113 protein-coding genes and 1 pseudogene (2 of these 114 running past the window's edge) are annotated in these 115,343 nt (G+C 57.0%); 106 read left to right on the forward strand and 8 right to left on the reverse strand.

Annotated features, from left to right (window positions below; all coding sequences use genetic code 11):
• The 30 genes from nrdR to aspS all read left to right on the forward strand — a co-directional run.
• On the forward strand, positions 1-22 hold the final stretch of the coding sequence (gene nrdR, locus HPY71_03055) for a transcriptional repressor NrdR (protein ID NPV52483.1). It extends 434 nt beyond the left edge of the window; 22 of the gene's 456 nt are visible here — the last part of the coding sequence; its start codon lies off the left edge, out of view; its stop codon occupies positions 20-22.
• A gap of 89 nt (positions 23-111) precedes the next feature.
• Entirely contained in the window at positions 112-1,260 is a 1,149-nt protein-coding gene (locus HPY71_03060) for an HlyD family efflux transporter periplasmic adaptor subunit (GenBank protein ID NPV52484.1), read from the forward strand.
• An 11-nt stretch (positions 1,261-1,271) separates the two neighbouring features.
• Positions 1,272-1,988: a YggS family pyridoxal phosphate-dependent enzyme gene (locus tag HPY71_03065; GenBank protein NPV52485.1), complete on the forward strand. Its 717-nt coding sequence runs from the start codon at positions 1,272-1,274 to the stop codon at positions 1,986-1,988.
• Positions 1,989-1,998: 10 nt separating this feature from the next.
• Complete coding sequence (gene sepF / locus HPY71_03070; GenBank protein ID NPV52486.1) at positions 1,999-2,487, forward strand: cell division protein SepF; 489 nt, start codon at positions 1,999-2,001, stop codon at positions 2,485-2,487.
• Between the two features lie 62 nt (positions 2,488-2,549).
• Positions 2,550-3,317: a photosystem II S4 domain protein gene (locus HPY71_03075; protein ID NPV52487.1), complete on the forward strand. Its 768-nt coding sequence runs from the start codon at positions 2,550-2,552 to the stop codon at positions 3,315-3,317.
• A 15-nt stretch (positions 3,318-3,332) separates the two neighbouring features.
• Positions 3,333-3,590 (forward strand): CopG family transcriptional regulator, encoded by a 258-nt coding sequence (locus tag HPY71_03080; GenBank protein ID NPV52488.1) that lies wholly within the window; start codon positions 3,333-3,335, stop codon positions 3,588-3,590.
• Positions 3,591-3,633: 43 nt separating this feature from the next.
• Positions 3,634-3,942 carry a hypothetical protein gene (locus tag HPY71_03085; GenBank protein NPV52489.1) on the forward strand — a complete coding sequence of 103 codons (309 nt, stop codon included), beginning with the start codon at positions 3,634-3,636 and terminating at the stop codon, positions 3,940-3,942.
• A 143-nt stretch (positions 3,943-4,085) separates the two neighbouring features.
• Positions 4,086-4,742, forward strand: a complete 657-nt coding sequence (locus HPY71_03090) for a conjugal transfer protein TraR (GenBank protein ID NPV52490.1) — start codon at positions 4,086-4,088, stop codon at positions 4,740-4,742.
• A gap of 64 nt (positions 4,743-4,806) precedes the next feature.
• The gene (lspA, locus tag HPY71_03095; protein ID NPV52491.1) at positions 4,807-5,304 is read left to right on the forward strand and encodes a signal peptidase II; all 498 of its coding nucleotides are present in this window, start codon (positions 4,807-4,809) and stop codon (positions 5,302-5,304) included.
• Between the two features lie 102 nt (positions 5,305-5,406).
• Positions 5,407-6,189 (forward strand): prolipoprotein diacylglyceryl transferase, encoded by a 783-nt coding sequence (lgt, locus tag HPY71_03100; GenBank protein NPV52492.1) that lies wholly within the window; start codon positions 5,407-5,409, stop codon positions 6,187-6,189.
• The gene (locus HPY71_03105; GenBank protein ID NPV52493.1) at positions 6,167-7,135 is read left to right on the forward strand and encodes an RluA family pseudouridine synthase; all 969 of its coding nucleotides are present in this window, start codon (positions 6,167-6,169) and stop codon (positions 7,133-7,135) included. Before lgt ends, HPY71_03105 begins: the two co-directional genes overlap by 23 nt.
• Positions 7,136-7,373: 238 nt before the next feature.
• Complete coding sequence (gene pyrR, locus HPY71_03110) at positions 7,374-7,946, forward strand: bifunctional pyr operon transcriptional regulator/uracil phosphoribosyltransferase PyrR (GenBank protein NPV52494.1); 573 nt, start codon at positions 7,374-7,376, stop codon at positions 7,944-7,946.
• A 122-nt stretch (positions 7,947-8,068) separates the two neighbouring features.
• The gene (locus HPY71_03115) at positions 8,069-9,010 is read left to right on the forward strand and encodes an aspartate carbamoyltransferase catalytic subunit (GenBank protein NPV52495.1); all 942 of its coding nucleotides are present in this window, start codon (positions 8,069-8,071) and stop codon (positions 9,008-9,010) included.
• The gene (locus HPY71_03120) at positions 8,994-10,364 is read left to right on the forward strand and encodes a dihydroorotase (GenBank protein ID NPV52496.1); all 1,371 of its coding nucleotides are present in this window, start codon (positions 8,994-8,996) and stop codon (positions 10,362-10,364) included. The genes HPY71_03115 and HPY71_03120 overlap by 17 nt, the downstream gene beginning before the upstream one ends.
• Before the next feature lie 23 nt (positions 10,365-10,387).
• The gene (locus HPY71_03125) at positions 10,388-11,374 is read left to right on the forward strand and encodes a dihydroorotate dehydrogenase electron transfer subunit (GenBank protein ID NPV52497.1); all 987 of its coding nucleotides are present in this window, start codon (positions 10,388-10,390) and stop codon (positions 11,372-11,374) included.
• Between the two features lie 160 nt (positions 11,375-11,534).
• Complete coding sequence (locus HPY71_03130) at positions 11,535-12,569, forward strand: dihydroorotate dehydrogenase (protein NPV52498.1); 1,035 nt, start codon at positions 11,535-11,537, stop codon at positions 12,567-12,569.
• Between the two features lie 104 nt (positions 12,570-12,673).
• Positions 12,674-13,477 (forward strand): orotidine-5'-phosphate decarboxylase, encoded by an 804-nt coding sequence (gene pyrF, locus HPY71_03135; GenBank protein NPV52499.1) that lies wholly within the window; start codon positions 12,674-12,676, stop codon positions 13,475-13,477.
• 139 nt (positions 13,478-13,616) lie between these two features.
• Entirely contained in the window at positions 13,617-14,204 is a 588-nt protein-coding gene (locus HPY71_03140) for an orotate phosphoribosyltransferase (GenBank protein ID NPV52500.1), read from the forward strand.
• On the forward strand, positions 14,194-14,712 hold the full coding sequence (gene purE / locus HPY71_03145; GenBank protein NPV52501.1) for a 5-(carboxyamino)imidazole ribonucleotide mutase: 519 nt from the start codon (positions 14,194-14,196) through the stop codon (positions 14,710-14,712). The genes HPY71_03140 and purE overlap by 11 nt, the downstream gene beginning before the upstream one ends.
• Positions 14,713-15,074: 362 nt before the next feature.
• Complete coding sequence (locus HPY71_03150; protein NPV52502.1) at positions 15,075-16,367, forward strand: adenylosuccinate lyase; 1,293 nt, start codon at positions 15,075-15,077, stop codon at positions 16,365-16,367.
• Between the two features lie 119 nt (positions 16,368-16,486).
• The gene (locus tag HPY71_03155) at positions 16,487-17,206 is read left to right on the forward strand and encodes a phosphoribosylaminoimidazolesuccinocarboxamide synthase (protein NPV52503.1); all 720 of its coding nucleotides are present in this window, start codon (positions 16,487-16,489) and stop codon (positions 17,204-17,206) included.
• A gap of 250 nt (positions 17,207-17,456) precedes the next feature.
• Complete coding sequence (gene purS / locus HPY71_03160; GenBank protein ID NPV52504.1) at positions 17,457-17,816, forward strand: phosphoribosylformylglycinamidine synthase subunit PurS; 360 nt, start codon at positions 17,457-17,459, stop codon at positions 17,814-17,816.
• A 29-nt stretch (positions 17,817-17,845) separates the two neighbouring features.
• The gene (gene purQ / locus HPY71_03165) at positions 17,846-18,568 is read left to right on the forward strand and encodes a phosphoribosylformylglycinamidine synthase subunit PurQ (GenBank protein NPV52505.1); all 723 of its coding nucleotides are present in this window, start codon (positions 17,846-17,848) and stop codon (positions 18,566-18,568) included.
• Positions 18,546-20,963, forward strand: a complete 2,418-nt coding sequence (gene purL, locus HPY71_03170; protein NPV52506.1) for a phosphoribosylformylglycinamidine synthase subunit PurL — start codon at positions 18,546-18,548, stop codon at positions 20,961-20,963. The genes purQ and purL overlap by 23 nt, the downstream gene beginning before the upstream one ends.
• Before the next feature lie 105 nt (positions 20,964-21,068).
• Positions 21,069-22,577, forward strand: a complete 1,509-nt coding sequence (locus tag HPY71_03175; protein ID NPV52507.1) for an amidophosphoribosyltransferase — start codon at positions 21,069-21,071, stop codon at positions 22,575-22,577.
• Positions 22,578-22,617: 40 nt separating this feature from the next.
• Positions 22,618-23,718 carry a phosphoribosylformylglycinamidine cyclo-ligase gene (locus HPY71_03180; GenBank protein ID NPV52508.1) on the forward strand — a complete coding sequence of 367 codons (1,101 nt, stop codon included), beginning with the start codon at positions 22,618-22,620 and terminating at the stop codon, positions 23,716-23,718.
• Positions 23,719-23,824: 106 nt separating this feature from the next.
• A complete protein-coding gene (locus HPY71_03185) occupies positions 23,825-24,481 on the forward strand; it encodes a phosphoribosylglycinamide formyltransferase (GenBank protein NPV52509.1) in 657 nt (218 codons plus the stop codon).
• Between the two features lie 78 nt (positions 24,482-24,559).
• Positions 24,560-26,122, forward strand: coding sequence for a bifunctional phosphoribosylaminoimidazolecarboxamide formyltransferase/IMP cyclohydrolase (purH, locus tag HPY71_03190; GenBank protein ID NPV52510.1), 1,563 nt, complete (start codon positions 24,560-24,562; stop codon positions 26,120-26,122).
• 102 nt (positions 26,123-26,224) lie between these two features.
• Positions 26,225-27,538, forward strand: a complete 1,314-nt coding sequence (gene purD, locus HPY71_03195) for a phosphoribosylamine--glycine ligase (GenBank protein NPV52511.1) — start codon at positions 26,225-26,227, stop codon at positions 27,536-27,538.
• 143 nt (positions 27,539-27,681) lie between these two features.
• Positions 27,682-28,992 (forward strand): aspartate--tRNA(Asn) ligase, encoded by a 1,311-nt coding sequence (gene aspS, locus HPY71_03200; protein NPV52512.1) that lies wholly within the window; start codon positions 27,682-27,684, stop codon positions 28,990-28,992.
• 25 nt (positions 28,993-29,017) lie between these two features.
• Here aspS and HPY71_03205 read toward each other — a convergent pair whose 3' ends face one another.
• Positions 29,018-31,069 carry a fibronectin/fibrinogen-binding protein gene (locus HPY71_03205; protein NPV52513.1) on the reverse strand — a complete coding sequence of 684 codons (2,052 nt, stop codon included), beginning with the start codon at positions 31,067-31,069 and terminating at the stop codon, positions 29,018-29,020.
• A 322-nt stretch (positions 31,070-31,391) separates the two neighbouring features.
• On the opposite strand from HPY71_03205, the gene HPY71_03210 reads away from it, so the two are divergent.
• The 51 genes and pseudogenes from HPY71_03210 (at position 31,392) to HPY71_03460 (ending at position 86,335) form a co-directional block, all read left to right on the forward strand.
• Positions 31,392-34,283, forward strand: coding sequence for a cation-translocating P-type ATPase (locus tag HPY71_03210; GenBank protein NPV52514.1), 2,892 nt, complete (start codon positions 31,392-31,394; stop codon positions 34,281-34,283).
• A 74-nt stretch (positions 34,284-34,357) separates the two neighbouring features.
• The gene (locus HPY71_03215) at positions 34,358-35,302 is read left to right on the forward strand and encodes a YicC family protein (protein NPV52515.1); all 945 of its coding nucleotides are present in this window, start codon (positions 34,358-34,360) and stop codon (positions 35,300-35,302) included.
• Positions 35,303-35,443: 141 nt separating this feature from the next.
• Positions 35,444-35,755, forward strand: coding sequence for an integration host factor (locus HPY71_03220; GenBank protein NPV52516.1), 312 nt, complete (start codon positions 35,444-35,446; stop codon positions 35,753-35,755).
• 56 nt (positions 35,756-35,811) lie between these two features.
• Positions 35,812-36,075: a DUF370 domain-containing protein gene (locus tag HPY71_03225; GenBank protein ID NPV52517.1), complete on the forward strand. Its 264-nt coding sequence runs from the start codon at positions 35,812-35,814 to the stop codon at positions 36,073-36,075.
• Positions 36,076-36,093: 18 nt separating this feature from the next.
• Positions 36,094-36,774 (forward strand): guanylate kinase, encoded by a 681-nt coding sequence (gene gmk / locus HPY71_03230; GenBank protein NPV52518.1) that lies wholly within the window; start codon positions 36,094-36,096, stop codon positions 36,772-36,774.
• Positions 36,755-36,961 carry a DNA-directed RNA polymerase subunit omega gene (locus HPY71_03235; protein NPV52519.1) on the forward strand — a complete coding sequence of 69 codons (207 nt, stop codon included), beginning with the start codon at positions 36,755-36,757 and terminating at the stop codon, positions 36,959-36,961. The genes gmk and HPY71_03235 overlap by 20 nt, the downstream gene beginning before the upstream one ends.
• An 89-nt stretch (positions 36,962-37,050) precedes the next feature.
• Complete coding sequence (gene coaBC, locus HPY71_03240) at positions 37,051-38,367, forward strand: bifunctional phosphopantothenoylcysteine decarboxylase/phosphopantothenate--cysteine ligase CoaBC (GenBank protein NPV52520.1); 1,317 nt, start codon at positions 37,051-37,053, stop codon at positions 38,365-38,367.
• 348 nt (positions 38,368-38,715) lie between these two features.
• Complete coding sequence (locus tag HPY71_03245; GenBank protein NPV52521.1) at positions 38,716-39,774, forward strand: type IV pilus twitching motility protein PilT; 1,059 nt, start codon at positions 38,716-38,718, stop codon at positions 39,772-39,774.
• A gap of 203 nt (positions 39,775-39,977) precedes the next feature.
• Positions 39,978-41,723: a GT4 family glycosyltransferase PelF gene (gene pelF, locus HPY71_03250; protein ID NPV52522.1), complete on the forward strand. Its 1,746-nt coding sequence runs from the start codon at positions 39,978-39,980 to the stop codon at positions 41,721-41,723.
• A 22-nt stretch (positions 41,724-41,745) separates the two neighbouring features.
• Positions 41,746-42,231: a hypothetical protein gene (locus tag HPY71_03255; GenBank protein NPV52523.1), complete on the forward strand. Its 486-nt coding sequence runs from the start codon at positions 41,746-41,748 to the stop codon at positions 42,229-42,231.
• 22 nt (positions 42,232-42,253) lie between these two features.
• A complete protein-coding gene (locus HPY71_03260) occupies positions 42,254-43,351 on the forward strand; it encodes a hypothetical protein (protein NPV52524.1) in 1,098 nt (365 codons plus the stop codon).
• A 36-nt stretch (positions 43,352-43,387) separates the two neighbouring features.
• Positions 43,388-44,965 (forward strand): hypothetical protein, encoded by a 1,578-nt coding sequence (locus HPY71_03265; GenBank protein NPV52525.1) that lies wholly within the window; start codon positions 43,388-43,390, stop codon positions 44,963-44,965.
• A 66-nt stretch (positions 44,966-45,031) separates the two neighbouring features.
• A complete protein-coding gene (locus HPY71_03270) occupies positions 45,032-47,005 on the forward strand; it encodes a hypothetical protein (GenBank protein ID NPV52526.1) in 1,974 nt (657 codons plus the stop codon).
• Positions 46,987-47,712: a hypothetical protein gene (locus HPY71_03275; GenBank protein NPV52527.1), complete on the forward strand. Its 726-nt coding sequence runs from the start codon at positions 46,987-46,989 to the stop codon at positions 47,710-47,712. Before HPY71_03270 ends, HPY71_03275 begins: the two co-directional genes overlap by 19 nt.
• Before the next feature lie 87 nt (positions 47,713-47,799).
• Positions 47,800-48,648 carry a glycosyltransferase family 2 protein gene (locus HPY71_03280; protein ID NPV52528.1) on the forward strand — a complete coding sequence of 283 codons (849 nt, stop codon included), beginning with the start codon at positions 47,800-47,802 and terminating at the stop codon, positions 48,646-48,648.
• Positions 48,649-48,692: 44 nt separating this feature from the next.
• Positions 48,693-49,877, forward strand: a complete 1,185-nt coding sequence (locus tag HPY71_03285) for an ATP-grasp domain-containing protein (GenBank protein ID NPV52529.1) — start codon at positions 48,693-48,695, stop codon at positions 49,875-49,877.
• A 16-nt stretch (positions 49,878-49,893) separates the two neighbouring features.
• Entirely contained in the window at positions 49,894-50,766 is an 873-nt protein-coding gene (locus tag HPY71_03290) for a DUF3473 domain-containing protein (protein ID NPV52530.1), read from the forward strand.
• A 40-nt stretch (positions 50,767-50,806) separates the two neighbouring features.
• Positions 50,807-52,006 (forward strand): glycosyltransferase family 4 protein, encoded by a 1,200-nt coding sequence (locus HPY71_03295; protein NPV52531.1) that lies wholly within the window; start codon positions 50,807-50,809, stop codon positions 52,004-52,006.
• On the forward strand, positions 51,997-53,124 hold the full coding sequence (locus tag HPY71_03300; GenBank protein NPV52532.1) for a glycosyltransferase: 1,128 nt from the start codon (positions 51,997-51,999) through the stop codon (positions 53,122-53,124). The genes HPY71_03295 and HPY71_03300 overlap by 10 nt, the downstream gene beginning before the upstream one ends.
• Before the next feature lie 49 nt (positions 53,125-53,173).
• On the forward strand, positions 53,174-54,697 hold the full coding sequence (gene murJ, locus HPY71_03305; GenBank protein NPV52533.1) for a murein biosynthesis integral membrane protein MurJ: 1,524 nt from the start codon (positions 53,174-53,176) through the stop codon (positions 54,695-54,697).
• 134 nt (positions 54,698-54,831) lie between these two features.
• The gene (locus tag HPY71_03310) at positions 54,832-56,769 is read left to right on the forward strand and encodes a hypothetical protein (GenBank protein ID NPV52534.1); all 1,938 of its coding nucleotides are present in this window, start codon (positions 54,832-54,834) and stop codon (positions 56,767-56,769) included.
• Between the two features lie 157 nt (positions 56,770-56,926).
• A complete protein-coding gene (locus tag HPY71_03315) occupies positions 56,927-58,786 on the forward strand; it encodes an HD domain-containing protein (GenBank protein NPV52535.1) in 1,860 nt (619 codons plus the stop codon).
• Between the two features lie 65 nt (positions 58,787-58,851).
• Positions 58,852-59,658 carry a hypothetical protein gene (locus HPY71_03320; protein NPV52536.1) on the forward strand — a complete coding sequence of 269 codons (807 nt, stop codon included), beginning with the start codon at positions 58,852-58,854 and terminating at the stop codon, positions 59,656-59,658.
• Between the two features lie 81 nt (positions 59,659-59,739).
• Entirely contained in the window at positions 59,740-60,792 is a 1,053-nt protein-coding gene (locus tag HPY71_03325; GenBank protein ID NPV52537.1) for a hypothetical protein, read from the forward strand.
• Positions 60,793-60,921: 129 nt separating this feature from the next.
• Positions 60,922-61,989 carry an aminopeptidase P family protein gene (locus HPY71_03330; protein NPV52538.1) on the forward strand — a complete coding sequence of 356 codons (1,068 nt, stop codon included), beginning with the start codon at positions 60,922-60,924 and terminating at the stop codon, positions 61,987-61,989.
• A gap of 112 nt (positions 61,990-62,101) precedes the next feature.
• Complete coding sequence (gene efp / locus HPY71_03335) at positions 62,102-62,659, forward strand: elongation factor P (GenBank protein ID NPV52539.1); 558 nt, start codon at positions 62,102-62,104, stop codon at positions 62,657-62,659.
• Positions 62,660-62,855: 196 nt separating this feature from the next.
• Positions 62,856-63,914 (forward strand): stage III sporulation protein AA, encoded by a 1,059-nt coding sequence (locus HPY71_03340; GenBank protein ID NPV52540.1) that lies wholly within the window; start codon positions 62,856-62,858, stop codon positions 63,912-63,914.
• Between the two features lie 22 nt (positions 63,915-63,936).
• A complete protein-coding gene (locus tag HPY71_03345; GenBank protein NPV52541.1) occupies positions 63,937-64,458 on the forward strand; it encodes a stage III sporulation protein AB in 522 nt (173 codons plus the stop codon).
• Positions 64,459-64,584: 126 nt separating this feature from the next.
• Positions 64,585-64,785, forward strand: coding sequence for a stage III sporulation protein AC (spoIIIAC, locus tag HPY71_03350; GenBank protein NPV52542.1), 201 nt, complete (start codon positions 64,585-64,587; stop codon positions 64,783-64,785).
• Positions 64,786-64,914: 129 nt separating this feature from the next.
• The gene (gene spoIIIAD / locus HPY71_03355; protein ID NPV52543.1) at positions 64,915-65,301 is read left to right on the forward strand and encodes a stage III sporulation protein AD; all 387 of its coding nucleotides are present in this window, start codon (positions 64,915-64,917) and stop codon (positions 65,299-65,301) included.
• A 209-nt stretch (positions 65,302-65,510) separates the two neighbouring features.
• Positions 65,511-66,647, forward strand: a complete 1,137-nt coding sequence (spoIIIAE, locus tag HPY71_03360) for a stage III sporulation protein AE (GenBank protein NPV52544.1) — start codon at positions 65,511-65,513, stop codon at positions 66,645-66,647.
• A 16-nt stretch (positions 66,648-66,663) separates the two neighbouring features.
• A complete protein-coding gene (locus HPY71_03365) occupies positions 66,664-67,362 on the forward strand; it encodes a stage III sporulation protein AF (protein NPV52545.1) in 699 nt (232 codons plus the stop codon).
• Between the two features lie 127 nt (positions 67,363-67,489).
• Positions 67,490-68,155 carry a hypothetical protein gene (locus tag HPY71_03370; protein ID NPV52546.1) on the forward strand — a complete coding sequence of 222 codons (666 nt, stop codon included), beginning with the start codon at positions 67,490-67,492 and terminating at the stop codon, positions 68,153-68,155.
• Between the two features lie 38 nt (positions 68,156-68,193).
• Positions 68,194-68,784, forward strand: a complete 591-nt coding sequence (locus tag HPY71_03375) for a SpoIIIAH-like family protein (GenBank protein ID NPV52547.1) — start codon at positions 68,194-68,196, stop codon at positions 68,782-68,784.
• Between the two features lie 120 nt (positions 68,785-68,904).
• Positions 68,905-69,429 (forward strand): acetyl-CoA carboxylase biotin carboxyl carrier protein, encoded by a 525-nt coding sequence (accB, locus tag HPY71_03380; protein NPV52548.1) that lies wholly within the window; start codon positions 68,905-68,907, stop codon positions 69,427-69,429.
• 85 nt (positions 69,430-69,514) lie between these two features.
• The gene (accC, locus tag HPY71_03385) at positions 69,515-70,879 is read left to right on the forward strand and encodes an acetyl-CoA carboxylase biotin carboxylase subunit (protein ID NPV52549.1); all 1,365 of its coding nucleotides are present in this window, start codon (positions 69,515-69,517) and stop codon (positions 70,877-70,879) included.
• A gap of 37 nt (positions 70,880-70,916) precedes the next feature.
• Positions 70,917-71,360: an Asp23/Gls24 family envelope stress response protein gene (locus HPY71_03390; protein NPV52550.1), complete on the forward strand. Its 444-nt coding sequence runs from the start codon at positions 70,917-70,919 to the stop codon at positions 71,358-71,360.
• Positions 71,361-71,512: 152 nt separating this feature from the next.
• Entirely contained in the window at positions 71,513-72,052 is a 540-nt protein-coding gene (gene amaP, locus HPY71_03395; GenBank protein ID NPV52551.1) for an alkaline shock response membrane anchor protein AmaP, read from the forward strand.
• A gap of 5 nt (positions 72,053-72,057) precedes the next feature.
• Positions 72,058-72,348 carry a DUF2273 domain-containing protein gene (locus HPY71_03400; protein NPV52552.1) on the forward strand — a complete coding sequence of 97 codons (291 nt, stop codon included), beginning with the start codon at positions 72,058-72,060 and terminating at the stop codon, positions 72,346-72,348.
• A 12-nt stretch (positions 72,349-72,360) separates the two neighbouring features.
• Entirely contained in the window at positions 72,361-72,798 is a 438-nt protein-coding gene (gene nusB, locus HPY71_03405; protein ID NPV52553.1) for a transcription antitermination factor NusB, read from the forward strand.
• Positions 72,785-74,014 carry an exodeoxyribonuclease VII large subunit gene (gene xseA / locus HPY71_03410; GenBank protein ID NPV52554.1) on the forward strand — a complete coding sequence of 410 codons (1,230 nt, stop codon included), beginning with the start codon at positions 72,785-72,787 and terminating at the stop codon, positions 74,012-74,014. Before nusB ends, xseA begins: the two co-directional genes overlap by 14 nt.
• Positions 73,944-74,240, forward strand: a complete 297-nt coding sequence (gene xseB, locus HPY71_03415) for an exodeoxyribonuclease VII small subunit (protein ID NPV52555.1) — start codon at positions 73,944-73,946, stop codon at positions 74,238-74,240. The genes xseA and xseB overlap by 71 nt, the downstream gene beginning before the upstream one ends.
• Before the next feature lie 32 nt (positions 74,241-74,272).
• Positions 74,273-75,217, forward strand: coding sequence for a polyprenyl synthetase family protein (locus tag HPY71_03420; GenBank protein ID NPV52556.1), 945 nt, complete (start codon positions 74,273-74,275; stop codon positions 75,215-75,217).
• A 906-nt stretch (positions 75,218-76,123) separates the two neighbouring features.
• Positions 76,124-76,672, forward strand: a pseudogene (locus HPY71_03425) (hypothetical protein).
• Positions 76,673-76,753: 81 nt separating this feature from the next.
• Entirely contained in the window at positions 76,754-78,715 is a 1,962-nt protein-coding gene (locus HPY71_03430) for a 1-deoxy-D-xylulose-5-phosphate synthase (GenBank protein ID NPV52557.1), read from the forward strand.
• A complete protein-coding gene (locus HPY71_03435; GenBank protein NPV52558.1) occupies positions 78,712-79,557 on the forward strand; it encodes a TlyA family RNA methyltransferase in 846 nt (281 codons plus the stop codon). The genes HPY71_03430 and HPY71_03435 overlap by 4 nt, the downstream gene beginning before the upstream one ends.
• 53 nt (positions 79,558-79,610) lie before the next feature.
• Positions 79,611-80,480 (forward strand): NAD(+)/NADH kinase, encoded by an 870-nt coding sequence (locus tag HPY71_03440; GenBank protein ID NPV52559.1) that lies wholly within the window; start codon positions 79,611-79,613, stop codon positions 80,478-80,480.
• A complete protein-coding gene (locus tag HPY71_03445) occupies positions 80,477-80,950 on the forward strand; it encodes an arginine repressor (GenBank protein ID NPV52560.1) in 474 nt (157 codons plus the stop codon). Before HPY71_03440 ends, HPY71_03445 begins: the two co-directional genes overlap by 4 nt.
• A 7-nt stretch (positions 80,951-80,957) precedes the next feature.
• Complete coding sequence (gene recN, locus HPY71_03450) at positions 80,958-82,820, forward strand: DNA repair protein RecN (protein ID NPV52561.1); 1,863 nt, start codon at positions 80,958-80,960, stop codon at positions 82,818-82,820.
• 964 nt (positions 82,821-83,784) lie between these two features.
• Complete coding sequence (locus tag HPY71_03455) at positions 83,785-84,609, forward strand: F420-0:Gamma-glutamyl ligase (GenBank protein NPV52562.1); 825 nt, start codon at positions 83,785-83,787, stop codon at positions 84,607-84,609.
• Between the two features lie 100 nt (positions 84,610-84,709).
• A complete protein-coding gene (locus HPY71_03460) occupies positions 84,710-86,335 on the forward strand; it encodes a polysaccharide biosynthesis protein (protein ID NPV52563.1) in 1,626 nt (541 codons plus the stop codon).
• 8 nt (positions 86,336-86,343) lie between these two features.
• Here HPY71_03460 and HPY71_03465 read toward each other — a convergent pair whose 3' ends face one another.
• Positions 86,344-87,321, reverse strand: coding sequence for a ribose-phosphate pyrophosphokinase (locus HPY71_03465; protein ID NPV52564.1), 978 nt, complete (start codon positions 87,319-87,321; stop codon positions 86,344-86,346).
• A 297-nt stretch (positions 87,322-87,618) separates the two neighbouring features.
• Between HPY71_03465 and HPY71_03470 the strand changes: the two genes are divergently transcribed.
• The 3 genes from HPY71_03470 (at position 87,619) to HPY71_03480 (ending at position 89,613) form a co-directional block, all read left to right on the forward strand.
• Positions 87,619-88,923 carry a pyrimidine-nucleoside phosphorylase gene (locus HPY71_03470; protein NPV52565.1) on the forward strand — a complete coding sequence of 435 codons (1,305 nt, stop codon included), beginning with the start codon at positions 87,619-87,621 and terminating at the stop codon, positions 88,921-88,923.
• 175 nt (positions 88,924-89,098) lie between these two features.
• Positions 89,099-89,326: a hypothetical protein gene (locus tag HPY71_03475; GenBank protein NPV52566.1), complete on the forward strand. Its 228-nt coding sequence runs from the start codon at positions 89,099-89,101 to the stop codon at positions 89,324-89,326.
• Positions 89,327-89,391: 65 nt separating this feature from the next.
• On the forward strand, positions 89,392-89,613 hold the full coding sequence (locus tag HPY71_03480) for a spore coat protein (protein NPV52567.1): 222 nt from the start codon (positions 89,392-89,394) through the stop codon (positions 89,611-89,613).
• Positions 89,614-89,862: 249 nt separating this feature from the next.
• Here the strand turns inward: HPY71_03480 and HPY71_03485 are convergent, their stop codons facing one another.
• Together HPY71_03485 and HPY71_03490 are read right to left on the reverse strand one after the other, a co-directional pair.
• Positions 89,863-90,597 carry an ABC transporter permease gene (locus HPY71_03485; protein ID NPV52568.1) on the reverse strand — a complete coding sequence of 245 codons (735 nt, stop codon included), beginning with the start codon at positions 90,595-90,597 and terminating at the stop codon, positions 89,863-89,865.
• A 156-nt stretch (positions 90,598-90,753) separates the two neighbouring features.
• Entirely contained in the window at positions 90,754-91,779 is a 1,026-nt protein-coding gene (locus tag HPY71_03490; GenBank protein NPV52569.1) for an ABC transporter ATP-binding protein, read from the reverse strand.
• Between the two features lie 660 nt (positions 91,780-92,439).
• On the opposite strand from HPY71_03490, the gene HPY71_03495 reads away from it, so the two are divergent.
• The 16 genes from HPY71_03495 to HPY71_03570 all read left to right on the forward strand — a co-directional run bounded on the left by HPY71_03495 (position 92,440) and on the right by HPY71_03570 (position 106,832).
• Complete coding sequence (locus HPY71_03495) at positions 92,440-92,757, forward strand: hypothetical protein (GenBank protein NPV52570.1); 318 nt, start codon at positions 92,440-92,442, stop codon at positions 92,755-92,757.
• 206 nt (positions 92,758-92,963) lie between these two features.
• Complete coding sequence (locus tag HPY71_03500) at positions 92,964-93,377, forward strand: hypothetical protein (GenBank protein NPV52571.1); 414 nt, start codon at positions 92,964-92,966, stop codon at positions 93,375-93,377.
• Positions 93,378-93,427: 50 nt separating this feature from the next.
• On the forward strand, positions 93,428-94,120 hold the full coding sequence (locus tag HPY71_03505) for a substrate-binding domain-containing protein (protein ID NPV52572.1): 693 nt from the start codon (positions 93,428-93,430) through the stop codon (positions 94,118-94,120).
• A gap of 202 nt (positions 94,121-94,322) precedes the next feature.
• Positions 94,323-95,603: an extracellular solute-binding protein gene (locus tag HPY71_03510; protein NPV52573.1), complete on the forward strand. Its 1,281-nt coding sequence runs from the start codon at positions 94,323-94,325 to the stop codon at positions 95,601-95,603.
• Between the two features lie 206 nt (positions 95,604-95,809).
• On the forward strand, positions 95,810-96,748 hold the full coding sequence (locus tag HPY71_03515) for a sugar ABC transporter permease (protein ID NPV52574.1): 939 nt from the start codon (positions 95,810-95,812) through the stop codon (positions 96,746-96,748).
• Between the two features lie 75 nt (positions 96,749-96,823).
• Positions 96,824-97,699, forward strand: coding sequence for a carbohydrate ABC transporter permease (locus HPY71_03520; GenBank protein NPV52575.1), 876 nt, complete (start codon positions 96,824-96,826; stop codon positions 97,697-97,699).
• Positions 97,696-98,787, forward strand: coding sequence for a uroporphyrinogen-III decarboxylase-like protein (locus HPY71_03525; GenBank protein NPV52576.1), 1,092 nt, complete (start codon positions 97,696-97,698; stop codon positions 98,785-98,787). The genes HPY71_03520 and HPY71_03525 overlap by 4 nt, the downstream gene beginning before the upstream one ends.
• Before the next feature lie 79 nt (positions 98,788-98,866).
• Entirely contained in the window at positions 98,867-99,979 is a 1,113-nt protein-coding gene (locus HPY71_03530; protein ID NPV52577.1) for a hypothetical protein, read from the forward strand.
• 43 nt (positions 99,980-100,022) lie between these two features.
• Positions 100,023-101,324, forward strand: a complete 1,302-nt coding sequence (locus tag HPY71_03535) for an alpha-glucosidase/alpha-galactosidase (GenBank protein ID NPV52578.1) — start codon at positions 100,023-100,025, stop codon at positions 101,322-101,324.
• A 207-nt stretch (positions 101,325-101,531) separates the two neighbouring features.
• Positions 101,532-103,820: an alpha-galactosidase gene (locus tag HPY71_03540; GenBank protein ID NPV52579.1), complete on the forward strand. Its 2,289-nt coding sequence runs from the start codon at positions 101,532-101,534 to the stop codon at positions 103,818-103,820.
• Positions 103,821-104,086: 266 nt separating this feature from the next.
• Complete coding sequence (locus HPY71_03545) at positions 104,087-104,470, forward strand: winged helix-turn-helix transcriptional regulator (protein ID NPV52580.1); 384 nt, start codon at positions 104,087-104,089, stop codon at positions 104,468-104,470.
• An 84-nt stretch (positions 104,471-104,554) separates the two neighbouring features.
• Entirely contained in the window at positions 104,555-104,917 is a 363-nt protein-coding gene (locus tag HPY71_03550; protein ID NPV52581.1) for a hypothetical protein, read from the forward strand.
• Between the two features lie 23 nt (positions 104,918-104,940).
• On the forward strand, positions 104,941-105,300 hold the full coding sequence (locus HPY71_03555) for a DsrE family protein (GenBank protein ID NPV52582.1): 360 nt from the start codon (positions 104,941-104,943) through the stop codon (positions 105,298-105,300).
• A gap of 71 nt (positions 105,301-105,371) precedes the next feature.
• A complete protein-coding gene (dsrH, locus tag HPY71_03560; GenBank protein NPV52583.1) occupies positions 105,372-105,686 on the forward strand; it encodes a sulfurtransferase complex subunit TusB in 315 nt (104 codons plus the stop codon).
• Between the two features lie 164 nt (positions 105,687-105,850).
• Positions 105,851-106,081 (forward strand): sulfurtransferase TusA family protein, encoded by a 231-nt coding sequence (locus tag HPY71_03565; GenBank protein ID NPV52584.1) that lies wholly within the window; start codon positions 105,851-105,853, stop codon positions 106,079-106,081.
• Between the two features lie 241 nt (positions 106,082-106,322).
• Positions 106,323-106,832, forward strand: a complete 510-nt coding sequence (locus tag HPY71_03570) for a hypothetical protein (protein NPV52585.1) — start codon at positions 106,323-106,325, stop codon at positions 106,830-106,832.
• A 242-nt stretch (positions 106,833-107,074) separates the two neighbouring features.
• Here HPY71_03570 and HPY71_03575 read toward each other — a convergent pair whose 3' ends face one another.
• Positions 107,075-107,494 carry a type II toxin-antitoxin system VapC family toxin gene (locus HPY71_03575; GenBank protein ID NPV52586.1) on the reverse strand — a complete coding sequence of 140 codons (420 nt, stop codon included), beginning with the start codon at positions 107,492-107,494 and terminating at the stop codon, positions 107,075-107,077.
• Entirely contained in the window at positions 107,487-107,735 is a 249-nt protein-coding gene (locus HPY71_03580; GenBank protein ID NPV52587.1) for an AbrB/MazE/SpoVT family DNA-binding domain-containing protein, read from the reverse strand. The genes HPY71_03575 and HPY71_03580 overlap by 8 nt, the downstream gene beginning before the upstream one ends.
• A gap of 258 nt (positions 107,736-107,993) precedes the next feature.
• Between HPY71_03580 and HPY71_03585 the strand changes: the two genes are divergently transcribed.
• Complete coding sequence (locus tag HPY71_03585) at positions 107,994-108,410, forward strand: hypothetical protein (protein NPV52588.1); 417 nt, start codon at positions 107,994-107,996, stop codon at positions 108,408-108,410.
• Positions 108,411-108,445: 35 nt separating this feature from the next.
• Here the strand turns inward: HPY71_03585 and HPY71_03590 are convergent, their stop codons facing one another.
• The gene (locus HPY71_03590; protein NPV52589.1) at positions 108,446-109,117 is read right to left on the reverse strand and encodes a hypothetical protein; all 672 of its coding nucleotides are present in this window, start codon (positions 109,115-109,117) and stop codon (positions 108,446-108,448) included.
• 496 nt (positions 109,118-109,613) lie between these two features.
• Here HPY71_03590 and HPY71_03595 point away from each other — a divergent pair, with 496 nt between their 5' ends.
• The 4 genes from HPY71_03595 to mntR all read left to right on the forward strand — a co-directional run bounded on the left by HPY71_03595 (position 109,614) and on the right by mntR (position 113,072).
• Positions 109,614-109,982 carry a ferrous iron transport protein A gene (locus HPY71_03595; protein ID NPV52590.1) on the forward strand — a complete coding sequence of 123 codons (369 nt, stop codon included), beginning with the start codon at positions 109,614-109,616 and terminating at the stop codon, positions 109,980-109,982.
• Positions 109,983-110,078: 96 nt separating this feature from the next.
• Positions 110,079-111,020: an iron transporter FeoB gene (locus tag HPY71_03600; GenBank protein NPV52591.1), complete on the forward strand. Its 942-nt coding sequence runs from the start codon at positions 110,079-110,081 to the stop codon at positions 111,018-111,020.
• Entirely contained in the window at positions 110,965-112,461 is a 1,497-nt protein-coding gene (locus HPY71_03605) for a ferrous iron transporter B (protein NPV52592.1), read from the forward strand. Before HPY71_03600 ends, HPY71_03605 begins: the two co-directional genes overlap by 56 nt.
• A 113-nt stretch (positions 112,462-112,574) precedes the next feature.
• On the forward strand, positions 112,575-113,072 hold the full coding sequence (gene mntR, locus HPY71_03610) for a transcriptional regulator MntR (protein ID NPV52593.1): 498 nt from the start codon (positions 112,575-112,577) through the stop codon (positions 113,070-113,072).
• Between the two features lie 30 nt (positions 113,073-113,102).
• On the opposite strand, the gene HPY71_03615 is transcribed toward mntR, so the two are convergent.
• Complete coding sequence (locus HPY71_03615; GenBank protein NPV52594.1) at positions 113,103-113,243, reverse strand: hypothetical protein; 141 nt, start codon at positions 113,241-113,243, stop codon at positions 113,103-113,105.
• Between the two features lie 94 nt (positions 113,244-113,337).
• Here HPY71_03615 and mutS point away from each other — a divergent pair, with 94 nt between their 5' ends.
• Positions 113,338-115,343, forward strand: partial view of a DNA mismatch repair protein MutS gene (gene mutS / locus HPY71_03620; protein NPV52595.1) — the 5' portion only. The gene runs 781 nt beyond the window's last position; the window shows 2,006 of its 2,787 coding nt (coding positions 1-2,006); its start codon is at positions 113,338-113,340; its stop codon lies off the right edge, out of view.

A 115,343-nucleotide genomic window follows, 5' to 3' on the forward strand; every position in this document is an offset into this window, starting at 1 on the left:
GAAGCTCTTGAATGATAGATGATGGGTGGTTATGAAGGATTTGCCTCCCTGGTGTAGAAACAGTAAGGGAGACAAGTCTGCTCTGGGAATGCGGTTGCTGGAGGTGGGAGCATGCCATCCGGGAGAAGGCGCAGTGCAAGCAGGTTTATCCCGGTGGTCCTTCTGACAGTCGCCGGAGCCATGCTCTGGTCGATCTATTCCGGTTTTCATATCCCATCAACCATATCTGATGTACAACTGGCAACCGCGGAGCGAAGGGTTATTGAGGATACATTCCCGGCAAAGGGCGTTTTCATAAGGGATGAAGAGGTGTATATCTCCCCGGTTGCAGGGGTCGCGGAGCTTCTCGCCGGCAACGGGGCCATGGTGAGGGCCAGGACGCCGGTCGCCAGGGTCGCGGGTCCCTATTCCCGGTATTGGCAGGAGGATGAACCAGGGCTCAGACCAGGGGGCGTCAGAGCAGAGGGCGGTGGCACGGGATCTGCCGGAGATGCCGGGGAGCCCTCGCAGGGCGCTGGCGCTTCGCGGGACGCCTCGCAGGACGTTGTCGTGCTCGGCGCGCGCTCGCCCGGCATTGTGCGCTACAGTATCGATGGCCTGGAATCCATCTTATGTCGCGAGTCACCGCCTAACCTGACGCTCGAGGAGCTGACCTCCTTGAAGAAGCCCCCTGAGCGTGTGAAGAATGGCGATAGGGTTGCCGCCGGAGCGGCGGTCTTCAAGATTGTTGACCCTGCGCACCTCGATGTTCTTGTATATGGTCCGGCAGGGGATATTGGGCGGCTGTCCGTGGGGAAAAGGGTGTGGGTGAGGTTCCCGGGCGACCCGGGCGAAGGGCTTGACCCGGTGCCAGGCCGCATCGTGAGGGTATCTGTTCCTCCCAGGAGGCCCGGGAAGTCCAGGGATGCCGGTGGCATGGGCCCTGGTGACGCGCAAGGGGGCAAAGCGCCAGGGGGCGGGGGCCGGGACCTGACCGGCTCGGCCGTTATCGAGCTTGACGAGTGGATTCATGGGGCGGATGGGCAGAGGTTTGTTGACGTCTGCATCATTTCCGACATCGTGGAGGGTGTTTCGGTCCCGGTCGAGGCGATCGTCAAAAGGGGAGGTAAGGCCCTCGTATACGTTTCCAGGAGGTCCGGCATTTCAATGCGTGAGGTCTCAGTAAGGGCGCGGAATCCGAGATACGCTATAGTGAAGGGTGTGGAGGATGGCCAGGCCGTGATCATAAATCCCCTGGTGTTGGAAAGGCAGGGGATGTAGACGTGGATGACATGGATGCCGCGGGCGGGGAGCTTGCGGGGCGTCTCTCGGCCATTAGGGAGAGGATATCTGCAGCGGCGATCAGGTCGGGCCGGAGGCCTGAGGATATCAGGTTGATTGCCGTAACTAAGGGCGTAGACAGCGCGAGGGTCCGGCAGGCCATCGATCTCGGGGTTGACGCAATAGGGGAAAATAGGGTCCAGGAGGCCAGGGCAAAGCTCCTCGATATCGGACGGGGTCCGGGCTCGGGCGTGGAGTGGCACATGGTAGGACACCTCCAGACGAATAAGGTAAGGGCCGCGCTCGAGATCTTCGATGTCATCCAGTCGCTTGACAGGTGGAAGCTGGCCTCCGAGCTCGATGCTCATGCCCGAAAACGAGGGATGCCCGTCGACGCGCTGGTTCAAGTCAAGGTATCAGACGAGGAGACGAAGTCGGGCCTCGATCCTTCCGAGGTCCTGGACTTCGTCAGCCGGGTTGCGGCCGAACTGCCGGGCCTGAGGATTGTTGGGTTGATGGGGATCGCGCCGTATTTCGACGATCCGGAGAAAACCCGGCCCTATTTCAGACGGGTGCGGGTGCTGGGGTTGATGATCGAGGAGGCCAGGATCCCGGGCGTGGCCATGCAGTATCTCTCCATGGGCATGACGAACGATTTCGAGGTGGCTATAGAGGAAGGTTCAAATATGGTCCGGATAGGAACAGGAATATTTGGTCCGCGGCGGTGAACCAGGCGAAATGGGCAAAATAGGCGAGGATGCCGGGAGGGAAATTGCGGTGGGCAAGGGTATTCTGGATAGGGTGCTTGACTTCATGGGCTTCGGCGGGGAACCCGACGAGGCCGAAGGGGAATACGATGTGTATGATTCGAGGGGTGCGAGGAGCGACCCGCGCGCCGATAGCAGGGCAACCAGGAAGCTCGTCCCGCTGAAGACTGCGAAGCAGGCGCGTCTTGTGATCACGGAGCCTGCACGATTTGAAGATGTCCAGGAGGTGGCTGACAACCTGAAGGGCAGGAGGCCGGTCATCGTAAACGTAGACGCGCTCGAGAAGGATGTCGCCAGGAGGGTGTTGGATTTCGCGGCCGGCGTAACTTACGCACTTGACGGGGGCATGCAGAAGGTGGGCGAGGGGATATTCCTCTTCACGCCGAGCAACTTTGATGTAGCCGGAGAGATCCAATCGGGCGACGGGGATGAGGACTCCACCTTTTTTGCAAAGCGTTGATGCCGGTCAGGTCAAGCGCCATCGTATGGGTGCTGTGAGCGGCAGGTAACGGAGGTGCGGGTGTGCAGGGCGAGGCGGATAGCGTGTTTTTGAATATCGTCTCGGACAGGGCTGAAGCCGCAAGGCGGGATGCAGGCATCAAACTTATGGATTTCCTGGATCCTCACCAGCAGGCCCTGGCCCAGGCGGTTATAGAGCGAACCCCCGGCGTTAAAATTCGCTTTGATGGCGGGTATGCAAGGGCCGAACGCAAACGGGCTGCGATTATGCCTGATTTTTATCTGACCGAAACTGCAGATTTCTCCCTGACGGCCCTGGAGGTAAGACCTCTTTACCAGGACCAGGGGGCCGGGGCTTTAAGTCACAGGGATTCCCTAGGGGCCATTCTGGGGCTTGGGCTCAAGCGGGAGAAAGTCGGTGATCTCATAGTCTTGCGCGACAGGTGCCAGGTTGTCCTCGCAGCGGAGATACAGGAATATGTGCTTCTCAACCTCCGGAGGGTCGGTGATGTTGAGGTGGGGGTCAGGCCCATAGACCTTGACCAGCTGGAGATTCCCGCTGAAGTTGTCAGGGAGGTTCGCGGCACGGTCGCATCTATGAGGCTGGATGCCATAGCTAGCCTGGGCTTTGGCGTGTCCCGGACGAAGATGGCCGAGGATATCAAGGCCGAAAGGGTCAGGGTCAATTGGACTACCTCAACCAGCCCTGGCCGGCAGATCAAGCAGGGCGATGTGATCTCCATCAGGGGCAGGGGAAGGCTTGAAATAAAGGAGGTGCTCGGCCAGACAAAGCGCGGCCGGATCAGCCTGGTCCTGAATCGTTACGTCTAAGGGTGTGTAGGCAGCATGGGAGATAATGTCGATAGGCGCATTGCTGTTGTCGGGATAGCAGTTGAAGACAGGAAGCTCGCAGCCGCGAAGGTAAATGAGATATTGAGCCTTCATGGGGATATAATTGTCGGGCGCATGGGAATACCCTATAAGGAAAAGAATATTTCAGTGATGGCGCTCATAATTGACGGCACAACCGACGATATAGGGAGCCTCACGGGCAAGCTGGGGAATATTCCGGGCGTCAGGGTGCGCTCTGCGGTAACCGTGTGATTTTCGATCTTTGAGTAAGAGTATATGAGTATGAGCAGGGGCCATGAGCAAGGGGAAAGATGCGCTAGACGAGGGCACGGTTGAGACGCTTATAAAGAAGATAAGCGAGCTCTCCTCGCGGCTCGAGAAGGCCGAGATAGCGGAGTACATAGAATTCCTGAGGAACCCGAGGAGGATCATATACGTCAATTTTATCTCTGGGCTGGCGAGGGGGTTTGGTATAGGCCTGGGGACAACGGTGCTGCTGGCGATATTCCTCTACCTGATGTCGCATCTTGTGACCTTGAACCTGCCTGTGATCGGGAAGTTCATTGCAGACATCGTGAGGATTGTCCGCGATCACCTGCGCTGAGCTGGCCTATCCGTGAGCTGGTGTATCCGGGCTGGCACATGCTTAATCGATATATATCGATATGTCTGGTATATTCTGGCGTATCTAGAGTTCTCGCCACTCCTGGGGTCTATCCCGGGTGGAGACTGGGGGTATAGAAATCCGTGGATAGGAGGAAATTAGAGCACTTCAAGGCCATCATAGAAGAACAGAGGTCGCGTCTCCTCGACCGGGTCGAGCAGTTGGATAAAGGCCTCCAGACTTCCATGAAGGACTCTACCGGGGAATTATCAAGCTATGACAATCACCCTGCTGATGAGGATACCACTATGTATGATAGGGAAAGGGACGTGGGAATCAGGGGTAATACCATAGGGATCCTCCAGAGGATGGATGACGCGCTGGAGCGGATCGAGTCGGGCGAATACGGCACCTGCGAAAACTGCGGCAGGCAGATAGAGGAGGAGAGGCTTCTCTCCATCCCCTACACTACGCTTTGCGTTGAATGCCAGAACGAGCTCGAGATCAGCATGCCCGATCGCTTCCGGAGGCCGGTGGAGGAGAAGGCCCTGGGCGCGCCGTTTGGGGCGCACTTCCTCCGCCCGGACACGCCAGGGATAGATGGAGAGGATGTGTGGCAGGATGTGGCGAAGTACGGTACGTCCAACAGCCCACAGGATATACCGGGATCAACCGAGTTCGGAGAGGTCTACTGGAACGCCGGGGAGGATGTCGGGGCGGTGGAGGACCTGGATTATATCATCGACGAAGGGGATCCTGATGACATCCCGCCTGATCCCGATATCTATAAAAGGGAATGAAAGGATATCTAGTTTTGAGGCTGTCTCTTCAAGAATCACCTGAGCAGGATAGGGGTCGAGCGAATTGAGAGTGAGAGGTCGGGGGCGAATCTACAGGGGAAGGGCGGGCCGGGGAAGCGCTACCCTGGTGATGGTGCTGGTGATTATCATATTGACCGTGATTTGCGACCAGCTGAGCAAGATGTGGGTTATGAAGACCTTCCCGGCAGGGGTTAGGGTTCCGGTATGGGATGGGAAAGTTTACATAACGCGGACGGCGAACCCGGGGGCGGCATTTGGCATACTTCCTAACCAGACTGCCTTCCTTATAGTGGTCGCCGCGGTGGTCCTCCTGCTTGTTATTATATATGGACGTCACCTTATTGCCAGGAGCCCGGTGCTTCGCTTGGGTTTTGGGCTCGCTGTTGGCGGCGCTCTCGGGAACATGATCGACCGTCTGAGGTTCGGGCGGGTCACGGATTTCATCGACCTGAAGTTCTGGCCGGTGTTCAACATCGCCGATATTGCCATCGTCTGCGGCGTGGTATTGCTTTTCTGGGGGCTTCTCAGGCTGACACAGTGACCTGACATAATGGCCTATGCAGTGGCCTGATAGGTGGTCTGATACGGGACGATCCAGTGGCCCGATTGAGCGGCGCAGGATCCAGGTCAGGGGAGGGCTAATGTGAGACCAATTCTATTTTATGTACATAAGGTGCCAGTCTTCTCCTACGGCTTCATGATCGCCATTGCGTTCATCGCCGGGACGATCCTCGGCGTGCGCGAGGCCAGGAGGAGGGGGATCGAACCTGAGAAGGTCATTGACCTGGCCCTTTGCCTCTGCATTTCGGGCATTATAGGGGCAAGGCTGCTTTACATCCTGCTGGACCTGCCTGCATACTGGGGAGAGCCGCTCGAGGTTCTAAGGTTCAAAGATGGTGGGCTCTCGTTTCACGGCGGGTTGTTTGCAGCGATCCTCGCGGGGATCTGGTTTTGCAAGAGGTCTGGCGTGAACCCGTGGGTCATGGCAGATGTGGCAGCTGCACCGGTCGCGCTGGGTTACAGCATAGCACGGATTGGTTGTTTCCTGAATGGGTGCTGTTACGGCGTTGCGAGCAACATCCCGTGGGCCATAGCCTGCGCTGCAGGGGACGCTACGAGGAGGCACCCGACGCAGCTCTACGCCGCCCTTGGGAGCCTGGTGATCTTCGCGATCCTCATGAGCCTGCGTGGCCACAGAAGGTTTCCAGGTTTCCTCATGTTCCTCTATGTCGGACTTTATTCCATCCTGAGGTTCGTCGTCGAGGTATTCCGGGATGTTCCGAGGTTCGCGGGGCCTCTCTCCATAGCCCAGGTTGCGAGCGTAATTGTGGGTTTTGCGGCGTTTGCCTGTATCCACCTTCTCTCGGAGGAGCCGGGTAGAAAGGCAGGTCGGACGCTCGGTGATCCGCACAGTCACGGCAGGTGAAGGGGATGAGGGGGCAAGGCTCGATGTCTTCCTGGCCAGGACCCTGGCCGGAGACATACCATCCCGGGCATTTGCGCGCAAGCTGATAGACCTGCGCAGGATATCGGTGAACGGGAATGCCGCCAGACCAAGCTACAGGATGCGTGCAGGCGACCAGGTCGAGGCGGCTATACCGGAGCCGGAGCCGCCGCGATGCGAGCCTGAGGATATACCCCTCCACGTCCTGTATGAGGATTCGGACATAATCGTGGTAAATAAGCCGAGGGGCATGGTGGTGCATCCTGCCGCCGGGAACCCCGCCCACACGCTGGTGAATGCCCTGCTGGCGCACTGTAGCGACCTTTCGGGCATAGGCGGGGAGATGCGGCCGGGGATCGTGCACCGGCTTGATAAGGGTACGTCTGGGGTCATGGTGGCAGCGAAAAATGATTTTGCCCACGCGGGCCTGGCCGTCCAGCTGAAGGCGCATGAAATGGAGAAGACCTATCTCGCCCTCGTGCACGGTGAGGTCAGGGAGGGGAAGGGGACCATCAGGACCTACATAGGGAGGCACCCGGTGCACCGCAAGAAGATGGCCGTGGTCGATGAGGGCCGGGGTAAGATCGCCATAACTCATTTCGAGGTCCTTGAGCGCTTTGAGACCCTTGAACGTCTCGGTCTCGGTGTGTCTGAGCGTTTCACCCTTCTCAAGATCATCCTGGAGACGGGTAGGACCCACCAGATCCGAGTCCACATGGCGAACATCGGTCACCCTATCGTGTGCGACAATGTCTATGGCCGCCGCAGGTGCGAGTTTGATATAACCGGGCAGGCTCTCCATGCGTGGAAGCTCAAGCTCCGCCACCCCAGGACGCTGGAGGAGATGAGGTTTTGTGCACCTGTGCCTGCGGATATGCAGGGGATAATAGACTCGCTTCGAACGTTCCCGCTTCGAACCGGTGATTGACAATGGACTGGCCTTCTGATATATTAGCGTGGAAAGGATCGCTGTGGAAAGGATTAGTAATGCAACGATTCCCTTTAAGCTGGTCCGGCGAGGCTGGCAAGGGGTTGAATGTAATGTGTTGAGGCCTTCTCGCCGGAGCGGGAAGGCCTTTGTTGATAAGGGCTCAGTGTGATAGGGGCCCGATAGGTGCCCGCAAGGGCTCAGGCGGGCTCTGGCTCTGGAAGGGGGGCAGATAGGCATGGCCCTCGTTGAAAAGGCCCGGATCATGGATTCGGACGGCATCCGGCGGGCAACGATGCGCATAGCCCACGAAATCATCGAGAAGAATAAGGGCGCTGACGATCTCTCATTCGTCGGCATCCGGACGCGCGGTTTCCCCCTCGCAAAGCGGCTTGCAGAGGCGATCCAGCAAATCGAGGGGACGAAGCTTCCGGTTGGCATTCTGGATATAACGCTCTACCGGGACGACCTTACGACCATCGCCGTCCAACCCGTCGTTCATAAAACCGAGATACCCTTCGATGTATCGGAGAAAAAGATAATCCTCGTCGACGATGTCCTCTACACGGGGCGGACCATCCGGGCCGCGATGGATGCGTTGATGGACCTGGGGCGGCCGCGGTCCATCCAGCTCGCCGTCCTGATAGACAGGGGGCACAGGGAGCTCCCGATCAGGGCGGACTATATAGGGAAAAACGTCCCAACCTCGCGGCGTGAGGTGATAAGCGTGAGGCTTGCGGAGATCGACGGGAGCGACGAGGTGATTATACAGGAGTTTTCAGAGAATTCAAGTCATCCTTGCCAGTCATGAAGCTGGCAAGGTTTTTTTATGCAGACCTTGCGCAGGCCCGCCCCGACCCGGGGATGGGCTCAGGTTTGGGCTGTAACATAGAGATAATGTAACGAAAACGAGGTGGAGGGTGAGGCGGATATATGCCACTCAAGAGCAAGGATGTGCTTGGCCTGGAGGATCTCTCGGTCGAGGAGATCGAGCTTATCCTGCAGACAGCGGAGCCGTGCAAGCAGATATTCACGCGCGATATCAAGAAGCTGCCGACGCTCAGGGGCAAGACCATGGTCAACCTGTTTTACGAACCCAGCACGCGGACGCGGACGTCTTTTGAGCTTGCGGGGAAGTGGATGAGCGCGGATGTGACGAATATCGCAACGGCGTCAAGCAGCGTGGTCAAAGGGGAGAGCTTGAAGGATACGGCCAGGACCCTTGAGGCGCTCGGCGCCAATATAATAGTGATCCGCCACCAGATGGCCGGTGCTCCTCACGTGATAGCCAGGTGCGTCAAGGCATCCGTGATCAATGCCGGGGATGGAATGCACGAGCATCCGACCCAGGGGCTCCTGGACCTTTACACGATTCGGGAGCACAAGGGGCGCATCGCGGGGCTCAAGGTTGTCATAATCGGTGATATCTTGCACAGCCGCGTCGCCAAGTCCAACATCTGGGGGCTCACGAAACTCGGCGCCGAGGTTACGGTGTGCGGGCCGCCCACGCTCATCCCGCAGGGTATAGAGAGGATGGGCGTCAATGTGGAATACGACCTCGATGTGGCGCTCCGCGGTGCCGATGTCGTGAACATTCTCAGGATTCAGCTCGAACGCCAGAAGAAAGGCTTGTTCCCGACCATCCGCGAGTATTCCAGGCTTTACGGGGTAAATGCGAAGCGGCTCAGGGCCGCCAGGCCCGATATTCTCGTAATGCACCCCGGCCCCGCAAACCTCGGCGTGGAGATAACCGGGGATGTCGCGGAAGGTGTCCGTTCCGTTATTCATGAGCAGGTGACCAACGGGGTGGCCGTAAGGATGGCGCTCTTGTATCTTTTGTCAGGTGGAGGTGCCTCGGGTGAGATTGCTGGTTAAGGGTGGGAGGGTCATCGACCCGGAGGCCGGGCTCGATGAGGTCCTGGATATTCTGATTGAGAATGGAAAGATAGTATCAGTGGCCAGCGGCATCCCGGCCAAGGGTATCCCGGCCAGGGTCGGGGCCGGAGCAGGAGCTGGGACTGGGACTGGGGCTGGGGGAGGGGCAGGGATCGAGACGGTCGATGAGGTCGTTGATGCCTCGGGAATGATTGTGACGCCGGGCCTTGTGGACATGCATGTGCACCTGCGCGAGCCGGGCAGGGAGGACGAGGAGACCATCGAGACGGGGACTGCTGCAGCGGCTGCAGGTGGGTTCACGTCGATCGCCTGCATGCCAAACACAACCCCTCCGCTGGATACAGGCGCCTTCGTGGAGGCGGTCCGGATGCGGGCAGCGCGTGCCGGCCTGGTGAACGTCTTCCCTGTTGGAGCCATAACCAAGGGGCTGGCCGGGGAGGAGCTAGCTGAGATCGGGGAGCTTCGCGATGCGGGCGTCGTCGGACTCTCTGATGATGGCAGGAGCGTGATGAATGCCGAGGTCATGCGCCGGGCGATGGAATACGCGCAGATGTTCGACCTTCCCGTCATCCCGCATTGCGAGGACACCAACCTCACCGCGGGCGGCGTGATGAACGAGGGTTACATGTCGACGGTGCTCGGCCTCAAGGGGATGAGCCCCGCAGCTGAGGAGGCGATGGTTGCCCGGGATATCATCCTGGCGGAGCTCACCGGCGCTCGCCTGCACATCACCCATGTGAGCACGGCCGGCTCCGTGCGGCTTATAAGGGATGCCAAGCGGCGCGGCGTGCGGGTGACGGCCGATGCGACTCCTCACCACTTCACGCTGACGGATGAGGCGGTGCGGACCTATGACACCAATACCAAGATGAACCCACCGCTGAGGACCCGGGAGGATGTGGAAGCCATCAGGATGGGCCTCGCCGACGGCACGATCGATGCCATCGCAAGCGACCACGCGCCGCATACTTTTGAGGAGAAGGATGTAGAGTATGATAATGCGCCTTTCGGCATAATCGGCCTCGAGACCTCGCTCCCATTGGCCCTGACGGAGCTTGTCGGAGGGGGCTACCTTCCCCTCGGGGAACTCATAAGGAGGATGTCGTCCAACCCGGCGCGAATCCTCGGCCTGGGAGACAAGAAGGCGGGGATCGTTGCCGGCGCCGACGCTGACCTGACGGTAATAGATGTGAAGAGGGAATTCACAGTCGATATCAACGAATTCCGGTCGCTCTCGCGGAATTCGCCCTTCGGCGGGCGGAGGCTGAAGGGACAAGCCTTCGCCACGATCGTGGGAGGCCGGGTGGTGTTCAAACGATGGGTAGCGGTATAGGGGAAGGCATTGAAAGCAAGCCGGTGCAGGTTACGGCGCGGGTCATCTCGAACGTGGAGATTGCACCGTCTGTCTTCCGGATGTCCCTTGATGCGGCCGGGATTGCCCGGTCCGCCCTGCCTGGGCAGTTCGTGCATGTGGCATGCCATGGCCCATTGAGCCTGGACCCGCTTTTAAGAAGGCCGTTCAGCATCTGCGGGGTTGACAGGCAGGGTGGGGCCATCGACATCATCTACCAGGTGGTTGGCCGCGGCACGGAGCTGCTCTCGCGAATCGCCGTGGGGGTGGGGGGCTCGGGCCGGCAGGCAGCCGTCGACATCCTCGGGCCGCTCGGCCGCGGGTTCGGCATCCCCAGGGACGCGCTGCCCGCCAATCTGCCGGGCCGGCCAGACACATCGGAGGCACGATACGGGCCAGGTGCGCCAGGCGCGCCGTGTGCGTGTGCTGTTAGTCCTGTGCTTCTCGTGGGCGGAGGGCTCGGCGTTGCGCCCCTCATCTTCCTTGCGCAGGCCCTCGCCGGGCAGGGGATACAAGCAGATGTTATAGTGGGAGCCAGGTCGCGCGACCTGATTCTGGGCGTTGAGGAATTCGCGCAGCTTGGATGCGATGTGGAGCTCGCCACCGAGGACGGGTCGGCGGGGGCCCGGGGTCTCGTTACGGAGCTGGTCGAGCGGCGGCTTGGTCTTGGTGCGCTGGCTGATGGGCGCGCTGGTGCGCACACTGATGGGCGCGTCGATGGAGGGCATGTTGATGGGCGTGGGGCTCCGGCCGTGCGCTACGCTGCCGTCTTTGCGTGCGGGCCGGCGGCCATGCTCGAGGCGGTAGCCCGCCTGGCGATGGAGCGGGGCGTCCCGTGCCAGGTGTCCCTGGAGGAGCGAATGGCCTGCGGGGTGGGCGCGTGTCTCGGCTGCGTTGTGAAGACCAGGGCAGGGTACAGGCGCGTATGCGCCGACGGGCCCGTGTTTGATGCTGTGGATGTCTTCTTTTTATCTGCCTCCCCCGCGGGGTGATCTGTTAAGTAACAGCCTGATGCCCATGCCATATACAGGTGGCGCGATACCTGAAACGCGCCCCATCCCATAATGCGGTAAAGATTTATGGGGGGTGTTTGAGCTGGCGGAGCCGGATCCGGATGTACGTAGAGATGTAGATGTGTGCAGGGGTATATACATGGATGAGGATGAAGGTAATGGTGGGGATGCGGATGTCAGGGTGAAAGAAGGGTTGCAAAAACAGGATCCAGAGCCTGACTTGCGTGTCGCAATTGGGTCGATTCAGCTCAAGAATCCCGTGATGGTTGCATCCGGGACCTTCGGCTTCGGTGAGGAATACAGCAGGTTTTACAACCTTGAAGAGCTCGGGGCCATAGTTGTCAAGGGCCTCACCCTCAGGCCGCGCGAGGGCAACCCTTCGCCTCGAATAGTGGAAACCCCCGCCGGGATGCTGAACTCCATCGGGCTCCAGAACCCGGGCGTGGACGCGTTTATTGAGCGGGAACTCCCCCGGCTCAGGGGGTACAGGGTCCCGGTGATTGCCAATATATCAGGAGATGCCTTCGAGGATTATTTCGAGATCGCGGAGCGCCTCGATGGCGTCCCGGGCGTGGCGGGCCTGGAGGTGAATGTATCCTGCCCCAATGTGGCGAAAGGCGGCCTCGCCTTCGGCCTGGATCCCGACTCGGTCTACAAGGTCACGCGGGGTATCCGCAAGAGGGTTAAGACAACGGTCATCGTGAAACTCTCACCTAATGTTCAGGATATCGTCGCGATCGCCAGGGCGGCGGAGCAGGGCGGCGCGGATGCCGTTTCGCTCATCAATACCCTGACGGGCATGGTCATCGACGTGCAGCGTGCGCGGCCGGCCCTTGCGAATATCTTCGGCGGCCTGTCGGGGCCATGTGTGAGGCCGGTGGCCGTGCGGATGACATGGCAGGTGGCGCGGGAGGTCGGGGTTCCCGTGATAGGCATGGGCGGCATCATCACAGGCCGCGACGCCCTGGAATTCATCATGGCCGGCGCGTCGGCCGTGGCGGTGGGCACGGGCAGCTTCGTGCAGCCGCGGGCGGCGCTCGAGGTCGTGGAGGGCATCCGTTCATACATGGTGGAGAGGGGCTACGCTTCGGTTGAGGCCCTGCGCGGCCTTGCCTGGAATGTTCATGGCGTGGCGCCGGCGAGCCCGAACGATAAGGGCGAGCCCGCACGATAGCCTGGAGGTTTGGAGTAGTTTTGGGGGGGTAGGTTTTACGGGGGTACCTATCATCAGCAGTGAAAGCGGGTGCATTTATGGGTGCATCTATGAAAACATCTAATATGCTCAATATTAAAGGGAACAATAAGGGGAAACCCGCGCCCCCGGGCGAGGCTGGCCGCAGGGTGATCGTTGCGCTTGATGTCTCCTCTGTGAACGAGGCCATCGCCCTGGTGGACAGGCTCTTGGAATTCACAGATTCATTCAAGGTCGGGATGGAGCTTTTCTATGCAGCAGGCCCCGCAGTGATAGATAAGATCAGGCAGAGGGGAGGGAGGGTTTTCCTGGATCTGAAGCTCCACGACATCCCGAACACGGTCGGCGCAGCTGCCGCAAGTCTCTCGAGGCTCGGGGTATGGATGTTCAATGTCCATGCATCGGGGGGGCTCGATATGATGAAACGAGCGGCCCAGTCAGTATCGGGGGCGGTGTCGGAGGCGGCCCTCGGGCCTGTTGTGGGCCTCGGCATGGAGAGGCCGAGGGTGCTCGCGGTCACGGTGCTCACGAGCATCGACGATAGGAGCCTCAGGGGCGAGCTCGGGGTCGCGCGCTCGGCCGCCGAGCAGGTGGTGGTGCTCGCCGGGCTCGCGAAGGAGGCCGGGCTTGATGGGGTTGTCGCCTCCCCGAGGGAGGCGCAGGCGATACGTGAGGCCTGCGGGCCTGAATTCATCATAGTCACCCCGGGTGTAAGGCCGGCCTGGGCCGAGGCGGGCGATCAGAGGCGCGTCGCTTCGCCGGCCGAGGCGTTCAGGGCGGGGGCCGATTACATCGTGGTCGGACGGCCGGTAACGCAGGCACCAGACCCGGCGGGTGCCATGAAGCGCATCATAGAGGAGGTTTCCGGCATCATAGACGCCGGGGAATAGGTGCAGGCTTATCGGGGGGGAGTAGGCACATCAAGCCGGGGAACCAGTCCGTGAGGTAGAGACAGACTTAGGATAATGTAGATGGTTTAGGCAGATAACCAGAACAGGCCTATGGGAAGGAACAGGAGGCTGTTTTGCGATAATGGATGGAAGCGAGCTTCTAAGGATATTGAAGGAGACCGGAGCCTATTTGAATGGTCATTTCCTGCTTACGTCAGGGCTGCACAGCGACGCATATGTGGAGAAGTTCAGGGTCCTGGAGAGGCCGGAGTACACGGAGGCGGCCTGCCGGGAGCTGGCGGGGCGGTTTGGCGACCAGGGCGTCGCGGTTGTCGTCGGGCCCACCATGGGCGGCGTAATCCTCGCCTACGAGGTGGCGCGGGCCCTCGGGGCGAGGGCCATCTTCGTGGAGCGCGAGGGCTCAGGACGGACCCTCAGGCGCGGCTTCTCGATCGCGAAAGGGGAACGGACCCTTGTGGTGGAGGATGTTGTGACCACCGGTGGCTCTGTTCGCGAGGTTATCCAGGTCGTGCAGGATGCCGGCGGCGATCTGGTCGGCGTGGGCCTGCTTATTGATAGGAGCGCTGGGGGGGCCGATTTCGGCGTGCGGACCGAGAGCCTGTTGAGGTTGCCGCTGGTGACCTACCGGCCGGAGGAGTGCCCGCTGTGCCGCGATGGCATCCCGCTGGTGCGTCCGGGGAGCGTGGTGAGGCAACATGAGAGCTAATTCATCGAATCCTCTGGTGGGAATAATAGCCGGCAGCGAGAGCGACGCCCCGGTCATGAAGGCCGCAATGGATGTGCTTGAGCAATTCGGCATCCCCTATGAGTTTACCATAGCATCGGCGCACCGGGCGCCGGCGCGCGTCCAGGAATACGCAAGCAGCGCGGCGGGCAGGGGCCTCGAGGTCATCATTGCAGGCGCAGGCATGGCGGCTCACCTTCCCGGCGTTATCGCCTCCTGGACCGTGCTCCCCGTCATCGGCGTCCCGGTCAAGGGCGGCGCCCTCGGTGGCGTGGACGCCCTCTACTCCATGGTTCAGATGCCGGGCGGGGTCCCGGTCGCAACCGTGGCAATCGACGGGGCCAAGAACGCCGCCCTGCTCGCGTGCGAGATCCTGGGGGTCAAGTTCCCCGAAATCCGGGACCGGCTCATAAAATACCGGCAGGACCTCGAGAGACAGGTGGCGAGCGCCGCCGCCAGGGTCGCGCAGGGCGAACTATCTACGGAATAGGCAGCGGGGCCAGGGAAGGGTCGGGCATGCCGAATATTTATGAGGTTTTGATGAGAAACGTTCGGAAATAGCTTGACAAGATGTCAATCTAGCGTTAGAATTTGGATGGAATACGGTGAAAACCGAATATTCCAGGCCGGGAGATTTCAAACCTTCGGTGGCGCCTCGTAGCCTTCCCTGCCTCCCCCACATTCAGCGGAGCCTCCGGGCGCCACCTCTTATAATGCTTCCCCCACATGCTTTGTTCGTAATGGAGGTAAGTAAGTCTGCGAGCGAATTGACCCCTGAGCTCGCAGACTACCTGCTCACCTCCACCAGTGCGGCGCCAGTCGGTGATAAGCTATTCAGAGGAGGGACGCCAGGTGATTCCGCGATACACCTACCCTGAGATGGCAAGGATCTGGAGCGACGAAAACCGCTTTTCCAAATGGCTCGAGATAGAGCTTGCCGCATGCGAGGCCTGGGCCAACCTCGGCCGGATACCTCCGGACGCGCTTGAGAAAATCAAGAAAAACGCGCGCTTTGACGTCAAAAGGATCGAAGAAATCGAGGAGGTCACGAACCACGACGTCATAGCCTTCTTGACCTGCGTCGCGGAGAATGTCGGGGAGGAGTCCAGGTTTATTCATATGGGCATGACATCGTCGGACGTTGTAGATACGGCGATGTCTCTGCTTATGCTGGATGCGCTGGATATCATCATCGGTGATGTCAAGGTCCTCATAGACGTGATGGTCGAGCGCGCCAGGGAACACAGGCACACGGTCATGATCGGGAGGACCCACGGCGTCCATGCAGAGCCGGTGACCCTCGGCCTCAAGTTCGCCTTGTGGGTTTCGGAGATGCGACGCAATCTCGCGCGCATAGAGCAGGCGAGGAAGACGATAGCGTTCGGCAAGATCTCGGGAGCTGTCGGGACCTATGCCAACGTCGACCCCTATGTCGAGGAATATGTCTGTAAGAAGCTCGGGCTCGCGCGCGCTGACATCTCGACCCAGATACTGCAGCGAGACCGGCACGCCGAGCTCCTCACCACCCTGGCCATCACGGCGGGCTCCATTGAAAAATTCGCAACCGAGATCAGGAGCCTCCAGCGGACAGAGATATTCGAGCTCCAGGAGCCATTCAAGAAGGGGCAAAAGGGCTCCTCTGCGATGCCCCACAAGCGCAACCCCATAATGTGCGAGCGGATGGTCGGGCTCGCCCGCGTGATCCGCGGGAATGCCATGGTTGCCCTGGAGGATATAGCGCTCTGGCACGAGCGGGACATCACACATTCATCCGCCGAGAGGATCATCATCCCTGACAGCACCATTCTCATGGACTATATGCTCAGGAAGTTCACAGGCATCGTAAAGGGCCTCGTCGTCCGGCCCGAGCGGATGAGGGAAAACCTGGAGCGCACGGGAGGCCTCATCTTTTCAGAGCTTGTGCTGCTTGCCCTGGTCGACAAGGGCCTGACGCGGGAGGACGCCTACGCTATAGTGCAGTCGAACGCGGCGAAGGCCTGGGACGAGGGGCTCAACTTCAAGGAGCTCGTCGCGGGCGACCCCAGGGTGCGCGAACGGCTCACGGCGCAGGAGATCGAGGCATGTTTCGACCCGTCGCACCATCTCAAGCATGTGGATGAAATATTGGATCGACTGAGCATCTAAGACCCACCCCACCCCGTGGTGATGCAGACCCCGCGGGCCCCTGCAAATGCCCATTCCAGGGGCATTCGCGATGTGATGGTGTAATGATGTAATAAGGTGAATCAGAAGGAGAGGGTATCATGGAGAAGAGGGAGCGGCTTTACGAGGGTAAGGCGAAGATAGCGTTTGCAACGGACGACCCGGGGCTGGTGATATTCGAATTCAAGGATGCCGCAACGGCCTTCGATGGTAAGAAGAAGGGCACGATACTGGGCAAGGGCGCGGTGAACGCCAGGATATCGGCCGTGCTCTTCAAATATTTGGAGGAAAGGGGCATACCCACCCACTTCAAGGAGCTCTTGAGCCCCGTGGATATGCTCGCCCTGAAGGTGGAGATCATCCCGGTCGAGGTCGTGATGCGCAATATCGTGGCGGGCAGCCTCTCCAAGCGGCTGGGCATAGAGGAGGGGCGGTCGCTGGATGAGCCTGTGCTCGAGTTCTATTACAAGTCCGATGAGCTCGGGGACCCCATGATCAACCAGTATCATGTGAGGGCCATGAAGCTGGCGAGCGACGATGAACTCCTGCGCATCGTCGAGCTCTCGTTTGCCATAGACCGTCATCTCAAGGGCTTTTTTGCGGCGAGGAAGCTTGAGCTGGTTGATTTCAAGCTCGAATTCGGGCGGCGCGGGGGCGATGTATACCTTGCCGACGAGATATCGCCGGACACATGCAGGCTCTGGGACATGTCAACCCGTGAGAAGCTGGATAAGGACAGGTTCCGCAGGGACCTCGGAGGGGTAGAGGATGCCTACCAGGAGGTTCTAAGGCGGGTGGAAGGGCCGGGAGAGCAAAGCTAAGTGTGAGTTCGAAGATTATCGCCACTTTTCCAGGGGTTGCCGGTGTTGCGCTCCGGGGACGGCGCGCTTGCGGCGCGCCTCCGTTGAAATTTGGCGCGAGGGCCTTGCCAAATTTCAAAGGCACCGTCGCGCAAACACCGGCAACCCCTAAGACATCCTGGTAAACTAGCACAAATTAAAGAACCTGCGCTTAGACATATTGTAGGTGTAGGTATATTGCAAGTGCTATATCGGGGGGTATAGGGATATGTTGTGGAAAGCCAGGGTCCGCGTGACTTTGAAAAAGGGGATTCTCGACCCGCAGGGCAAGGTGCTGGAAGGCTCCCTGGACAGGCTCGGCTACAAGGAAGTCAGGGAGGTCCGCGTTGGGAAGTATATGGAGATCGCGCTCGAGGCGGAGGACGCCCCCGGGGCGCGCGTCAGGGTCGAGGAGATGTGCCGGCGGCTTCTTGCAAACCCGGTTATCGAGAATTTCGCCGTTGATGTTGATGCGGAGCCGGGCGGTGCGGCGACGACGGCCCAGGCGAAATCTCAGGCGGCGCAGGACGGCGGGGCAGGGGCCGGTGCTGCAGGTACAGGTACTGGTACGGGTGCGGGGGTGGGGCGATGAGGACTATGAGCGGGGTGAACGCCGTGAAAATGAGGGTAGGGGTTGTGATATTCCCCGGCTCGAACTGCGACCACGACTGCCACCATGCGGCGCAGGTCATGGGCATGGATGCCGAATATATCTGGCATGCAACCCGCGATATCTCGGGCTTCGACTGCATAATTCTGCCGGGCGGTTTCTCCTACGGGGATTACCTCCGCGCGGGCGCGGTTGCCCGCTTTTCGCCTATCATGGAGGCCGTGACGAGGTTTGCCGAGCGGGGAGGGCTCGTGCTCGGGATATGCAATGGCTTTCAGATCCTCCTGGAGGCGGGGCTCCTGCCCGGCGCCATGATGCGAAACCGCAACCTCAAGTTCATATGCAAGACCATCCACCTTCGCGTTGAAAACGCCGGGACCCCGTTCACGGGGGCGTGCGCGCCCGGACAGGTGCTGGCCGTGCCCATAGCCCACGGCGAGGGGAATTACTATATCGACCCCGAGGGGCTCCGCGAGCTCAACGCCAACAAGCAGGTGGTCTTCAGATACTGCGATCCCCATGGCGCGGTCACGGACGAGGCCAACCCCAACGGGTCGTGCGATAATATAGCTGGGATCATAAACCGCGAGGGAAATGTCCTGGGCATGATGCCCCACCCCGAGCGGTGCGTCGAGCGGGTTTTGGGCGGGGAGGATGGTCGCTTTGTCTTCGCATCGCTTCTCAGACGCTGGTCGAGAGGGGGCGGCTACGATGCAGGATGCGCCCTGGCGTGAAATGGGCTTGAAAGATTATGAGTACGAGAGAATTGTAGAGATCATGGGCAGGGAGCCAACCTACACCGAGCTCGGGATGTTCAGCGCGATGTGGTCGGAGCACTGCGGTTACAAGCATTCGAAATCCACGCTGAAGCTGTTTCCGACGAAGGGGGAGAGGGTCCTTCAGGGGCCCGGGGAAAACGCCGGCATCGTGGATATAGGGGGCGGCATGGCCCTAGTGATGAAGATGGAGAGCCATAACCACCCGTCGGCCATTGAACCCTACCAGGGGGCTGCGACGGGGATCGGCGGGATACTGCGCGATATATTCACCATGGGGGCGCGGCCGGTGGCCCTCCTGGATTCCTTGAGGTTTGGGGATTTGAGCAATGACAAGGTGAAGTATCTTTTCGACGGCGTTGTGGCGGGCATAGCGGGCTACGGCAATTGTATCGGCGTCCCGACCGTGGCGGGGGAGGTATACTTCGAGGAGCCTTACACGCGAAACCCGCTCGTCAACGTCATGTGCGTGGGGATCATGAAGACGAGCGAGATCGCCAGGGGCGTCGCCGCGGGCGTCGGGAATGCCGTTATGGTTATAGGCTCGAAGACGGGGCGCGATGGCATTCACGGTGCTACCTTCGCCTCGGTCGAGCTGGACGAGAGATCGGAGGAGCGCCGGCCGGCGGTCCAGGTGGGGGATCCATTTACGGAGAAGCTCCTGGTCGAGGCGTGCCTCGAGATCATCAGGGGCGGCTACGTTGTCGGCATCCAGGATATGGGCGCAGCCGGGCTCACGAGCTCCACGGTGGAGATGGCGGCCCGGGCGGGCACGGGGATGGAGATAGAGCTCTCCCTGGTCCCCAGGCGTGAGGAGGGGATGACCCCTTACGAGATAATGCTCTCGGAATCCCAGGAGCGCATGGTTGCGGTCGTGGAGCCGGATAAGGTCGATAAGGTGCGCGAGATATTCGCCAAGTGGGGCCTGGATGCTGTGGTCGTCGGCCATGTGACCGGCGACGGGCTCATGCGGGTCAAGGAGAACGGCAAGGTGGTCGCGGAGATCCCGGCAAAGGTCCTGGCCGAGGCGCCCGTCTACAACCCCGAGGCGAGAAGGCCGGCCCGGATCGACGAGATGCATGCCTTCGACCCGGCCACGCTCCCCGAGCCGCAAGATTACAACGAGGTCTTGATGAGGCTCATGTCATCCCCGAGCATCGCCAGTAAGGAATGGGTCTACGAGCAGTACGATCACATGGTGAGGACGAATACGGCGATCGTGCCGGGCGCGGCTGATGCGGCCGTGTTGCGCGTGAAGGAGCTGGGGACGCCGGGCCACGAGGTCGGGATCGCCCTGACCGTTGACTGCCAGGGTCGATACTGCTACCTCGATCCCTACCAAGGGGCTGCAATCGCCGTAGCGGAGGCTGGCCGCAACCTGGCCTGCGTTGGCGCGGAGCCACTCGCCATCACCGATTGCCTTAATTTTGGGAACCCCGAGAAGCCCGAGATGTTCTGGGAGTTCCAGGAAAGCGTGAAGGGCATGGCCGATGCCTGCCGCAAGCTGGGCATCCCAGTTATTAGCGGGAATGTAAGTTTCTATAATGAGGCGGAGGGCGTGGCGATCTACCCAACGCCGGTGGTGGGCATGGCCGGCCTCCTACCGGATGTTGCTCTGAGGATCACACAGGGTTTTAAGAGGGAGGGCGACCTCATCGTGCTGCTGGGCGCGACCGGCGCGGACATGGGCGGGAGCGATTATCTCGAGGTGATTCACGGGGTCGTTGCAGGCAGCCCACCCAGGCTCGACCTGGAGGCCGAGAGGCGCGTCCAGGCCTGCTGCCGCGATGCGGTGCGGCGCGGCCTGTTGAGCTCGGCGCACGACTGCGCTGAGGGAGGGCTCGCGGTGGCTCTGGCCGAGAGCTGTATCTCCGGCAATGTTGGGGCGCACATTGCCATTGTCCATGGCGGCTCCAGCACCAGTGATCATGGTGCTGACGGCCGCGATGCTGGTCACTGCGACGCTGGCGGCTGCGACGTTGCTACTGGTGCCCGCGATATTGAATGCTGCGGCAGCTGGAGCTCCGGTATGAGACCTGATTTCTTGCTCTTCAGCGAGAGCCAGGGCAGGATAGTCGTGTCCCTGCCCGAGGAGAATCGTAAGGAGCTGGAGGAACTGGCCAGCCGCCATGGGATCCCGTTTGAGGTTATCGGCAGGGTCGGCGGGGCCAGGCTGGTGATGCGGGTAGTCGAGGATGCCGATTCGGGTCCGGTTGGACCCGGCCAGCGCCGGTGGAGGCGCCTCGTAGATCTTGATCTGCATGATCTGGATCGCGCGTGGAGGACCAGTATAGCAAGGCATATGAGTGATGGCGAATCTGCTGAAGCAGCAGCTGAAATAGCGGCAAGGTAAGCGGCAAGAAGGCAAGGTAAGACGGTGCAGAGCAGTTATGAGGCACTGTAACTAGACATCGTGATGAGGTAGTACGATGAGGCGTTGCGAGGAGACGTTGATGATATGGCTGCGTATGTGAGTTGCGAGGGGCCAGGCTGCGGGGGTGCAAGTTGCAAGGGAGCGGGAGCGGTGGGTTGCGCAGCGAGGTGCGCAGGAGGCCGCCCGGATAAGCCCAGGGAGGAGTGCGGCGTCTTCGGGGTATATGGGAAGAGCCCCGGCATCGATGCCGCGGGCCTCACTTACCTGGGATTATATGCATTGCAGCACAGGGGGCAGGAGAGCGCGGGGATGGCGACATCCGATGGAGAGGCGCTCATTCTCCACAAGGAGATGGGGCTTGTAGCGAAGGTCTTCCCCGATGAGGTACTGGATGGCCTCAAGGGCCATATCTCCGTTGGGCACGTCCGGTATTCAACGACAGGCTCGAGCCGCGTGGAAAACGCCCAGCCGCTTCTCGGACGGTGCAAGTACGGCGCGGTCGCCATCGCCCACAACGGGAATCTCGTGAACACGCTGGAGCTTTTCAAGGAGCTCGAGGCGCAGGGGAGCGTCTTCCAGTCCACCCTTGACACGGAGGTCGTCCTGCACCTCGTGGCGCGGTCAGAGGCTCAGGATGTCGAGGATGCCGTCAGGATAGCCGCAGGCCGGCTCCAGGGCGCCTATTCCATAGTTGTGCTGGCGGGCGACAAGCTCATGGCCCTGCGGGACCCCCATGCCATTCGCCCGCTTTGTCTCGGAGAGTCGCGGGATGCCTACTTTATTTCCTCCGAGACGTGCGGCCTCGATACCGTCGGGGCTCGTCTCATACGCCACGTCGGGCCTGGGGAGATGGTGACGATCGACCGGGGCGGGGTCCGGTTTTCCCAGGCCGTGCCCGCCCGGAGGCGGGCGGCGTGCGTCTTTGAGTTTATTTATTTCGCCCGGCCGGATAGCGAGATAGATGGGGTGGGTGTGCATACCGCCCGCAAGCGCATGGGGCAGGCCCTTGCCCGCGAGTTCCCTGTGGATGCGGATATGGTTATAGCGGCGCCGGATTCGGGCATCTCGGCGGCGATCGGGTTTGCCGAGGCATCGGGCATCCCCTATGATACGGGGCTGACGAAAAACCGGTATGTTGGCAGGACGTTCATCCAGCCAAGCCAGACCATGCGGGAGCTCGGGGTCAGGATAAAGCTGAACCCCATCGCGGACCTGGTGGCAGGCAAGCGCGTGGTCATGATAGACGATTCCATAGTCCGCGGCACCACCAGCGTCAAGACTATTGAGATGTTGAGGTCCGCCGGGGCTAAGAAGGTTCACATGTATGTCGCTTCGCCGCCGGTCCGCTACCCCTGCTACTACGGGATAGATACGTCGGCCCGCGGCGAGCTGATAGCCTCCAATCACACAATTGACGAGATCAGGGAGCACCTGCGGGCTGACAGCCTCTGTTACCTGAGCCTCGAGGGGCTTATCGGGGCGATGGGGCCGCTCGAGGGCTCATTGTGCCTTGCATGCCTCGATGGCGAGTACCCGGTTGAATTGCCGGGTGGTGGGGCCGCGCAAAAGCATGTGCTGGAGTTGAGGGCATGAGGATAAAGGGCAGGGATAGAGGGGTGATCAGAATTTGGAATTGAGGCGTAAAGGGCAAGGGCAGGAAGGGAAAGGGGAGTCTTTGAGCTACAAGGCGGCGGGGGTGGACATCGAGGCGGGCTATGAGGTGGTGCGCCGCATCAAGGGACTGGCGCGATCCACATTCAGGCCCGAGGTCGTCGGAGATATAGGTGGGTTCGGCGGTGGATTCGCGCTCAAGGTATCGGGCTCGGGCGCCATGCGAAATCCCGTGCTTGTCTCGGGGACCGACGGCGTCGGGACGAAGCTCAAGATCGCCTTTATGATGAATAAGCATGATACCGTCGGCGTGGATGTTGTGGCCTACTGCGTGAACGATATAATCTGCCATGGGGCGGAGCCGCTGTTTTTCCTGGATTATTTCGCCTGCGGGAAGTTGGATCCTGCGCAGGCCGAGGATGTGGTGAAAGGGGTTGCGGATGGCTGCCGCCAGGCGGGGTGTGCGCTCATCGGCGGGGAGACTGCCGAGATGCCCGGGTTTTACCCTGAGGGCGAGTACGACCTGGCGGGCTTTGCTGTAGGCGTGGTCGAACGTAATGAGCTGATAGACGGGTCGAAGGTCGCGCCCGGCGATGCGATTATAGGCATAGCATCGAGCGGCCTGCAGAGCAGCGGGTTTTCCCTCACGCGGAAGGTCCTCTTTGACGTGGCGGGCTACAGCGTCTTCGACGAGGTGCCCGAGCTGGGAACGATCGACGGGCGCGCCAAAACCCTGGGCGAGGAGCTCCTCACGCCGACCCTGGTATATGCCAGGCCGGTCCTGCAGCTCAGGCGGGACTTCGAGCTCCGCGGGATCGCTAACATAAGCGGCGGCGGGCTTCCCGAAAACCTGCCGAGGGCGATGGCCGAGGGGACCCGCGCCAGGATAGAGTGGGGCACCTGGCCCGTCCATCCCATATTCGACCTGATCCAGAGGACGGGCAACATCTCGGGCGACGAGATGATCAGGACCTACAACCTCGGGATTGGCATAGCAGTGATAGTGGACTCTGAATCCGCGGACGGGGTCGTGGAGGCCCTCGCTCGCATGGGGCACGCGGCGTACATCATAGGCAGGGTCGAGGAGGGGCCCAAGGGCGTGGAGATAGTGAATTTGGATTAGCCCTCTGATGGTGTTTTGATGATAGAGCTCTAATTAATGAAGCTTTGATCAATGAAGCTTAGATGATAACGCTCTGATGAAGCTTTGGGACATAGAGGTGGGGAACGTGCGACGCTTGAGGCTCGGGGTGCTGGTTTCGGGCCGGGGGACCAATCTGCAGTCGATTATTGACGCCATTGAGAGGGGCGATCTCGCGGCCGATATCGCCATCGTGATCAGCAACAGGAAGGACGCGCTCGCCCTAAGGCGGGCCAGGGATCATGGCATCGAGGCCATCTACATGAGCCCGCGGCATTACCCGTCGCGCGAGGCGTATGACGACGCGCTAAAGGCCGAGCTCGAGGGGAGAAATGTCGGCCTGGTCGTGCTTGCCGGCTATATGCTCGTGTTGTCGCCCGGGTTCGTCAGGCATTTCTACGGGAGGCTGGTGAATATCCACCCGGCCCTCCTGCCGTCCTTCCCGGGCACGCACGCGCAGGCCCAGGCCCTCGCGCGCGGGGTCAAGATATCAGGCTGCACCGTTCATTTTGTAGATGAGGGCGTGGATACGGGGCCGATCATCCTCCAGGCTGCGGTGCCGGTCCTCGAGGACGACACCGAGGAGATACTTTCCGCCAGGATTCTCGAACAGGAGCATATACTATACCCGCGCGCGATCCAGCTTTTTGCGGAGGGGCGGCTCGTGATCGAGGGCGGGCGGGTCAGGATTCTGCCGGGACCGGTGTCGGGGAATGGCTCCGGCATTGCTGAGTTTGGGTTATAAGCTAGATAATAAGGGACGGGGAGTGAAGTGCAAATGGGAGATTCAAAGGCCATCGCGGGTAATTTTATTGATGATGTCATCAAGGTCAGGAGGGCCCTTGTAAGCGTATCGGACAAGACGGGCATTATTGATTTCGCCAAGGGGCTCGCAGGGCTCGGGTGCGAGATCATCTCGACGGGCGGGACATTTAAAGCCCTGCGGGACGCCGGCGTGCCCGCCATTCGTGTGGATGAGGTGACGGGGTTCCCCGAGGTGCTGGACGGCCGGGTGAAGACCTTGCATCCTGCGATTCACGCCGGCATACTGGCCATCAGGGGCAAGGCCGAGCATGAGGAGCAACTCGCAAAGCTCGATATCAAGCCGATAGACCTGGTTGTCGTAAACCTTTATCCCTTTGAGGCGACGGTCGCGAAGCCCGGGGTCTCCCTGGAGGACGCGATCGAGAACATCGATATCGGCGGGCCGACCATGATCAGGTCCGCGGCAAAGAATTCGGATGGTGTGGCGGTCATCACAAGCCCGGCGCGCTACGGCCAGGTCCTCGATGAGCTGCGGGCGACCGGCGGGATCTCCAGGAAGACTCGGATGCAGCTCGCCCTCGAGGCGTTCCTCCACACGGCGAAATACGATAGCGCCATATACGACTTCCTGAGAAAGCGCCCAGAAATCGCGGGCGCCGCCGCGGCGGGGTTCCCGGAGGTCATGACCCTGACATACCGCAAAGCGCAGGACCTCCGCTACGGCGAGAACCCCCACCAGGGGGCCGCGTTTTACGTAGAGCCCAAAATCGCCGTCCCCTGCATATCCAATGCCAGGCAGCTCTGGGGCAAGGAGCTTTCCTTCAATAACATCAACGACGCAAACGCCTGCCTGGAGATCCTCGCGGAGTTTGATGAGCCGGCCGCTGTCGCCGTAAAACATGCGAACCCATGCGGTGTGGGCTGTGGCTCCAGCATCCTGGAGGCCTACCGCAAGGCCTATGAGAGCGATCCAGTATCCATATTCGGAGGCATCGTCGCGGTGAACCGGCCGATGGATGAGGCGACGGCCAGGGAGTTGAGCTCGATCTTCCTTGAGATTGTGATGGCGCCGTCATTTGACCAGGCTAGCCTCTCCATCCTGACTCAAAAGAAGAACCTCAGGGTGCTCGAGATAGGGGATATCAGCGCGAGCAGGTCGTATAAGGGCTACGATCTGAAGAAGGTGGTGGGCGGCCTGCTGGTGCAGGACCGGGACGTTGAGGACTTCAAGCTCGAGGACGCTAAGGTCGTTACGCGCCGCCAGCCCACCGAGGCCGAGTGGAAGGACATGCTCTTTGGCTGGAAGGTCGTGAAACACGTGAAGTCCAACGCCATAGTGCTGGCCAGGGACGGGGCTACGATAGGCGTCGGGGCCGGCCAGATGAACAGGGTCGGTGCCGCGAGGATAGCCATTGAGCAGGCGGGCGAGAAGGCATATGGCTCGGTCCTTGCATCGGATGCCTTCTTCCCCATGCGGGATACCGTGGACGCAGCGGGCAAGGCGGGCGTAACCGCCATAATCCAGCCCGGTGGGTCAATCAAGGATGAGGATTCTATCGAGGCTGCAAATGAATATGGCATCGCGATGGTATTTACGGGCGTGCGGCATTTTCGCCACTAATATCTACTGGCCGGACCCTGTTATCCTGTTATGATAGGTTTGGCGTTGGGCCCGGCTCAATTCTGGCCGGATAGCGGGATATTTGGTTTGGAGGGACAGGCAATGAAGGTCCTTGTTGTCGGCGGGGGCGGGCGCGAGCACGCCCTCGTCTGGAAGATAGCTCAAAGCCCAACGGTGGATAAGGTATACTGCGCGCCGGGAAACCCCGGCATAGCTGAGCTTGCAGAGTGCGTAACGCCGGGTGACTCGGTGGGCGCGCTCGCCGACTTCGCCTGCGAACACGATATTGATCTCACCGTCGTAGGCCCCGAGGCCCCGCTCGTGGCCGGAATTGTGGACGAGTTCAAACATAGGGGCCTTGCAGTCTTCGGTCCCACCAGAGCGGCCGCGATGCTGGAGTCGAGCAAGGCGTTTGCAAAGGATTTTATGGCTCGCCACGACATACCTACCGCTGAGCACAGGACGTTTAACAGGCTCGATGACGCCCTTCGCTTCATAGACGCCTTTGCCGGGTTTGAGGCCGGGCGCCCCCTGGTTGTGAAGGCCGATGGACTCGCGGCCGGCAAGGGCGTGATTATCGCTGAGAATAGGAAGGATGCTGAGGCCGCGGCGCGGTCCATCATGGCTGAGCGGGCCTTCGGCGCGGCGGGTGACAGGGTTGTGATCGAGGAATTCCTAGAGGGCGAGGAGGTTACGGTTCTGGCCTTTAGTGACGGCGCGACGGTGGTTCCTATGGTCTCGTCCCAGGACCACAAACGCCTCATGGATGGGGATGCCGGACCCAATACAGGTGGGATGGGCGCATACGCGCCAGTCCCTGCAGTTAGCGAACCGCTCCGGGAGAGGGTGCTCCGCGAGATCCTGGCGCCGGCCGTCCGGGGCATGGCGGAGGAAGGGACTCCATATGCAGGGGTGCTCTACGCCGGCCTGATCCTGACGGTGGACGGCCCAAAGGTTCTCGAATTCAACGCCAGGTTCGGCGACCCCGAGGCCCAGGTGGTTCTCCCGCTCCTCGAGACCGATCTCATATCGATAATCGAGGCCGTGCTCGCAGGGCGACTCGCATCCTCCGATATCAGGTGGCGCAAGGGGGCGGCAGCTTGCGTGGTCCTCGTTTCGGGCGGTTATCCAGGGCGCTACGAAACGGGCAAGGAGATTAGGGGCCTTGAACAGCTCGAGGGCCTTGAGGGCGTCGTGGCATTTCACGCCAGCACGAAGCTCGCAGGGGGCAGGCTCGTCACGGCAGGCGGCAGGGTCCTCGACATCACTGCACTGGGCGACTGCGTGGGTGACGCAGTGGCGCGCGCCTATGAGGCATGCGAGAGGGTTGGGTTTGAGGGCGCCTATTACCGCAGGGATATCGGCTGGCGCGCAGGCGCGCACCGGGACCGGATAGCAGGCCGGAAAAAGTTTTAAAAAACCCCCTACGATTGTATACCTACACTTGTAGGGTTGTCTCGCCTTGTGGTAAAATGGTTCACAAGGCGAAAGAGGTGGCAGCGGTGGAAACATCAGAGACTCTGGAAACGATAAAAGCAGCAAGGACAGCGACGGGAACGATGGAGAGGATTCTGGCAGGGGATACTGCAAATTACATAGGCAGGGATGTGGTGCTCGAGGGCTGGGTTCATAATGTCAGGTCGCTGGGCGGCCTTTCATTTTTGATCCTGCGGGATAGGACCGGGATTGTACAGTGTGTTGGCGATGCCTGCGGGTGCGCGGATGAGATAGACGGGCTCCCGACTGAGTCGGTTGTGAGGGTTCGCGGCAAGGTCCGCGCCGATGGCCGGGCCCCGGGCGGGGTCGAGGTCGAAGTAGCCGGGGTTGAGGTTATAAACCCCGCCATCGAGAATATACCTTTCGAGATAAACAAGAACGGGATCAATGCCGGCCTCGACGTCCAGCTCGATAACAGGGTGATCAGCCTGCGCCACGCGACCTCCCAGGCGATATTCCGCGTGGCGGCCGAGATCGTGCGCATCTTCAGGGAATACCTCGGGAGCCAGGGATTCATCGAGGTTTTCACCCCCAAGATCGTGGCGTCCGGCACCGAGGGAGGGTCGGCCCTCTTCCCCGTCGATTATTTCGGCAGGAGGGCATTTCTGGCCCAGAGCCCCCAATTTTACAAGCAGATGGCTGTGGGGGCCGGTTTCGAGCGTGTATTCGAGGTGGGGCACGCCTACCGGGCCGAGGAGCACAACACCTCGCGCCATCTCAACGAGTACGTCAGCCTCGACCTGGAGATGGGCTTCATCAAAGACGAGGGCGATGTGATGGATGTGGAGGAGGGGTTCATAAGGTCCCTCCTATCCGAGTTGGAGCGGACGCGCAAGGCCGATTTCGATGCCTGCGGGGCGAAGATCCCCGTGCTTCCGCCGGGGGCGTGCATACCGCGCCTGCGCTTCAGCGAGGTCGTGGCGATACTCAGGGATGAACACGGCCTTGATCTCTCGCGCCGGAGCGACCTCGACCCGGAGAGCGAGCGCCTCATATGCGACTATTGCGCTGAGAGACTGGGATCGGAGTTTGTTTTCGTTACGCATTTCCCGCGGAGCGCACGGCCCATGTACGCCATGCCGGATAGGGATGACCCGAAGCTGAGCCGGAGCTTTGACCTCCTTTTCAGGGGGCTCGAGGTGACCACCGGCGGGCAGCGGATACACAAGCATGACATGCTGGTGGAGAGCATCAAGGCCCGGGGCCTCGATCCCGCGACGTTTGAGCACTATCTCAAGGCATTCACCCACGGCATGCCGCCCCACGGAGGGCTTGCGATCGGGCTCGAACGCATTACAGCGAGGCTCATGGGCCTCGGCAATGTGAGGGAGGCATCCCTCTTCCCGCGCGACAGGGACCGGCTCACCCCGTAGCATAGTCCTCTAAGTGCTAGCCGTCCTAGCCGTTATCATGATCGGGCGCGGAGGGCATGAGGCGCGGTGGGACCGCGAGCGTCTGCTGCCTTTCGTATATCACCATGCCCGGTTTCGCGCCCCTGGGCTTCCGGACGTAGCGGCGCCGTGTGTAGTCGATATCCACGTTTGTGCTCTGCCTCCCCTTGCTAAAATACGCCGCGAGCCCGGCCGCGTCGAGGAGCGCTCTCTCTGATACATTCCCCTTATCATCGGCGCGGATTATGACGTGCGCGCCCGGTATGCCCTTTGCATGGAGCCAGATATCATCCGGGGCTGCCTGCCTCATCGTCAGGAAGTCGTTTTCGCGATTATTGCGCCCCACGAGTATCTCGTAGCCGTCCTCGGACTTGAACCGCATGGGGCGGGGCCTGTTTGCGGCCGCCACGGGGCCCGCCCGGCGGCTCCGGTTGCGGGCCCGCACGTCCCGGGCATGCCCGTCCTGCCGGGCGCGCCGTCCGTCCTGAACCCCATCCGGCAGGCCTTCCGCATAGCCTGAGGCAATGAGCTCTTCCCTGATTTCATCGACCGCATCCAGCGATTGCGCCTGCTCAAGGGTCAGCGCCACCTGTTCCAGGTATTCGATGTCGCTCTTAGTCCTGTCCCTTTGCTCCCTTGTCACCTCGAGGCTCCTCTTGGCCTTGGCGTACTTCGCGAAATATGCCTGAGCATTCTCGCTCGGCGCCAGCGCCGGGTCGAGCTCTATCTTTACGGGTTTGAGCTCCGGGTCGAAGTAGTTTATGACCCGGGCTTCTGTATCTCCCTTCTTCAAAACCCCCATATTCGCCTTGATGAGCTCCCCCATGAGCTTGTAGCTCTCGGCGTTCTCGGCATCGCACAGGGCCTCCTCTTGGCGGTCGAGCTTCCGCCGGGCCCGGGAGAGGTTGCCTTCGATCACCCTCACCAGGCGGCTCTTTGCCTCGGCCAGGGAGATCTGTATGTCCCGGGGGGTGTAGACGTAGTCGAGCATCTCCGAGATGCTTGCGAATTCCCTCGCTACAGCTTCGGCAGGGGGGCCAGCGGCTTCGTCGCCGGGATTTGGGCGCTGGATGAGGGGGAAGGGCGCAAATGCCAGGATCCTCCCGGTCCCTGAGTCCTCCACGACCGTAGGCCGTGTGAATCGCCCCTCCTTTATAATCTCCGCCATATCTGAAAGCGACGCAGCGAGTCGCCCGGCGATGCGCTCGACCGCCCCGGCCCCGGTGCCGGCCCTGGTGCCAGCATCCGGGGCCTCGGCATCTGGGGCCGCTGCGACCGCTGCGCGGACTGGCGCATCAGGATCAAGCCCGGCGCGCTCGACGATCTCCCGCGCGAGCGTGGGCCCGAAGCCTATGAAGGTATTCATCACCCACCTGCTGACGGAAACCCCGGCGGTTTCGGTGGAGAAGGATTCCTCCACGAGGCGTGCAAGGGATTCCCGTGTCTCGCCGAGAAGGTCCCTCTTGTCCCCGGCAGGCGGCGGGGAGTAGGGGCGGCCCGGGAGGACCTCCCGGTACCGGCTCATCGCCCTGGTGACGTGTTTTATAGAATCCATTATGGTCGTGCCATCGCCGTTCAGGAGGATGATGTTGCTGTGTTTACCCATTATCTCGACCACGAGGGTCCGGGTCCTGGCCCTGGTAGCGGGTCCGCCCGCGGCCCTGAGCTGGTCGTCTCCGTGGCTATCGCCATCATAGTCGTTATAGTTATTATCGCTGTAGTAATCCGGATAGTAATCCGGCTCGCGGACCGATATCCTGAGTATCCTGTCGAGGCCCACCTGCTCGACACGGTCTATCCTCCCGTCGACGAGGTGTTTCCGGAGGAGCATGCAGAACGCGGGAGGGCTTTCGGGGTTCTCCTTCGCGACGCCTGTTATGTGGATGCGGGGTGTCTCAGCCGCAGCGGAGATGAGAAGACGCAACGCCTCACCGGCCTGTCTCGCGATGATTACGATTTCATGCCGTGATGGCTGGTATATCCTGTCGATCCTGGCCCCGGTGAGTCTCGCCGATAGCTCCTGGCGCACAGCCCTCATCATGACGCCGTCAAATGCCATGATAGCTCACCCCGCCCTTTTTTGTTCTCGTTTGATGTAGTTTATGTAGCATTCACTGCTTCTCCTGTCCTCGGGATGTTCCTTCCATGCTCCATTATATCCTATCCCATCTTTGAAAGACAATTGAAAGACAACTCAAGGGCATTTTTGATGGTGCCGGGGAATATCAATGTATATATGGTAGATGTGACAAGCCCGGTGGACAGCCCCGGCCCGCCAGACGGCGCGCCTCACACAAAGGTCACGCCGGGGCGGTCTACCTCGCCGGAGGGGAGGGTAAGCTCAAATGGCCCGAAATGGAAAAGAGTTTCACTGGCACTCCATGACTATTAAGGAAGTAGAGGCGGCCCTCAGGACCGACGTGGAACGTGGCCTGTCAAGGCGAGACGCAGAGAAGAGGCTCTCCAGGTACGGCCCGAACGTCCTCCGCAAGACGCGGCACCGCTCCCCGGTCCGCATGCTAATCAGCCAATTCACAGACTTCATGGTGCTCGTGCTTCTTGGCGCCATCGCAGCCTCGGCCGCCCTCGGCGAGATGGGGGACGCCCTTGCGATCATGACGATAGTCCTCATGAACGCCTTCCTCGGGTTCATCCAGGAATACAGGGCTGAGCGATCGCTCGAGGCCCTGAAGGAGCTGTCGGCCCCCGAGGCCAGGGTCCTGCGGGACGGCAGCTTGAAGTCGGTTCCAGCATCCCAGGTGGTGCCGGGCGATATCCTCCTCCTGGAGGTTGGCGACAGGGTTGCAGCTGATTGCAGGCTTATCGAGGCCTTCAGCCTCGAGATGAATGAATCGGCTCTGACAGGTGAATCAATCCCCAGCTCGAAGCAGGCATCGGGCGTGCTGCCCGCCGCTATAGAGCTCGCCGAGAGACGCAACATGATCTATATGGGGACGACGGCCACGAGGGGACGCGGGCGGGCGATCGTGGTGGCGACCGGCATGGACAGCGAGATAGGGAGGATCACCGGCCTCATCCAGGAGGTCCGGGATGAGACGACGCCGCTCCAGCGCAGGCTCGAGCACCTCGGGAAATGGCTCGTGGCGGCCTGCATTGCTATCTGTGTATTGATCTCGGCCATGGGTATCCTGCGCGGGGAGGGCCTCATCCCTATGTTCCTGGCCGGCGTGAGCCTCGCCGTCGCGGCGATCCCCGAGGGCCTCCCCGCCATCGTGACCATCGCCCTGGCCATAGGGGTCCAGAGGATGAGCGCGCGTCATGCTATAGTCCGGCGGCTCATGGCTGTTGAGACCCTGGGATGCACGACTGTTATATGCTCAGACAAGACCGGGACACTGACCCGGAACGAGATGACAGTATGCGAGCTAAACCTCATGGGCCGGGTGATAGAGATCTCCGGGACAGGATACGACCCCAAGGGAGAATTCACTGAGCGCGGCAGGCCTATCGACCCTCAAAAGGACCCCGGCCTGGTGACGGCCCTGGAGGTAGGGGTGCTGTGCAACAACGCAAGGCTGGAACGGGATGGGGTCGCTCTCGGGCCCAAGTGGCGGGAGAAGCGAGGCGCGAACCGGGACCGGGAGGAGGCGGCGCGCCCGCGCGCTGGCCACCCGCGCGCGGGCGCGGATAGGAATAGGGGCCGTGGGACCGGGGGCCGATGGGGTGTGATCGGTGATCCCACGGAAGGAGCCCTTGTCGTCGCTGGGGCGAAGGCGGGGCTCTGGAAGGATGATCTTGCGCGCAGGCTCGAATGGCTCGGCGAGATCCCGTTCGATTCAGACCGGAAGAGGATGACCGTGGTCTTCAAGAGGGGTGAGGATGTCGTCGCCTACGTAAAGGGTGCCCCCGACTTCCTGGTGGAGCTATGTTCGAGCGTTATGAAATCCGCCACGGTTACGGTCACAGCCGCGGCTATATCGAATACCGCCGCCGCGAGCCCCCTGACACCGGGCACCCGCCGCGCGGTGCTCGAGCAGAATATGAAGATGGCAGGCCGCGGGTTGAGGGTCCTCGGGCTGGCTTACAGGGTGCTGCCGCGTGGACTCAAGGTTGATAAGATCGGGCTCGAGGACGCCGAATGGATAGAGAGGGATCTTACATTTATCGGGCTGGCTGGCATGATAGACCCGCCGCGGGAGGAATCGAAGAAGGCCCTCGACTCCGCCCGCCGGGCTGGCGTGAGGACCATAATGATCACGGGCGACCACGAAGGGACCGCGGCGGCTGTCGCCAGGGAGCTCGGGCTCCTCGGGGATGGGGATGGTAATGAGGATGGTGATGGTGGACGGGTGGTAACAGGTTCAATCCTAGAAAGCATGTCGGACGCCAGGCTCGACCGCGAGGTGGATCATATAAACGTATTCGCCCGCGTCGCGCCGAGACACAAGCTCAGGATCGTCCGTTCGCTGAAGCGGCGTGGCGAGATCGTCGCGATGACGGGCGATGGCGTCAATGATGCCCCGGCCATAAAAGAGGCGGATATAGGGATCGCTATGGGGCGTTCGGGCACCGACGTTGCCAAGGAGGCGTCGTCGATGATTCTCGCTGATGATAATTATGCGACTATAGTTGCGGCCATAGAAGAAGGGAGGGCTATTTACGATAATATAAGGAAATTCATACGGTATCTCCTCGCATGCAACGTGGGTGAGGTTCTCACAATGCTCCTCACCGTCCTCACCGGGCTTCCTCTGCCTCTCCTGCCCATTCAGATTCTCTGGATAAACCTTGTAACCGATGGGCTCCCTGCCCTGGCCCTCGGGATAGACCCCACAGAACCGGGAGTGATGAACCGGAAACCGCGCAGTCCGAAGGAGAGCATATTCGCCCGCGGCCTGGGCCTGAAGATCATATCCCAGGGGGTCTTCATAGGCCTGTGCACGGTGGCGGTCTTCGTGGCGGAGCTTTACCTCTCGAGCGGGGACCTTATCCGCTCGCGTTCCGCGGCCTTTACAACCCTGGTCCTCTCCCAGCTATTTTACGTCTTCCTGTGCAGGTCGGAAACCCGGTCCATCCCGGACATGAGTTTTGGAGGCAACCCCTATCTTACGGGGGCAGTGCTGGTATCGTGCGCTATGCAGCTCCTTGCAATCTACCTGCCGGCGCTGAGGCTGGTCTTCAGGACGGCCACCCTCGGCCTCCTGGACTGGGTCCTGGTGCTTACCCTCTCAGGGTGGTCAAGCGCGCTTTCCGTGATGGCACGCGGTGTTAAACGGATAGTGGTGCGAAAGCTCTCCGTATTGAGAGTTTAAGCGAATTTCGATGGAAACCCCTTGTTAAGCCCGCAGGAAATGTAGTAGAATATGGGGCAGGAGTGGATATCCTGATGATACGCAGCATGACGGGCTACGGGTGCGGCACCGTATGCCAGGACGGGATACGCGTCACCGCCGAAGCGCGCTCGGTCAATCACAGGTACAGTGAGATCTCGGTCCGGATGCCCAGGGAGTTCGCCTCCCTCGAGGATCGAGTGCGAGGTCTCGCCCGGTCGAGGATCGAGCGCGGGCATGTGGACATCCTCATCTCAGTAGGCTCGGTAGACCCGGTGGGTCCGCCTGGCGCGGCCGGGGACGATGATATTGGCGAGGGCGGTGGCAAATGGCCCGGCGTAGATATCAAGATCAATGAACCCCTTGCCAGGGCGTATCTTGATGGCGCGAGGAATCTCGCGGCGCGCCTCGGCCTTGATGCTGATATTGATCTCAGCTTTCTCCTGATGCTTCCAGACATTCTTTCCTGCGAGCAGAAAGCGCCTGACATTGAGTTTCTATGGGCATCGCTCATGGAGCCTGCCGTGGCCAGAGCCATGGACGCCCTCGTGGCGATGAGAACGACGGAGGGCATGCGACTCTATGAGGATATTATACATAGAACGGGGAAAATTGAGCAATGTATAAAGAGAATTGGCGAACGAGCGCCACAGCTTGCGGAGGAATACCGGGTTCGCCTCGAAAGGAGGGTCGCTGAGCTCTTAGGGGATTTGCCTTTAGACCCCTCTCGCATCGCAGCCGAGGTAGTGCTGTTTGCCGAGCGCAGCAGCATCGCCGAGGAACTGGTGCGCCTTGGGAGCCATGTGAATCAGATTCGCAATACCATGGAGTCCGAGTCTGAGGGGGCGGTTGGGAGGAAGCTTGACTTCCTGCTTCAGGAGATCAACAGGGAGGCTAACACGATAGCATCGAAGGCGCTGGACATTGAGATTTCAGGCCATGTTGTAGCCATCAAGAGCGAGCTCGAAAAGATGAGGGAGCAGGTTCAAAACATCGAGTGAAAACCTGGCGGTAGAACCTGACATGAGAACTTGGCGTGAGAACCTGGCGAGGGTCCGGAAATCTGGCGGGAATTCAATCTGGTTGGATAGGTTCTGGGATTCTGGATGAGACCATGGAAAATTTCTAGGAGGTGGGCGAAGGTGCCTTTACCTAAATTGACGCCGGAAGAGAAGAGGGCGGCCCTGGAAAAGGCCCAGGAGATGCGCAGCAAGAGGGCGCAGCTGAGACAGAGCCTCAAACAGGGCAAGATAACCCTCGAGAAGATTCTCAATCACCCGGAGGATGACGTGGTATCCAAGATGAGAGTTGCTTACCTTTTGGAATCGCTCCCGCGGATAGGGAGGGTGCGCACTCGCAAGATCATGGAGGAGGTCGGCATACACGAATCCCGGCGGATTCAGGGGCTTGGGGTGAGGCAGAAGGAAGCTCTCCTGAAACGGCTCGCAAAGTGAAGCGATGAAGACCGCCGCGTCAAATGGGCCTGTAAAGTTAAAAAGAGGTGACTTGAATGGACATAAAACTAATCAACATAGGCTTTGGGAATATCGTCGCCGCAAACAGGATCGTCGCCATCGTGAGCCCTGAATCCGCTCCAATTAAAAGGATCATCCAGGAGGCGCGTGAGCGTGGCATGCTTATAGACGCCACTTACGGCCGGCGGACGCGCGCTGTGGTGATGACCGACAGCGATCATGTCATTCTCTCAGCTGTTCAGCCCGAAACGGTTGCCCACAGGTTAACGGGCAAAGATGCTGCCGATGGCGGAGAGTAGGGTGATGTGGTAGCCGGAATGAACAAGACAGAGACAGGAGAAGGGGGACTCAAGAGGAGCCAGGGTTTCCTGATTGTACTATCCGGGCCGTCCGGGTCGGGAAAGAATACCCTGGTAAACGAGATCCTCAGGGTCTTGCCGGGTATCAGGTATTCGGTCTCGGCCACGACAAGGCCTCAGGGTCCCGGGGAGATCGATGGAAGGGATTATTATTTCGTGACCCCCGAACGTTTTGATGAGATGATAAAGAACGATGATCTGCTAGAATGGGCTACCGTCTATGGCCATCGCTATGGGACTCCCCGGAGACCGATAGAGGAGAATGTAGGGTCGGGGCTCGATGTGATCCTTGATATTGATATCCAGGGGGCTCGACAGGTGCGGGCCAGGTGGCCCAATGGCGTTTTTATCTTCCTCCTGCCACCTTCCCTGGACGAGCTCAGGCGGCGCATAATGAGGCGATCCAGGGACTCCCGGGAATCTATCGAACTGAGGTTGCGTTCGGCCTATGATGAGCTGAAGGCCGTGACCGAGTACGACTATGTTATTGTGAACGATACAATTGAGGAGGCGGCTCGGAAGCTTGCGGCGGTGATAACGGCTGAACGTCTCAGGGTAAAGAGGTACGAATGGGTGCCTGCCCGTTGGCCACGTCAGCTTGGGAGGGATAAGATAGACCATGATGCACCCTTCACTTGATAAACTCTTCGACAAGGTAGATAGTCGCTATACCCTGGTCGTGGCCGCAGCGAAACGTGCGCGGCAGTTGATGGAGGGGAAAAAACCACTCGTCAATTCCGGCACGGATAAGCCTGTAACGGTCGCCCTCGAGGAGATATATGAGGGGAAGGTCAAGTACGAGAGGACTAAATCGGGAATAAAGTAGAAACAAGGGATAGAGGAATTCTGGCGGCCAGGCAAGTGGCCGCCAGAATTTTAGGAGAGCCGGCAGGGGCCGGGGTGGGAGGGGTTAGCATGGATGTTGTCATAAATAGCGCCAGCGCGGGCGGCGGCAGGGAGGCCGGCGGCTCCACCAGATCTATCACCAGCTCTATCAGCGGGAAGGTCGTAGTCCTGGGCGTTACCGGCGGGATAGCCGCGTACAAGGCCGCGGAGCTGGTGCGCAGGCTCGTAAAGCTCGAGGCCGAGGTTCACGTCATCATGACGGAGGCTGCACAGAGATTTGTATCGCCGCTCACCTTCAGGACCCTTTCACTGAACCCCGTGATAACCGACATGTTCAGTGAGCCGGGCGCTTGGAACGTCATGCACATCTCCCTCGCCCGGAAGGCTGACATCATGGTGGTCGCGCCTGCTACGGCCAACTGTGTCGGGAAGATCGCGTCGGGGATCGCCGATGATATGCTCACGACGACCATTATGGCCACGGCGACGCGGGCGCCTGTGCTCCTGGCGCCATCCATGAATACCCAGATGTTCCTGAATCCGGTCGTTCAGGGCAATCTCAGGAAGCTCGCAGACCTCGGCTATATCATCATGGAGCCGGCGAAGGGCGACCTCGCGTGCGGCGACGTAGGCAAGGGGAGGATGCCCGAGCCCGGCGAGATTCTCGAGAGGATCTGTCACATCCTGTCGAATAGCTCGCCCGGCGGGCGGGCTCGCGACCTGGATGGCATCAGGGTCCTCATCACCGCAGGCCCGACCCAGGAGGCGCTGGACCCTGTTAGGTACATTACCAACAGGTCGTCGGGTAAGATGGGATACGCCCTGGCCCAAGCCGCGCGCGACAGGGGAGCCAGGGTGTGTCTCATAAGCGGCCCGACTTGCCTGCCCGAGCCGGGCGGCGTGGATTTCGTGCGCGTGCGTTCAGCCCAGGAGATGTTTGAGGCCGTGATGGCCAGGTTTGAGGGCTCCGATGTCGTGATCAAGGCGGCCGCCGTCGCCGACTACAGGCCGGCCCGGGTGTCTGAGCAGAAGATCAAGAAGGGCGACGGGCCCCTGGTCCTGGAGCTGGAAAGGACCCCGGATATCCTGGGCGAGCTCGGCAGGCGAAAGGGCGGCAGGCTCCTGGTTGGCTTTGCGGCTGAGACCCGGGATGTGGTGGAGTCTGCCAGGGATAAGCTCGCCCGCAAGAACTTGGATATGATCATCGCAAACGATGTCTCGAAGGAAGATGCGGGCTTCAACGCTGAAACCAACGCCGTAACTATCATTAAGAAGGATGGGTCCATCGAGGAGGTGCCCCTCTTACCGAAGCGACAGGTTGCGGAGAGGGTGCTCGACGCCGTGGCGCAGCTTATGCGGGCGAGATCTAAGCCAATTAGTACATAGCGCGCCTGCCACGTGAGCGCGGGGTTCAACGTTGTGTCGATAAATGTCGTGCCAGGTGGCGAGCCGGGGCCAAAAGGCCCCGTTTTTTAAATTTTAGAATCATTTTCCTCAATCTTATAGAGGATTTTCTTGGGTTAGGTAGAATAAAAATGGAAGTAGAATCGTGACGAAAGATGTAGCCTCCAAGAGCGAGGTTTGAGGCGTGGCATTTGCGGCGATGGGAAACGTGATAGGAAACGGGAAGAGATACAGGCTGGGCGAGTTCCTCGCCACCTGATTTGAGTTTTAGCGTAGAAGGGGCAAAGATTTATGAGCACCAACGTAGACGTGGAGACAGGTAAGCTGGAGATGGACAAGCTCCTCGAGATCGCCGTCCGGCACGATGCCTCGGACCTGCACCTCACAACCGGCGTCCCTCCCATGTTGCGTGTGGCGGGTCGGCTCGTCCCGGTCGATGGCGCCAGGCCTCTCTCCTTTGAGGATGCAGAGAATCTGACATCGGGCATCATGCCCGAGGAGGCGCGAGCCAGGTTCCGCGAAAAAGGCGAGGTAGACTTCTCCTACGGAATACACGGCGTGGGCAGGTTCCGCGTGAATATCTACCGCCAGCGCGGCGCGGCGGCCGCGGCCATACGGGTAATTCCCTGGCGAATTCTCGGGATAGAGGAGCTGGGGCTCCCACCGGTCGTAAAGGACCTGTGCCAGATGAACCGTGGCTTCATTCTCGTCACGGGCCCGACGGGCAGCGGGAGGTCCACGACCCTTGCAGCCATGATAGATTTCATAAATTCCCAGAGGAGCTGCCATATAGTTACGCTCGAGGATCCCATCGAATATCTGTACCGGCATGGCAAGTCCATAGTAAACCAGCGCGAGATCGGCTCGGACTCGCAGTCCTTTGCGGCCGGCCTGAGAGCCGCCCTTCGCGAGGATCCTGATGTCATAATGGTCGGGGAGATGCGGGATCTCGAGACGATCAGCACCGCCATCATGGCGGCAGAGACCGGTCATCTCGTCTTTGCCGCCCTTCACACGGGCGATAGCGTGCAGACGATCGATAGGATCATTGATGTATTCCCACCTTACCAGCAGCAACAGGTTCGCATCCAGTTGGCTGGGACCCTTGTGGCCATAATAGCGCAGCAGCTCGTGCCGCGCGCTGACGGCTGTGGGCGAGCGGCGGCGGTTGAGGTCATGGTGGCTACGCCTGCCATACGAAGCCTTATCCGCGAGGGGAAGACCCACCAGATAAGGTCGATGATCCAGACGGGGGCGAGGTTTGGCATGCAAACGATGGACTCGGCCCTGAGGGCGTTGCAGGACAAGGGGATAATCAGCGGTGAGGAGGCGCTTGCGCGGGCGCTGGACAGGGAGGAATTCCGCCGGCTCGCCAGGCTTCCAGGCTGATCGGGCTGAGGGGAGCCAGGTGAGGTGGATAGGAATCAAGGCGGGTATTTTGTCACTTCCATCCGGGAGGATGCCCCCGCGGGGATGGGGGCCGGACCCATGCGAGCTACGCAAGAGTGTAGCCTCAGTGCATTGACAAGGGAAGCTATCTGTGATATGGTATAATTACTATAATTTTAAGAAAAAATGGAAGCGATGGCCGATTGTCCAAGAGTATCAAGGTGATGCTGGCCACGGAAGGGACTTATCCATTTCATAGGGGAGGGGTTAGCACCTGGTGTGATATTTTGATCAAGTGTCTCTCCTCCGTAGACTTCGTGGTTTATAGCATCCTGATGAACCCTTTTGTCCGACAGAAATTTGAACTCCCTCCCAGATGCAAGCTGGTTAAGGTGCCTTTATGGGGCACCGAGGAGCCGAGCGAGCATCTTACAGATATCCCATTCTCCCAGGTGTATCTGGCCAAGCGCCGGACAAATGAGGAGGTGGTGAGGGAGCATTTCTTGCCACTCTTCAGGGATATGGTGGAGGAGATTCTCTCGCCCCTTAAGAGCGGTAAGAAATTGGGCCGGACACTGCATGAGATGTACAGGTATTTCCGTGAGTACGACTACCATCGCACACTCAAGTCCCAGATTCTCTGGGATGCCTTTAAGCAAATGATAATCGTAAGGGCACAGCAAGGCCAGGACGGGCTTGAAATGCCCAATATCTTCGACCTCATCCAGAGCATGGGGTGGATTTATCGTTTTTTTATAGTGCTCAACACCCCTGTGCCTAGGGTGGATGTGGCTCATTCGGCGGCTGCCGCCATTTGTGGTATACCCTGCGTGCTCGCTAAGCTCGAAAGCGGCACGCCCTTCCTTTTGACGGAACACGGCGTGTACCTCCGCGAGCAGTACATATCGGTGGCGCGGCAAAACATGTCTTCATACAGCAAAAACTTCCTGATCAATCTTGTAACTTCCGTGGTCAAAGTGAGTTATGATCTCGCTGACCAGGTATCGCCGGTCTGTGCCTATAATAGCCGCTGGGAACGGGAGATGGGTGTTCCACAGGAACGGATCAAGGTGATATATAACGGCGTAGACCCGGCGGTGTTTGCAAAGACGCCTCCGGTTTTGACCCCGAGGTCGAATCCTACGGTAGTCACGGTGGCTCGTGTGGACCCCATAAAAGATATGGAGACGCTGATTCGAGCAGCGGCCATTGTCCGGGAGCATATTCCGGATGTCCGCTTTATAATATATGGAAGCGTAAGTGTTCCCTCGTACTACGAGAAATGCCTTAACCTCAGAGAGTCGCTAGGGCTCAAGGAGACGGTGATATTCGCGGGCCATACCGATGATGTAGTCTCGGCTTACAGGTCTGGTGATGTGGTAGCCCTTTCCAGCATCTCAGAGGCGTTCCCCTACTCGGTTATCGAGGCGATGATGTCAGGAAAGGCTGTGGTGGCTACCGATGTGGGCGGGGTCAAGGAGGCACTGGAAGGCTGCGGCCTCCTGGTGAGGCCCCGTAAGCCCGAGGACCTGGCAGCCGCCTTGATAAAGCTTCTGCTGGACGACAAATTAAGGGCTACGCTGGCTGATGAAGCGCGTAATAAGGCTTTAACCTATTTTTCTATTTCAAGGGCAATAGATCTCTATCTCGAGTCCTATATGACGCTTTACGAGCGTCAGGGTGCCAGAATGCTTGTGGTTGACCTCCGGAGGTGGCAGGTGCTGTATGCCCAGAGGGGTTATGCTTTTGCGGAGGCAGGCATGTGGCAAAAGGCCATAGGTCAGTTTCGTCAGGCTATCGAGGTAGACGTTAATAGTCCCGCCGTTCCCGTATTGCTTGTTGAGATATCTCGAGCATATAATGAGTTGGGGCTATTCCCACAAGCCATTAACGAGTTGGAGAAGGCGGAGGCCATGGCATCAGTTCTTGAAAGAGGTCTTGTCGCGTAAGAATTGTAAGGGAGAGTTGCGCGTGGAAGAGCAAATTCGTTTTCATACTGCTTTTTGGGGGTATCGGAGGGCCCATGTCCATGAATACCTCTCCCAGTTGAGACGCGATTTCGAGGCTAAGAGAGAGGAACTTATTACCAAAAATAGGGAGCTTATAGCTCAAAACGAAGCGCTTGCCGCAAAACTGGCGGAGTTAGAGGCTCAACTGGCAAAGTACCAGGAACAGGAGCAAGTTATAGCCCAGGTTCTTGTAGATGCCCAGGTCAGGGCCGCTGCCATCGAGCGGGAGGCCAGGGAAGGGGCAGAGAGGATAAAGGAGGAGATAATGGCTGAGATAGCCATTAGGAGGACAGAGTTGAGGGATATCAATGCCCGCGTTGAGGAGTTTAAGAAGGATTTCATGCGTATGCTCGATGATTACAAGGCTTCGCTTTCTGTCCATGATGCACGTTTTACGGAGGATGAGGGGTCGATCTTTGAGGCCGGGGCCAAATTAAAGGAAGATTGATTCCCTTGTGGGGTGGGGGAGGATGTCTTGCGGAGGACTCCGTAAATGGTTCCTGGGGTATAATGTGACCCAGGTAGATAAACATATTGCGGAGCTTTTGGCTAGATACAGACAAGAGCTCGATGAGCTTGGAGCTCGGAAGGGTGCTTCTTTGTCTGAAAATCAGCGTTTATCAAGGGAAGTTAGCATGGCTTTGGATAAGGTATCGGCGTATGAGACTAAGAGGGAGGCTGCCCTTGCAGCCCACGCAAATGCTCTTAGATCTGCGCAGTACCTGGAGGAGATGGCCAGGTACAAGGCTGAACAGATAATCGCGGCAGCAGAGAGAGAGGTCCAGACGCATAAGGCATATCTCGCTACCCTCTCAATTCAGATAGACAAATCAAGGCAGGAATTCGAGAAGTTGGTGGATTCTATTCGGTCATTCCTGGATCAGGCGGCTTCAAAGGCAAACGATGCTACATCCCTACCTTCGGCACCAGTCAAGGTAGCAGGGCGGATTCTTGCCGGAGGGAATGCGGAGGATACCTTTGTGACCAGGGGCCGGGACGGATTCTTGCGAGTCAACGTCGCCCCCCAAAACCTAAAAATGGTGGCTCAGGACGGCACACCAGTGGGACAGGTATCAAATCTGGTCCTTGATGGGGTGAGCGGGACTACGATCGGCTACGAGATTACGGGAAGCGCTATTCCAGGCTCTGTCCCGGACGGTTCTGTTATCCCAGCGTCATGCGTGCTGGCGATGCGGTCTGACCGTCTTATTGTGACTTCTTCCCTACTTGAGGGGCTTCCCAGCTTGGATCTCGAAGTGTATGGAGCTCAGGCACCACCCGATCAGGCACCACCCGATAAGAAGGAAAATCGCGAACCTTCGAGCCGTGTCAGACAAGATATCGAGAAAAAGGAGATGCGGTATGTGGTGGGCAAGATAGCGGGCAGAGACCTTGTGGGAGATGACGGTGTGTCGATCGTGGCCAAAGGAGACGAGATCACCCAGGAGGTCGTGGAGAAAGCCAGGGCTCAGGGCAAGCTGGCCGAACTTATCGTTCACATGGTGATGCCGGGTATGAGCCCGGACGAGATAGAGGCCGACCCTACTGTCAAACAGAACATTTCATAGCCGGAAGAATTCGTGGGATTTTTGTGAGGGGTCGCGATGGTGGGGGAACGAGAATCGCTCGGCGGTTTGGCCACGGAGGTTATGGAAAAGAGCAGGTCGCCGAGGGACTTTTACGAAGTTGCGGCGCTTCTCGAGAGTATGGGCTGGACAGACAGCCAGGCGAGGAGCGTTTTCGGATACGACAATGTATTCGAACTCGCCAAAGATGTATTGGATCTCTGCAGGAAAAACGTGATAACGAAGCCGGTTGTCCGGGAGAAGCGATTCCCCTTTTTTATTATTCTCTGGGATTTTATCAAGAGTTACCTCCGAGGCATCATGTTCGCCATGCCGATGGCGGTTTCGATCTTCGCCATGTTGACTATAAGATATTCCCTTTGGTCCTACCAGTATTTTTCAGTGGAGATCGCTACAGCCATAGCTATCGGCACCATCTTGAGTTTTCTTGTTACAGGCGGATTTACTCAGGCTATTGCCCGCCGTGGTCTGATGTATATCGGTCAAAACGAGTACAACCTGGCAAGGCGTTTCTCTTTCCTGATGATCCGGGTGGGGCTTATTGTGATAATTCTTGCGGCGCTTGCGGCCCTTGCCTTTAATCTCGTATTTGAGATATTTCCTCTGAAGATGATGTCTTACATCCTGATTTATTATTTTTTTCTATCATGCATATGGCTCACCACAACGGTGCTATATATGCTCAGGCACGAACTTCTATTTACTGGTATAACCGTGATTGGAATGATAACAGTGATTCTGTTGCACGAATTATTTAGGCTTGATATCATGCTTTCTCAAGCGATAGGTCTAACGATAACAGCACTCCTCATTTTTGCGATGGCAGCATGGCTCTTCCATCAGCATGAGCGTCGGGCCGAGCAGGGTGTGGAGCTTGCACCGGTGCCCCGCATGTCGCTGGTGGTGTATACGGTTATCCCGTATTTTATATATGGCCTCCTCTATTTCGGCTTCATATACATCGACCGGGTTATAGCCTGGTCGGCAAACAGCCTCTTCATGCCCTATGTGATCTGGTTCCGAGGCGAGTACGAGCTGGGCCTCGATTGGGCGCTTTTGACCTTGATCTTGCCCATGGGCGTGGTTGAAGTTTTGATCAATAACTTTTGGATGAATCTTACAGCCAGGCAGAAATCCTTTCTCGCCCGGGATTCTACAAGGTTCAATCAGATCTACGTGAGCACTTACCGCAGGCAGATGGCGCTTTATGCTGCAACAGCCGGGGCGAGCGGAATCGCGGTATATTTCGGGATGAGGCTCATCGATGCTTACAGGTTGCTCGACCTTCATCTTTTCCAGAACAGGGTGACCTACTTTGTATTCGCCTGGGGGGTGGTTAGTTATGCGCTTATAGCTGCCGGCCTGCTCAACTCCTTGTATCTATTTTCGCTCTCGCGGCCTGAGCCGGTAGTGAGGGCGGTTCTGTATGCCTCAGGGGCGGACATGCTTCTGGGGTTTGTGCTGAGCCGCGAGATCGATTATTATTATGCTGTTCTCGGGCTGGTTGGTGGAGCTCTGGTGTTCTTCGTGTTGACCTCGCGTTACGCGGTCGAGGCCCTGGGTGCTTTGGATTTCCATGTTTATTCCTCGGTTTAGGTCCCACGTAAAGATGGAAAGGGGGTGTCGTAACTTACGTACACACCGGGAGTGATTTGCCTGTCAATGCTCCGGATCTGCCTGGCTTTTCTTTTCGTATTCGTGTGGCTGCCTTGCCGGCTTTTCCCGCAGCAAGAGGGCGAAGGCTTCCTGGATGTTTTCTTTGCAAATATCGTTCAAATGAGCTTCTGGAGCATCCTCGCCGTGTACCTCCTGGCTGCGTTGAGGCTTTATGAGCTAATCTCGCTGGGGGCGATCTATCTTATCATCTATCTGATACGCCTGAGGAGTCTCTACTCCAGTGAAAGCTTGAAAGCAACCCTTGCCAACATGGCTCAGTTGAGCTTTGACATGCTGGATGGGGCGGTTTCCTTGAGGTTGAGCGTGGCACGCTACCTGCGCCAGGGGATGGAAGCAGTGCGGAGAACGCTCCAAGGGGTTTTTGTGTCTTGGCTTTCCGTTTTGCAGGCCGCTAGTTTCCTTGGCATATTCTCGTATGCAGTATATCTCAGGTTCATAGATGCCGTAAGGCATGCTGCCCCTGCACTCTCTGACTCATATGTGACCCTGGCATGGATGAAATATGTAGAAAGGCGCCAACTGTTCCACGATGGCATATATCCTCACGGATTCCATATATACCTTTCCATATTGCGAAAGTTTTCCGCGGTCGACCCCCTGCTGGTACTGAAATACGTGGGGCCCTTCAACGGGGTGCTGATCACTCTTTCGGTGTATTATGTTTTGTCCAGGCTTACCAGGCAAAAGACTCCAGCCCTGGTGGGGGCCTTTGCCTACGGCGTTTTGGGCCGGGACCTGCCGTGCGAATTCGTGCGCCAGGCAGCCACCAACTCCCAGGAGTTTGCCCTTGTGTTCCTTTTACCGACACTGTGGTTTGGCCTGCGCTTTCTTCAAAAAGGGAATAAAAGGGATGTGTATCTTGCTAGCGAGGGGCTTGCGGTGATGGGCCTGAGCCACGTCATGGTGGCCTTTTTTGCCGCTGCAGGGATGTTGGCAGTGGCTGGTGCTGCTATCCTGGCTTTCTCGGTAAACTGGCGCAGGTTGGCCAATTTGACCGTGGGTTCGCTCTTATCTGGCCTGGTATCAGGAGCACCCCTTGCAGTTGGACTTGCTTTGGGGAAGAGTTTGCACGGGAGTTCTGCAGAGTTTGCCGCAGCTACGGCAGCTATCCCTCCGCCGCCGTTGACGGAGGCGATCCTTGCAGGATTGGTTGTGGCTCTTGCAGCAGGATTATATGGCTTGATCCTGGTTCAAGATAGAAGTCAGAGATCATCTCTCTATTTCGTCACACTCCTTGTTGGTGGGTCCACCGCGCTTTATGAGGCTCCCCGGTTTGGACTCCAAAGCGTGGCCCTTGCTGCGCGGGCTGGTGAATTCCTGGCGCTAGCCTTGTGTCTCGGATACGGGCTTTTTTGGCGCTGCCTCGACCCAGCACCCAATCAGGTGGCTCAATGGAGAAGCAGCAATAGCCGTATGACAGCCCTGCTGACAGTGTTGGCGATAGCATCCATGGCAGCAGTGTTATATTACCGGGCCCCTACGCCTCCGGAACCATACAAGATGCAGTGGGATGAGGAGGTTGAGCAGTACCTGAGGATAGCACATACTAATTTGCCTACTGATTGGCTCATCGTATCAAACGAAGAAGACTATGCGTTGGTCCTTGGTCGCGGCTGGCACTTGTCGGTATCGGACTTTCTTGCCAGATACTCCCCGACGGCGCCTGTTTTGGCTATCCGGAATCAAACCGGTAAGAGGGAGAGGCTATTGATGTCGGATATATTCATTTTTTACGAGAAGGAGCCCTATCCTGTACCCCTGGATGATCCGAAGGTTCAAGAAACTTATCGGCGTCGATTAAGGGAGGGTAAGCATCTCAGACAATGGGTGGAGGAATATATGAGAACCCATAAAAATATGAGCCTATATTATCAGGGCAAGCATCTCGTGGTCTACCAGATTCATCAGGAGAAGACAAAGAGGCAGCTCTTCCGCGAGGTATGGGGGGAGGAGAGGTAATAATAGGACCCTGGTACAGTTACCTTACAGCACTCAAGGTCATAATCTTTTTTCTACTCATCTTTTATTACCTTCCCAGCCGCATCGTGAGCTTTCGGGAAGGGGAGGATGGGCTTGACCGTTTCTTTATCAGCTTTATTCACATGGTGAGCATTACAATCATTTTGGTTCATCTTCTTGCCTTTCTGCGGCTCTACGACTATTTCTCACTGGTTGTGGGTTACATCGGCATCATTGCCCTGGTCGTCTGGCGACAGGGGCAATCCCCGATTCGGCTCGTGGAGCAGCTTGGGATGGGATTCGTAACCGCCTTGCTGGACGCGGCGGAGGGGACCGGAGGGCTTGGGGCGGCCATCCGAGGGTATATGGAGAGTCAGAGACGCGCATTAATCTCCGCACTATCGTCGTGGCTGAGATGGGCGGTCAACCCTATGGAGGGCTTGCTACCTTTGGGGGTGCTTATCTATTCCGCCTATCTCCGATTCCACCATTCGCTCACTCATTCATACCTCGGCGCATCTGATGCCTATCTCCACCTTGCCTGGACCAAGTATATCGGTTCAAATCAGATATATAAAGATGGAAGGTACCCCTACGGCGGGATAGTATTACATGAACCCGGGGAACCGGGCCATAATCCAAGCCAAGATCATCGCGTGGGCCGAAGCCTATATGAAGAGCCATGGCAATATGTCAGTGTTTTATGAAGACAGGAAGATGGTGGTCTACATGATCAAACATGCTCCGAAAGTTAAGAGAAGTTAGATTAGAATCTGTAACCGCTGAAATGGGGGATGAGCTTGAGGGAAGGGGTTTTGGAGAAAAAGGTCTTGGTAATGCCCCAGTTTAATGAGGCTAGAACCGTCGTAGAAGTGCTCAACCGGGCCTACAGGTATGTGGATATCATTGTGGTCGTGGATGATGGCTCTACGGATACGTCCTATGGTCTTATCGAGGCGTGGATGCGAGATAAAGAGAAGGTTTGTCTAATTCGCCTCGGAAAGAATAGAGGTATGTCGGGGGCCCTCCTTGCGGGTTTCTGCTATGTCTATGGGCTTCTTGAGAAAGGCATGGTGGATCCAGAGGATATCGTGATTAACATCGATGCGGATGGCCAACACCGCGCTGAGGAGATCCCGTCAGCGATTGAATTCATGAAGAGACATGGCTATGATATCGTGCTCACCAGAAGGGACCTTTCTGGCTATCCACGGCTGAAACAAATAGGTAATTGGGGTCTCTCTCTTTGGGCAAGTTTCTTGGGGGGCGTAAAGTACCATGACGTGGAATGTGGGTTCAGGTTCATGGGGGCTGCGGTAATCCCTCACCTCCTTAAGTATTTTACGGGCCGCCGATATGGCTGCGCCCAGGAGATCGGCATTATTACAGCACTCCTGGATTTCAAGATTAACAACGAATTGCCCACGCGTATAAATTACTACCGTGAAGGCGCAAGGGTGAGGGATGGCCTTACTAATCTGGGGATGGGATTGCTTGCCTTTTTACGCGTAAAGCTTGGCATTCGAAATGACCTGTCGAAGCTATTGAGGAGGGTATTCAGGGATGCTTTTGTGTGGGACCCCGGGATAGAAGGTGCCCCTGTCGTTGATTCTCTAGAGTCTCCGAGATCTGCTATTTCATGAAAACCTTCTGACACATACGAGGGGGAAGACGCGGGGATTTGGGGGTGCGAGCAACGAGAAGTGTATTTCTTACAGACGCTCAACAGCGTAAGACTCTGGCTGCAGTGCGTTCCCTGGGGAGGAAAGGGATATACATCGGTGCTGGTGAAGAGACCAGAATGGCCACAGCCCTATTCTCCAAATATTGCCGTAGATCTCTGGTCTATCCCTCCCCACGTCGCTATCCGGAAGGATTTCTGAAGAGTCTTCTCAAATTCTTACGTGCCAACCCTTTCGAGGTAGTCTTCCCCATGGATGACGAGGCATTATTACACATTGCTAGACATAAGGAGGAATTCGAATCACTCACCCGGATTCCAATACCAGGCCACGCTACGCTCCTCCTCGCAAGGGACAAGGCCAAGACACTGGAGCTGGCAAGAGAGGCGGGTCTTGTATGCCCTCGAACGATGACACCTCACAGCCTTGAGGATGAGGAACTAAAAGAACTGGCCAACAGCCTGGATTTCCCTGTAGTTATAAAGCCCAGGGAAAGCTCGGGCTCCAGGGGGATATGCTATGTATTCTCAAAGGAGGATCTGATCCCTGTTTATCATCAGGTACATAACAACTACCCGTTTCCCATGATACAGGAATATGTGCCCCCGGGTGAAAAGTACGATGTGTGCCTGCTTTTTAACCCTAATTCAGTGGTGCGGGCGGCTTTTGTCCAAAAGGAGCTGCGGGAATATCCACTAACAGGGGGACCAAGCACCCTACAGGAAAGCGTGAAACGTCCTGAGCTGGTGAATATGGCCGTGGCACTGATGCAGCGTATAGGGTGGTACGGGGTTTGTGAGGTGGAATTTATGATTGATCCGCGGGATGGCCGGCCAATGTTTATGGAAGTAAATCCGAGGTTTTGGGCATCTCTTCAGATGGCTATTGACTGCGGGGTTGATTTTCCATATCTGCTTTACCGGATGGCTATGGATGGCGACGTGGAGCCAGTCTTTGAGTATGAAGTAGGACTCCGGTGCCGGTGGCTGCTTCCTGGGGACATACTTCATTTTCTTGCCAACCCAAAACGGTGGGAGATGAAGCCGGGATTCTTCAACTTTTGGGATCCTAAAACCAAAGATGATATTATTTCTCTAAGCGACCCGGGACCCACCCTCGGGTTTTTCCTGGCGTGTTGTAGGTATATCTTTGATCCCGTGATGTGGAGATTTGTGGTAACCCGTAGATAGATAGAAGGAGAAGAATATGCAACCTGGAATACTCAACGCCCTTACGATAGACGTGGAAGACTGGTATCACGGAAACGATTTTAATATAGATTTTGGGCGCTGGGATGCTTATGAAGATAGAGTTTCTAATAATACAAAGAGGGTGCTCGAGATTCTGGCCCATCACCAGGTTAAGGCCACGTTCTTTATCCTGGGGTACGTGGCAGAAAGACATCCTCGACTCGTAGGGGAGATCTGTCAATGCGGGCACGAGATCGGGACGCACGGTTATCGCCATAGGCTCATTTACACTCAGCGGCCCGTGGAATATAGAGAGGAACTCCTGCGTTCGAAGAGAATGATAGAAGATATAACGGGGCGAGGTGTATGGGCTCACCGGGCGCCCTCCTGGTCCATAACTCACAAAAGCCTATGGGCCCTGGACATCCTTGAGGAAGAAGGTTTCCTCTATGACTCTAGTATCTTCCCGTTCCTTACACCCCTCTTCGGGCTTCAAGGGGCGCCTCGTTTCCCGTATAAACCCCGATTCGGACGGGCCTATGCTATAACTGAGTTCCCTCCGTCAGTCCTGAAGGTTTTAGGAGGGGCTATCAGAATACCCTTCTCAGGAGGGTTCTTTTTGCGGGCCCTCCCCTATAGTTTCATCCGGAGAGCGCTCAAATCCTTAAATGCAATGGGGTTCCCAGCGATGATATATATTCACCCCTGGGAGCTCGATGTGGGGCAGCCGATATTGCATGCGCCTCTTACAAAGCGATTTGTACATTATCATAATCTGGGGACCACTGAGAAGAAACTCCGGATGCTCCTTCGCGAATTCCGCTTCGCGCCGGCGGGGGAGGTCCTCGCCCACATAAACCTTGACTCAATAAATATCGGCGTACCATAGGTACTGGTGAAATGCCTGCCACTTAGGAGATAAGATTAAGATGAGGATAATGCTGGTTACAAACGTTACGCCTTCTCCCGGCGGGGTTGGTTCTTACATCAACACCTTGGCTTCTGCGTTTAGAGAATTAGGACACCAGGTGGATATTGTTTCGGCATTTGGAATCACTAGAGACTTTTGGACTATTGAGGGCGGCGTTCTGAGAAAGTTTAAATTTGTCGCTGGTCGATCGTTAGGATTTATGGTGACCTATTATTTGACAAGAAGATTGCTTTTGGCAAGAATTGGTCAGGCTATTAGACACCGCCGATATGATATTATACACGCTCAGGACGTATGTGCGCTAAATCAAGCTCATCGCTGTGTCTTAGCGGACGGGATACCGTTAATTCTAACAGTACACGGGTACCTCACGCGTGAAGCCCTGAGTAAGGGCAATATCGTCAAGGGGGGGCATGCCGAACGTTACTTGATTCAAGAAGAACGGATTGCATATCGCGATGCAGATTATATAATAACTGTTGATAAGAGTCTGTGCTCGTACGTGAAGTCTTTTGGAGCAGATTCCAATAAGATATCTATAATTCCAAATTTCGTTGATACCACGCTTTTTTCGCCTCGTGAGTCGGTGAGTTCTGAGTCGGACAAGTTCAGTGGGGGGGTAACTATTCTTTGTCCCAGAAGGCTGGTTAAGAAGAACGGGGTAATCTACGCAATATTAGCAGTCAAGGAGCTCAGATCGGAGTACCAAATAAATGCCAGGTTAATAATCGCCGGTGACGGCCCTGAACGACCTGAAATCGAGCGATGTATTCGTGAATGCCAACTCGATAATGTGATATTATTGGGCGACGTTCCTAGAGACCAAATGATTGGCCTGTATCGCTCGGTAGATATAGTAGTGATCCCCTCCATAACAACCGAAGGAATCGTGGAGGCTACTTCTATAGCAGCCTTGGAGGCTATGGCCTGCGGTGTTCCAATAGTAGCGTCGAATATTGGTGGTTTGACTGAGTTAATTGAGGACGGAGAGAATGGCCTTCTTGTCCCAGAAGCCTCACCCGTGGCAATTGCCCAGTCCATTCACAAATTGGCAAGTGATAAGGACTTGAGACGAAGTATCATAGAGAATGCCCTTAAAAGAGTAAAAACCCTTTATTCCAAGCAAAAGGCTGTTCTTGAATACCTTACAATATATAATAACCTGTTAAGTGACAGGAGAAATAGGGAATGGCTATAAAGGTTTTGCACACCATCACAAATCTCGGAGTGGGTGGAACTGAAACCGTCGTCTGTGATATATTGCGCAGGCTTGACCGGGAGAAATTCGAACCAATGCTATGTGTATTAGGGAGGGAAAGGCCCGACGGCATGGCGGAAGTGCTCAGGCAAGACGGGATACCAGTGTACCATTTGGATACCCTTACGCCTTATGCTATATGGAAGCTGGCGAGACTGTATCGCCGGCTGCGCCCAGACATTGTCCATACACATCTTTATCGGGCGGACCAATATGGACGGATCGCTGCTCGTCTTGCCGGGATAGAGCCGTGTATAACTACCCTTCACAACGTAGATCCTGAACGTGCCGGCTGGCGTTGGAGCAATATCATAGACAGGGTGAGTTTACGTTGGTGTCATGGTTTGATCGCGGTCTCCTTACCCGTAAAAGAGCATTGCATCAAGAATAGCAATATACCACCGGAAAGAATCTGGATAAACCCCAATGGCGTTGATTGTTCACGGTTTTCCGAGATCCGAAAGGGTACAACAGAATACATTATAGAATTTCGAAAGGAATTGGGTATACCACATGGGTGCCCCATACTTGGATTAGTAGCAAACTTCACCGTGCAGAAAGGACACCCCTACCTGATCAGGGCGGTTGGCCATCTACGTAAAGATTTCCCAAATCTTCGTCTGTTGCTGATTGGACATGGTTCGGAAGAAGAAAACCTACGGAATTTAGTAAATAATCTCGGTCTAAAAGAGCAAGTCATTTTCCTCGGAAAACGTCGAGACATACCGGAGATTCTCGCCGCTATCGATATATTTGTGTTTCCATCCTTATGGGAAGGACTTCCAGTGGCGTTGCTAGAAGCTGCCGCTGCAGGGGTACCAATCGTGGCCACTGATATTCCCATGAATAGGCAAGTTCTATCTAGTCAACATGCCTGGCTCGTACGCCCCCAACATGTCAACGCCCTTGCTCTGGCTATAGCCGAAGCCGTTCGAAATCCTGTAGAGAGCCGTAACAAGGCCATCGCAGCCCAAGAGCATGTCCGCATAAATTTTTCTATAGACCAGTCAGTATCACGCTTAGAGAGTTATTATCTGAGCCTGATGAATTGGAAATAGACAAGGAATAAAGATGGAAATTTCTAGTCGACAAATAAGCAAATCGATCGTGATAGTCGCTATCGCAAATATCGTCCTGGCTATCATAGCACTGGTGCGGGAATCGCGGCTTGCGGCCTTCGCCGGGACTACGGGAACCGCGGACGCATTTATGCTGGCATTGTACCTCCCCGACCTGGTGGGTAACACCGTGCTTGCTGGCGGCATCACTTTTGCGGCAGTCCCTGTCCTGTCTACCTATCGGGCGAACGGCGATCCGGAGGGGTTCAAACGGACACTTGGAGCTACCACTGGCCTGCTCCTGATGCTTACTTTGGCACTTTCGGCACTGGGCTGGTTTGCGGCTCCGTTTCTTATAGCCCGGGTTGGAGCAGGGCTCAGTGAGGCCACCAGAAGCCTGACTGGCATGTTATTCAGTTGCCTTTTACCAGGAGTGCCTTTCTTTGTGCTCACAGCGCTCTTCAATTCAGCGCTATATGTATTGGGACGTTTCGCTTTTCCGGCCTTCGGCCCGGTGGTACAGAACCTGGTATTCCTTTCTGGACTGCTATTCCTTGCGCCAATTTTGGGGGTAGAGATACTCGCAATCTCCTTTACGATAGGGACGGTAGCAATGTTTCTATTGCAATTGCTGCCGCTGATGAAAAGCGGGCATCTGGATATGCCAACGGCAGACTGGACCGACCCAGGGTTGAGAGGTATAGTGCATAAGAGCTGGCCGGTGATGGCGGGGATCCTTTTGACACAACCGGGTGGCATCGTGGAGAAGATGTTGGCGTCGAACCTGGTTGAGGGGAGTATCGCAGGCTTGAGTTATGCCTTTAAGCTTTCCCAGTTCCCCATATGGGTTTTCGCTGCGGCCATAGGTACCGTGATCTTCCCAGCTCTCGCCCTCTCGGCTGGGGAAAGAGACTTTCTGCAGTTTAGGAGAGTACTTACTGAAGGTCTGGTTCTGACAATGTTCATCTGTCTTCCATTCACAGTTGTCTTCGTAATTCTGGGAAGGCCAATCGTATCCTTGCTATTTCAGCACGGAGCCTTTGATATCAATTCCCTTGGGCTGACCTCCAGTGTGTTGTCTACCTATGCCCTGGGGCTTGGAGCCCAGGGACTTGCGTATCTTTTCCTACGGGCTTTCTATTCGTTAGGTGACATGATAACGCCTATGAATGTAGCCGTAGTGAGTACCATTGTCACGGTGGCATCAGATATGTTCTTCGTTCGGCGATGGGGGTTACCGGGTCTCGGTCTGGGGACCTCGATAGGGACCATAGTACAGGCCATGGCATTGGGCCATTTTCTTTCTAGGAGGGTCGGGTATCTGGGCAGAGGCATCGTCCATTCGATCTGGCGGATAGGCGTGGCATCTTTCTCTCTTGCAGCGATGGCTTACTTTTTAAATAGGCTCTTATTACGCCGCGTAGAAGGGTTAGACCTGCCGACCAAAGTCTGGCGCGTCGGTCTCGTGCTCGGAATTGGTGGATTGGTTTATATAGCCATTTGTCTCGCATTGAGAGTGCCCAAGGTGAGGATGTTTTGGCCTGAGGTAAGACCGGGAATACGTTCTGAATAATTGCTGATTGGAGGGTTATTACTGTGGTAAGCCCTTTCTATTCGTGGATGCTAGCAGGTAAAGTCTTGATATTTTTCTTTCTCTTGTATATTTTCATTCCCAGTCGCCTTATCTACTTCCGAGAGGAAGCTAGTTTGCTTGATAAATTCTTTATTGGCCTCACTTATATGGTGATCGTAAATGTTATCGTAGTCTACATTCTGGCTTTTCTTAAATTGTATGAGGCGCTTTCTCTGATAATCGTATACTTTCTTTTATATATTTTTTTACTCCAAAGGCGGGACCGCTCGCCGGATAAAGTAGCTAGAGCTTTGGGAATGAATATCGTAATTGGGCTACTGGACATGGCTGATAGCAGAGGAGGCATTAAAGGAGCTATCTACCAGGACATCAAAAGTCGCAAAGATATACTAGTAGCTAATCTTTTGGGTATCGTTAAGCGCCCATATATCTTGGCAGTCCTATTGCCTCTTTCATACATTGCGACTCTCCGTATAGCGCTAGTTGTAAGGACATGCATTTTGGGAGGTGCCCAGATGGCTGACCCTTATGTTCATCTGGTTTGGGCTAAATACCTTCAACGAAGTAGACTTTTTGTTGACCAGTTATATCCTATGGGATACCATGCCATTTTGGCTACTATTGGTACACTTTCTTTCATGGATCTTTACCACGTGATACGCTTTACTGGTCCTGTGGCCGGTATCTTATTCATCCTCACAATTTTCTATGTGGCCCGAAGCCTAGGTGTACCTGACATGGTTGCAATACTGGTGACAGTTATTTTTGGATTGGATATGCATCGATGGCTTCCTGCCGATTTTGACCGGCAACTGAGGGGGTTACCCATGGAGTTCTCAAGCATCTTCGTCCTACCCGGTCTATTGTTCCTGGTTCGCTACATATTTACCCCGCGCAAGGAAAATCTATATTACTTTTTCGGAACAGTTGCTGCCACTTCATTTATCCATCCATACAGCACCGGATATTTGGCACTTGGAACTCTTCCTATTGTATCTATGGGATGTTTGCTAAGGAAGTTGACTTTTAAAAATTTGGCTAGTCTTTGCCTGGCAAGTCTAGGCGGCATAGTATTGGGCAATCTGCCAGTCCTCCTCGGCTTTATTGGCGGCATCCCCACAGAGGGTTCTCTTACCTGGGCTACCTCTACAGTTGTACTCCCGGGCGGGGCCCCTGCCCCTAAGTCTATAAAGATATTGCCATTCATCGCAGGGTTTATCAAGGGTCCTTCTTGGTACCTTTTAGGCTTAGGTACAGCGGTTTTTGTTATCATATGCAATGGCCTACGCATGCTGATTCTCGGTAAGAATTCTTGGCAATCCGCCGCTCGCCTTTCCTGGGGATTTGCGGCAATTATAATGCTCATCTTCTACCGGCTCTCTGAGCTTTCTATCATAGCAATTATGGATATCTATCGTCTTTCTCTAGGGATAACCTTGGTATTGTGTGTTTTATTTGCATTTGCAATTAGTGAACTCGTGATGCTTTCATCCCTTTTGATAGACCATCGATTCATTACTGTGCTAGTCGGAATTACCATGGCCTACACAATTGTTTCACTTCCGCCATACTATCCACCTGTTACCTTGATTGAATACCCGGCTGCAGCAGAAAACTACTTTCGAATTAAGGCCCAGTTTCCCAAATTTGAATGGACTCTGGTAGCCCCTGTCGAGCAGTTTGAAGAATCATTGGGTTATGGTTATCATGTAGAACTATGGAAATTTTTTCGAAGGTATAGGATCGAACACGCCGAGGACCCGGATTTCGACCCTCCTATACCAACTAAATATGTCTTTTTTTTCATAGAGAAAGTACCATTAAAAATTTGGGAACGCGGGCTTAATCCGGATGATTTCCCCGGCCCTACAGAAAAATATTATAGAATCCCCGAGATGCGGGCAAATCTTGAACAGGAGGCTTATGTTTGGTGTAAAATTTTCCATAAGACCCATAAAAATGTTACTGTGTTCTACGAAGATTCCGAGCTAATAATATATCAGTACGAACATGACCCAACGCCATATATTGGTAAAGCCCCTCAAATCTAGGAATCTTTCTACCAGCCATGCCTGCAGAAGGGTGCTGGTGAAGAACACGTATCGTCGAATCATCTGGCCAGAGATCCAATAAGAATGTGGTATAATTAACAATATGAAACCTCAGGAAGGGGAGTAAAAAAGCAGGGAAGATTGGGGGAACGCTCCATTGCCAGCATCGTATATATCGGCAGTCTTGGCTCTATTACTAGTAGCTATCATTCTGGCTATTCTCCAGATTGCAAGAATGAGGGCGTTAACCGCCAAAATAAGGTCTGACAAACAGATGTGGCAGGAGCTGGCCTCGATAGTTGATATCAGGCTGAGCTTTGAGGAAGCCCTAGTCCGGATTATGGACATAGTAGCAGGTATCGTGGAGGCTGATGGCTACTATTTCTATATTCGTGAAGAAAAAGAGAATACCTTGGTGCTGAAGGCTGTGAAAAGCGTACCCACAGACGTGGAAGTGGGGCCCAGTTATTCTGGCCTGGTAGCCTCGAATAGAGAGGCATACAATCCGCCATTGGGACTTTCTCTAGATTCTCTACCGGACAGGGTGGCCATTGTGGGTGAGCAAACGGCGCCATTGCTCTCTATCCCACTCCGAGGCGAGAGGCTTGTGGGCGTGATCCATGTGGGGCCTTTAGCCTCGAGGAAGGTCGCTCCCAAACAGGTACAAGCCCTATCCGAATTGGCGTTTTTGTGTGCCAACATGGTAGCTTTGCTGGCCGAGCGGGATGGCTTGAGGCTCCGGATGGAGGAGTTTTCTGCCCAGTCGCAGATTTCAGCTACGATGATGCGCTCCACTTTTGAGGGCGAGGCTGCGATTGGGCTTTTTCTAAATCTGGGTTCCGGCCTGGTTGGCGCCGATGGCGGATTTGTGATTGTAAAAGGCGAACCAGGGAAGACCCCATGGGTGCCCGCATGCTGGGGATTATTGGAGGATGTCTATAGGAGCCTTTCTAGAGACCCTGCCGTGGCTAGTGAACTTCTCATGAAGAGGGATAGGCCTGAAATACTGACTGCTGAGGAAGGTGGCCGCAGTCGCATATCTTCCTGGCTGGCAGCTAGGGATATAAATTGCCTCTGGGTTATTCCGTTTGTCGCGGAGGGTCGCCCTGGCACCCTGGGTTACCTGTTTAAGTCCTTTAAGAAGATGGAGAACTATACGCGTCCTGCCCTGGAGGTCATAGCCCGGCGAATCGCTTCAACCATCCGGGACATCAAGATATACGAGGAAATGTTGCAGTCGTACCTGGAAACGCTCAGGTCCATTGTTGATTTATTGGATTCTCAGGAGCCGAGCACCGTCAACCATTCCACGCTCATAGCCAAGTATGCCAGGGAGATATCACTTATGATGGGATTATCCTCTGAGGAAGTGGAGACCATTTCACTGGCTGCTTACTTACATGACGTTGGCATGATGGGTCTGGGTGAAGATATACTCTTCAAAAAGGGCAAACTGAGCAGTAGCGAATACGAAAAGATTAAGGGTCACGCTCAACTAGGGGCCACGCTTGTTGAGCCATTGAGCAAACCCTTGCCCATTGCTCCACTTATAAGGCATCACCATGAGCGTTATGACGGCTGGGGGTATCCCGCCGGGTTGAAGGGTGAGGAGATACCGCTTGGAGCGAGGATCATCGCGGTTGCAGATACTTTCAATGCAAAGGTATCTTCCCGGGGTTACCGGGGGGCCCTGCCCTATGAAAGAGCCATAGCTGATATCAAGGCGGCTGCAGGGAGCCAATTGGATCCAAAGGTTGTGGATGCCTTTATCAAATTGTGGGATATAAAGCAACAGAAGCCTGAACGCAGGGGGAAGGCACTTGAGGATTGCTGGGTCATGAGACAGTGTCCGCCCCAGATTGCAGCCACGTGTCCTGCCTTTAAGTCTGGAGGTAATTGTTGGGAGATTCCCGGTGTGAAATGCCACATGCACGGGGATACCTGTGAGAGCTGTTTGGTGTATACAGAGTACCAATTTCGGCAACGGCGTCCCAAGCTCTCCGAGATCCTGCGGTAGTGACATGGGGAGAAGCGATCCCCCTGAGCTTCACTTGAGGGTGAAGATGTTTGAGGAGGGTGGCCATGATTGATGATTCGGTACGCCAGCGATTGGCTTCGGCCGCTAATTTTGCCATTTACTATGGCTTCGGCCAAGAGGAGTTATTGGCCAGTTTTGACCTGGTCATCCTGGAGCCAGCGGCATACTCTGAAGGGGATATCCAACGGATTCGCAGTCGCGGCACACTTGTGTGCGGGTATCTTAGCGTGCTGGAGATAAATCACTCCTTTGATTTCTGTCATGTTGAGCCCAGGGATTACCTGGTGATTGAGGGTCGCAGGAAAACCAATCCTGCATACTCTAACTGGATAATGGATCCACGCTCAGAGCATTGGACGCGGGTAGTTATAGAAATGGCGGAACGATGCGTAATGGCCAAGGGGTGTGACGGCGTCTTTTTAGATACCATTGGTGATGTAGAAGACCCCCTTTTACCGAGATCTCTGGCCGCTCAATTGGTGCCTGCTGCAGCTCTACTCACTAAGAAGATCAGAGAACGCTTCCCGCATGCGCTCTTGATCCAGAATTCGGGTATTGATACCCTCTACCGGTTTACCACTCCGTATCTCGATGGGATTTTGTGGGAGAACTTCCCACTGAAATGGCCTACGGATTATTGGTCCCTTAACAAACTCAATGAATTTGAGAAGATATCCAGCAAGACCGGTTTACGTGTACTCCTGTTGGCAAAGGTGAGAGAACCTATACCTCATGACATATCGTGGGAGGTTCTTAAGGAACTGCAAACCCTCGCATTGAAGCGCGGCTTCCTGTTTTATGCTGCTCCAGGAGACTATACACGGGGGGTAATCTTACTACGCGGGGAGTAATATACGGGGTCGAGGGAGGAAAAGCCATGTGAACATCGAAAAAATAAAAAGATAGTTCGTCATGGAGGGGGAAGCTTGGTTTTGAACACGGTTGAGGTGCGTTTTGGCTCCGTGTGTCACAAGATTTATCTTGCCGACGATCTTATCGAGCAGGCGGGCAGGATCTTACAGCGCTATAATTTCGAGCGGCACGCCTTGATTGTGACTGATAGCAGGGTAGGGGGAATATACAGTGGCATACTGGAAGGAAGCCTGTCAGGGGCGAGATACAGGGTTGATGTGGCGGAGCTCCCGGGGAGGACGGCTGAGAATGTTGCCGAGGCTGCAAGGATCGTGATCGATAAGGCCGGCGCCTGTGCCTTCAAGCCAGGTGGTGCGATCATCGCCCTGGGCGGCTCCACGATCACTCGCGTTGTGAGGTCATGCATCACCACACATTTCAAAGAAGCCTTCTTTGTCAAGGTGCCGACGACATTGTTTGACCAGGTCGATAGCTCGGCCATGAGATCGGATATAGCGCCGCGCGTGGTCCTTATTGATTTTACTACGCTGGAGACGCTGCCGGGACGGGAGCTCAGCAACGGCATGGCTGAAGTAATAAAATACGGGATAATCAGGGATAAATACTTCTGTGAGTTCCTCCAGGAAAACGCGGGCGCGATAAAGCGCCAGGACCAGGAGATGCTCAAGAGGATCGTCACCCGGGCGTGCGAGATCGAGGCGGCGGTATTCCAGGAGATTCCCGATTCTCAGGATGCCGAGCGTATCCTGAGCGTCGGGTGTGCCATCGCTGAGGCTGTGCAAGGTAGCGACGAGTCAGGGCAGTATAAGTATGGGGATGCCCTTGCCATTGCGATGGCGAGGCTTGTCGAGATCGGTGCGCGGATAGGGATCACTCCCCCTGAAGTAAAGGCGAAGGTTCACCGGATATTGAAGGCATTTGACCTACCAGTCCTCCCGGATAGCATCGACACCTCGCGAATCATGAGCGCGCTTAGCGAGATCCTCCCGGTGCATGAGAGTGAGACGGCCGGCGGCCCGGCTGTGGGCCTTATGGTGCCAAGGGCTATGGGCAAGGTGGAATTTGTCCCGGATATCCCGCTCCCGGTGATCGAGGCATCCCTGGCTGGATAGACTGGGAACTAGTGTGAGAATGGGCGCGGGTAGATACGCGGGTAGATAGGGATAGGGATAAATGCGCTGGATGTGAGCGAGATATGTGAGATATGAGATAATGGACAGGGGGTTGGGGTCTTGCAGGGGGTGGAGGCGAGGCTTGAGAAGGTTCGCGGGCTTCTTCGCGATAAGGGTATCGACGCGATTCTTGTGATGCAGCCCGAGAACCGCCGCTATCTGAGCGGCTTTACGGGGTCTGCCGGCGTCCTCCTTATAGGCGCCGAGTATGCGCTTCTCATAACGGACTTTCGCTACGTCGAACAGGCTCAAGAAGAGGCACCGGCCTTCAAGGTCATAAAATGCGGCCAGAAGATCTCCGATACCATAGCGGAAGTTGCGCAAAACCAGAACATCAGGTCGCTCGGCTTCGAATCCGATTTCATCACCTACCGCCAGCACGTCATGCTTTCCGAAAATCTGGGATTCCTCGACTTCATCCCGTATGATGGCACAGTAGAGGGTTTGAGGATGGTAAAAAATGAGGACGAGCTGGCCATGATAGCTCAAGCATGCGCCCTGGGCGACAGCGCCTTTTCGCATATCCTGGGGATGATAAGACCCGGCGTATCTGAGCTGGATGTGGCCCTTGAGCTTGAGTGGCACATGAGGAAGAAGGGCGCAGAGGGGGTTGCGTTTGATATAATCGTTGCCTCCGGGGCGCGGAGTGCCTTGCCTCATGGCCGCGCTTCCGGGAAGAGGATCGAGGCCGGGGATCTCGTCGTGATCGACCTCGGCGCCAGGTTTAATGGCTACTGCGGGGATATGACCCGGACTATTATGATCGGGCGCGCCACAGAGGAACAGCGAAGAGTCTACGAGATTGTCCTGAGCGCCCAGTTGGCGGCCCTGGAGGCCGTCGCCCCCGGGAAGAAGGGTTCGGAGGTCGATGCCGTGGCGCGGGACCGAATCGCACGCGAGGGCTACGCCGAGGCCTTCGGCCACGGGCTCGGGCATGGCGTCGGGCTCGCCGTCCATGAGGAGCCGAGGCTCTCCCCGTCCGGCGAGGTCGCGCTCGAGCCAGGAATGGTTGTAAGCGTTGAGCCCGGGGTTTACCTGCCGGACTGGGGCGGGGTGAGGATTGAGGACCTGGTGGCCGTTACCGGGGATGGTTGCAGCGTTTTCACTCGTTCTGACAAGGCGCTGATTGAGATTTGAGATTGAGAGATTGAGATTTAATAGTTTCCGCGGGCTGATGGAAATGATATAATAGGGTTGTTGGTTTCTATAATTGGAAGTTTTTGTATTTACATGGGGGTGCAGTGCGGGCATGATCTCGACCAATGATTTCAGGACAGGCCTCACCATCGAGGTCGATGGGGAGCTTTACACTGTCGTTGATTTCCAGCATGTGAAGCCCGGCAAAGGCTCGGCATTTGTCAGGTCAAGACTCAAAAACCTGAAGACAGGCTACGTTATTGAAAAGACATTTCGCGCGGGCGAGAAGCTTCCGAAGGCGCACATAGAGTACAGGGAGATGCAGTACCTCTATAGCTCGGGCGATGATTACTTTTTCATGGATATGACTACATACGAGCAGCTTTCCTTGAATAAAGAGAAGCTCGGGGATAATGTAAAATATTTGAAGGAGAATATGGTCCTCGGCGTGCTCATGTATGAGGGGACGCCGATCGGGGCGGAGCTCCCGAATTTTGTTGAGTTGAAGGTTGTAGAGACAGACCCGGGCATCAAGGGCGATACCGCCACGGGCGGGTCCAAGCCCGCCAAGCTGGAGACGGGCGCGGTTGTGCAGGTGCCCCTCTTCGTTAACATCGGCGATGTAATACGTGTCGATACGAGAACGGGCCAGTACCTCGAGAGGGTCTGAGGTTTGATTGATGGCACGGTGGGGCAGCCAGGCAGGACAGGTTTTGAGGTCAGGATAGGTCCCAGATAGGTACTAAGGTCAGGACAGGTTTTAAGGTATTGAAGGCCTGTCCTGATTTTTTTGTCATAAAATTCGTCTACAGCAATATCTATATAGGTACAGGGGGGGACGTGCCTTGGCAGTGCCTGGAGCACCGTTGCCTGCGTCCATCGACCAGGTTGCCGCGATCGTGCCCAATCGGGTCCGCGCCCTCCTGGCGGGCGTTGAGCCGGCGGTCGTGGCCGAGCTCGAGGAGATCCGGTTGAGGCTCGGGAGGCCCGTCATGCTGGTTACGCCGCGAGGGGACCTCTACCTTGCGAGGAGCGGCGGCGTTAGCGCGGACCCCGGTGAGGCCTATATATTCAGCCGTGATGATGCCGGCAAGACCCTGCAGTTGATGTGCTCAGGCTCGGTCTATGCTGTGGAGGAGGAGCTCAGGAACGGCTATCTCACGCTTCCCGGAGGACACAGGGTCGGCATCACCGGCCGCGCCGTGCTCGAAGGGGGACGCGTGAAGACTCAAAGGGACGTAACCGGGTTCTGCATCAGGATATCGAGGCAGGTCATCGGGGCAGCAGATAAGGTGATGCCCCACTGCGTCCAGCGGGGCGCGCGGGGCCGGGAGCGGTTTCTCCACACGTTGATTATCTCGCCGCCGAGGTGCGGCAAGACTACGCTCCTGCGCGATATGATACGCCAGCTGAGCAACGGGTTCAGGATCCCTGACGGCTCCGGTGGCGCTGGTGGCGCGAGTAGCGCGAGTAGCGCGAGTGGTACGAGCGGCGCGGGCTCGAGTATACGGGGTTTCAAGGTTGCTGTGGTGGATGAGCGGTCCGAGATAGCAGCCTGCTACCAGGGTGAGCCGCAAAATGACATGGGAGTGCGGACAGATGTGCTCGATTCATGCCCGAAGGCCGAAGGGATAATGATGCTCATCAGGGCGATGTCGCCGGATGTGATCGCCACGGACGAGCTGGGGAGGGCCGAAGATGCTGAGAGCATCGAGGAGGCTGTAAACGCCGGCGTGAGCATCCTTGCGACGGCCCATGGTTCATCCCTCGAGGAGCTCGCGAGGCGCCCCACCCTGAATAAGCTCCTGGGGTGGAAGGCGTTTGAGCGGCTCATCTTCCTGGGCCAGACCCTGGGTCCCGGGACCGTGGAGAGGATCGTTGATGGAATATCGGGCGCCGTCATCCTGAATGGTCCCGTCCGGTAGGCGGAGGCAGGAGGCTTGTTTCATGGTGGTGAAGTTGCTTGGCGTCGCGCTCGTTGTGCTTGCGTCGTGGCTTACCGGCAATGCCATAGCCAGTAACCTGCAGAGGAGGGTGCAGGAACTCAGGAGCTTGAGGCGCTGTTTTGCATTGCTCGAGACCGAGATCGCATATACAGCCACCCCGCTTCCCGAGGCCTTTCTCCGGATTGCACGGGGGGCGCCGCCTCAGATAGGCGCCATATTTGCGGGCGTGAGGGAGCTCCTGGTATCCTCCCAGGGTTATACGGCGGGCGAGGCCTGGGAGGCTACACTGAACCGAGCTTATGATTTTACGGCTTTGGATCGTGAAGACAGGGAGGTCCTCGAATCGCTCGGGAGATTTCTCGGGGCGTCTGGCAGGGATGACCAGGTGCGGCATATCAGGTTGGTTTGTGAGCAGTTGAGGGACCGCGAGGCGAGGGCGGTGGAGGAGGCTGAGAAGGGGGCTCGGATGTGGAGGTTCCTGGCCCTCGGCTCGGGGCTCATCGTGGTCTTGCTCCTGTATTGACCATCGGCGACAATTGATGACCGTTGACGACTATTGGCGCCCCCACCTGTCGCCATTCCGTATGGAGGATAGGTAGGCCGTAAGCCAGCCATTCCGTGAAAGCCGCACCGTGAAAGGGGCAGGGACATGTCGGAGATCGACCTGATTCTAAAGATAACGGGCATCGGGATTCTCGTTGCCGTTATACACATGATCCTGGAGCAGGTGGGCAAGAAGGACTATGCATTCATTGCGACCCTGGCCGGGACCTTGATTGTCCTTGCAATGGTGATGCAGAAAATAGGTGCGCTATTTGAACAGGTAATCGGCGTATTCCGGTTGTGGTAGTAGTAGATGAATTATTCTGGAATAGTGGTTCTGGAACCCGTTGTTACCGGTTATGGCGCTGGCTGCGGCGCTAGTTATGGCGCTGGTTGTGACACCCGGCAGCTGCGCTGGAGGGGAGGGGCGCGCGCTATGGAGATACTCAGGATCGTCGGCATATGTCTCATCGGAACGATCCTGACCGTCATAGTTCGCAGCAAGAAACCCGAGATTGCAATGCAGCTCAGCATCGTCATAGGCCTCATAATCTTCTCGATGATGCTGCCCAGGATAGGAGAGCTCATATCGATTCTCTCGGCGCTCGTCTCCCGGGCAGGCGTGGATAACATCTACTTCGTCACGGTGCTAAAGGTCATCGGCGTTGCATACATCGTCGGGTTCGGGGCGGAGGTCTCGCGGGATGCCGGTGAGAACGCTATCGCCTCCAAGATCGAATTTGCCGGCAAGGTTCTGATTATGGTGATGGCCCTCCCTATCATGATCGCCATACTCGAGACTATTACGCGGTTGATACCATGATTATGATGCCATGATTATATGGAAATCGAGGCCGTCTGGCGGGATGCAGACGCCCCGCCTTGCCAGCATGGAGCGGCTATTTGATGTAATTACAAGCGGTAGCCCGGGAGTTGGCCATGATGCTTCACTCCATAATGCTTCACCCTAGGATTCACTCTGGAGCTTGCCACAGAACCCTCTGCATTATCCCCTTTGCAGCGGCCTTGATTATGGCCGGATGGATAGTGGTCGCGCCCTCCGCCTGTCTGGCCTGGGATGATGTGGTAAATGAGCAGCTCAAAACGCTGGACATGACCGGCCTTGAGAGCTTCCTGCGAGATATCGATCAGAGTATGAGGGACTACTTCCCCAACCTGTCTCTGGCGGAAATCCTTCAGGCGCCGGGGGAGGGTAATAGGATCAATCTCAGCATCTCCTCTGTCTTTAGCGGGATCCTGCGCATGTTGGCCAGGGAGGTTGTGGCAAACCTCCGCCTGCTGGGGCAGCTTATCGTCCTGGCCGTGCTGTGCACCCTGCTTATGACATTCTCATCGGGCTTTGAGGCCCAGACGGTAACATCGCTCGCCCACGGAATGGCCTTTGCAGTGCTGGCCATAATGGGGCTCAATAGCTTCCACGTGGCGACGACACTGGCGGTAGCGACCATAGAAAACATGACGTCGCTGATGTATGTCCTCATGCCGGTTCTCTTCACGGCCCTCGCGGCCGTTGGCGGAGTTGCGACCGTGGCCGCCGTCAATCCCATTGTTGTCATGGTGGCGGGCGGGGTGGGCACGTTGATCAAGAACATAGTGTTCCCCCTGATCCTCCTCTCCATAACCGTCGATATTGTCGGCAGGGTCTTCGAGCGCGTTCAAGTCGGGAGGCTGGCCGGCCTGTTACGGGATGCGGCCGTGATGTCGCTGGGCTTTGCCCTTTGTATCTTTCTGGGGATCATGTCGATTCGGGGGATTGGGGCGTCGGTCGGTGACGGGGTGTCCATCAGGGCCGCGAAGTTTGTGAGCAATACATTTGTGCCCGTCGTGGGCAAGATGTTTTCGGATGCCGTCGGCGTCGTGGCAGGCTGTTCGCTCCTGATCCAGAGCGCCGCAAGCATAGCCGGCCTCCTCGGCATTGTGATGGTCTGTCTTCATCCCATCATGAAGCTGCTCGCGGTGGTCGTGATGTATAAGGTAGCCGGGGCGGTTACACAACCCCTTGGGGATGAAAGGCTGTCAGGCGCCCTAAACGCCCTGGGAAACGGGCTCATGCTGGTCCTCGTCACCGTGGCCAGCGTGGCGCTGGTGTTCTTTGTCTGCATCGCCGTTGTTGTCGCTCTCAGCAACATTACAGTGGCAATAAGATGATGAGGTGGCTGTAACCGTGATCCTCGAGGCCCTTAAGTCGTGGATAAGGGATGTCATCATAATGGTCTTCTCCCTCGCAATGCTGGAGGCGCTCCTCCCCCGGGGGGAAATCAAGAAGGCGGCGCGCATCGCTGTCGGGCTGGCTATAATAGCCGTTATCCTGGCCCCGCTCACGAGAATCCGTGATGCCGGCTGGGGGGCCTCCGCGCCGTTGCAGCTCCGGGAGGAGTGGCTTAATGGGGATGCCGGGCGCTTATCCCCGGGCATGGGCATGGACACAGGATCGGGCCCGGGCCGCGATGTGGATCCGGCCATGGCCATGAGCCAGGAATACATAGCCCGCGGTGAGGCGATGCGGGCCGCCGGCGAACGCCGGCTGACGGAGGAGGCAAGGAGGCGCATGGAGCGTCAGGTGGAGGCGCTTGTCGGGCTCGGGATGTCGCCCGGTGCCGGCGGCGCGCGTGGCGGCGCACGCGGCAGGAGCGATGGCGGCGAGGCCAGCCAGGGGAATATGCCTGCGGATATATCGGCAAGGGTTGAAATCGCCCCCTCCTCGGGCGGCCTGGCTGCGATAGAGGTTTCTATCAAGTGCGATAGGGCGGGATATGCCGGGGGGATAGCTGGTGGGAGAGATATAGATACGGAGAGGCTCAGGAGCCTCGTGGCCGACTTTTACGGGCTAGACCGCGAACGGGTGGCGGTCACAATTGAGTAACTACCGTTTGGGCACTAACCCCGGGTGCTAAACCTGAGCGCTAAACCTGGGAGCTGAAGCCGGGCGCTGAATCTGAGAGTGATAGCCTGGGAGCAATAACCTGGAAGCGATAAGGAAGTGAAGTTAAATGCCCTTCAACCTGCCCTTCAATTTTAAGGAGCCCCAGATTAAACCCCTATTTTTGATAATCCTTCTAGGGCTGATCGGGATATCCCTCCTGATCGCCGGGAGCAGCGTGCCCAGGTCTGGATCTGGCCCCGGCTCCGGCGAGATGGAGCGTCCCACCTCCCCGGGACGGACTATCATCGGGGGCGCCGGCCGGGGCCCGGAGGTGGATGGGAGCTTGCAGAGCTTCCAGTACGCCACCTCAGGCTTCTCAGGATCCGAACTGGATCGAAAGGCCCAGCTCGAAAGGAACGTGGCTGCTGCGCTCTCTGATATAAGGGGGGCTGGCAGGGTGACCGTGAGCATATCGTTTGCCGGGACGAGGGCGAATAAATATGCCTCGAATCTTACCAGGGAGAAGAAGACGACTGAAGAAAAGGATAGAGAGGGAGTGATGAGGATCACAACGGATGCCCGGGACTCGGACCAGCTGGCCCTAATACGCGGTGGGCCGCAGGGGCAGGAGACCCCTATATTGCTGGAAACGCGCGAACCCGAGATAAGGGGCGTGGTCGTCGTGGCTGATGGGGCGGGGAACCCTGGCGTGAAGCTCACCATGGCGAGGGCGGTGGAGACGCTCCTGGGTGTGCCTCCCCATAAGGTCCTTGTGCTTCCGAGGAGAGAGTAGAGGACGAAGACGGGTTGAGATGGGGTAGGTGAGCAGGCGTGAGGGTTCTGACCAGGAAAAGGATTTTTGCCTGGGTTGCCTTTATCGCGGCAGTGATAGGGATGATCGCAGGTGCGAGGATCATGGCCCCTCGCTGGCCGGGCGCGGCCGGCAAGACTGGTGGCGACGCTATCGGCGACGCTGTCGTGGATAGGACCGGCATGGTACAAGAGGAATCCAAGGCGCCGGGGGAACCCGAGGCGATAATGGCGATGGCGGCCGGGCCCCGCGACTTCTTCGCAGAGTCCCGCCTCGAGAGGGACCGGGCCCGTTCGAGGCGCATGGAATTACTACAGGATATGCTCGAGAGCTCGCCCGAGGGGTCCCAGGAGCGCGCCGCCATCCAGCGGGAGTTGCTGAGGATGTCGGCTGCGATGGAGAACGAGGAACGGATCGAGGCGCTGATCAGGGCCAGGGGCTACGTTGACGCCGTCGTCTTTGTCTCAGACAATTCATGTGATATCATAGTTGAGACGTCATCGGGCCTGACCCAGGTTGACGCCCGGCAGATCGGGGATATGGCCGCGCGCACGACGGGCCTTGCGCCCCAGACTATCACCATAACGGAGAGAAGGCCGGGCCAGGGTTGATGACAGGAATAATCAGCGAAAGCAGGAAATACTATGTTCGCGGTGAATATACGAAGACATGGGACGAAAACTATGCTTGGATCGGAAGATTTTCCCGACCGGGAGGTATTGAGTCTTCACATGGGTTTAGAGGATGTTCGCCGCGAACTTAAAGAGATTATAAGGGTGCTAAAGGGAACAGATGTTTCCGAGTTAGATATCGAGACCGAGGGCCTGAAGATCACCATAAAACGCGGCTTCGCGGAGGCGCAGGCCGGCGCGCAGCCCAGGCCTGCGCCGCCTGTGATGGTCAGCCAGGAACCGCCCGTCGTTAAAGCCCCGGCTGGCGAGGTTGAGCCCGCTCCTGAAAGGCTTGCCCCGCCGGCCGGGAGGGGTGCGGGCGCTGAGGAACCGGGGAAGAAGGATTACCTGACGATAATTGCCCCGATGGTCGGCACTTTCTACCGGGCCCCCTCTCCAGAGGAACCCCCGTATGTGGAGGTCGGCGACATTGTTGAGCATGGCCAGACGGTCTGCATTATTGAGGCCATGAAGCTCATGAACGAAATACAGTCCGAGGTCAGGGGGAGGGTGGTCGAGATATCCGTTGAGAATGGTGAGCCCGTTGAATATGGCCAGGTGCTTTTCAGGCTGGAGCGATTGTAGACAGGCCCAGGCTGGATTGGACAACATTACTCTAACATTATTACTCTAACATTATTACTCTATGGATGGCGAGGTACATGAAGCAGTGTTTGACAAGATCCTGATTGCCAATCGTGGCGAGATCGCTTTGAGGATCATGAGGGCGTGCTGGGAACTGGGCGTAAAAACCGTGGCAGTCTATTCCGAGGCCGACGTGGACTCCCTTCACGTCCGGTTGGCGGATGAGGCCTACTGCATCGGCCCGGCCCCCAGCGCCAGGAGCTACTTAAACATCCCCAACATAATCAGCGCGGCGGTGCTCTCGGGGGCGGATGCCATCCACCCGGGTTACGGGTTTCTAGCGGAAAATGCATATTTTGCTGAAATATGCGCTTCGCATGACATCAAGTTCATAGGGCCGGCGGCGGGGGCTATTGAGGCCATGGGGGACAAGGCGGAAGCCAAGAGGACGATGAAGGCCGCGGGGCTCCCGATAATACCAGGCACGGATGGGGTCGTTGAGGATGAGAGGGAAGCCATGCGTTTCGCGGGTGAGATTGGGTACCCCGTAATAGTCAAGGCGGCCGGCGGCGGGGGCGGCAAGGGCATGAGGATAGCCCGGAGTAGGGAGGAGCTGGAAAAGGCCATAAAGGTCGCCCAGGTCGAGGCCAACGCCGCATTCGGGACCCCCGCCGTATACGTGGAGAAGTTCATCGAGAAGCCAAGGCATATAGAGGTCCAGCTCCTCATCGACGAGAAGGGGAACGCGATTCACCTCGGCGAGCGCGATTGTTCTCTGCAAAGGAAGCACCAGAAGGTGCTGGAGGAGGCGCCCTCACCTGTCGTCACCAGCAGCCTCCGGAAAAAGCTCGGGGAGCTTGCGATAAAGGGGGCCCGGGCCGCCGGTTACACGAGCGCCGGGACCATTGAGTTTCTTGTAGACAGGGATGGCAATTTTTATTTTATGGAGATGAATACGCGCATTCAGGTGGAACACCCTGTCACCGAGTTCATCACCGGCATCGACCTGGTGAAACACCAAATCCGCATTGCAGCCGGCGAGGAGCTCGGCCTCTCCCAGTCTGACATCAAGATCACGGGCCATGCCATTGAATGCAGGATCAACGCGGAGGACCCTGCCCGGGGTTTCTTGCCCTCGCCGGGCACCGTCGATTTTTATCATGTCCCCGGCGGCCCGGGCCTCAGGGTTGACAGCGCCCTCTACCAGGGCTACACCGTGGTCCCATTTTACGATTCCATGGTCGCAAAGGTTGTGGCCTGGGGGAAGGACCGGGAGGAGGCTATAGCGAGGATGGACCGCGCGCTGGATGAAGTCATAATCGACGGGATAGCAACCAACCTGGATTTCCAGAAGAGGATCGTGAAGAGCCGGGCCTTCCGGGCGGCGAGGATTTACTCCGATGATGATATTCTATCCATTCTTGGCAGGGAGGGCCGTTCGTTGTCATAAAAAACAAAGACTGGTATAATATACTTGATAGGATGGGATGCTTTCCAGTAAACCCTATTGGGGGGTGGCGAAGGTGGAGAACGAGACCAGCATAGAAGCGGTCGGCCGGGGGGAAGAGCTAGGTAGCGTACGCATAGCAAACGAAGTCGTCGGGGTCATTGCCGGCCTGGCGGCCACGGAGGTTGAAGGGATCGCCGGGATGAGCGGCGGCGTTGTGGGTGGGATAGCGGAGATCCTGGGCAGGCGCAACCTTGCTAAGGGCGTCAAAGTCGAGGTGGGGGAGAAGGAGGCAGCTGTTGATCTCTTCGTGATCGTGGATTACGGCGTGAGAATCCCCGATGTGGCCTGGAAGGTCCAGGAGAACGTCAAGAGGGCTATTGAGAGCATGACGGGCCGGGAGGTTGTTGAGGTAAACGTCCACGTGCAGGGCGTGCATTTCTCGCAGGAGGAGAAGGGCGAGCCACAGCAGCGCGTGCGGTAGCGGGAGCGGGATCGACCGGTACGACATCGACCGGTATGACGGGATCGGGATATGGAATGGAGATGATCAGTGGAGATGACCAGATTGTAATGGCCGGGTTGCGATGAGTTTGATGAGTTTTCTAATGTGTTTAAGGAAAGGAGCGCACCCCTATGAGGACCCTGGATAGGCTCATAGTAATCTTGGCTGGTCTTGTTTTAGCAGCATTCGCGCTTGTCATGTTTGGTCTTATCTCAAACGGGTACTTTCTCGATAGGGCCCTGGTATTGATTGAGGCATGGGGAAGGGGAGCGCGCGGGGGTCTTGCCGCCATAGCTTTTGTGGCGCTTTTGATCGGCGTTTACCTCTTGGAGCTCGGCTTTCGCACGAGGCGCGGTCCTCGTGCGATCGTAAGAGGGACAAGCCTCGGTGATGTGAGCATCTCGCTCGCGGCGATAGAAAACCTCGTGAGGCGGGCGGCAAGGCAGGTAAGGGGAATACGGGAGGTTGACACGTTTGTCAACGCATCGTCGGAAGGCATTGAGGTGGTGCTATCGGTGCTTGTAGCCCCGGACCTGAATATCCCCGAGATATGTGACGAAACCCAGGCGCGCCTTGAACAGTACATCCGGGAGACGGTTGGCGTGGAAGCGACCAGGATTAAAGTCAACGTGCGAAACATCGCCGCCGAGAATAGGGCCCGGGTTGAGTAGAGGACATGGGAAACGCATGGGATAGGGAAGCATGGCAGGGAAGCACGGAAAGAGGTGTAGGCAGGATGCGCCCTGAGATCGTCGAGTTGATTCGCATCCTTATCGAGCACCGTGGTAAGGTTTTCGGCACCTTTTTGGGTTTTATCGTGGGCATTATCGTGATTTTTTACGGGTGGTTCGATGCAATCTCCTTTGCCATCTGCGTGATGGTTGGCTACCTCCTCGGGAGGCAGGCTGACAAGAAGGAGACCTTGAAGGAGTTCTTCGAAAGGGTGCTCCCACCAATAGAGAGATAGGGTGAGGAGTCTGTGACAAGGCGTGAAATAAGAGAGGTGGCGCTAAAGGCGCTTTACCAGGTTGATATCGCTCGCACCCCGGTCGAGGATGCCCTGAAGTGTGCCTTATCGTCGGAGCCGGGTGGGCGCAGAATCCCCGAGGCGAACGAGAGGTTTCTCACGACCCTGGTATCGGGCACCGCGCAGAACCTCGCGAGCCTCGATGAGATCATATCCAGGTTTGCGCGCGGGTGGGCTATCGAGCGGATGGGATCTATCGACCGGAATGTCCTGCGCATGGCGGTGTATGAGATGCTCTATATGGATGAGACCTCTCATGGGGTTGCTATAAATGAGGCCGTGGAGCTTGCCAAGAAATACGGCGATCAGGACTCCGGCAAGTTCGTAAACGGGATCCTGGCGAGCGTTGCACGGGAGATGGTTGACAATAGGGACAATGCCGGGAATTAGGGTTTACACGGTAAGCGAAGTGAATCGCTACATAGGTGCGCTCCTCGAGAGCGACGATATCCTCTCGGGCATATGGGTAAGGGGAGAGATATCCAATTTCAACCACCACACTTCGGGGCACATGTACTTCAGCCTCAAGGACGATGCAGGCAGGCTCAAGTGCGTGATGTTCAGGACCTGGAATAGCAAGCTCTCATGTAAGCTCGGGGACGGGATGTCGGTATTTGCCTATGGCTCGATAAGGGTATACGATAGGAATGGGGATTACCAGCTCTATGTCGAAGAGATCGAGCCTGCGGGGCTTGGTTCGCTCTACCTGGCTTTCCTGCAGCTGAAGGAGAAGCTCGAGAGGGAGGGCCTGCTCGCCCCAGGGCGAAAGAGGCCCCTGCCGGCCTTTCCTTCCGTGGTTGGAGTGGTGACGTCCCCCACGGGCGCAGCTATCCGGGATATCGTGACCGTGCTGCGCCGGCGCTGGCCTGGCGTCACGGTGGTGTTGTCGCCGGCGCTGGTCCAGGGCGATGGCGCCCCTGAGAGCATTGTAAACGCTATAGATGCTATAAATGAGTATTCAGAGGAGCAGCATGCTGTCGATGTCCTGATTGTGGGACGCGGTGGCGGGGCGATCGAGGAACTGTGGGCGTTCAATGATGAGAGGGTTGCCAGGTCCATCGCCGGCTCGAGGATACCGGTCATATCAGCCGTCGGCCACGAGACGGATTTCACCATAGCCGATTTCGTTGCGGATAAGAGGGCTCCAACCCCGTCCGCCGCAGCGGAAATGGCCGTCCCGGATGTGATCGAGCTTGCCAGGCGGCTCGGGGTGAGCGCGGCCCGCATGCGCGGCGCCGTTGAGGAGAGGCTACGCGCGTACAGGCAGGCCGTGGATGAAGAGATAAGGGCCATCATGGCCTCTGTTGACTATTCCATAAGGTTGCGGCGCGAGAGGCTTGCGGCCCTCGCAGGCAGGCTGCATGCTCTGAGCCCGCTCGCAACCCTGGCGAGGGGCTACGCCATCTGCCGGACCCTGCCGGGGCGCGTTGTTGTCCGGGCTGCGCGCGAGGTTGCCGTTGGCTCGGATGTCGAGGTCATCCTGGCTGATGGCCGGATAGAGTGCGGGGTCAAGTTCGTCGAGGAGGTGTGTGCGTATGGCATTGGAAACGAAAAGGCCGGTGCCGGATTCAAGCAGCCTGAGCGATTTAAGCGGTCCGAGCTTTGAAGAGGCGATGAAGAGGATCGAGGAGATCGTCGCGGCGCTCGAGGATGGACAGGCTGATCTTGATAAATCCCTGGCTCTTTTTGAGGAAGGGATGGGGCTTTTTCGGTTTTGCACGCAGAAGCTCGATGAGGCCGAGGGCAGGATTCTCATGCTGGTCAGGGATGCCGACGACGGCGATAGGAAGCCTCTTGTGAGGCCCTTTGAGGTCGAGGAAAGCGCAGGTTAATGTTGCTGGAAAGCGCGGGTTGATGCGGGTTGATGCCGGTAATGAAGGATTTCTCATCGAGTTTCTTATCGAGTTATGTAGCGGACAGGGTGGAGGCCATCAATTCGGCCCTCGCGGAGTTCATTGCGGACCTCAAGACCGGCGGGTCCCCGGTTTACGATGCCATACACTACAGCCTGTTCCCCGGGGGTAAGCGGCTCAGGCCCATACTGACCCTGGCTGCGGCCGAAGCGCTCGGCGCTGCCTATAGCCGGGCGATACGCCCGGCGTGCGCCCTGGAGCTCATCCACTCATACTCCCTCATTCACGATGACCTTCCCTGTATGGACGATGATGATTTCCGCAGGGGGCGATACACAGTCCACAAGGCGTTTGGCGAGGCCATGGCCCTTCTCGCCGGTGATTCCCTCATCTCCCTCGCCTTTGAGATATTATCCTCACCCGGGGCCGTTGCCGAGCTCGGGGCTGAAACATGCGTGAGGCTAGTTGAGGAATTGGCCCGGGCCTCGGGCGGGCTCGGCATGGCCGGCGGACAGGCCATGGAGCTTTTGTATACCAGTGGCAGCGGCAGCGGCGACGGTGCTGTAACTGAAGCGGGGCAGGGAAGCGAGGCGGTGCGCTCCGAAAAACTCGGAAAGATTGAAACGCTTGAGACTGTGGCCCGGTTCAAGACGGGGGCGCTTTTCAAGGCATGCCTCCGGTGTGGGGCAATAGCAGCAGGCTCGAATGAGCGCGCGCTCGAGGCGCTGAGCAGATTTGCCGAATACTTCGGCCTTGGTTTTCAGGCCGCGGACGATCTTGCGGATATGAACTCGGACGAAGACAGCATCTCGCTGGCAAGGGCATACGGGGCTGACAGGACGCGCTCGCTGATCCGGGAGCTCAGGGATCGCGCCGTATCGGAGCTTGATTTCCTGGGCGAGCGGGCGAGGGTTCTCCGTTCGCTAGCAGACTATTTGCTCATTGCCTCTGCGTAATGTTCATTGCCTCTGCCTGATGCCGTGCTGCGCAAGAGCGAGTCGCACGGGGGCAGGGGACTTTTGATTCGTCTGGCCTCAGCTATCACCGGTCCCTGGCTCCCGGCCCGGCTCTGGCTTGCTCCGGCTGGCTCTGGCAAACTTGCAGTGCAGGCGGGTTTATGTTATAATCTGAAATGCTAACGGCAGGTGGCACAGTATCCTAGTCGGCATGCCCATCTTTGAGGACGGGCCTAAAAATCCGTCGAGGGCACATCGATGAAGTCCCTGGTGCCGGCTGCCGACGCCCAGTCGGGGGTCGGTGCTGGGGGTTAAGGAGATAGGGCGATCTACAATGGCATGTAGGCGTTGACCCTGTCTCCGTGGAGGCCCAAGTACGTGGGGGGTCGCAGTTCCCGCGCGTTGCGCTGGGACGCGTAACTACGGCTTGGGGTTAACCTGCACAGCGGTGCGAGCGTGTGCGTTCGATAGGACCGTACATATCGCGCTGGGTGCAGTGTAGCCTGCCTTGAGTGGCCAGAGTGGGATAGCGGCATCTTGCAGCTTGAAACCCTGGCTGCAAAAGAGGCTAGAGGATGGAGCGTGTTGGTGGGGAAAACTCCTAGGCTGTCCACAGCAAGTGGGGCACGCTGGGGATTACAGTGTGGACTAAGTGGTAATCTAGCATCCCTGGTGGCGACACGGGGAAACGATCGTAAAGGGAAACCGCCTGGCGGCAACGCGCAGGAGAATCGTTCTGGGAAAACCAGCTAGACCTCAAGCCACAATATTTACTCAGCGTGGGGCCACCTGCACCTTGTTTTTCTTTTATATTCGTTTCATTCTATTCTATTCAGGTCTAACCTGCGCAGGTCTTGATCTGGGTTTCGCCTGGATTTTATGTTTTATTTTGCTTGAACACTGGAGGTGCGTAGGAACCTGTTGCGCCGCATTAAGCAAGTTTTAAAGGTCGGGCTGCTGACCTTTTTTTTATCGATGAGCATGAATCTTGTTTCGCGGCTCCTCCTCGCTCATGTCGGTCTGGTTTTAAGCTTCCTGATTCTTTTTATTATTGTCTTGATCGGGATCGTTTTTGATATAATTGGAACGGCAGCCGCAGCGGCCAGCGAGAAGCCTTTTCATGCCATGGCGGCTAACAGGGTCTACGGCGCCAGGGAGGCGCTGCGCGTCATCCGGAACGCTGACAAGGTTGCGAACTTCTGTAATGATGTCATAGGCGATATCTCGGGGACCGTCAGCGGCGCAGTCGGGGCGAGCATTGTATTCAGGCTCATAGTCTCCAGGTCTGCTGTTAACGAGGTTATCGCTGGCGTCCTTATGACGGGCCTGATTGCCGCCATCACTGTCGGGGGGAAATCCTTCAGCAAGGGATTTGCAATCAACGAAGCAAGCAGGGTTATACTCCTGGTCGGCGAGGCCCTGCGGTGGTTTCAGGGGGTAACGGGCATAGCCATCCTGGAGGATAAGAGGGGAAAGAACAATTCGAAAGCGACAAGAAGCAGGCGCGGAAAGCGGAGCGGGAGTGAATGATACAATATGGGTGGACCACACGAGAGATTAAGGTCCCTGAGCAATCGCGAGCTTGCCAAGCTCGCCGACGCGCTCAGGGCCACAATAATAGAGACGACTGCGGCTACAGGAGGGCACCTCGCCCCCAACCTCGGTGTCGTCGAGCTGACCATCGCCCTCCACGCGGCGCTGGAGAGCCCGCGGGATAAAATCATATGGGATGTTGGACACCAGTGCTACGCCCACAAGCTCCTGACCGGCCGCGACGATAGATTCTCCACCTTGAGACAGTATGGTGGCATAAGCGGCTTCCCCAGGCGCGATGAGAGCGTTCACGACATCTTCAATACGGGGCACTCGAGCACGTCGATCTCGGCTGCGCTCGGCATAGCCGTAGCGCGCGACCTAGGGGGCGAGGACTTCGCTGTCGCGGCGGTGATAGGGGACGGCTCGATGACCGGCGGCATGGCCTTTGAGGCGCTCAACCATGCGGGTCATGTCAGGACGGACCTTATCGTGGTCTTGAATGATAACGAGATGTCGATCTCGCGCAATGTCGGGGCTCTCGCGGCCTACTTGAGCAGGCTGAGGATGAACCCCGGCGTCCGCAGGGTCAAGGGCAAGCTCGAGGAGTTTGTCGAGAAGATGCCGATAATGGGCGAAGACCTCTCAACGCTCGTGAAGCGAGTCAAGGGCAGCGTGAAATACCTGGTCATGCCCGGGATGCTCTTCGAGGAGCTCGGATTCACCTACCTGGGTCCCATCGACGGCCACGATATCGCCATGATCAGGCGCACTATCGAAGATGCCCGCGATAAGGGCGGGCCGGTTCTGATTCACGTCCTGACGCAGAAGGGCAAGGGTTACGGACCTGCAGAGCGGAATCCCCGGGCCTTTCACGGGGTCGGGCCATTTGATATAGCTACGGGATCCCCGAAGCCGGGGGCGCCGGCCCAGGCTCAAGTTCAGGCAGGGGTGGCCTCTGTCGCCGGGGCCGGGATAGGCGTAGGGATAGGGGCAGGAACGACCTACACAGATGTTTTCGGGGAGGCCCTTCTCCAGCTCGGCGCCCGGGATGAGAGGATAGTCGCCATAACAGCGGCAATGCCCGATGGGACGGGACTCGAGCAATTCGCCCGCAGGTTCCCCGGGCGTTTCTTCGATGTGGGCATAGCGGAGCAGCACGCGGTCACATTCGCCGCGGGGCTCGCTCTACAGGGCTTCATCCCCGTGGTTGCCATATACTCTACCTTCCTGCAGAGGGGATATGATCAGATACTGCACGACGTGTGCCTCCAGGGTCTCCACGTGGTCTTCGCGATCGACAGGGCCGGGCTGGTTGGCGAGGATGGCCCGACGCACCACGGTGTCTTCGACATGGCGTTCCTCAGGCACCTTCCTGGCATGTGCCTCATGGCCCCTGCTGACGGGGGTGAGCTCGTATCTATGCTGAATCTCGCCGTCGCCTGCGAGGGCCCGGTGGCCCTCAGATACCCGAGGTCGAGGATCCCGGGCGAGCAGTATGGCCAGGATGGCGCGATCAATGGCGCCATTGACACCCGGGCGCATATGGTGAGGCCTGGAAACGACCTCGCCATCTTCGCCATCGGCAGCATGGTCGGGCCGTCTGTTGAGGCATCGCGGATACTTGATGATGGCCAGGGCCAGGGGATTAGCACGGCCGTCATCAACGCTCGTTTTGTGAAGCCTCTCGACACCGAGACATTGGCCGGGATCGCCGCCAGGACGGGGCACGTCCTGACCGTCGAGGAGGGGGCGCTCCAGGGAGGGTTCGGTAGCGCGGTGATTGAGGCCTTGAATGACGCAGGGATCGACGGGGTTCGCGTCACGAGGCTCGGCATCCCTGACAGGTTTATCGAACACGGGGCGCGCGACCTCCTGCTCGAGAAGTGCGGCTTGACGGCTGGCGCCATAGCGAGTGCGGCGCGGCAGCTTGTGACGGGCCAGGGGAGGTCGGCGGCGCATTGAAGGAGAAGGAGCGCCTCGACATCCTGCTGGTCGAGCGGGGTCTGCATAAATCCCGCGAACAGGCCCGGCGCTCTATAATGGCCGGGGAGGTCCGGGTGGATGGCGGGAGGATTGACAAGCCCGGGACCAGGATTCCCGTGGACTGCGAGATCGAGGTCGCGAGACCGGCCGTAGAGTATGTAAGCAGGGGCGGCATCAAGCTCGAAGCGGCGCTGAGGGAGTTTGATGTCAGCGTTAAGGACAAGGTGGCCATTGATATTGGGGCCTCAACGGGCGGGTTCACTGACTGCCTGATCAAGCATGGCGCCCGCAGGGTCTATGCCGTGGATGTGGGTTACGGCCAGCTGGCATGGGAGCTCCGGCAGGACCCCCGTGTCGTGAATATCGAGCGGACCAATATCCGCTACCTCGATGCCGCGCGCGTGCCGGAGAAGGCGGATATCATAACGATCGACGTCTCGTTTATATCCATCAGGAAGTTCCTGCCTCGCCTGAAGGAATTCCTCGCGCCCAACGGCCGAATCATCTCCCTCATAAAGCCGCAGTTTGAGGCCGGGAGGGAGCAGGTCGGTAAGAAGGGAGTGGTCAGGGATCCCCAGGTGCACAGGAAGACATTAAGTGATATAATAGATTTTGTAGCTTCTAATAGTTTCCATATAAAGGGCCTAACGTTCTCGCCCATCAAGGGGCCGGAGGGGAACATAGAGTATTTCCTGCATCTTGGCCTGGAGCCGGGTGAAGCGAGCTCCAGGCCGGGCGAAGTGGAAGTGGGCCCTGATGTTGATGTAGATGAGGTGGTCCGGCGCGCCCACGCGGCACTGAATGGCGACCCGGCAAGATGACCAGGACTAGAACGACCAGAAAAGAATGAAATGACCGGAGACCAGATATTCCTATGACGAGGGTTACGAGAATCGGTTTGATTCCCCATTTGAAGAAACCGGAAGCGGTGAAGAGCGCCCGGGATATCCTGGAGTGGCTGGGTGAGCGCGGCGTGAAGGGGCTTCTCGATCCGAGGAGCGCGGAGGCCCTTGGCCTGCCCGAGCTCTCGTTTGGCGGGGCGGGCAACCTCAAGAAGAAGATGGACGTCGCCGTGGTCCTGGGCGGGGACGGGGCGCTCCTGTATGCAGCCCGGATGCTTTCGCCCTCGGGCCTACCGCTCCTCGGCGTGAATGTCGGGCACCTGGGCTTCTTGACTGAGATCGAGATCCCGGAGGTTTACAGCGCCCTCGAGAGGGTGTTGAATGGGGATTACAAGGTTGAGGAGCGCATGATGGTCGCTGCGACGATACGACGCCGCGCGAACGAGGTCGAGAGGTTCACGGGCCTGAATGATATAGTGGTCGCCAAGGGTGCGTTTTCGCGCATGATCCGCCTCGAGACCTACATTGACGATCACTATATAGGGACCTACCCGGCCGATGGCGTCATCGTTGCGAGCCCAACCGGCTCCACAGCTTACTCGCTCTCGGCGGGTGGCCCAATCGTCAACCCGCTCATGGATACGTTGATTATAACGTTCATATGCCCCCATACATTATTTGCCCGGGCATTTGTCATATCGAGCTTCGAGATTGTCAGGGTCGTGGTGCATGCCTCGCATGACGATATCATGGTGACTGTGGATGGGCAGGTGGGGTACAGGCTCGGGGACGAGGATGAGGTCATAGTGAAAAAGGCTGAACATAAGACCAGGCTGGTCAAGCTCGCTTCGAGGGGCTTTTACGAGGTTTTGAAGACAAGACTAAGCGAGGGGAATATATGATCGGCAGGGTTGAGAGCGCTAAAGCAATCCGACACGCAAAGATTCTCGAGATCATAGGAAGCAGGACCATAGAGACACAGGAGGAGCTTGCGCAGGCGCTTAGAAGCGAGGGTATAGATGTGACGCAGGCCACGGTCTCAAGGGATATAAAGGAGTTGCGCCTCACAAAGCTGCCAACGGGGGATGGGAGATACCGGTATGCCGTTGCCCACGAGCAGGCCCTTGGGGACGTGCTCACAAGGCTTGAACACCTTTTTCATGATTCCGTCGTGAGCCTCGACTATAGCGAGAACCTGATCGTCATAAAAACCCTGACGGGCAATGCTCATGCTGTGGCGGATATTATTGACGACCTCAACTGGAAGGAGATACTTGGGACGATAGCCGGCGATGACACCATACTTGTAGTTGTGCGGCCTAAGTCCGTCGTGCCCGAGTTGCTCGAGAGATTCAATAGGCTTAGGGGATGAGGAACTCATGCTGCTTGAGCTGCATGTCAAGAATTTTGCACTCATCGATGAGCTTTCCCTTGAGTTTGGACCGGGCCTCAATATCCTCACAGGCGAGACGGGCGCCGGTAAATCCATCATCATAGATGCCCTGGGGCTCCTGCTCGGGGGGAGGGCCAGCGCCGATGCCATAAGGTCCGGCTCTGAGTCCATGTACGCAGAGGCTGTTTTCGCCGTTCACGAGGGCTCTCCTGCGCGTGCCGCCCTGGCTGACCTCGGGCTCGGGACAGATGTTGATGCAGGTGTTGATGGTGGGCTCCTCATCATATCTCGCGAGGTTACGAATTCGGGCCGGAATCGCTGCCGCATCAACGACAGGACGGTGACCGTGGCCACGCTCTCCTCGATCGGGGATTATCTCGTAGATATCCACGGGCAGCACGAGCACCAGTCCCTGCTCTCCCCGGGGAGGCATATCGATCTCCTGGATAATTTCGGCGGGGAAGAACTCCTGGCCTTGCGGGCGAGGGTGGCTTCGAGATTCCGTGACCTGCGCGCCCTCGAGATGGAGCTTGCCGGGCTCTTGCAGGATGACAGGGACAAGATTCAGAGGGTTGATTTGCTTCAATTCCAGGCCGGGGAGATAGGCGACGCCAGGCTTGAGCGGGGTGAGGAGGAGGAACTCTCCCGTGAGCGCTTGGTTCTCGCAAATGCCGGGAAGCTGTTTGAGCAGTGCTCCCGCGCTTATGTTTGCCTTAACGGCGGTGACGGTAACGGTGGCGGGGCGGGCGCGGTGGATGGCTTTCAGGGCATGCCTGCAATGCCAGCGCGGGATCTCGTCGCCCTCGCCCTCAGCGAGTTGAGGGCTGCGAGCCGCATAGATAGCTCGCTCGCGGGCGTCGTGCAGCTCCTCGAGGATGCCACCATTGGAATCGAGGAGGCCGCCACGCGACTCCGGTCCTACAGGGATGAACTGGAGTTCAACCCTGAAAGGCTCGCCGAGATCGAGGATAGGCTCGCCCTGATCGCCCGGCTCAAGAGGAAATACGGGGACACGGTTGAGGCTATACTGGACTACAAGGCCAAGGTCGAGGCGGAGCTGGGCGCGATCGAGAGGAGCGGCGAGAGGATTGAAGAGCTCAGAAGCGAGATCAAGGCGCTCGAGGCTGATCTGGCCGAGCTGTGTGCGGAGCTGAGCGCGGCACGGGTCCGGGCCGCGAAGGCGCTCGAGGGTGGAGTGATGAGGGAGCTCGAGGAGCTCAACATGCCGGGCGCTGTGTTCAAGGTGGACATTTCCCAGCGGGAAGCCGCCGGTGGCATCCCGGCCACTGCTGGCTCCAGTTCCGGCTCTAGTTCCAGCTCTGGCGCCGGTACTAGCGGGCCCGGGCGCGAGCCCGGGGGGCGGCGCCTGGAGGTCACAGAAAGGGGCGTGGACTTTGTCGAATTCCTGCTCTCCGCAAACCCGGGCGAGGAGCCCCGGCCTCTTGCGCGAATAGCGAGCGGGGGCGAGCTTTCCCGGATCATGCTCGCCATAAAGGCCGTGCTCGCCGCCCACGATGAGATCCCCACGATGGTGTTCGATGAGATAGACTCCGGGGTGGGTGGCCGCGCAGCCCAGGCCGTCGCCGAAAAGCTCGTCAAGGTTAGCAGGCTGAGGCAGGTCATCTGCGTGACCCACCTCCCGCAGATAGCCAGCATGGCGGATGTCCATTTCCATATATCGAAGGAGGTCACCAGCGACAGGACCAGGACGCGCGTTCACAAGCTCGCCTGGGGTGACCAGGTCACCGAGATCGCGAGGATGCTGGCTGGGAGCAACCTTACTGACATCACCATGAAACATGCGGAGGAGATGATTTCCCTGGCGACCAATCTGAAGAAGGCCATGTAAGCCGCATCCTACCCGATCTGTCTTGGGATACCAGCCTGTGGGTTGCGAATAATAATGAAGTAGTATGGGGTATTATGAGATTCACAACTTGCAGGTTCCTGAATAACATGTAATGTGTCGCCTGTGCATAAACTAACCCAAAGCACATTCATGGGGGAGACCACGGGAGACCCATTCAGACAGAAGGGTAGTAGATATGACCGGGAAGATAACTAATATCTGGTCGAAAAGGCAGGTTGATGACGTATCGGGGCTGGCGACCTCCAGGGTTGTCATAGAGGCTACTTCGCCCGTAAAATGTGATATCCGGTGGAGGGACCCTCTCACGGCAGAGGTCATCTTGCCAGATTGCGAGCTTAACATGCCTGAGGGCATGATCAGGGTGAATGATGGCCTCCTGACCGATATCAGGGTCAGCCGGGCGGCGAGGCACGGTGTATTCATCCGGGTCGAGCTCGAACACCCGTCACAGTCTACCCTCCTGCAGAGTGAGCCGTTGCGCTCGCTTCCGGTGCGCCTGGTGATAGCATTTGACCGGGCGGCCATTAAGAGGATCCTGTCCGACAGGATTATTGTGATAGATCCCGGCCACGGTGGGATGGATGCTGGCGGCAGGGGGCCGGTGAATCTCCTTGAAAAGAACGTCGTACTCGATATCGCACGCTACCTCTATAAGCACTTGAAAGAGGCTGGGGCGCGGCCTTTCATGACGCGCACCAGCGACGTGGGCATGACCCTGAAACAGCGGTTTGATCTTGCCGCCAGATTCGGGGCTGAGGCTTTTATAAGCATACATACATATTCATCTGGAAACGCGGAGCTCGGCGGCCTCAGGACCCTTTACAATCCCTCGCGACCCGCGAGCGAGGAGCTTGCCATTCTTGTACATGATGCGGTCATCCAGAGGGCGGGCCTGAAAGATAGAGGTGTGGCGAGGGATGCGACCAGGCCCCCCGGCAGTCTCATGAGCCCCATAATAACGGTGGAGGCTGTATGCATTTCCAACTGGGTGGAGGAGGGGCTGCTGCGCAGCCCGGTTTTCAAGGAGCGGGTTGCCGATGGGATCTTTAACGGTGTCAAACGCTTCTTCGCGGAGCGGGAACGCGGCGAATTGAGGGCGAGGGAACAGGTTGCAGGTGGAGCTGGCGGCGGCGCTGCGCGGGTGCGGATACCCATCCGGACTCACATAATAACGGAGAAGGATGATATCGTCGACGTCGTCAGGATGTATACCCGGGACATAGCAGAGCCCGGAGATTTTATTGGAATAGCCGAGAGCGTCGTTGCTATAGCCCAGGGCCGCGCAATTCTGCCTAAGACCGTCCGGCCGAGGCGGCTGGCCCGTTTCTTGAGCAAATTCCCCGGGAAAGATGGGAGCCTGGCTACCCCGCCGGCCATGCAGCTCGCCATAAATGAGGCCGGAGCCGTCCGGGTGCTGCTGGGCGCGGCCGCTGCCGCCCTGGGGAAGATGGTGGGCCGGAAAGGGGATTTCTACAGGGTTGCCGGCCGCTCCCTGGCTTTCATAGATGATATAGCGGGGACGATGCCCCCATACGATGAGCATGTCGTGCTCGGGCCCGCCCACCCCGAGGAGGTAGTAGCCAGGATAAAAAAGGAGACCGGCATCGACGTCTTTATAGCAGATGTGAACGACAAGGGCTGCGTCGACATCCTCGCAGCCTCGGATAGCATCGACCAGGTGGTGCTCAACCAATTGCTCTCGGACAATCCCTTCGGTAACGATGACCAGCAAACCCCGATCGTTGTCCTGAAACCCGTACGCCTCTAATTTGGCAGTGATCATGTAGACCTAGCCGGCGCGCACCGATCTTTGCCGCTTTCAGAACTCATTTTATTTAGGACTTATTATGTGGAGGGCGCACCCCTGCATGCGGAAGCAATCATTCCTGCGCGGGGCCATGGTATTGACCGTGGCCGGGTTCATAAGCAAGGTGCTCGGCGCCATCTACCTCGTCCCCCTCACCAGGCTCATCGGTGCAGAGGGCGTCGGGCTTTACCAGATGGCTTATCCCGTCTACGGCACAATGCTCGTTATATCAGTATCGGGCCTCCCCGTTGCTATCTCCAAGCTCGTCGCCGAACGTATCGCTCACGGCGATCCCGGGGGGGCGGCAAGGGTTTTCAGGATTGCAACGGTTATCTTGGTCGCCGTTGGTGCCATCCTGTCGTATGCGCTTTTTGCCGGGGCGAGGTTTTTGGCCACGAGGGTGCTCGGCGACCCCCGGTCCTACTATTCGATAAGGGCCATCTCCCCGGCGATCGTGCTTGTAGCCTCCATGTCAGCATTGCGTGGCTACTTCCAGGGGCTGCAGACGATGACCCCGACAGCGGCCTCGCAGATAATCGAACAGGTCGCCAGGGTTATTACCGCCCTCCTGCTGGCATATATGCTGCTTCCGAGCGGCGTGGAGTTCTCGGCGGCCGGGTCTGCTTTCGGGGCGGTTACTGGGGCTCTCGCGGGGCTTATGTTGCTTATCGTGATCTACTTCAGGGAGCGGGGGGTCCTGGTGAGCGCGGCGGGGGCGGCAGGCGCGGCGGACGAGACGGGCGGCACCTCCGCCCTGAGCCTGCTCAGGGAGATCGTGGCGCTCGCGCTGCCCGTGACTATTGCCTCGCTCGTCGTGCCGCTGACGGACCTTACAAACGCGGCTATAGTCCCTGCAAGGCTGAGGGTGGCAGGGTTCAATATCCCCGAGGCAACCAGGCTTTACGGCCAATTCGCAGTGATGGCGATGAGCCTTGTGGGGCTCCCGACCGTGATCACCACGGCCTTTGCCACGAGCCTGGTCCCATCTATATCAGCGGCGTGGGCCACTGGAAATCGAAAGCTCGTGAGCGAGCGTATCCAGGAGGCGATGAGGTTAACCATCTTAATAGGGGTGCCATCTTTTGTGGGGCTTCGCATCCTGGCGAGGCAGATATGCGGCATGCTGTTTGCCTGTCCCGAGGCGGGGGAACCGCTTACCATCCTCTCGATAGGGACCTTATTCCTGTGTGTCCAGCAGACATCGTCTGGCATCCTTCAAGGCCTCGGTCGAACGCTGGTCCCCGTCCGGAGCTTGCTTGCTGGGGCTGCCGTTGGGGCATCGCTTAATTTTGTTTTCACAGCCGTGCCCGACCTTGGAATACGGGGAGCGGCCCTGGGGACGGCTCTGGGGTTTATGGCTGCCGGCGTCCTGAACTTCGCGGGGGTCTGGGTTTTTGATCGGGCAAGGGTTGGCTCGAGCGCGGCCAAAGCCGTATTCAAAGCAGCTCTTGCCGCGCTCGCCATGGGGGTAGGTGTGAGGCTGACTTACCACCGGATTGTCCAGGCTACGTTCAGCAATTCGCTGGCGACGGTTGCGGCCATAGCGGCCGGCGCGTTGACTTATGGCGTGATCCTGATCCTGCTCGGCGAGCTTACGCCGAGGGAGCTTCGCCTCATCCCCGTCATCGGCTCTGGACTCGCCCGGCTCGTCGGCGCCATGCACGGCACGCATATCCAGCGTAAATAGGCCTTCGATCAGGGCTCGAAGAGCTTGCTGATGGAGCCGCCTGCGTGGATTCGCCATATGGCCTCCGCGATCAGCTTCGCAACGGAAAGCACAACGATCCTGCCGCAGCGCTTGCTGTCAGGCACGGGAACCGAGTTCGTCACGACTACCTCCTTGAGGGGCGAGGTGCGGATGCGTTCAACGGCTCCCTGGGTTAGAATCCCGTGGGTGCAGGCGAAATACATGTCCCGGGCCCCGTGATCCTGGAGGATCTCCAGGGCGCCTATAAGCGACCCCCCTGTGGTGATTTCATCGTCGACGAGGAGGGTGTTCATCCCCTCGACGTCGCCCACGACGTGGCTGGACTCGGCCCTGTCCACGTTTCCAATTCGTCGCTTGTCTATAATGGCCATGGGCGCCGCGAGGCGGTCTGCGTATTTCGCTGCGAGCTTTGCCCGCCCGGCGTCCGGCGCGACCACAGCAAGGTTTGGGATCTGCTTTTCCTTAAAATAGGAAGCTATGATGGGCAGGGCGGTCAGGTGGTCGAGAGGCACGGAGAAAAAGCCCTGGATCTGGCTGGCATGGAGGTCGATCGTCACAACCCTGTTGGCCCCCGCGACTGTGATCAGGTCGGCCACGAGCCTTGCCGTAATCGGCACGCGCGGCTGGTCCTTTTTATCGGAGCGCGAGTAGGGGTAATATGGTATCACGGCTGTTATCCGGCCCGCCGAGGCCCTTTTCAGGGCGTCGATCATTATCAGGAGCTCCATGAGCCCATCGTTTACGGGCGAACATGAAGGCTGCACGACGAAGACGTCGGCCTCGCGCACGCTCTCGTTGATCTTGGCAAAGATATTTTCGTTGGCAAATGTCGTTACCTCGGCCTGGCCGAGCGCAACATTAAGATGAGAGCAGATTTCCCTTGCGAGCTCAGGATGAGCCCGGCCACTGAAGACTTTCAGGTCCCGTAACACAGGAAGTGCCTCCTCAAAGAATTTTGGATTCATGTTTTGAGATTCGGAAAGGCTTTAGTGGAAAATTGAAACGCCATAAAAAGCGCAGACTATAAAAACATCTGGTTCCGGCCACAGCTATAATCTTACATGAAAGTTGTCCATATGTGAAGGGTTTCCATGCAGCTATCAGCGTTATTTTACATGATTTCATTGTAACTTTCTGGAATACCAAGCCGGATCTTGCCCAGGGTGCGTTGCCCGGGCGAGCCGGCTAATCAGGATAGAGCGGACAAGATTGAATCGGATGCAGATAAGATAAGATTAAAGCGGATAAGGAGGAAGAAAGCCTTGAAAGCCAGCTGGATCATAGCCCGCAAGCGCGACGGGCATGAACTGGATGCCGGTGAGATTAGTTTTATGATTGATGGTTTTGTAAAGGGAGAGGTGCCTGATTACCAGATGGCGGCCTTTCTAATGGCAATCTATTTTAAAGGGATGACACCGCGGGAGACGGCGGCTCTTACGCTCGCTATGGTCAGGTCCGGGGAAACCATTGATCTGGGGCGTATTCGCGGAAGAAAGGTGGACAAACACAGTACGGGCGGCGTTGGCGACAAGACGACCCTCGTCCTCGGACCGCTCGTGGCGGCCGCCGGCGCGCCCGTAGCCAAGATGTCCGGGAGGGCCCTCGGCCACACGGGAGGGACCATCGATAAACTCGAGTCGATCCCGGGGTTTCGCGTGTCTTTATCAAGGGAGGAATTCATCTCGAATGTAAATCGCATTGGAATCGCGATCTCTGGACAGACCGGAAACCTGGCCCCCGCTGATAAAAAGATATACGCCCTCAGGGATGTGACCGCCACAGTGGAGAGCGTTCCCCTCATCGCCAGCAGCATCATGAGCAAGAAGATAGCTGCCGGGGCCGATGCGATCGTCCTGGATGTCAAGGCCGGGAAGGGCGCTTTTATGAAGACCCCAGATGAGGCGTTTAGCCTAGCCACGGCGATGATCGCCATAGGTCACGAGGCGGGCAGGCAAATGGCGGCGGTTGTATCGGACATGAATCAGCCCCTTGGGATAGCCGTCGGGAATGCCCTCGAGGTGAGGGAGGCCATAGAGACGCTCAAAGGCTCGGGCCCTCCAGACCTCACAGAGCTTTGCCTGGTCCTCGGGAGCCACATGCTTCTCCTCGCCGGGGTCGCGCGCGATGTGGACGAGGGCAGGGGCAAGCTTGAGGATTGCCTGGCATCGGGCGCCGGTCTCAGGAAGTTCGAGGAGCTTGTCCGGGCGCAGGGCGGCGACGCCAGGGTTATTGCCGAGCCTTCGCGCCTGCCCGGAGCGAAGGTTATACGGGAGGTTGCCGCGCCGCGCGATGGTTACCTGCATGAGATAGACGCCTTGCGGGTCGGCCGGATCGCCATGGAGCTCGGAGCGGGCCGCGAGAGGATCGGGGACCCTGTAGATTATTCGGTCGGCATCATGTTGGAAAAGAAGGTGGGCGATAGGGTCGCGAACGGCGAGGCCATGGCGGAGATTCACGCCAGCTCTGATGAGAAGGCTGCGGCGGCCGCCGGGGAACTGGCAGGGTGCTATCGCATTGAAACATTCAGGCCCGCCCAGCGGCCAAACCTGATATATGGTGTGCTGTAATTGTAATTATGCAATAAAAACCTGCCTGCGATTTTCGTCTTTGGAATATCCTTATTGCGCGCATGGAACACTATTTTCGTGTGGCGCATCCTATATAAGCCTATGCCACATAAGCGCATCGCGCTAAATAGGGTTCACGCCACGCAGATAAATAATACAAAGGAGGTAATTACAGGTGCCAGCGGTAGGAAGACTAACCCAGCTTGAAAAGCACTATCTAAAAGAGCAGCTTAGCATGGAGCAGCTATGCCTCGCAAAATGCAACAACTACTTGAACCAGATTCAGGATCCTGCCTTGAAAAGCGTGATACAGCAGACAAGGGACGTGTGCCAGAGTCACGTGAATACCTTGTCAAGCACTCTACAGCAGGCCGGCTACAACCCACAACAAATGATGTCGTAGCAATTCGCAGCCGCAATCTCATGGCTGTAATCCCATAAGTAAATTGGATGAAGGGAGGAAGTAACATGCCATTTCCGGCGGGGTTCAATGATAAGGACATGGTAGGCGATTTGCTCTCCAGTATAAAGAGCATGTCAGCTGGTTACCACATGGCAGTGCTCGAGTCGGCAAATGATGGGATTCGCCAGACCTTTAAGAAGCTTCACGACGACCAGATCCAGCAGGCGAAGACCCTTTTCGACACCATGAACACCAGGGGCTGGTACCCGGTCGAGCCCGCCCACTAGGGATACGCTAGGAGGGCAGGGGAACTCAGAAGGAATCCGAGTCAGAGGCGCAAGCAGGAGGGGGTAGCTCATGCCCGGATATGCAATGTGCGATATGAAACTGCGGTACGCGGCACGCGCAGGGCAGGGCCACCTACCTCCACTTTTTATTCCCAGGCTAAAGCAGGGTCTAAAGCAGGATCAGCTGCCTCCCCGCTTTCTCGTCCCGGCCTCCCGCCCCGGCATTGACTAGTCATAGTCATTTCGTTGTCAGCCGATCTGGGTAAGTATCCTCTCCCTATTAAACATCCGTATGCCGATGCGAAGGAGCAAGATATTTACCGCTACGCCCACAGCCAGCACCTCCGGCGCGCTCTTACCTATGATATCCAGAATCTGCGGCGCCTTGTAGACGACCAGGAAAATGATAGGGAGGTTTATGAAGGCCCCGACCTGCTGCGCCGACCTCATGCTGGTGGAGCGCGCTGAAAGCAATACGGCGCAGGCCACCATGAAGAGGATGACGAGTGGGACGAACAGGGCGGTGCGGCCGATCACGGCGAGATCAGGCGAGAACGGCATTCTGTATTTGAGCCGCGCGAAGCCGAAGCTCGCCCCCAGGAAGACCGCCTGGACGATAGCAACCAGCACGAGCGGGGGGATGAACGAGCTTATCACCTTGCCCACAAATAATTCCCGGTTGCTTATGGGCGCGGCCAGGAGCGGCTCGATCGTCCGGTTCTCCTTCTCGCCCACGAAGCTCGCGAGGGCGAGCTGCATCGAAAATGAGGCCGGGAGTATGCTCGAGAGCAAAAACCACACCGGAAACATGGTGCTTGCCACCCCGGTTGGCAGGGCCCTCACCGTGCTCATGCTGATATAGGCGTAGAAGATGGGAAGGGCCAGGCCCGTCACCACTGTTGTGTATACAAACCTGGTGTCCTGGAAGGTTTCTTTCAATTCACGCGCTGCGACCAAAAACGTCTTATTTATTTTTACTTGCATACTTACTGGGATGTTTGCTGGCATATAACCATATCTTCCCCCGTCTTCTATTTTATTTCTATTTCATCTAGCTTAATTTGACTACAATCTTTCCCCCTGATCATTTTTCTTATTAATCTTCTTAATCTTCCGAATCAGCTTCACTAATCTTCCGGATCACGTTCTCCATCGATCTTCATTGGCTGCGGCTTGCATGATTGATCGACTTTCCCCAGTGTCTTCTCCGTGCGTTTCCTGGCGGCTCACGATTTCGAGATAGATATCCTCCAGGCTCCGCGTGGTTTCTTCGCAGGATATCACGGCAAACCCGCGATTCAGGAGGCTCCACAGGAGCTGCGGGTTTGTTGAGCACGGGTCCTCTGTAGAGAAGACTATGGAGACGATAGAGACGACGCTCGACGGGGCGCCAGGGTATTGACCTGCAGGGCCCGCCGCGCCTTCCTGTCTCACATTTACCACTCTCTTTACACCCGCGGTGTTCTTAACGAGCTCGATAGCATCGGCGATGAGGTCTAGGTCTCTCATATCTATCGTAATCCTGAATTCCTGCTCTCTGAGCCCCTCTGTTTTTAGATCTTCGGCGCGCGAATATCGCAGAAGCTTTCCCCTGCTTATTATCCCTATATAATCGGCAAGGCGCTCCGCCTCATCCAGGTTGTGCGTGCAGACCAGTATGGTGCGCCTCCGTTCCTCTTTGAGGAATAGGATATAATCCCGGAGCACCCTGGCGCTCTCGGGGTCGAGGCCTGAGGTCGGCTCGTCCAGAAAAATGACCCTTGGGTTGTGCAGGAGGGCACGCGCCAGGGCGACCTTCTGCTTCATCCCCTTGGAGAAGCTGCCGATTCTCTTGTCGCGGTGATCCTGGAGGTCGAAGAGACGCAAAAACCGTTCGATGCGTGATCCCAGCTCGGCGCCTGGTATCCCATAGAGCCGCCCGAAAAATGCGAGGTAGTCGGCCACGCGCATCCTGTCGTAGAGGCTCGGACTCTCCGTGAGCACCCCCACCTGGCCCCGGATGCGGTCCTCGTTTCCGCGGAGCGGGAGCCCCGCCACAGTAGCATCCCCCTCGCTGGGGTAGATGAGTCCCGTGAGCATGCGCACCGTTGTAGTCTTCCCGGCGCCGTTGGGGCCCAGCAGGGCCATGATGCCGCCGTCGGGGAGTGCAAATGAAATTCCATTCACCGCAATTTTCCCATTGAATCTCTTGGTCAGGTTACGGCATTCTATCAGATCTGCTCACATCCCATCCAACTCACTCTCTAATTCCTACCCCAAATTCCGCTTGGCCATATCCCCTGAGAATTATCATACTCTCATAATCCCATAATCCTCGTATAACTACAATTTATCCTATTCGATTCCTATATTGTTGTCAATTTGGATTCCGTTACCCCGTTACCTCAGTACCCCAATACCCCGCTACCCCGCTAGTATCTCGGTACCCCAGTACCCCAGCGCCTCGGCACCCAGCACCCCGTTGCCTCGGTACCTCACAGCATGCCCACCATCTATTCGGCCTCAATTTATAAATCCATGTTCTACAGCCATATTCTGCGATCATTAATCCGCCTCTACCATCGTTGAATCAATATTCATCGGTCATCCGGTGAGCATTAATTTACCATCGCAATCTGTCATCCGGTGAATATCGGTTCGCCATTACGGTCAGTTACCCGGTGAGCACCAATTTGCTGTCATGATTAGTCACCCGGTGAGCACTAATTCATCGCCACGATCAGTCACTCGATGAACATCTGATAATCGGGTGATACTCGGGAGCATTTATTTTAGAATCCCCAAAAAATGTTCAGGATTTTCGTTACAGATATAGAATAATATGGTATGAATATGGTTCCTAGAGACGTGTTGCTGGATGATGCCCTCGGTATACATGGAAGAATCCTATATGTAGTCATTGCGCTGAATGCCGTTGAGGGACAATGCATAACCCGAATTGGGGAGCTTATGAGGTTGACCGGGTTCCGGAGCCCAAATACAGTCAGGCGATACCTGAAGCTATTGGTAGACAGGGGTTGGGTAGAGCCTATTAAATCTGATACTAAGTATAAGGCCATAAATTTACACCGGTTTACCAACACGTCCCAGGGGTTACCGGTGTTGCGTTCCGGGGACGGCGCGCTTGCGGCGCGCCTCCGTTGAAATTTGGCGCGAGGGCATTGCCAAATTTCAAAGGCCCCGTCACGCAAGCACCGGTAACCCCTGGAAAAGTGGCGATGATTTTTGGACTTATACTTAGATGGAAACTGGTTGTTAAACCTCGGAACCCAATCCGGGAGGCTAGGATACGCAAGGCTGAAGAGCTTTGGAAGGCACTGGGTGAGACAACCAATATAGGGGAATTTCTTATGAAGTCGTGGTTGGACCTGCTAGTGGATGACAAGGATTATGAGGATAATGCCAGACCTGATTTCCTGAAAAACCCGTTAACCGAGCAAAACTTGGAATATGATCGCTACTACCGGAGGGGGGTGGCATTCGAATTCAATGGACCCCAGCATTATGGCCCAACTGAGCGCTATCCGAATAAGAGGGGGGCCAGAGAGCGGAGGGCGCGTGATCTTGTGAAGAAAGCGCTCAGCATTGAGAATGGGGTCCAGCTGGTAATTGTCCATTCCCAGGACTTGACGCCCGCAAATATGGTCGCCAAGATTGGGAATCTCCTTCCATTGCGCGAATTTGACCCCAATGATCCCTATGGGACTGCCTTGCATAAGGCATCCAGGGCCTATATAAGACGTGTAGCGGGGAGATCTATCTGATAGTCAAATACCTGATAGCTAATATCTGATAATTAGATAAATATACCAACTTGAGGCAAAATCGGGGTAGAGTCGATGGTATCGTTCTCTCACTGCCTGGCGATGACTCGGTGTTTGAGCTGGTGGAAGTGTTCAAGGACAGGGGCATCCCAATAGTGAACTGCCAGGGGTCCAGGAAGATACAGGGTGTCGACAGGGTTATATGTGACGACGCCAGAGGCGGTTATCTGGCGGCGAAACACCTTGCAGACTTTGGGCATCGACGAATCGGCATAATAGCTGTAAAGGGCAGCACGACGAGTGCAATACGGCTGGATGGGTGCCGGGGAGCGCTGGATGAGGCTGGGATCGATCTCCCACCCCAACTGGTGGTCGAGGCCCCAGATTTTTCAGAGAAGGCCGGCTACACCGGGACAAAGCTTCTATTGATGCGCGGGGAACGTCCTACTGCCATAATCGCATCCAACGACTTGATGGCCCTGGGCGTATTGGATGCCCTTGGAGAGGAGAATTTAGGTATTCCCGGGGATGTATCTGTAGTTGGCTTCGATAATACATTCGCGACTGTCACGCGGCCACGTCTTACAACAGTGGGACTCCCGATGTATATGGCCGGCCAGATCACCGCCCAGCTCCTACTGGAGCGGATCGACGGGCGTTACCATGGTGAGCCGAGGGAAGTGAGTTTACCTGAGGAGCTCATCCAGAGGGGGTCCACGGCCCCACTGAAGATTCTAACTTAATACCCAAATAACAATGCTCGGAGAAAGCGAGGCAATATTCTGGTGGAGATGAGGCAATATCCTGGTGGAGATAAGATAATGCCCGGGGGAAATAGGGGGCTTCAGCATCAGGGGGAGGTGATGTTTCGTAGAAAACTAGACGTGAAGAGGGAAGAGAGTAGTCTCCTGAAGTAATTCACTAATTTGAAGGAGGAGAGAAGAGATGAGTCTCCGCAAAAGAGGGAAAACGGTGCCCAGTGTGTTAATAGCGGCAATTCTAATTCTGTGCTTCGCTGGAGTATATGCGCAGGCCGCCGAGACAATAACCGTGTACGGACCGTGGCCTGACGTAGCGGACACTATTCGCGACCTCTATAACCAATTTACAGCCCAGACCGGTATCAAGGTCAAATGGGAGCCCGCCCAGACGGATTTCCCATCCCATGTGACTAAGATAACAACCCTCCTCAGCTCTGGGGATGGAAGCTACGATGTTATATGGCTGGACGATCAGATAGTCTGCAACGCCGGAAAGGCCGGCTGGCTGGAGCCGCTCGAGGGGAAATACGCCTTGCCCAAGGGGTATCTGGATGACTGGCCGGCTGGTGTTGTGCATGATTCAGCATATGTAAACGGCAAGTTATACAGGGTAATAGGCCAGGTGGAGGCCATGTGGACATTTTACCGGAAAGACCTTTACAAAAAGGCCGGGGTTGCTCCGCCAGCGACCTGGGATGAACTGGTGCAGGTCGGCAAGAAGCTGACTTCTGGCGAGGGTGGGGCGGGCAAGCGATGGGGCCTCTTGATAAGCGGCCAGAAGGGCGGTATGCTTTCAAACGAATTGACACTCTACATGCTGCAGGCAGGTGGCTCCTCCATCGATTACAGCCTTCCTGGTTCCAAGGTCGCTCTCCAATTCATGTATGATCTTGTATACAAGCATCATATAGCTCCTGAGTCTTCCTTTGCCACTGACTACAACCTGGCCGCCGAAGGCTTCAAGAAGGGCATCTGGGCTACCTGGTTCACCTGGCAGGGCTTCTACAGCGTGTTCAAGAGCGATAAGCAGTTCATAGCGGACGCGCCTATCGATGACAAGGTGGGGGTGACCAGGGCTCTAAAGGGCCCGGCGAATGATTATACGATCTCCGGAAGCTGGGGATGGACCATCAATAAGTTCTCGAGACATAAAAATGCGGCCCTCAAGTTCATCCTGTTCCTTAGCTCCGTTGATGCCCAGAAGGCCTGGGCTAAGGCTGGTCGCCCGCCGGCGCGCCTCTCGGTGATGAAGGACTCCGAGTTATGGAAGGTGAACCCACCTAACAAGCTGTGGAGCGATTACGGTTCCACCGTTCGCGGCCGGCCTCTCATGACGGTGCCGCGGACGAATGAGGTTATGGAGGCGCAGGAGGACTGGGCCCACAAATTCCTCACTGGGCAGGTGGATATAAATACCGCGCTTACACAGGGCGATAAGGCGATGAAGGCTATAATGAAAGAATAAGAGGGCTCGAGTTTGAGGGGGACCCGGCCTATGGTAAATAGCGATATATCGATAGCGGTATATTGGCCGGGCGGTATATTGAGTAATGGTATGCCGGGCCCCCGGCTGCTATTTGATGTTTTAGCACTTCGGCGCGCCAGCGGGATCGCTTGGTTGAGTCGCCTGAGGTCCAGGGGTCAAATGCTTGAAAGAGAGGTCGAACCATCATGAGCTTAGCTGAGTATCGAAAGAGCTTGGCCGGCCATCAAAAGCATCAAAAGCGCGCCGTATATAGGGCGTTATTCCCGTGGTTGCTTATCTTGCCTGCGGTGGCTCTGCGGGGTTTTACGGCGGTCTATCCGATCGCAGACACATTCCGGCTCTCGCTCACAAATCTTCACTTCGTCCGCGGCACCAATGATTTCGTGGGGCTCTCTAATTATATTGCTATTTTCCATGATGCAAAAATCCTAGATTCTTTGCGCTTTACATTCATCTTTACTATACTCTCAACCGGTCTGCATTTTATCGCCGGCCTGATCATCGCATCGCTCCTGAATCTTCCCCTCAGGATCAAGGGGCTCTTGCGCACGGTTAACCTGCTTCCCTGGGCTATCCCGACCATCGTAATGGCTATAGCCGGCCAGTATATGTTCCAACCTGAATTCGGACTGGTCAATGATTTATATAATTTCCTTTTCTCCACCCACTCGAGGCCGGTCTGGCTAAGCTCGGTTTGGGGCGCGCGATCCGCGGTGATCCTGGTTGATGTATGGAAGAATGTTCCCTTTCTTGCCATTGTTCTCCTGGCGGGCATGCAGGGAATCCCCCTTGAACTCAATGAAGCTGCGAGAGTCGACGGAGCTTCGGGCTTTAAGATATTTACATCCATAACCCTGCCGCTCCTGGCTCCCACTATGGTGACTATGGCCATCTTCGTATCTCTCTTTCGTCTTTTCAGTTTCGACCTTGTCTACGGCCTGACCAAAGGTGGGCCCGGCACCGCTACATCGCTCCTCGCCTATCGAACCTATTACGATGCCTTCAATGCCCTGAGTTTTGGCTATGCCGCCACAACCGCTTTCCTGCTTTTTAGCATGGTCGCGATATTGGGCCTGATAGGATTTGGTGCACTGCGATTCGTGGAAAGACGATATGGAAGTTGAAGTCGGGTTTATTCAATTTAACCGGGGCGCCGGTGACCGGGACGCCGGCCTGGATCGGAGTAGGAGGATGAATATATGCCCAGCGGATTTGGTAAACCAGCGGCATCCAGACGTATAAGCTCGAGGAATCTTCATTTAGTAGTGTTAGGAGTGGCTATATTCGGGTTTCTCTTTACCGACCTCGTACCCGTATACTGGATCGCGCTCTCAGCATTTACCCCGAGAGGCGAGCTATTTGCAGATAAGTTCAGGTATCTGCCGCTCCACGTTAGCATCGAGAACTTCCGTCTGGTATTTGAGAGCATCCCGTATGGCCGATATTTCCTGAATTCACTAATTGTATGCTTCTCGTCCACCCTCATCGTCAGTATCGTAAGCTTCCTGGCGTCGTACCCCTTCGCAAGATTGCGATTCCGCGGTCGCGACTTCGTATTCATGCTGTTTCTCGCTTCGATGATGCTCCCGCCGATGTCGACGGTTATCCCCCTATTTAAATTATTCCGGGATTTTGGCTTGCTGAACACCCTGGGGGGCTTAATACTTGTATACTCAAGCGCTCTCTTGCCGTTTACTATTTGGATTTTTACGAGCTTCTTCCGCCAGGTGCCCGCTGAGCTGGAGGACGCCGCACGCATAGATGGTGCCGGGTTTGGACACATACTCCTCCAAATAGTTGCCCCGCTAATGCGGCCTATTTTGTCGAGCATGTTTATCATAAACTTCATTTCAGCATGGAACGAGCTGGTCTGGCCGTTGATCTTTTGCACCCGGACTGATGCAAAACTCCTTACAGTCGGCCTGACTGAGGCCGCGACTACCCAGTCTTTCTATACCCCATGGGAGAATATAAGCGCTATGGCGGTCATGATGATCGTCCCGGTCACTGTCCTGGTGCTTGTCTTTCAGCGCCAGATAATGGCAGGCCTGATGTCGGGGGCGTTTAAGGAGTGAAGCTTGATATGACACCACGGGAGAGAATCCTCGCTGCGATAGACCGGACCTCTGTCGATCGTATCCCCGCAGACTACTGGGGCACGGATGAAGTAACCGCGGCCCTTATGAGGCATTTCGGGGTATCTGACGCCAGTCAGCTCTGGCGGAAACTCAACATAGATAAGATCATAAACGTCGGTCCCCAGCATACAGGCCCAGTTCTCGATGGTGGAGACGGCTCGAGGCGCGACTACTGGGGGGTAGGCTACAAACCCCAACCCTACGGCAGCGGCGCCGGAGCCTGCGATGGCGTCTATTATGAAATGTGCCATCATCCCATCGGTCATCTCAAGACCATAGAGGAAATAAAGGCTGCCTATGAGTGGCCGAGGGCAGACTGGTTCGATTTCTCTGGTGTGGCCAGGGAATGCGATAAATACCCCGATTACGCCATAGAGGCAGGTTATATTGCGCCATTTTACATGTTCAATAACATCCGCGGCCTCGAACAATCCCTGATCGACCTCGCGGCGGATGAGGAACTCTCGAGATACATAATCGATAAGGTGTGTAGCTTTCTCTATGACTATCATGAGCGGCTCTTCGAGGCGGGGAGGGGCAGGATAGATATAACGCAGGTAACCGATGACTTCGGAAGCCAGACGGGGCTCCTTATCAGCATAGACATGTTCAGGAAATACTTCAAGCCCCACTATAAGCGCTTCATAAAGCTCGCCAGGGATTTCGGCATAAAGGTATTTCACCACGATGACGGGGCCATGAGGCCGCTCATCCCCGAGCTCATAGAGCTTGGCATAGACATCCTCAACCCCATCCAGTCAACCTGCCCTGGAATGGATCGTTCGGAGCTCAAGCGCGAATTCGGCGGGAGGCTGTGTTTTCATGGTGGTGTTGATAACCAGAAGGTCCTGCCCTTTGGCACGGTCGATGAGGTAAGGCAGGAGGTTATAGACTGCCTCGACCAGCTCGGATCTGACGGCACCGGGTATATCCTGGCGCCCTGTCATAATATCCAGCCCAACACGCCGATTGAGAATATACTTGCCATGTATGAAGTCGCACATGAGTATTTCAGGGGTGCATAATAAACGTCAGTCAAGATCATCAGTCAAGCCAGTTAAGTTAGTTGATCATAAGTTAGTTGGTCAATAGAGGAGAGGCCGGGTGATGTTGATGCTATATAAAGAAGATTGGGAGGATGTTGCCCGCCGTTTTGAAGCCTGGTGGGAGGGGGAGGTCATCGATAGGGTGGCTCTCCAGGTGACAGCCCCGAAAAATGGCTATCATGGTAGATCCTATGCCCGGGAGCCTCATAGCGAGATCCCGTCCCTTGAACCCCTTAAAGATCCAAAACGCCGGTGGACAGATATTGAATATGTCATAGCAAAGAATGACGAATATTTCCGGTCGACCTTCTGGGGAGGAGAGGCGTTTCCCTGTCTCTGGGTGAATCTAGGCCCCGACATTTTTGCCGCTTATTTAGGATGCGAACTCAGTTTCGCTGAGGATACGACGTGGTCGCGGCCGTTTATTGACTCATGGGAGCCGTTCCCGCGAATTGAGCTCGATCCGGAGAATGCATGGTGGCGGCTGACAAAAGAGATGACGGCCGCGGCCGTAGAAGCAGGGAAGGGGAAATACTTCGTTGGGATTACGGATATCCACGGCGGCGGCGATGCCCTGGCGGCAATGAGGGGGCCTGACAGGCTATGTATTGATTTACTGGAAAGCCCCGATAAGATCAAACGGGCTATGGAGAGCTTAAAACCCATCTGGTATACCGTCTTCGAGGAGCTTCACGAGATCGTCCAGCGGAGAATGAAGGGGTCGTCGACCTGGTTGAATGTATGGTCCCCGGATCGCATGTACCCACTTTCCTGCGATTTCTCCTGCATGATATCGCCCGATATGTTCAGTGAGTTCTTCTTGCCGGAGATTATCGACCAAGCCAACTGGCTTGATCATTCCATCTATCATTTAGATGGACCGGGTGCCATACCCCACCTGGATTTGTTGCTGGAAATGGAGAAACTTCATGGAATACAGTGGGTGCCAGGCGCCGCCTCCGAGTCGATGCTGAAGTGGGTGCCGCTGCTCAGGAGGATCCAGCGCGCAGGGAAGATACTCCATCTCTCGGTGATATCTGAGGAGGTGGAGCCCCTGCTCAGAGAGCTTTCCCCGGAAGGCTTGATGCTTTCGACGTCGTGTGATTCCGAGGAGGATGCGAGACAGCTCCTTGAGATCGCAGTCCGGGCGGTTTCCCGTCGCGCTGGCTAAGTCAGGTCTATTATATTGAGAGTTGGGATGAGGAGGGATTCCAGTGCCTAAAATCGCAATGATCGGTGCAGGAAGCGTAGTATTCGCCAAGAGGCTCATATATGACATCCTTTCGTTTCCCGAGCTTGCGGGGAGCACAATTTCTCTGATGGATATCGATGCAGAGAGGCTGGACCTCATCGCCAGGCTCGCCACCAAGCTAGCCGAGCAGGAGGGGTTCGACGTTAAAATCGATGCGACCCTCGACCGCAGGGAAGCGTTGAAGGGGGCTGATTACGTCATTACCATGATCCAGGTCGGCGGGCTGGAGGCGTATGAGCTTGACATAGATATTCCCATGAAATACGGGATAAAACAGTGCGTAGGGGACACCCTCGGGCCGGGTGGTGTATTCCGGGGTTTGAGAAGCATACCCGTATTCCTGGATATCTGCAAGGATATGGAGGAGCTATGTCCTGACGCTCTTCTCATCAACTATACCAACCCCATGGCCATGATAACGTGGGCTATAAACCTGGCTACCGGCATCAAGACCGTAGGCCTCTGTCACAGCGTCCAGGGGACGGCAGCCCAGCTTGCAAGCTATATCGGAGCGCCTAGTGAGGAAGTGTCCTACTGGGTGGCCGGCATCAACCACATGGCATGGTTCCTGCGCTTCGAATGGAATGGCCGGGATGCTTATCCCCTGTTATTCGAGGCTATGGGGAGGCCCGAGGTCTACAGCAAGGACAAGGTCAGGTTTGAGATGATGCGCCATCTCGGATATTTCATCACCGAGTCCAGCGGCCACCTGTCAGAATACGTGCCGTATTTCCGAAAGCGCAATGAGCTTATCGACGAATTCTGCACGGAGGGTTTCGGCGGGGAGACAGGCTTTTACCTGCGCCACTGCAGGGAGAGCTGGAAGCCACATTATGACCGGATAAGGAAGCAGATCGCAGGGGAGGTACCGGTAGACGTCGAGCGTTCTCATGAATACGGGGCGTATATAATCCACTCCATCGAGACCGGAACGCCGCGCCGCATAAATGGCAATGTGCTAAACAGCGGAATTATAACGAACCTGCCGCAGGGTTGCTGTGTCGAGGTGCCCTGCCTGGTTGATGACGCAGGGCTCCACCCCTGTTATATTGGCGACCTTCCCTCTCAGTGCGCGGCTCTGAACCGGACCAACATCAACGTGCAGGAACTTGCAGTCAGGGCAGCCCTTGAGCGTGACAGGGACCTCGCCTTTATGGCCGTGATGTTCGACCCCCTGACGGCGGCGCTGCTCTCGCCTCGCGAGATACGCAAGATGGTCGACGAAATGTTCGAAGCGGAGGCCCGGTACCTGCCTGGCTGGTGACACCAGGGTAGTGCGTACGCACAAGGTTACAAAGCTTCGTCACTTATGGGGCGCACCTCAGGCGCACCTCAGGCGGCGCGTTGGTTGGCGAGTAAGTAGGTCTGCGCGCTCAGGAGAGGCGGGCCGGCTAACGCCTGGCCCTGGTTAATGCTAAGACTATATCGGGAGTGAGAGGGGTTGCCTGTAACTTATTTGGATGACCGGAAGATGTGGATACTGGAAACAGAACGGATGGCCTATGTGATGGGGGTCGACGGGCAGGGCGGGTTTCAGCATCTCTATTGGGGCGACCGGCTCCCAAGGGTTTCAGATTACCCTGTGCCTGCGCCCACCCATGCTCGCGCTGGCTCCCTGAACTCCTGTCACCCGTTTGAATCGCCGCGCAGCATGGTATATGAGGAATACCCTGCGTGGGGCGGTATAAAATACACGGAGCCATGCCTCAAGGCTTCCTATTCCGATGGGGTAAGGGATGTAGTGCTGGTCTACGAAACACACTGGCAAGCGACGGCCGCCAATGCGACGGCCGCCAGTGGAGCCCCCGGGCCCAAGCCTATACCTGAACTCACAGTCGTCCTAAAGGACCCCTACTACAACCTGAGGGTGAAGCTACATTACAGGCTTTACGAGGAATTCGACCTCCTGGAGCGGTATGCCGAGATCGAAAATGCGGGTTCCGGGGATGTGTCGCTCGAACAGGTTCTATCCGGGGCATGGGCGTTGCCGCGGGGCACGGGCTACCGCCTCACATATCTCGCCGGCCACTGGGGGGCGGAGACTCAACTCCGCAGGATCGATATTCAGCAGGGCAAATTCGTCCTCGAGAGCCGGCGGGGCTTCACGAGCCACCAGGCGAACCCGTGGTTTGCCATTGACCCCCGGGAGAGGGCGGGCGAGGAACACGGGCAGGTGTGGTATGGCGCCCTGGGCTGGAGCGGGAACTGGAAGATCGTGGTTGAGCATACATTCCTCCAGCAGCTCATCGTCGCCGGGGGCATCAATGATTTCGACTTCAGCTGGCTCTTGGAGCCCGGTGAGGTATTTACCACGCCTGCGTTTGTGGGCGGATACACGGCAAACGGATTCGGGGCTGCAAGCCGCAATATGCACAGGTTCCAGCTGGAGCACATCCTGCCGGAAAGCCACAGGCACGAGCTGCGGAGGGTCCTCTACAATTCCTGGGAGGCGACGAAGTTCGATGTCTCAGAGGAGGGGCAGGCCCGGCTGGCCGAGAAGGCCGCTTCCATCGGCGTCGAGCTGTTTGTGATTGATGATGGGTGGTTCGGGGCTCGCAATGATGATACGGCAGGCCTCGGCGACTGGTATGTCAACCAGGAGAAATTCCCCAGGGGGCTTAAGCCCCTCATAGATAAGGTAAACAGCCTCGGGATGGATTTCGGGCTGTGGGTCGAGCCGGAGATGGTAAACCCCAATAGCGATCTCTACAGGGCGCACCCCGACTGGGTCTACCACTTTTCAAATAGGCCGAGGTCCGAGCAGCGAAACCAGCTGATATTGAACATTAGCCGGGAGGATGTCAAGGAATATGTCTTCCAGTGTCTGGATAGGCTTCTTACTGAGAATAACATCAAGTTTGTGAAGTGGGATGCGAACAGGCACTTCAGTGAGCCGGGGTGGCCGGGGGCGCCCGTGGGGAGGGAGAGGGAGAGGGAGATATGGGTGAGGCACGTCCAGGCTGTGTATGAGGTTTTGGAGCGCCTGAGGCAGCGGCACCCCGATGTAATCTTCGAATCCTGCTCTGGCGGCGGTGGAAGGGTGGACCTGGGCATCCTGCGCCGGGTCGACCAGGTCTGGACGAGCGACAATACAGATGCCTTCGACCGGCTCAGGATCCAGGAGGGGTTCTCCTATGTGTATTGCCCCAAGGTGATGGTGGCCTGGGTGACTGATTCACCTAATTTTATGAACGGGCGCAAGGTCTCCCTGTCTTACAGATTCCACAGCGCCATGATGGGGAGCCTTGGCATAGGCGGCGATCTCAACGAGTGGTCACCGGAGGAGATGGAGCTGGCCCGGCAGAAGGTCGCGGAGTACAAGGAGATCAGGCATATAATCCAGGAGGGGGAGTTATACCGGCTACTGTCGCCCTCGGAGGAGGAGGCTATCAGGGGCGCCTGCACCAGCGTCAGTGCCGGCGCCAGTATCTCGGCCGTGCAGTATGTATCCCTGGACCGCAGCGAGTCCGTGGTTTTCGCCTTCCTGCATTCCCAGCAATTCAGAGCCCAAATGCCCCGGCTGAAGCTGCGGGGCCTCGACCCGGAAGCCGTGTATGAAGTGACCGGGGCGGGGATTGAGGGGACGGTTATCCGGCTGAGTGGAAAGGCCCTGGTGAGCCTGGGCATCGAGATCGTCCTGGGAGGCGATTTCGATAGCAGGCTGATCAGGATAAAAAATGCACACCCCCTATGTTCAAGTATCTTTTTAAAGGTGTGCCGTCAAGAATGTTACCAGGTGGCCGGGGGTGATGGTAGATAATTGCCGTCACATGAGATGCTGAGATACATCATAAAGACTAAAATGGAAATCCTTGTACACCACAAAAGTTACATACATCCGGCCATCGCCAGGGTGTTGACAGATTTCCGCTGGTGAGGTAGAATTGGGTTGCAGTGACATATTAATAATCCTTAAAATATCGTAATACCCCCCGACATATAATCATATTAATATTGTAATATCGCAAGATATAACTCTCACCCCCGGCAAAGCGGCTATATCAATGGGACGAGAGGTGACGAGGGATGCTGACTCCTGAAGAATGCGAAGCCGTCGCCCGTTTCCTGCAGGGCTTTTCAAACCCGGTGAGGATCCGGATCCTGTGCGCGATACACCTAGCGGAGAAGGGTGTTAGCGAGATCGCACGGGAGATAGGCGAGAAGGAATCCAACATCTCGCAGCAGTTGCGCGTTCTCGAGGCTAAAGGATTTGTGATGAGGCGGCGCAGCGGGCAGCACGTATTTTACCGCATAAAGGATTCAGCGATATGCGCCGTGATGGAGCGCGTGAAAGATATAATCCTACCATCATCTTCATGGCCTGAGCTTAAACTCGATAAGCCTGAACTTGAAAAGCCTGAACTCGAGCAAAATGCGCAATGCCCGGCCCAATTAATTGACAGTCGATGATACCTGGCGGGCATTGATGGTCGATGATCGCTGGCAGGCGGCAAGGCCGTGCCGGTCACATAAACAACGGCGGAGGTGGATGCCGTGAGCGAGGCAAGGCATCTGTGCATAATCATCCAGACCGGTCCCTACCTTTCCGAGAATTTCGATTTAGCCTACAGTCTCGCAAAGGCCGCCCGTTCTACGGGGGATGTCGTGAGCATCTTTTTCTACGTCGACGGTGTGGGTTGCCTGAATCAGAAAATCTCATCGCCGGGAGAGAGGAATATCGCGGATATGGTTCGAGAGCTCGCGGAGGCTGGCGTCAGGGTGGCAGGTTGCGGGGCGTGTGCAAAGTTTCGCGGGATAACCAAGGATATGGTGATTCCGGGGGCTCACATGGGCAGCCTGGTCGACCTGGCCGAGATGCTGAGCGAGGCCGACTCGGTGATGAGCCTGGGGTTTTAGGGAATGGAGGTCAAGATACGGGGGTGAGAGCGACGAACAGCATTATGGTAGTAATCACAAAGGGACCGTACGGCACAGCCCTTGATGCAGAAGGGTTCCGGTGCGCCATAGGCTGCGCCGGGATGGATATCAAAACGACGCTCGTGCTGCTGGATGATGGCGTTTTCGCCGCGCTCGGGGGTCAGGATCCTTCCGCCATCGGCATGAAGCCCATGGGCGAGGCGATAGGAAACGCCGATTCGTTTGGCATCGAACTCCTCGTATGCAGGGAATCCCTTGATGAGAGGGGCATTTCTCCCGACAGGCTCGTCGGGGGGAAAGTGGTTACACTGGAGGAGATCGCGGCCGCTATGATGGCGACTGACGGAGTGATCCGGTTTTAAACCGGTTCGATCCAGGGGGGGTAGGATGGCTCGATTCAGGGCCCAGGTTTGAATCCATGGGGGTGTGTCCTTTGGCTTTATTCATAATATCGAGGTCGCCCTTCGAACGTGATGACTACAAGACGATTTTGAGGCTCGCCGGGATGTCCGAGGGCTCAGATGTGGTGCTCATCCAGGATGGCGTGATTGCTGCGGAGAGTGCTCCTCCTACGTTCCGGCAAATGGCGGAGGAGGCCAGGGTCCGCGGGGTGAAATTTTACGCGCTGTCAGAGGATCTGGCGGCGAGGGGGTTGACAGCCGGCGGGATGACGGAGATTTGCGACATGAAGGTCATCGACATGCGAGGGCTTGTTGAGCTCGTTTTCAAGCATAGGAAGGTTTTCTGAGATGAGCTTTTCGATTCCCTGAGGAGCTTTTTGACCTTGTCGGGCTTTGGTTATTGGCTTTGGTTATTATAGGGAAATCTTAGGAAAATCTATAGGATTTAATTTGTAGGGAATTATATCAGGAATCAGGGATAGGTCGGAACCATAACCTGGGGGTGAGTTGAATGAAGGCAGATGAGGTGCTCGATGCTAGAGGGCTGCTCTGTCCGATGCCAATTGTGAGGTTATCCCAGAAGATCAAAGGAATAGAGGCCGGCGCCATCCTAGAGATCGATGCGGACGATGAGGGCGCTAAGGCTGATATCCCTGCGTGGTGTGGGAAAACAGGGAATGAATATCTCGGTATGGAGGAGGCCGGTGGGTTCTACAGGTTTTTTGTGCGGAAAGTAAAATAGTATTAAGCAAAATAGTATCAAATCTATCAGGCCTAGGCCTATCAAGACCCAACGCAGGCACGCAAACGCGAGGTAAGGTAGAATAGGCAAAACGCAGATTTACGGTGCTTTAGTGTATGCAGTACATGCTGTTATATCAGTACATGCTACACTACGAAAGGAAGCACTACAGCGGGAGGGAGGAGAGGCTATGACACAGGAGGCACAGGATCAGGCCAGGGTGGATGGGGCGCAGGATAAGATGCGGGATCGAGTGCAGGATAGTAGGGCGCAGGACGTGCGCGACAAAGTATCTATCATATGTTTCAGCGGCGACCTCGATAAAGCCATGGCCGCTTTCAACATCGCCACGGGAGCGGCTGCCTCGGGTATGGAAGTGACGATGTTCTTCACGTTCTGGGGGATCAATATCCTGAAAAAGCCTGAGGGGCGCAAGGGGGCCAGCACCCTCCTGGGCAAGATGTTTGACATCATGCTCCCGAAGGGCCCCGCGAAGCTTCCCATCTCCAAGATGAACATGGGCGGGATAGGCGCCGCCCTCATGCGAAGACAAATGAGAAACAAGAAGATCCAGCCATTGTCTGAGTTCATCCAGATGGCTAGGGAACTCGGTGTGAAGATGGTCGCTTGCACCATGTCCATGGACGTGATGGAGATCCCCCGCGAAGACCTCACCGGCGTGGATGAGTTCGCTGGCGTGGCCGCTTTCCTCAAGGAGGCTTCGGAGTCCAGGGTAACATTGTTTATCTGATACCTTATCATGTCATGAATTTATAGCACTCTTTGAAAACCCATACCTACCTGGGAGAAATGTTTATCCTCGGTGAGAACTTGCTTTATTTGGCAGAGTAATCATCATTAGGCCGTTTGCGGGGATCCTTTCCGATAGGATAGGGCATAGAATACCGGCTTGCCTTGGGGTTTGCACTGTGTACACTGGCCGCCCTGGCCATGGAATAGGCCATTGTGACCGCGGATTTGCCGGGCGTGCTCTTATTTCTTGGGTTTCAATGGCAACCACAATACCCTCAGGAGGCCCTTGTTTTCCAAATGAGAAAACTCGGGGTCACCTGTCACTAAAACAGCCTCTAGCTCCTGAGCCAAGGATGCCCCAAAGCAATCAGCGAAAGACAGTCCCCCAAGCGCCTTAAGCCTCGCCGCCGCCTTCGCGCGTTCCCAGGGGCATTCCATCACCTTTATTTTAGGCGTATCAAGAAGCTTGGCCTCAAAATCCAATGCTGCCTGCTCACCAGATTCCCTCGATAAGATGTAGAATACTTCGCCAAGGTTTATTACGCTCACAAATATCTCGGTGTCGTCTGCGGAAATTATATCCTCCACATTTTGAGCGCCAGGTTCGTCCTGGAGAAAAGCCAGGAGTGCGTAGCTATCTAGGATGTATCTTCTAGGCACGTTCGTTGTCCTCCCTGGCCCGCTCCAACTGCCGTTCCCGAAGTAGAACGCGGGTCAAATCAGCGCCCCCCTTAAAAGCCCCACGCAGCCGCAGCAGCGGGTACCGCTCCAATGGTTCTATTATTATCTTGCCATCCTCGTCCTTTACCAGCAGGCGGTCGCCCTGTCGCAAGTTATATTTCTGTCTTATCTTTCCAGGGATGACTATTTGCCCCTTCCTAGAAATAATGATGATGGCCATCATTTGTCCCCTTTTCTTACCCATACTATTATCTTACCATGATTAATGTAAGACAAAATGGCAGTAAAGTCAAGAGGAGAGGGGGCCAAACTTTTGGGCGCAAGCTTTTTGAAACTCAAGTGACAATCCTTGGATACATAGATACGCTCACTCTGTCGCAAGGGTGCGTAACGCAACAGAGACGCAACGCATAGTCTAGTGGTAGGATTGGGGTATTTCCTTGACATATTCGATTCCGATTGGAGATGGCGTTGGAATATGCTGTTTGAGATGGCATCGCTCCGGCGACGATCATCACAACGCGCGCTGCAAGAGGAACGACCCAGGAGGAGCAGAGCCGAGATCCTGGAGCTCGGGGTGGAAGGGGCTATTGCGGGCGTGGCATTTGTAATAGGGCCTGCGCTCGTCACAGGAGAGGAGAGAATCGAGGTGCTCGGCCCCCAGCTCACGGCGGGAGCAGTGAGTGGGTTTTGGGGCGGCATTCTTACAGAAGTCTTGATAGAGCGTGTACATATTTATGTCGGGATTGCCATCGCCGGCATCATAACGGGAATTCTATATCAGGTCATTATTCAGTTGTGGCCAAAAGAGAAGAAGGAAGGGGGGAGGAAAACGGCGGCCCTCCAGGGCTTCCACCCGGACCCCCTCTTGGCCCCCCGGTTTGGAATCAGGTAGGCGTAATTATCTAGCCCGTAGTTATCCGGCGGTGACTATTCAGTGAGTACCTCATGGAGCGCGACCAGGAGCTTCGCCCTGCTAAAAAGCTCTTTCTGGTCTTGCTCTGATATACCGGCTCTGGTTAGGCCAGACCGGACCTGGCCAGAGCAATTTTCTATCGCGATCTTTAGAAATCTCACGAAATCCGAAATCCCGGCCGCCTCAGCCTCTGCTGAGTGGCGCCCCGCCGAGGCTCCGCTCGGTGCATCAACGGAGGGATTTAAACGTTCACAGTCTTGAACTGCCATTTCACTGGAGGCGCCTGCCGAAATTGGAGCGTCTGCACAATCCGCACAAACACCCGTGCAACCAAAGATGGGCAGCGTGAGCTGCAACTCAATCGCGGGCGTGATCGTAGTAGAATCGCCGCCGCGAGCGCGTGCCTCAATGCCAACGGCTTTAATGCCTTGCGCTTTCCATTCTTCCACCCGTTGGATGAATCTAACCTCGTCCCCTAGCGGCGTGTCCATGATTGCTGCGAGCTCCTGCAGCAGAGCATCCCTTAACTCATCCTTTTCCTCTTCTTCCTCTTCGGGCACGGAGGTGCGCAGCATCCGGACCAGGATAGCCTCCTGAGCCGCATACTCCGCGGAGCGCTGAGGGAAGATATGAGATTTCTCCCGAATATCCCCAAGTCTTGCGAGGATGTAACCCCTGGTAAGCATTTAATCTAGCACCTCATCAGTGAAACTTTACCATTCCCAGAGCTATTTCTACCCAAAGAATGCCCGGGGAGAATATCTTGGCGTACTCTCACAAGCTTTAAAAGTTCTGGCCGAAGGCGTAGAATCCTGCCAGGAATATGCTCGGAAAGTCATCCTCTGGCCGCTCTGACAAGGTACCACGCTATGCCCCGGAGACATAGTATGTAGCGACATTGGGTTCGATACAGGGCCGGCCCCCAGCCGCATCCCGGTCCGAGATTTAGCGGCGTGCAACTATTTTGCACTGGGTTCATAGTAGAGGCCGAAGTATAGGCCATATTCTAAGCGGGGCTAATCTGGGGTGATAGCGGCTTTTAGTAACGTTGGTGGCAGTTAGACTTCGCTCGTAGGACGAAATATACAAGATATACTGGCAAAATATTCATGGAGCCTGAAAGAATTAGGAGAAAGAGGAGAAAGAGTGGGGGATGTAGGCATGGTTGCTGGTGCGATACGCATGGTTGCTGGTGCGAGGCAAGGAAGAGCGGGAGAGGCGGTTTCGGCAGCTAAAAACGGCGGCGAAATCGGCGGTGACTTGCGCCTGTGCGACCTGCCTATGGGCGAGGCGGGCATCGTAGGTGAGATCCTGGCAGGCGGCATCGTGAGACGAAGGCTTCTCGATCTCGGCCTGGTGCCCGGCACCCGGGTTTACGCCGTGCGGCGTAGCCCGGCCGGGGATCCGACTGCGTTCCGGATTCGCGGGGCGGTCATTGCGCTTCGCAGGGAGGAGGCCGCACGGGTCCGCGTGTGCCCCGCGCAGCAATTAGATTTGGATAAGGGTAGCGTAACAGGTGGCACGCAACGTAGCGTGCGTAGCATGCAATGAGCAATGGGCAGGATCGAGAAGAGGGGTCATAGCGATAAAGGGGCACCATAGCTAACCAGCAGGCGAAAGAGCAGGCAAAGGAGCAGGGGAAAGGAGATGGCCCAAGTGGGCTCAAAGCACATCCAGCACGTCATAGCGTTGATGGGAAATCCAAATACGGGGAAAACCACGGTTTTCAATGCGCTTACCGGGTTACGCCAGCACACGGGAAACTGGCCCGGGAAGACCGTATCGCGGGCTGAGGGGAGGTATACTCACAAGAGCAGGACATTTGTGCTGGTGGACCTCCCCGGGACATATTCGCTTCTTGCTAATTCCATCGAGGAGGAGATCGCCCGTGACTTCCTGTGCTTTGGGCGGCCAGATGCGGTCATCGTGGTGGTCGATGCGACATGCCTCGAGCGAAACCTGAATCTCGTGCTTCAGGTTATCGAGATCACCAGCAAGGTGGTGGTATGCGTGAATCTGATGGATGAGGCACGTCGCAAGGGAATATACGTGGATGTTGAGGGCCTTCAACGCGAACTCGGCGTCCCGGCTATAGGGACGGTCGCTCGCACCGGGGAGGGATTAATTGAGTTGATGGATGTTGTCGATGATATCGTAACTGGCGTACGCGTGACCTCTCCAAGATGCGTCGCCTATGAACCTGAATTGGAGGATAGAATACAAAGGCTTTTGCCGGGCATCTCCGAAGCAGTTGGCGATCAACTAAATCCTCGCTGGGTGGCCCTGAGGCTCATAGAGGGGGATATGACCACAATTGACATGATACAGGACCTGGCACCGCAGGTAGCCCCCAAGTTAACCTCACAACTACTCGGGCGGCTGCCCGAAGAGGTTGACGATGGTGACTGGGAGAATAGCGGAAATAATAACGGATACAATGACTGGAATAATGGCGGATATAGTGGATATAGCGGATATAATGGTGGGAATAGAAACAATGGTAGGAATAAAGGAATGATCTGGAGGAACCTCCATGAGCAGGGTAAGGGGCGCCGGACCCAATACCGGCATGGTTACCAGAGAATCTAGATCACACCCCAGGTCGACGCAAGAGCAAAAACTGGCGACTAGCGGGACCAGCGAAACCAGCGAGACCTGCGATATCCGCGACCACATAGTGAGCAGCATCTACAGGCGGGCCGAGGCTATCGCCCGCCGGGTTGTGCAGCGTGCTGATAACACCAGCCCCTGGGACCAGAGGTTGGACGATATCCTGACATCGCGTCTGTGGGGCTACCCTGTAATGCTTCTGTTGCTCGGCATCGTCTTCTGGATAACGCTCTCGGGGGCGAATTACCCGTCTCAGGCGCTCGCGTCCTTGCTTTTCGGGATAGAGGCGCGCCTATCCGGACTCTGCATGAGGCTGGGCGCGCCGGACTGGCTCCACGGCTTCCTCATCTTTGGGGTCTATCGGGCCGTCGCGTGGGTTGTCTCCGTCATGCTGCCTCCCATGGCTATATTCTTCCCGTGCTTTACCCTGCTCGAGGACCTGGGCTATCTCCCGCGCGTGGCCTTCAACCTCGATAGCCTCTTCAAGCGCGCCGGAACGCACGGCAAGCAGGCGCTGACCATGAGCATGGGCTTCGGATGCAACGCGGCGGGCGTTATTGCGTGCCGCATCATCGATTCCCCGCGAGAGCGTCTGATCGCCATCCTGACGAACAATTTCGTCCCCTGTAACGGCCGGTTCCCGCTGCTCATAACGCTTGCGACGATATTCATGGGGAGAATGGGCGAGACCACAGCGTCGGCCGTGGAGCCCGTAGATTCAGGTGTGCAGGCCGCCTGCGGCAGCACGGCCGCGGCTGCAGCTGTTGTGGTGGGGCTCGTGCTGGTCGGGATCGTGATTACGCTCCTGGTATCCTGGTTCCTCTCCAGGACGATCCTGCGCGGCGTTCCGTCATCGTTTACACTTGAGCTGCCCCCATATCGAAAACCACAGGTCGGCCGCATCCTCCTCCGGTCGCTCATCGACAGGACGGCGTTCGTCCTGCAGAGAGCCGTTACCGTGGCTGCGCCTGCCGGGGGCATCACCTGGGTCCTGGCCAATACTTACATCCAGGGCCAGAGCATTATAGCTCATACGGCGGCCCTTATCGAGCCGTTCGGCCGGGCCCTGGGGCTGGATGGCTTCATCATAATGGCTTTTATCCTCGGCCTCCCAGCCAACGAAATCGTCCTGCCAATCCTTCTTATGAGCTATCTCTCGGCCGGCAAGATGCTGGAGGTCGAAAGCCTCGAAGCCCTCAGGGCCCTACTTGTCGAGGGGCACGGGTGGACCTGGTTGACGGCGCTCTCTATGATGCTTTTCTCGCTCCTCCACTTCCCATGTGGCACGACGCTGTGGACGATACGCAAGGAGACAGGCAGCACGAAGTGGGCGCTCGCCGCTGCCGCCCTCCCGTTGGCCGTCGCATCCGGTGTATGTTTCAGCATTACCTGGGCGACGAGGCTTTTCGGATTGCCCTGAGTTTCCTCTGCCTTGAGTTTTGGCGGCACTGGCGCGCACTGCTTAGCTTAAACTGTCGAACTGCTTGAAAGAAAAGCCGCAAAGACCTGTGGAGCGTGGAGCGAGGTGGTATCATGTTAACTGAGAGCATGGAGGACTATCTTGAAATGATCTACAGGATGGTCCAGGAGAGGGGCTCCCTCCGTGTGGTTGAGCTCGCGGAGGCGCTGGATGTCCAGCCCTCATCGATCACGAGAATGATTCAGAAAATCGATGAAGCCGGCCTTGTGCGATATGAAAAGTACAGGAACATCGTTCTCACTAAGCGGGGCGAGGAGATAGGGCGGTTCCTGGTGTGGCGCGACAAGATGCTCAAGGATTTCCTACGCGCCCTCGGCACAGTCCATGGACTCGACGTTGACGGGCAGGTTGAAGGGATCGAGCATTATATTACCCCCGCCACCATGTGCCTCATACGCAACCTTGTAGATTACTTTCGCAATAACCCCCAACGAGCCCTGGAATTAAAGGCGATGGCAGAGGGTGGGGAGAATGATCCGGCGAAATACCCAGACGGCGTTGAACTTGCGGAGCTGCGGGCCTGGAGCTACCGGCACGCGAGAGACGATTAACATCTCTTGGCATCTTAGTATCTTAGCGCCTCAGCGCCTTCTTGCCCCCGTCCTGAGAATAGCCACCACATAAATATCATCTTCAAAGATCATCTTCACCGTTTTCTCAAGAATCCCCGGCATGGCTTTGACATAGCCATGATTGGGGGGGTGAGCCTCATTGTAACCCATTGTAATTCGATGTCGCTCATGGTATACTCATGGTATAATATGGATGCGATAGATGACAGAGCAGGTGAGTCTCTTGAGCGATGCCGTAACCCCGATGCTCCGGCAATACAGGGCAATAAAGGCCAAATACGGGGACGCGATACTATTCTTCCGCCTCGGCGACTTCTATGAGATGTTTTACGAGGATGCGGAGCTCGCCTCGCGCGAGCTGGAGATCACCCTGACATCCCGCGAGGCGGGGAAGGGGCAGCGCATGCCCATGTGCGGGGTGCCGTACCATGCTGCTGAGATTTATATCGGCAGGCTCGTGAAAAATGGCCACAAGGTCGCCATATGCGAGCAGCTGGAGGACCCGAAGCTCACAAAGGGGATAGTTAAGAGGGATGTTATCCGGGTCGTTACGCCCGGCACCGTCACCGACCTCTCCATACTGGAGGAGAAGGCCAACAACTACATCATGGCGATCATCCTCGATCGCGATCGCGGCCGCGACCGCGAAGGGGCTGGCCTGGCTGCCTGCGACGTCTCGACGGGCGAGTTCCTTGTCACTGAGATCACGGGCGATGATGTTGAAAGGCGCCTGGTGAATGAGATAGCCCGCATCCAGCCGGCCGAGTGCCTCGTAGGGCCCGGGGTGCGGGAGAGCGAGAATCTTTGGGGGTTTCTCAGCGGCTTCACCGGGCTTCCCTGCACGGACTACGACGCCGGCCACTTCGCGCCGGGGCCGGCCCGGCGCGTGCTCCTCGACCATTTCAGGATCGCCTCGCTCGAGGCGTTCGGCATCGATGACCGCTCCACGCTCGCCGTGGGCGCAGCAGGGGCCCTCATGGCATACCTGGGGGAGACCCAGAAGTCCTCGCTCGGGCATATTGCCGAGCTGAAGGTCTACTCCACCGCCGGCTATATGACGATGAACGCATCAACACGGAGGAACCTGGAGCTCACGGAGAACGCGCGGGACGGGTCGCGGAAGGGTTCCCTCCTCTCGGTGCTCGATCTCACAATTACGCCAATGGGGGGCCGGCTCCTCCGGAAGTGGATCGAACAGCCATCGCTCGATCTCGGTGAGATCAACAGGAGGCTCTCGGCTGTTGAGGAGTTCGTCAACAGCCTCGTTTTGCGGGAGGACCTCAGGCGGCTCCTGCGGGATGTCCGGGATATGGAACGCCTCGTGGGGCGGGTCTCGTGCGGGCTGGGGAGCGCCCGCGATCTTGTTGCGCTGGATGCGTCGCTGAATGTCCTGCCGGATATCAAGAGGGCGCTCGGCGGGTGCACCTCGCCGGCCCTCAGGTCCCTCCTGTCCCGGTTTGATGACCTGGGCGACATCCACGATTTGCTCGAGAAAGCCCTGGTGAGCGACCCGCCCGCCACCGTGAGGGAGGGGGGCATGATCAGGGACGGGTATGATCCGGACCTTGATCGCCTCCGCAGGGTGAAAAACGAGGGCAAGATGTGGATCGCGAGTCTCGAGGCGCGCGAGCGCGAGCGGACGGGCATCAAATCGCTGAAGGTCGGCTACAACCAGGTATTCGGGTATTACATAGAAGTGACGCGGCCAAACCTGCACCTCGTCCCCGGGGATTACATCCGCAAGCAGACCATGGCCAACGCCGAGCGCTTCATAACCCCCGAGCTAAAGGAGTTTGAATCCCAGGTCCTCGGCGCCGAGGAGCGCATCATCGAGATCGAGTATGCCCTCTTTGTAGACATCCGCGACAGGGTGAGCGCGCAGGCCGAGAGGATACTTGGGGTCGCGCGGCTCGTCGCCGAGCTAGATGTCTTCGCCTCCCTGGCGGAGGTGGCTGAGCGTCGCGGCTACGTGAAGCCCGAGGTGAATGCGGGGGACTCCATCATAATCAGGGACGGCCGCCATCCCGTCGTTGAGGCGATGCTGGACGGGGTCTTCGTGCCTAATGATACAGTCATCATCCCGGCGGAGAACCAGATCATGCTGATCACAGGCCCCAACATGGCCGGGAAATCGACATATATCAGGCAGGTCGCGTTGATCGTCATAATGGCCCAGATGGGGAGCTTCGTGCCCGCGAGTGAGGCCACAATAGGCATTGTGGACCAGGTGCTCACGCGCATCGGCGCGGG

Source organism: Bacillota bacterium (genome assembly GCA_013178125.1).
GTDB lineage: Bacteria > Bacillota > SHA-98 > Ch115 > JABLXJ01 > JABLXL01.

What these genes read in the sequence shown, in the direction of transcription:
- HPY71_03060 (NPV52484.1), top strand. Translation starts at nt 112, where the DNA reads ATGCCATCCGGGAGAAGGCGCAGTGCAAGCAGGTTTATCCCGGTGGTC.
- HPY71_03065 (NPV52485.1), top strand. Translation starts at nt 1,272, where the DNA reads ATGGATGCCGCGGGCGGGGAGCTTGCGGGGCGTCTCTCGGCCATTAGG.
- sepF (NPV52486.1), top strand. Translation starts at nt 1,999, where the DNA reads ATGGGCAAAATAGGCGAGGATGCCGGGAGGGAAATTGCGGTGGGCAAG.
- HPY71_03080 (NPV52488.1), top strand. Translation starts at nt 3,333, where the DNA reads ATGGGAGATAATGTCGATAGGCGCATTGCTGTTGTCGGGATAGCAGTT.
- HPY71_03085 (NPV52489.1), top strand. Translation starts at nt 3,634, where the DNA reads ATGAGCAAGGGGAAAGATGCGCTAGACGAGGGCACGGTTGAGACGCTT.
- pyrR (NPV52494.1), top strand. Translation starts at nt 7,374, where the DNA reads ATGGCCCTCGTTGAAAAGGCCCGGATCATGGATTCGGACGGCATCCGG.
- HPY71_03115 (NPV52495.1), top strand. Translation starts at nt 8,069, where the DNA reads ATGCCACTCAAGAGCAAGGATGTGCTTGGCCTGGAGGATCTCTCGGTC.
- HPY71_03130 (NPV52498.1), top strand. Translation starts at nt 11,535, where the DNA reads ATGGATGAGGATGAAGGTAATGGTGGGGATGCGGATGTCAGGGTGAAA.
- pyrF (NPV52499.1), top strand. Translation starts at nt 12,674, where the DNA reads ATGCTCAATATTAAAGGGAACAATAAGGGGAAACCCGCGCCCCCGGGC.
- purE (NPV52501.1), top strand. Translation starts at nt 14,194, where the DNA reads ATGAGAGCTAATTCATCGAATCCTCTGGTGGGAATAATAGCCGGCAGC.
- HPY71_03155 (NPV52503.1), top strand. Translation starts at nt 16,487, where the DNA reads ATGGAGAAGAGGGAGCGGCTTTACGAGGGTAAGGCGAAGATAGCGTTT.
- purQ (NPV52505.1), top strand. Translation starts at nt 17,846, where the DNA reads ATGAGGGTAGGGGTTGTGATATTCCCCGGCTCGAACTGCGACCACGAC.
- purL (NPV52506.1), top strand. Translation starts at nt 18,546, where the DNA reads ATGCAGGATGCGCCCTGGCGTGAAATGGGCTTGAAAGATTATGAGTAC.
- HPY71_03175 (NPV52507.1), top strand. Translation starts at nt 21,069, where the DNA reads ATGGCTGCGTATGTGAGTTGCGAGGGGCCAGGCTGCGGGGGTGCAAGT.
- purD (NPV52511.1), top strand. Translation starts at nt 26,225, where the DNA reads ATGAAGGTCCTTGTTGTCGGCGGGGGCGGGCGCGAGCACGCCCTCGTC.
- aspS (NPV52512.1), top strand. Translation starts at nt 27,682, where the DNA reads ATGGAGAGGATTCTGGCAGGGGATACTGCAAATTACATAGGCAGGGAT.
- HPY71_03205 (NPV52513.1), bottom strand. Translation starts at nt 31,069, where the DNA reads ATGGCATTTGACGGCGTCATGATGAGGGCTGTGCGCCAGGAGCTATCG.
- HPY71_03210 (NPV52514.1), top strand. Translation starts at nt 31,392, where the DNA reads ATGACTATTAAGGAAGTAGAGGCGGCCCTCAGGACCGACGTGGAACGT.
- HPY71_03215 (NPV52515.1), top strand. Translation starts at nt 34,358, where the DNA reads ATGATACGCAGCATGACGGGCTACGGGTGCGGCACCGTATGCCAGGAC.
- HPY71_03225 (NPV52517.1), top strand. Translation starts at nt 35,812, where the DNA reads ATGGACATAAAACTAATCAACATAGGCTTTGGGAATATCGTCGCCGCA.
- gmk (NPV52518.1), top strand. Translation starts at nt 36,094, where the DNA reads ATGAACAAGACAGAGACAGGAGAAGGGGGACTCAAGAGGAGCCAGGGT.
- HPY71_03235 (NPV52519.1), top strand. Translation starts at nt 36,755, where the DNA reads ATGATGCACCCTTCACTTGATAAACTCTTCGACAAGGTAGATAGTCGC.
- coaBC (NPV52520.1), top strand. Translation starts at nt 37,051, where the DNA reads ATGGATGTTGTCATAAATAGCGCCAGCGCGGGCGGCGGCAGGGAGGCC.
- HPY71_03245 (NPV52521.1), top strand. Translation starts at nt 38,716, where the DNA reads ATGGACAAGCTCCTCGAGATCGCCGTCCGGCACGATGCCTCGGACCTG.
- HPY71_03260 (NPV52524.1), top strand. Translation starts at nt 42,254, where the DNA reads ATGTCTTGCGGAGGACTCCGTAAATGGTTCCTGGGGTATAATGTGACC.
- HPY71_03265 (NPV52525.1), top strand. Translation starts at nt 43,388, where the DNA reads ATGGTGGGGGAACGAGAATCGCTCGGCGGTTTGGCCACGGAGGTTATG.
- HPY71_03270 (NPV52526.1), top strand. Translation starts at nt 45,032, where the DNA reads ATGCTCCGGATCTGCCTGGCTTTTCTTTTCGTATTCGTGTGGCTGCCT.
- HPY71_03275 (NPV52527.1), top strand. Translation starts at nt 46,987, where the DNA reads ATGGGGGGAGGAGAGGTAATAATAGGACCCTGGTACAGTTACCTTACA.
- HPY71_03280 (NPV52528.1), top strand. Translation starts at nt 47,800, where the DNA reads ATGAGCTTGAGGGAAGGGGTTTTGGAGAAAAAGGTCTTGGTAATGCCC.
- HPY71_03290 (NPV52530.1), top strand. Translation starts at nt 49,894, where the DNA reads ATGCAACCTGGAATACTCAACGCCCTTACGATAGACGTGGAAGACTGG.
- HPY71_03295 (NPV52531.1), top strand. Translation starts at nt 50,807, where the DNA reads ATGAGGATAATGCTGGTTACAAACGTTACGCCTTCTCCCGGCGGGGTT.
- HPY71_03300 (NPV52532.1), top strand. Translation starts at nt 51,997, where the DNA reads ATGGCTATAAAGGTTTTGCACACCATCACAAATCTCGGAGTGGGTGGA.
- HPY71_03320 (NPV52536.1), top strand. Translation starts at nt 58,852, where the DNA reads ATGATTGATGATTCGGTACGCCAGCGATTGGCTTCGGCCGCTAATTTT.
- efp (NPV52539.1), top strand. Translation starts at nt 62,102, where the DNA reads ATGATCTCGACCAATGATTTCAGGACAGGCCTCACCATCGAGGTCGAT.
- HPY71_03345 (NPV52541.1), top strand. Translation starts at nt 63,937, where the DNA reads ATGGTGGTGAAGTTGCTTGGCGTCGCGCTCGTTGTGCTTGCGTCGTGG.
- spoIIIAC (NPV52542.1), top strand. Translation starts at nt 64,585, where the DNA reads ATGTCGGAGATCGACCTGATTCTAAAGATAACGGGCATCGGGATTCTC.
- spoIIIAD (NPV52543.1), top strand. Translation starts at nt 64,915, where the DNA reads ATGGAGATACTCAGGATCGTCGGCATATGTCTCATCGGAACGATCCTG.
- spoIIIAE (NPV52544.1), top strand. Translation starts at nt 65,511, where the DNA reads ATGGCCGGATGGATAGTGGTCGCGCCCTCCGCCTGTCTGGCCTGGGAT.
- HPY71_03370 (NPV52546.1), top strand. Translation starts at nt 67,490, where the DNA reads ATGCCCTTCAACCTGCCCTTCAATTTTAAGGAGCCCCAGATTAAACCC.
- accB (NPV52548.1), top strand. Translation starts at nt 68,905, where the DNA reads ATGGGTTTAGAGGATGTTCGCCGCGAACTTAAAGAGATTATAAGGGTG.
- HPY71_03390 (NPV52550.1), top strand. Translation starts at nt 70,917, where the DNA reads ATGCTTTCCAGTAAACCCTATTGGGGGGTGGCGAAGGTGGAGAACGAG.
- amaP (NPV52551.1), top strand. Translation starts at nt 71,513, where the DNA reads ATGAGGACCCTGGATAGGCTCATAGTAATCTTGGCTGGTCTTGTTTTA.
- HPY71_03400 (NPV52552.1), top strand. Translation starts at nt 72,058, where the DNA reads ATGGGAAACGCATGGGATAGGGAAGCATGGCAGGGAAGCACGGAAAGA.
- xseA (NPV52554.1), top strand. Translation starts at nt 72,785, where the DNA reads ATGCCGGGAATTAGGGTTTACACGGTAAGCGAAGTGAATCGCTACATA.
- xseB (NPV52555.1), top strand. Translation starts at nt 73,944, where the DNA reads ATGGCATTGGAAACGAAAAGGCCGGTGCCGGATTCAAGCAGCCTGAGC.
- HPY71_03420 (NPV52556.1), top strand. Translation starts at nt 74,273, where the DNA reads ATGCCGGTAATGAAGGATTTCTCATCGAGTTTCTTATCGAGTTATGTA.
- HPY71_03430 (NPV52557.1), top strand. Translation starts at nt 76,754, where the DNA reads ATGGGTGGACCACACGAGAGATTAAGGTCCCTGAGCAATCGCGAGCTT.
- HPY71_03440 (NPV52559.1), top strand. Translation starts at nt 79,611, where the DNA reads ATGACGAGGGTTACGAGAATCGGTTTGATTCCCCATTTGAAGAAACCG.
- HPY71_03445 (NPV52560.1), top strand. Translation starts at nt 80,477, where the DNA reads ATGATCGGCAGGGTTGAGAGCGCTAAAGCAATCCGACACGCAAAGATT.
- recN (NPV52561.1), top strand. Translation starts at nt 80,958, where the DNA reads ATGCTGCTTGAGCTGCATGTCAAGAATTTTGCACTCATCGATGAGCTT.
- HPY71_03455 (NPV52562.1), top strand. Translation starts at nt 83,785, where the DNA reads ATGAGCCCCATAATAACGGTGGAGGCTGTATGCATTTCCAACTGGGTG.
- HPY71_03460 (NPV52563.1), top strand. Translation starts at nt 84,710, where the DNA reads ATGCGGAAGCAATCATTCCTGCGCGGGGCCATGGTATTGACCGTGGCC.
- HPY71_03465 (NPV52564.1), bottom strand. Translation starts at nt 87,321, where the DNA reads ATGAATCCAAAATTCTTTGAGGAGGCACTTCCTGTGTTACGGGACCTG.
- HPY71_03480 (NPV52567.1), top strand. Translation starts at nt 89,392, where the DNA reads ATGCCATTTCCGGCGGGGTTCAATGATAAGGACATGGTAGGCGATTTG.
- HPY71_03485 (NPV52568.1), bottom strand. Translation starts at nt 90,597, where the DNA reads ATGCAAGTAAAAATAAATAAGACGTTTTTGGTCGCAGCGCGTGAATTG.
- HPY71_03495 (NPV52570.1), top strand. Translation starts at nt 92,440, where the DNA reads ATGAATATGGTTCCTAGAGACGTGTTGCTGGATGATGCCCTCGGTATA.
- HPY71_03500 (NPV52571.1), top strand. Translation starts at nt 92,964, where the DNA reads ATGAAGTCGTGGTTGGACCTGCTAGTGGATGACAAGGATTATGAGGAT.
- HPY71_03510 (NPV52573.1), top strand. Translation starts at nt 94,323, where the DNA reads ATGAGTCTCCGCAAAAGAGGGAAAACGGTGCCCAGTGTGTTAATAGCG.
- HPY71_03515 (NPV52574.1), top strand. Translation starts at nt 95,810, where the DNA reads ATGAGCTTAGCTGAGTATCGAAAGAGCTTGGCCGGCCATCAAAAGCAT.
- HPY71_03520 (NPV52575.1), top strand. Translation starts at nt 96,824, where the DNA reads ATGCCCAGCGGATTTGGTAAACCAGCGGCATCCAGACGTATAAGCTCG.
- HPY71_03540 (NPV52579.1), top strand. Translation starts at nt 101,532, where the DNA reads ATGTGGATACTGGAAACAGAACGGATGGCCTATGTGATGGGGGTCGAC.
- HPY71_03545 (NPV52580.1), top strand. Translation starts at nt 104,087, where the DNA reads ATGCTGACTCCTGAAGAATGCGAAGCCGTCGCCCGTTTCCTGCAGGGC.
- HPY71_03565 (NPV52584.1), top strand. Translation starts at nt 105,851, where the DNA reads ATGAAGGCAGATGAGGTGCTCGATGCTAGAGGGCTGCTCTGTCCGATG.
- HPY71_03570 (NPV52585.1), top strand. Translation starts at nt 106,323, where the DNA reads ATGCGGGATCGAGTGCAGGATAGTAGGGCGCAGGACGTGCGCGACAAA.
- HPY71_03580 (NPV52587.1), bottom strand. Translation starts at nt 107,735, where the DNA reads ATGGCCATCATCATTATTTCTAGGAAGGGGCAAATAGTCATCCCTGGA.
- HPY71_03585 (NPV52588.1), top strand. Translation starts at nt 107,994, where the DNA reads ATGCTGTTTGAGATGGCATCGCTCCGGCGACGATCATCACAACGCGCG.
- HPY71_03590 (NPV52589.1), bottom strand. Translation starts at nt 109,117, where the DNA reads ATGCTTACCAGGGGTTACATCCTCGCAAGACTTGGGGATATTCGGGAG.
- HPY71_03595 (NPV52590.1), top strand. Translation starts at nt 109,614, where the DNA reads ATGGTTGCTGGTGCGAGGCAAGGAAGAGCGGGAGAGGCGGTTTCGGCA.
- HPY71_03600 (NPV52591.1), top strand. Translation starts at nt 110,079, where the DNA reads ATGGCCCAAGTGGGCTCAAAGCACATCCAGCACGTCATAGCGTTGATG.
- HPY71_03605 (NPV52592.1), top strand. Translation starts at nt 110,965, where the DNA reads ATGAGCAGGGTAAGGGGCGCCGGACCCAATACCGGCATGGTTACCAGA.
- mntR (NPV52593.1), top strand. Translation starts at nt 112,575, where the DNA reads ATGTTAACTGAGAGCATGGAGGACTATCTTGAAATGATCTACAGGATG.
- HPY71_03615 (NPV52594.1), bottom strand. Translation starts at nt 113,243, where the DNA reads ATGGGTTACAATGAGGCTCACCCCCCCAATCATGGCTATGTCAAAGCC.